Raw genomic sequence first — 115343 nt, forward strand, 5'->3', positions numbered from 1 at the left:
GAGCAGCGCAGCGTGGCGGGGAACAGCTCCTCGGACAGCGCCATGGCGGCCCGCCGCGCCGGGTTGGCCAGCTCGTGCGGGATCTCGTCCAGCCGGTTGGCGACCAGCCGCTTGATCTCGTCGTCGGGGAAGGCCGGCGCCCGCAGCGCCTCGGCGAGCAGCGCGAGCGCCCGGTCCAGCCGGGAGGCGGGCACCTCGAGCGAGACCCGCACCCCGGGGTGGTCGGCGTGCGCGTCCAGGGTGGCGCCGCAGCGCTCCAGCTCGGCGGCGAACTCCTCGGCGGTGTGCTGGTCGGTGCCCTCCGACAGCGCCCTGGCCATGATGGTGCCGACGCCGTCCAGGCCCTCGGGCTCGGCGTCCAGCGGCGCCGCGAGCAGCACCTCGACGGCGACGACCTGCTGGCCGGGGCGGTGGCTGGTCAGCAGCGTCATGCCGTTGCCGAGCGAGCCGCGCTCGGGGGCGGGGAAGGCCCACGGCTTGGGGTCGCCGGCCTGCGGCTGCGGGTGGAACGTCATGACGGCAGCGGTGTCGCTCACAGCTCGCCCTCTTCCTCGTCCTGGTCCTGCTCCTGGTCGTCCTGCTGGCCGCCGCCGGTGGGCTCGTAGACGAGCACGGCCCGGTTGTCGGGGCGCAGCCGGGCCGCGGCCACCTGCTTGACCTCCTCGGGCGTGATGGTCAGCACCCGCTGCACCGCGGTCAGCGCCAGCTGCGGGTCGCCGAAGAGCACGGCGTAGCGGCACAGTTCGTCGGCACGCCCGCCGACCGTCGCGAGCCGGTCCAGCCACTCGCGCTCCAACTGGGCCTGCGCCCGCTCCATCTCCTCGGGGGTGGGGCCCTCGGCCGCGAAACGCGCCAGCTCCTCGTCCACCGCCGCCTCGATGGCCGTCAGCTCGACCCCGCTGGACGCCTTGACGTCCAGCCAGCCGAGCGAGGGCGCACCCGCCAGCCGCAGCAGCCCGAAGCCCGCGGTCACCGCGGAACGGTCGCGGCGCACCAGGCGGTTGTGCAGCCGGGAGGACTCCCCGCCGCCGAGCACCGTCAGCGCCAGGTCGGCGGCGTCACCCGCGCGGGTGCCGTCCTCGGGCAGCCGGTAGGCGGCCATCAGGGCGCGTGAGGGCACGTCCTCCTCGACGACCTCGCGCAGCTGAGTACCCATCACCTCGGGCAGCGAGCCGTCCCGCGGTGCGGGCTTGCCGTCGTGCGCGGGGATGCTGCCGAAGTACTTCTCCACCCAGGCCAGCGTCTGCTGCGGGTCGATGTCGCCGACCACGGCGAGCACCGCGTTGCCCGGCGCGTAGTACGTGCGGAAGAAGGACCTGGCGTCCTCAAGGGAGGCCGCGTCCAGGTCGGCCATCGAGCCGATCGGGGTGTGGTGGTAGGGGTGGCCGTCGGGGTAGGCCAGCGCGGTGAGCCGCTCGAAGGCGGTGCCGTAGGGCACGTTGTCGTACCGCTGGCGGCGCTCGTTCTTGACCACGTCACGCTGGTTGTCCAGCGACTCCTGGTCCAGGGCGTCCAGCAGGCTGCCCATCCGGTCGGCCTCCAGCCACAGGGCCAGCTCGACCTGGTGGGCGGGCATCGTCTCGAAGTAGTTGGTGCGCTCGAAGCTGGTGGTGCCGTTGAGCGAGCCGCCCGCGCCCTGGACCAGTTCGAAGTGGCCGTTGCCCTTGACGCTCCCCGAGCCCTGGAACATCAGGTGCTCGAAGAGGTGGGCGAGACCGGTGCGACCCTTGACCTCGTGCCGCGAACCGACGTCGTACCACAGGCAGACGGCGGCGACCGGGGTGAGGTGATCCTCGGAGAGCACCACCCGCAGGCCGTTCGCCAGGCGGTGCTCGGTGGCTGTCAGGCCGCTGGAGTGTGCCTCCGGCGTGGCCGTGTGACCCATGGGCAAGCTGTCCTTCCGGTCGCGTGCTCGTGACTGCGTAGAGTGCTGCCACTCTAGGCAAGCGAGTCGGCGGGCGGCGAAGTTCCCGGTCGCGGGCGCGCTCGTGCCGGGTCGTGGTCGGCGTTGTCGGTGGCGCGGTCCACAATGGTCCGCGTCAGTTCACCGGTCCAGCCGAACGACCTTCCGGTCCAGACGAAGGAGCGCCGCCGAGATGGCCCGCCGCACGACGAAGACCCCGCCGCCCGACGACGGCTTCGAGGAGCGCATCCTCGACATCGACGTCGTGGACGAGATGCAGGCCTCGTATCTTGAGTACGCCTACTCGGTGATCTACGCGCGCGCCCTGCCCGACGCCCGTGACGGCATGAAGCCGGTGCACCGGCGCATCGTCTACCAGATGAACGAGATGGGCCTGCGCCCCGACCGCGCCTTCGTCAAGTGCGCCCGGGTCGTCGGCGAGGTCATGGGCAAGCTGCACCCGCACGGCGACGCGTCGATCTACGACGCCATGGTGCGTATGGCGCAGCCGTTCTCGCAGCGCCTCCCGCTGGTCGACGGGCACGGCAACTTCGGTTCGCTGGACGACCTGCCGGCCGCGATGCGGTACACCGAGGCCCGCATGTCGGGGCCCGCCCAGCTCATGGTCGAGTCGATCGACGAGGACACCGTCGACTTCGCGCCCAACTACGACGGCCAGGAGCAGGAACCGGCCGTCCTGCCGTCGGCGTATCCGAACCTGCTGGTCAACGGGGCGTCCGGGATCGCGGTCGGCATGGCCACCAACATGCCGCCGCACAACCTGGGCGAGGTCATCGCCGCCGCCCGGCACCTGATCCGCTATCCCAACGCGGACCTGGACGCCCTGATGCGGCACATCCCGGGACCCGACCTGCCGACCGGCGGCCGCATCATCGGCCTGTCCGGCATCAGGGACGCCTACGAGACCGGCCGCGGCACCTTCAAGATCCGCGCGACCGTCTCGGTGGAGGACGTCACCGCCCGCCGCAAGGGCCTGGTCGTCACGGAACTGCCCTTCACCGTCGGCCCCGAGAAGGTCATCGCCAAGATCAAGGACATGGTCGGCGCGAAGAAGCTGCAGGGTATCGCCGACGTCAAGGACCTCACCGACCGCGAGCACGGCCTGCGGCTGGTCATCGAGATCAAGAACGGCTTCAACCCCGAGGCCGTGCTCGAACAGCTCTACAAGCTCACGCCGATGGAGGACTCCTTCGGCATCAACAACGTGGCCCTGGTCGACGGCCAGCCGCTCACCCTGGGCCTGCGCGAGCTGCTCGAGGTCTATGTCGACCACCGCTTCGAGGTCGTGCGGCGGCGCAGCGAGTTCCGCCGCACCAAGCGCCGCGACCGCCTCCACCTGGTGAACGGCCTGCTGGTGGCGCTGGTCGACATCGACGAGGTCATCGCGATCATCCGGGCCAGCGACAACGCGGCGCAGGCCAAGGAGCGCCTGATGGAGCGCTTCGGGCTCTCCGAGATCCAGACGCAGTACATCCTGGACACCCCGCTGCGCCGGCTGACCCGCTTCGACCGCATCGAGCTGGAGGCCGAGCGCGACAAGCTCGACCAGGAGATCGCCGAGCTGACCCGGATCCTGGAGTCCGACGCCGAGCTGCGCAAGCTGGTGTCCGCGGAGCTGGCCGCGGTGGCCAAGCAGTACGGCACCGAGCGCCGCACGGTGCTGCTGGAGTCGGCCGGCGCGCCGGTCTCCGCGGTGCCGCTTGAGGTCGCCGACGACCCCTGCCGGGTGCTGCTGTCCTCGACCGGGCTGCTGGCCCGCACCTCCCAGCTGGACGAGCCGGGCGAGGGCGGCGGCCGGCGGGTCAAGCACGACGTGATCGTCTCCGCGGTGCCGACCACCGCCCGCGCGGACGTCGGCGCGGTCACCTCCTTCGGGCGGCTGCTGCGGCTGACGGTGATCGACCTGCCGATGCTGCCGGACACCGCCGGGTCGCCCTCGCTGGCCGGCGGGGCGCCGCTGTCGGAGTTCCTGTCGCTGGAGGACGGCGAGCGGGTGTTGTGCCTTACCACGCTGGACGAGTCCTCGCCCGGCCTGGCGCTGGGCACCGAGCAGGGCGTGGTCAAGCGCGTCGTGCCCGACTACCCGGCGAACAAGGACGACCTGGAGGTCATCGGCCTCAAGGACGGCGACACGGTGGTCGGCGCGGTGGAGCTGCGCACCGGCGAGGAGGACCTGGTCTTCATCACCGACGACGCCCAGCTGCTGCGCTACCCGGCCTCGCAGGTGCGCCCGCAGGGCCGCCCGGCCGGCGGCATGGCGGGCGTGAAGCTCGCCGACGGCGCCAAGGTGATCTCCTTCACCGCCGTCGACCCGGCGGCCGACGCGGTGGTCTTCACCGTGGCCCGTGCCGAGGACACCCTGGACGGAGCCGGCGAGGGCACCGCGAAGCTCACGCCGTTCGAGCAGTACCCGCGCAAGGGACGGGCCACCGGCGGTGTGCGCTGCCAGCGCTTCCTGCGCGGCGAGACGGGTCTGCTGCTGGCCTGGGCGGGGGCCGCCCCGGCCCGTGCGGCGACGGCGACCGGCTCCCCCGCCGACCTCCCGCCGAAGGACCCGCGCCGGGACGGCTCCGGTGTCCCGCTGGCCAAGCCGGTGGCGGTGGTGGCGGGACCGGTGTAGCCCGCCCGCGCCGACGACGGGTGTGCGGCCGCCACGCGGTCGTACACCCGCTTGCGCACCGGCCTTTGCACCCGGCACCGGCAGGTGCCCGTCCCGGCGGGTGCCCCGGGGCGGTTAGGCTCACCTTTGTGAGTACGTGTACGACGGCGTCGGCGGAGCTGGGCGAGCCGCTGGGCGCCACCGCCTCCACCGCGAGGACGTGGCTGCTGGTCGAGCAGCCGGGGCCGTGGGGGCGCCAGGCGCTGACCGGCAGCCGGCTCGACCCGGCGGTGGGCCGCGCACTGGACGAGGCCGCAGACGGCACCGGTGTGCGGGTCGCCCTGATCCGCAGGCCCGGGCGGCACGCCGACCTGCACCGCCCCGCCAGCCACCGGGTCTACCTCGCGCACACCGCACCGGGCGACGCCTGGATCCGCACCGACGTCCTCGCCGACCCCGCGGAGCTGACCGGGCTGGACTTCGCGGCACTGGGCGCCGGTTCGCACGACGGTTTCGGCACCGCCCACGTGGGGCCGCCGCTGGCGCTGGTGTGCACCAACGGCAGGCGGGACCGCTGCTGCGCGGTCCACGGGCGCCCGCTGGCCGCCGAGTTGGCCGCGTCGGGCGGCGCCGACGCCTGGGAGGTCACCCACCTGGGCGGCCACCGCTTCTCGCCCACCATGCTGGTGCTGCCCTACGGCTACGCCTACGGCCGGGTGGACGGCCGGCTGGCCAAGGAGGTGCTGGAGGCGGCGCGCACCGGCCGGGTCGTCCTGGACGGCTGCCGCGGCCGGTCCGCCTGGGACCGCCCGGGACAGGCCGCCGACCTGGCCGTACGCGCCCACGCAGGGGTCGACCTGGAGGGCGCGCTGACGGTACGGCGTACGGTCGCGGGGCACGAGGACGGCACCTGGTCGGTGCTGGTCGCGCACACCGACGGCCGGGCCTGGGAGGTCGCCGTCGAGCGGACCGCGGCCCAGCCGCCGCGCCCGGAGAGCTGCGGCAGCCCGCTGGGCACCCCGGCCGGGCTGAGGGCGGCCGGGGTCACCGCGGTCAGTGGACGTTCTTGACGAACTCCGTGGTGTAGGTCTTGGACAGGTCGACGGTGGCCTTCTGCAGGTTGGGGTTGAAGGCCTTCAGCACCCGCTCCACCGTCGCCGGGCCGTCGGCCGGCATCACCCCGTCGGTGGTGAACATCGGCAGCGTCGCCTTGATCGAGTCGGCGTAGAGCTGCGCCCCGCCCTGCGCATAGTCGGCGGGCATCTGCGCGGCGATCTCCTGCGGGGTGTGGGTGGACATCCACCTGAGGGTCTTGACGAAGGCGTTGGCCAGCTTCTGGACGGTCTCCTTGTGGCCGTTCACCCAGTCGGTGTTCATGTACAGGCTGGAAGAGGGGTAGAGCCCGCCCAGCGCCAGCCGCGAGCCGTCGGGCGTCCGCATGTCGTAGAGCACCTTGCCCGCGCCCTTGGTCAGGATCTGCGCCACCGTCGGGTCGGTGGTCATGCCGGCCTGGATCGAGCCGTGCTGGAGCGCGGCGATGAAGGTCGCGCCGGCGCCGACCGCGACCGGGGTGATGTCGCTGACCTTGAGGCCGTTGTGCACGGCCAGGTATTTGGTGAGGAAGTCGGTGGAGGAGCCGAGGCCGGTGATGCCGAGGTGCTTGCCCTTGAAGTCCTTCGCCGAGGCGATGTCGCCGGCCGCCTTGGTGGAGACCACCTCGACCTCGCCGGGCGCCTGCGAGAACTGCACGACCGACTCGACGCTCTTGCCCTTGGTCTGCAGGTCAAGGGTGTGGTCGTAGAAGCCGACGGCGCCCTGCACCTGGCCCGCGACCAGGGCGGTGGTGGCGTCCACGCCCGCCGGCTCGGTGAGCAGCGTGACGTCCAGGCCCTCGGCCTTGAAGTAGCCCAGTCTCTGGGAGAGCATCGCCGGCATGTAGATGACCTTGTCCAGGCCGCCGACCATGATCTTGACCTTGGTGGTCTTGCCGGGGTCCGCGGCGGAGGCGGCGCCGCCGTCCGAGCCGGCCCCCGCGTCGGAGCCGGAACCCGAACCGGCGGAGGAGGCCGCGTCGTTGGCGCAGGCGGTGAGGGTGGTCAGGGCCAGTGTCCCGGCGAGGGTGAGCGCGGCGAGGCGGATGTTCTTGCGCATGGTCACGTCCTTGTGAGCGTTCGGAAGGGATGCGGGGGCGGGGATGTACGGCGGGGCTTCGGGGCCGCGTTTCGGGCCGGCGCTCCGGGTCAGCGCTCGGCGCCCGGCTGGACCGGCTTCCAGCGGAAGAGCCGCTTCTCCACGAGGGTGAGAAGTCCCTCGGCGGCCAGGGCCACGACGGCGAGGATCACCATGGCCGCGTAGACGCCGGCGGAGTTGAGGGTGCCCTGCGAGTTGGCGACGAGCAGGCCGATGCCCTCGGTCGCGCCGATGTACTCGCCGACGATCGCGCCGATCAGGGCGAAGCCGAAGCTGATGTGCAGGCTGGTGAAGATCCACGAGGTGGCCGAGGGAATGACCACCTGGAAGGTGACCCTGCGGTCGCTCGCGCCCAGGATGCGGGCGTTGGCGACCAGGTTGCGGTCGACCTCGCGGGCGCCCTGGAAGGCGTTGAAGAAGACCGGGAAGAAGACCAGCACGACCGCCGAGGCGATCTTGGAGGCCGGGCCGAGGCCGAACCAGATGAGGAAGATCGGCGCCAGCACGATCCGCGGCATGGCGTTGAGGACCTTGACGTAGGGGCCGAAGACGTCGGCCAGGAAGCGCACCCGGCCCAGCGCGATGCCCAGCAGCACACCGGCTGCCACGCCGATCGCCCAGCCGTAGAGGGCCTCGTAGAGCGTCGCCCAGATCTGCGCTCCCAGCGACCCCTGGGCGGTGCCGTGCGCGGTCCAGGTCCAGATCTGGTCCCAGATCCGGCTGGGCATGGAGAAGTTGAACGGGTCGATGACCCCGGTGCGGGCGAACCACTCCCACAGGCCGAGCACCGCGGCGAGCACCAGCAGCCGGCAGCCCTGGACCAGCAGGGTTCGGTTGCGTACGGCGCGGGCGCGGGCCGCCGTGCGGTCGGCGGGCTTGGACACGGGACGGGCCAGTGCGGCGGACTCAGGCGGCATGGACGGCGCCCCTTTCACGGGTGATGCGGACCTCTTCGCCGAGCGAGGACCAGATCTCCCGGTAGATCTCGACGAAGCGGGGTTCGAGGCGGACCTCCTCGACCTTGCGGGGGCGGGGCAGGTCGATCGTGAAGACCTCCTTGACGGTGGCCGGGCCCGCGGTCATCACCACGACCTTGTCGGCCAGCGCGATGGACTCCTCCAGGTCGTGCGTGACGAAGACCACCGAGGAGCCGGTGCCCGCCCACAGTTCGAGCAGCTGGTCCGACATCAGCGCCCTGGTCTGCACGTCCAGCGCCGAGAAGGGCTCGTCCATCAGCAGGATCGACGGGTCGTTGACGAAGGTGGCCGCGAGCGCGACGCGCTTGCGCTGGCCGCCGGAGAGCTGGTGCGGGTAGCGGTCCTCGAAGGCCGACAGGCCCACCCGGGCCAGCCAGTCCCTGGCCCGCTCGCGCGCCTCCGCCTTGGCCGCGCCGCGGAAGCGCGGCCCGGCCATGACGTTGGACAGCACGGTCCGCCAGGGGAAGACGGCGTCCTGCTGGAAGACGAAGCCGACGTCGCGGCCGATGCCGCGCACCGGCTCGCCGCCGACCAGTACCTCGCCCTCCGTGGGCTCTTCGAGGCCGCTGACCAGGGTCAGCGTGGTGGACTTGCCGCAGCCGGTGGGGCCGACGACCGCGACGAACTCGCCGCGTTCCACGGTCAGGTCCAGTTCCCTTACGGCGGTGTGCAGGGCGCCGGACGGTGTCCTGAACGCCTTGCCCGCCCCCCGCAGCTCGATGGCGGGGCTCGTGTCGTGGGTCATGGCCGGGGACGCTACGAGCGCCCGCCGCCGCCCGACAGCCTTGTGAGCGCAAGGCGTGCTTGTGCGCACAAGCAGGCCTTCTGCTCGTTTTGCGCAGCCCTGGGCAACGAAAGCGAAACGGAGTCTGCCCATCGCGGCGCACAGCGTTTACGTTGCCTTGACGACAGCGAGGTCGGCGGACGCCGGCAGTGCGGGGGATGCGAAGCCGGAGGAGCTGATGATGCGGATCGGATGGCCGCGCCGTGTCTCGGCGCAGGTGCTGCTGATACAGGTGCTGATCACCGGCGGGGTGACGGCCCTGGCCATCGGGCTCTTCCTGGCGCCGCTCAGCCACCAGCTGGATGAGCAGGCGATGCACAGGGCACTGGCCATCGCGCAGACGGTGGCGGCAGAACCGCAGGTCGCCCAGTCGCTGCTGACCAGCCTGCCGACCCCGGACGGCCCGGTCCAGGCGGAGGCGGAACGCATCAGGACCGCCACCGACGCCAGCTACATCGTGGTGATGGACACCCACGGCACCCGCTGGTCGCACACCGACACCGCGCGCATCGGCGAGCACGTCTCGACCGACCCGAGCGTCGCGCTCGGCGGCCACGACATCATGCAGATCGACAGCGGCACGCTCGGCCGCAGCGCGCGGGGCAAGGTGCCGCTGCGGGACGCGCACGGGAAGATCGTCGGCGCCGTCTCGGTCGGCTTCGCCTACACCGGGCTGCGCGCCCGGCTGCTGGCCGTGGTGCCGCTGCTGCGGTACGCAGGTGCCGCGCTCGCCGTGGGAGTGCTGGCGGCGCTGTGGGCGGCCCGGCGGCTGCAGCGGGCCACCCACGGGCTGGCCTTCGCCGACATCTCCGCGCTGCTCGACGAGCGGGAGGCGATGCTGCACGGCATCCGCGAAGGCGTGGTGGCGCTCGACCCGCACGGCAGGATCCGGCTGCTCAACGACGAGGCGCAGCGGCTGCTCGGGCTCGACGGCGACGCCGCGGGACTCCCGCTGGACGAGGCGCTGCCGCCGGGCCGGACCACGGACGTGCTGGCCGGGCGGGCCGAGGGCAAGGACCTGCTGACCGTCAGCGGCGGGCGGGTGCTGGTCGCCAACCGGATGCCGACCGAGGGCGGTGGCGCGGTGGTCACCCTGCGGGACCGCACGGAACTCGAACTGCTGGGCCGCGAACTGGACTCCACGCACGGCCTGCTCGACGCGCTGCGCGCCCAGGACCACGAGCACGCCAACCGGCTGCACACCCTGCTCGGGCTGCTGGAACTGGGCCTGCACGAGGCCGCGGTGGACTTCGTCGCCGAGGTCGCCGACACGCACCGGGCGTCGGCGGAGGAGGTCTCGGACCGGGTGCACGACCCGCTGGTGGCGGCGCTGCTGGTGGGCAAGGCCGCCATCGCCGCGGAGCACGGGGTGACCCTGCGGATCGTGCCGGGCACGCTGCTGCCCGACCGGGTGGTCGACCCGCGCGACCTGGTGACGGTGCTGGGCAACCTGGTCGACAACGCGCTGGACGCCGCTTCGGGCGAGGTCGAGGTGGAGCTACGCCCCGAGCGCGACACGGTGCTGCTGCGGGTGGGTGACGACGGGCCGGGGGTGCCGCCGGAGCTGCGCGGGAAGATCTTCGACGAGGGCTGGACCACCAAGCAGTCGCCGTCCCACCGCGGGCGGGGCCTGGGCCTCGCCCTGGTGCGCCGGCTCGCGGAACGCTACGGCGGCACCGCCCGGGTGGCCGCCCGGGCCGGCGGCGGCGCCGTCTTCACCGTCGTCCTGCCCGAAGCACTCGCCGACCATGACCTGGCGGAACGCGGCGCCGCCGCCCCTGCTCTGACCGGAGGTGCCCGATGATCGACGTACTGGTCGTGGACGACGACTTCCGGGTCGCGGAGATCAACTCGGCCTACGTGGGCAAGGTCCCCGGCTTCCGGGTGGCGGCCCGCGCGCACACCGCGGCGCAGGCGCTGGCCACCCTGGAGCGCCACCGCATCGACCTGGTGCTGCTCGACCACTACCTGCCCGACGAGACCGGGCTGACCCTGGTGCGGCGGATGCGGCAGCTGGGGCACCACGCCGACGTGATCATGGTGACGGCGGCCAGGGACGTGGCGACGGTGCAGGCCGCTATGCGCTTCGGCGTGCTGCAGTACCTGGTCAAGCCGTTCGGCTTCGCGGGGCTGCGGGCCAAGCTCGACGGTTACGCCGCGCTGCGCCGCACCCTGGACGGGGTGGTCGGGGGCGGCGGGGGCGAGGCGGGCCAGGAGCAGGTCGACCGGATCTTCGGCGCGCTGCGCACCGGGGCCGTGGCCCCGGCCACGCTGCCCAAGGGCCACTCGGCGCCGACCGCCGACCTGATCCGCCGGGTGCTGCGTGCGGCGCCGCACCCGCTGTCGGCCCACGAGGTGGCCGAGCGCGCGGGGCTGAGCCGGTCCACGGCGCAGCGCTACCTCAAGCACCTGGAGCAGGCCGGCCGGCTGCGGCTGACCTTGAAGTACGGCGACACCGGCCGCCCCGAGCACCGCTACGCCTGGGCGGGCCAGGCACCGGCCGACTGACCTCGGCCGCGCCCGCTCCCCCGGGGTCCTACACCGCCCCTGCGCCGGTCAGCGAGCGCACCTCCGTCTCGGCGTAGCGCCCGGGGTCGGCCGGCTCGGGCGAGAGCACCGTGCCGATCCAGCCCGCGAGGAAGCCCAGCGGGATGGAGACCAGGCCGGGGTTCTCCAGCGGGAAGAGGTGGAAGTCGACGCCGGGGAAGAGCGCGTCCGGCCGCCCCGACACCACCGGCGACAGCACGACGAGCACCAGCGCGGGCACCAGGCCGCCGTAGATCGCCCACACCGAACCGCGGGTGGTGAAACGCCGCCAGAACAGCGAGTACAGCAGCGCCGGCAGGTTCGCGGACGCCGCCACCGCGAAGGCCAGGCCCACCAGGAAGGCGATGTTCTGGTCCTGGGCCAGCAGGCTCAGGGCGATGGCGACCGCCCCGATGCCGACCGCCGCGAAGCGCGCCACCCGCACCTCGTCCTGCTCCATCGCGTCGGCGGCCGGGTCCCGCCGCCCGTGCCGCGCGGCCGGCCGGCGCAGCGCGGTGTAGAGGTCGTGGGCCACGGAGGCGGACGAGGCCAGGGTGATACCGGCGACCACGGCCAGGATGGTGGCGAAGGCCACCGCACCGACGACGGCGAACAGCACCGTGCCCCAGGTCGACCCCGACCCGCCGCCCAGCGCCTCGGCCAGCAGTGGCACCGCGGTGTTGCCCGCCGCGTTGGACGACCGCACGGTGTCGGATCCGACGACCGCCGCGGCACCGAAGCCCAGCACGATCGTCATCAGGTAGAAGGCGCCGATCAGCCCGATCGCCCACACCACCGACCGGCGCGCGGAGCGTGCGGTGGGCACGGTGTAGAAGCGCGACAGGATGTGCGGCAGCCCCGCCGTGCCCAGCACCAGCGCAAGTCCCAGGCTGATGAAGTCCAGCCGCGACGACCAGCTCCCGCCGTACTTCAGCCCCGGTGCCAGGAAGGCGTCCCCGTGCCCGCTGCCGGCCGCGGCCGCGTGCAGCAGGCCGTCCACATTGCCGTGGAAGCGCACCAGCACCATCACGGTGAGCATCACCGTGCCGCTGATCAGCAGCACGGTCTTGACGATCTGGATCCAGGTGGTGGCCCGCATCCCGCCGAAGGACACGTAGAACACCATCAGCGCCCCGACCCCGATCACCGCCCAGGTCCTGGCCGCCGTCCCCTGACCGCCGATCAGCAGGCCGACCAGGCTGCCCGCGCCCACCATCTGCGCCACGAGGTAGAGCACCGAGACCACGACGGAGGAGGTCCCGGCCGCGACCCGCACCGGTCGCTGCCGCATCCGCGCGGAGAGCACGTCGGCCAGCGTGTACCGCCCGCAGTTGCGCACCAGTTCCGCGACCAGCATGAGCACCACCAGCCAGGCCACCAGGAATCCCACCGAGTACAGCAGCCCGTCGTAGCCGAACAGCGCGATCAGCCCGGAGATGCCGAGGAAGGACGCCGCCGACATGTAGTCGCCGGCGATCGCGAAGCCGTTCTCCATCGGGGAGAACATCCGCCCGCCCGCGAAGAACTCCTCGGACGAGCTGCGTCGCCGCCCCGCCCACGCGGTGATCGCCAGCGTCACGGACACGAACACTGTGAACAGCACCACCGCCAGCCCCTGGTGCTCCCCCGCGGAGTCCGCCAGATACCGGCCGGCCGCCGCCTGCGTGCCGCTCAACGCACCCTCTCCTGTCCGGTCCTGGTCGCCAGCGTCCAGCGCAGATCCAGCGCCGCCCGGTCCCTGCGCAGCCGCGCATGTCTGACATACGCCCAGGTCAGGAGGAAGGTGGTGGCGAACTGCGCCAGCCCCGCGGCCATCGCGACATTCACCTCCCCCGCTACCTGACGCCCCATCAGCCCCGGTGCGGTGGTGGCCAGCACGACATAGAGCAGATACCAGGCCACGAAGGCCGCCGCCGCGGGGAAGACGAACCCGCGATACCGCCCCCGCACCTCCTGGAAGGCCGCGCTGTCCTGTACCTCCAGGAAGACCGACCCCCGCTCGCCGGCCGCCCCCGCCTGCGCCGCCCCCGCCGGCGGCACGGCGGGCACCTCCTGCTCGGGTACCCACAGCCCCGCTCCACCCGCGTCCCGCCACGGGTCGTCCACCCGCAGCGCCAAGGGGTCGCCGCCGTCGTCCTTGTCCACCGAACTCTCCTCGTTCCACGGCCGGATGCGCCGTGCGCCCAATCATGGACAGAGCGGGAAGATCCAGGTCCAACAACCCGAAACCTTCACCCCATCAGGTGATGCCGTTCCGGTAGGCGTATCCGACCGCCTGGGCGCGGTCGCGCACCCCGGTCTTGGCGAAGAGATTGTTGATGTGGGTCTTCACCGTGGCCATGCTCACCTGCAGCCGCCCGGCGATCTCGGTGTTGGACAGCCCCGCCGCCACCAGCGCCAGCACCTCCGCCTCCCGCACCGTCAGCCCGTCCGGCAGCTCGCCCCGCCCCTCGCGCGGCCGGTGGCCGCCCGGCCCCTGCTCGGCGAGCACCTCCAGCACCCGGCTCTGCACCGCAGGCGAAAGCCCCGCCTTCCCCTGCGTGACGTCCGCGATCACCCGGGCGATCTCGTCCCCGCCGGCGTCCTTGGTCAGATAGCCCCGCGCCCCCGCCCGCAGCGCGGGGAAGAGGGAGTCGTCGTCGGCGTAGGTGGTCAGCACCACCACCTGCGTCGCCGGATACTCCGCCCGGATCCTGCGGGTCGCCTCCACCCCGTCGCAGCGCGGCATCCGCAGGTCCATCAGCACCACCTCCGGCCGGTGCTCGGCGACCAGCCGGACGGCCTCCTCCCCGTCTCCCGCCGCCCCGACCACCTCGATGCCGGGCAGAAGTCCCAGCAGCATCACGATCCCTTCGCGCACGACCGTCTGGTCGTCCGCCACCACCACCCGCGTCATGCGGGCACCCGCAGGCGCACCACGAAACCCTCCTCCACCGGCCCGGCGTCCAGCGCACCGCCCAGCAGTTCGGCGCGCTCCCGCATCCCCAACAGACCGTATCCGGATCCCGACTCCCCCAAAGAGTTGTCCACAGCCCCCTGACCTCCGAAGTCCCGGAACTCCAGCTCCACCTCGGCCGGCCGGTACTCCAGCCGAAGTTCGACGCGCGCCCCCGGCGCGTGCTTCCTGACATTGGTCATAGCCTCCTGTGCCACCCGCCGCACCGCGAGCCCCGCCTCCGCCGGCAGCCCGCGCGGCTTCCCTCTCACCTCCAACCGCGCGCCCTCGGACGACACCAGCTCCCGCAGGAACTCCTCCACCGGCGACATGTCCCCGCGCAGCGCCGACAGCGCCTGCCGCGTCTCGGCCAGCCCCTCGCGCGCCATCCGCCGGGCCGCCACGACCCGCTCCAGCACCAGGTCGCGGTCGGCGCCCCGCTCGATCAGCAGCCTGGTCGCCTCCAGGTGGACCGTCTGCGCCGACAGGCTGTGCGCCAGCACGTCGTGGATCTCCCGTGCGATCCTCGCCCGCTCGGCGAGCGCCGCCGTCTCCGCCTCCGCCGCACGCGCCGCCCGCTCCTGCACCAGCAGCCGCTGCGTGTTGCCGCGCGCCTCGGCGTCCAGCCGTGCCGTGTACCCCAGCAGGCACAGCCCCAGCACGGTCAGCAGCGACACCAGCCAGCCGTCACCGCGGCCCATCAGCGCGAAGTCCAGCAGCGCCGCCCCCGCCAGCGGCGCCCCGGCCGCGAGCGGCAGCCGCTGGATCGAGATCATCGCGGAGCCGCACATCAGCACGGACGCCGCGACGGTCGCCCCCAGCGCCTGGCAGGCGACGGCGCCGCCCAGCAGGGCCAGCACCACCGCGAGCGAGGGCCACAGCAGATGCCGCAGGGTCAGCCGGAAGAAGAGCCACACCGCACCCGCGGCGGCCACCAGCCCGATCAGTGCCAGGGCGGTCTGCCAGCCGGGCAGGTGGGTCCTGGTGGTGATGGCCCACACCGCGACGCCCAGCAGGATCGCCCGGATCCCGCGGCCGACCACCTGCCGGCCCGCCGACCTGCCCTCGCGGTCGAGCGCCTCCCGTGACGGCCAGGTCGTCCACATGCTCATGCGACCGTACGGTACGACGACAGCAGGCCCTGAGCCCGGTACAGCAGCACCCCGGCACGTATGAGCAGCGTGACGGCGACGGCCAGCAGCACGGACCCGGTCGCCTGGTGCACCCCCGCGGCGGCGGCCGCGGCGTACAGCCCCACGCGCAGGGCTATGCCCAGCGCCCACACGGTGACGGTCGCCTTCGTCCCCTGCGCCCACACCCCGCCGTCCTGCGCGGTCCACATCCGGGTGGTCAGCGCCCACACCACGCCCATGCCCGCGCCTATCAGCAGCTCACCGCTGAGCAGTGCGACGGACACTGCCTCGTGCGAGGAGTCGACCAGTCCCCCGTCCCGTATCGCGAGCACCGCGAGGACAGCCGGAATCAGCCACCACCGGCCGCCGGCCGCGACCGGGCGCGGACGCAGCTGGCGGGCGATCACCAGCCCGACGACCGCGAGGATCACCAGGGCATTGACCAGACCGGACATGACGGGACGCCTCCGTAGGGTGCTTCGACGGGTGCCGGCGGACTGCCGACGTCTTCGAATCTACGGAAAGCCGCTGGTCAGCGGATCAAGCCTGGGGTTGAAATGCCGTCTCCACCCCCGGGTGGAGAGGCCCGCAGCCCCGGGTGGAGAGCCCGTCGCGCCCCCGCCCCCGGCCCGACGCGCTGTCAGTGGGGGCCGCTAGCGTGATCGACATCCAACAGGTGATCGCGACCGGGGTGTCGGCGGAGGAGGGGCTGTGGGGCGCTGGGAGTTGGTCGGTGACGGCTCGGCGAAGTTCTGGGAGGGCGCTGCGGAGGGCAGCACCGTCACGGTTCGCTACGGGCGGGTCGGGTCCGAGGGGCGGACGCAGGTGAAGACGCTGGAGTCGGCCGCGGCCGCGCAGCGCCACCTCGCGAAGGCGGTCGCGGAGAAGGAGCACAAGGGGTATCGGGAGGTCGCAGGAGAAGAACGGTCGGCGGCCCCGGGGGAGCAGGGGCCGCTGGGCGTGCACTTCCCCGACGAGGAGCACTTCGAGATGCCTGCCTCCTGGCGGCGGCTGGTGTATCCGCGGCGGGGCGGGATCAGGCGCAGCGTCGGCGAGTTGCGCCCGGAGGTCCGGGAGCTGCTGGCTGCGAGGCTGCACGAGGAGGCCGGCTGGATCGAGGAGATGCTGACCTCCCCGGCGAGCGACCCCCAGGTGACCGAGGCGGTGCGGACGCACCTGCGCGGCGGGCACAACCCGCTGGGCGCGGCAGCCCTCGCCCACCTGACGATGCACTACCAGCTGCCCGAGGGCGCGTTCGTGGACGCCTGGGTGCTGGACCACGGGCTGCCGTTCGCCGCGCAGGCCGTCGTGGCGTACTTCGACACCGAGGCCCACTACAAGCAGAGCGGGATGCGGCGGTACGACCCGCGCCTGACCCGGCTGCCCGCGAACAGCACGGCCGGCCACTGGGCGCGGCCCAACTTCGCCGACCGGCTGCGCGCCCTGCTGGCCGTGGCGGACGACGACAGCTACGCACAGGCCGTGGCCGCGCTCGCCGACCACAGGAGCGACGCGCGGCTGCGCGCCGTGGTGTCGTACCTGCTGCCCGCCGAGCAGGCCTGGGTGGACGAGTGCTGCGCCGACCCGCTCCCCACCGATCAGGACCTGCGGGCCATGCTGCTGTGCTCGCTGAACTCCCCCGCGCAGCTGGCGCACTTCGGCGGCGGCAAACTCGACCTCGCCTGGAACGCCTGGTCCATGGCCCTTGTCGCGACCCTCGCCGAGGGCACAGGGAAGGCCTTCGCGCCCCTGCTGGACGAGGCACTTGACGACGCGTACGGCTCGGACGCCGTCAGGACCCTGGCCGGCGCGGTCGTCGACCTGCCGACGGACGACGCCTTCCGGATCCTGCTGTCCCGCGCGGGCGACAAGCACGTGCGCCCGCAACTGCTGACCGCGATGCGCCGCTACCCCGTACGCGCCCTGCGCCTGCTCGCTGCGGCGGTCGACAGCGGCGCCCCGCACGCGGCGATGGCCCAGCAACTGCTCGCCGCCCATGTACTGTCCCACCCCGAGCTGACGGCAGCCGTGCTGCCCGACCTCCCCGCCGAGGCCGCCGCCCGCGTCGAACCGCTGCTCACCCGGGCCGACCGGGTCGCGGACGCCCCCGCCGAGTCGCTTCCCGCGCTGCTGGTCAGCCCGCCGTGGGCGAACAGGCGCGCCACCCGCAAGGCCCGGGTGGCCACCGGGCTGCCCGCGGCGCCCGAGCCGCGGGTCGCCTGGAAGACGGGCGAAAGGGAGTCCTGGGCCGCGACCCGGTCCTGGTACAGCACATGGCGGAAGTCCTACGACTGGGCCGCCGAGATCGCGGCACTGCAGCAGGGCCGGCCGGTGAAGGACGTCCGGGAGGCCCGGCTGTTCGTCGTCGGCTCCGAGGACCTGGTGCGACCGCTGCTGGCCGCTTTCGCACCCGAGGACTTCTGGGACGGCGAGGCCGCGCTCCGGCCGGTGGCCGCGCGGTTCGGCACGGACGCCCTGCCGCTGCTGCTGCGTGCCTCGGCACGGCACCCCGCCACGCTGGGTCCGCTGCTCCTGCCGTATCTGGACACCGGCGTCGCGGGCCAGGTGTGCGACTGGCTGGGCCGGTTGAAGTCCGCCGACGCCACCGCCCGCGCCTGGCTGGGCCGGCACGGCGTGGCCGCCGTCCCCTTCCTCGTGCCGTACGCGGTGGGGCCGGCCGGAGTCGCCAGGCGGGGCGCCGAACGGGCGCTGCGCCTGCTGGCGGCGGCTCACGGCAGCGAGGCGGCGCTGCGGGCCGCGGCGGCGTACGGGCAGGAGGCGGCGGACATCGTCGAGGAGGTGCTCACCGCCGACCCCTTGGAGAGCGCGCTGCCGGCCCGTATGCCCGCCGTCGGCGCCTGGGCCGACCCCGCGCTGCTTCCGCAGATCCTGCTCAAGGAGGGCGGCGCCCTCCCCGCCGACGCGGTACGCAACGCGCTCACCGTCCTGGCGCTGTCCAAGCCCGGTGACGTCTACCCCGGCCTCGACGTGCTGACCGGGCACTGCACCGGCGACTCCCTGGCCGCCTTCGCCTGGGGCGTGTTCGAGCAGTGGCGGCTGGCCGGAATGCCGGCCAAGGAGAGCTGGGCACTGCACGCCCTCGGCTGGCTCGGCGACGACGAGACGGTCCGCCGCCTCACCCCGGTCCTGCGCGCCTGGCCCGGCGAGGGCGCGCACCACCGGGCCGTCGAGGGCCTGAACGCGCTGGCGACGATCGGCACGGACGTGGCGCTGCTGCATCTGCACGGCGTGGCCCAGCGGGTGCCGTTCAAGGCGCTCAAGGTCCGCGCCCAGGAGAAGATCGCCGAGGTCGCCGAGGGCCTCGGCCTGACCGGCGAGCAGCTGGGCGACCGCCTCGTACCCGACTTCGGCCTGGACGCGAACGGCAGCACGGTCATCGACTACGGCCCGCGCCGCTTCACCGTCGGATTCGACGAGCAGCTGCGCCCCTACGTCCTGGACGAGGACGGGAAGCGGCGCAAGGACCTGCCCGTTCCCGGCGCTCGGGACGACGCCCAGCTGGCACCGGCCGAGCGCAAGCGGTTCTCCGCGCTCAAGAAGGACGTCCGCACCGTCGCCGCCGACCAGGTGCGCCGGCTGGAGGCGGCGATGGTCGCCCAGCGCGGATGGACGGCCGGGGAATTCCACGAGCTGTTCACCTCCCACCCGCTGCTGTGGCACATGGTGCGCCGCCTGGTCTGGCTCTGCGAGGCCGACAGCACGACGACCGCCTTCCGGGTCGCGGAGGACCGCACGCTCGCGGACGTCGAGGACGACGCCTTCACGCTTCCTCACGGCGCGCAGGTGCGCATCGCGCACCCGCTGCACCTGGGCGGGGACGTGGCCGCCTGGTCGGAGCTCTTCGCCGACTACGCCATCCTGCAGCCGTTCTCGCAGCTGGGCCGGCCCGTGTTCGCCCTGACCCCCGAGGAGGCCGCGAGCCACCGGCTGGCCCGCTTCGAGAACGCCACCGTTCCGGTCGGCAGACTGCTGGGCCTGACCAAGCGCGGCTGGCAGCGCGGCGAACCGCAGGACGCCGGCGTGGAGCGCTGGTTCTACCGGCCCATCGACGACGGCCACTGCCTGGTGATCGACCTCGACGAGGGCATCGCGGTCGGCGCGCACGACATCTTCCCCGACCAGACCTTCCGTGCGGTGTGGCTCGACGACAGCCCCGGCGACTACTGGGAGCGCCGCGACTACCCGCTGCGGCTGGGCAGCCTCGACCCGGTCATGGCCTCCGAGCTGCTCGCCGACCTCACCGAGGTGACCGCGAAGTGAGCGCGCCCGCCACCGCCGTGGCCGGGACGGGCGGCGAGCAGCCGCAGCGCCCGCCCGCCGAGGTCAGCCACGCCGCGGAACTCGCCGCCCTGCGCGCGGCCGACAGCGACCCCCGACCGCCGGGCTGGCAGCTCAGCCTGCGGGCCGCACGCCGCTTCATCGTCGGCGACGAGAAAGCCGGCATCACCCGCAAGTTCGTCGGCAACTCCGCGCTGGTGGAGAGGTCCCTGGTGACCCTGGCCACCAACCGCGGCCTGATGCTCGTCGGGGAGCCCGGCACCGCCAAGTCGCTGCTGTCCGAGCTGATCGCGGCGGCCGTCAGCGGTACGTCCGCGCTGACCGTGCAGGGCGGCGCGGCCACCACCGAGGACCAGATCAAGTACTCCTGGAACTACGCGCTGCTGGTCTCGGAGGGTCCTTCCCCCCGCTCCCTCGTGCCCGCGCCCATGCTGCGCGGGATGTCCGAGGGCCGGATCGTACGCTTCGAGGAGATCACCCGCTGCCCGCTGGAGGTGCAGGACTGCCTGCTCTCCCTGCTGTCCGACCGGGTCATCGCCATCCCCGAACTCGACGGGCCGCAGGGCATGGTCTTCGCCCGCCAGGGCTTCAACGTCATCGCCACGGCGAACACCCGCGACCGGGGCGTCAACGAGATGAGCGCCGCACTCAAACGGCGCTTCAACTTCGAGACGGTCTTCCCCATCGCCGACTTCGACACCGAACTGGCCCTGGTCGAGGCGGAGGCCACGGCGCTGCTGCGGCGGTCGGGAGTGGAGCCGCCGCCGCAGCGGGACGTGCTGGAGGTCCTGGTCGGCACCTTCCGCGAGCTGCGTGCCGCGGCAGGGCAGGCGCAGGGCGAGCGGATGTCCACGGTGATGAGCACGGCCGAGGCGGTGTCCGTCGCACACGCGGTGGGGGTGCGCGGCTGGTTCCTGCGCGGGGAGCCGGGCAATGCCGCCGACGTCGTGGCCAGCCTTGCGGGCACGGCGGCCAAGGACAGCCCGGAGGACCTCGCCCGGCTGCGACGCTTCCTGGAACAGGAGGTGCCGCGCCGAGCGGGTCGCCAGTGGAAGGCCTTGCACGAAGCCCGCCACCTGCTGGCCGACTGATGTCCGCAACCACCGGAGCCGAAGCCGAAGCCTGCGCCGGAGCCTCGGCCACCGAGGCCGAGGCCATCGCCGACGGCTCCGTCGTCCTCATCGGCGTACGCCACCACTCCCCCGCGTGCGGCCGCCTCGTCGCGGAGGCCATCGCGTCGCTGCGGCCCGCATACGTCCTGGTGGAGGGGCCGGCGGACATGAACGAGCGGCTTCCCGAGCTACTGCTCGGGCACCGGCTGCCGATCGCCGTGTTCAGCCACTACCGCGACGAGTCCCGCACCGCGACCTCCTGGACGCCGCTGTGCGACTACTCCCCCGAGTGGATCGCGCTGCGGGACGGCCGCGCGGCCGGGGCCGAGGTGCGCTTCATCGACCTCCCGGCCTGGCACCCGGCGTTCGCCGAGCGCGCAGGGCGCAACTCCAACCGCTACGCCGACGCCGAGGCCCGCTACGCGGAAGCGACGCGGCGGCTGTGCGCGCATTTCGCCGTCGACTCGGTGGACGCGCTGTGGGACGGGCTCTTCGAGGCCGCAGAGCCGAGCGGTCTCGCGGCCCGCCTGGAGGCCTACTTCGACCTGGTCCGCGGTGACGCCGCCGCGGATCCCGGCGACCGGGCGCGCGAGGAGTACATGGCCTCCTGGATCCGCGCGGCACGCGCCCGGGCCGGCGGCCGGCCGGTGCTGGTGGTCACGGGCGGCTTCCACCGCCCCGCGCTGCGAAGCGCCCTCGGGCAAGAGCAGGAGCACGGGCAGGAGGGGGACGGGCCGGCCGACTGGCCGCAGGTGCCAGGACCGCCCGACGGCGCGCTCGCCGGGAGCTTCCTGGTGCCGTACACCTTCCGGCAGTTGGACGCATTCAGCGGATACCAGTCGGGGATGCCGTCGCCCGGCTACTACCAGCTCCTGTGGGAGAAGGGCGATCCGCAGGCCGCCGCCGAAGGGCTGCTGCGCGCGGTCACCCGGCGGCTGCGGGACAGGCGTGTCCCGGTCTCCACCGCCGACCTGATCGCCGCCCGCGGCCTCGCCCGGGGTCTCGCCCAGATGCGCGGACACCACAGTGAGACCAGGGTGGACGTCCTGGACGGCCTCGCGGGCGCCCTGATCAGCGACGACCTGGACAGTCCGCTGCCGTGGTCGGCCGGCGGCGGGCTCCGGGCGGGGAGCCACCCCGTCGTGGTGGAGATGGTCGCCGCGTGTTCGGGCGACGCCGAGGGCCTGCTGCACCCGGACACCCCGATGCCGCCGCTGGTCCACGACGTGGCCGCGCGGCTCGCCGGCCTGGGACTGGCGGACCCGGGGCAGGCCGCCGCCCCGGTGGCGCTGGACCTGACCGCCGCACCCGACCTGGCGCGCAGCCGGTTCCTGCACCGCCTGCGGGTCCTGGGCATCCCCGGCTTCACCCGGGTCTCAGGTCCCGCGGACAGCGCGGACCCGGTGTTCGCCGAGCGCTGGGAGCCCGGCTCCACGAGCGGTCGCGAGGCGGCCCTGGTGGAGGCAGGCGTGTACGGGGCGCGGCTGGACGAGGCGGCCTCCGTGGCGCTCGGCGAGCGGCTGCACGCTGCGGGTACGGACGTGGGGCCGCTGGCGGAGCTGCTGTTCGACACGGTGCTGTGCGGTGTCGGGGCGCTCAGCGAGGAGTTGCTGCGCGGTCTGGCCGACCAGGTGGCGCACGTACCGGAGGTGGCGCCGCTCGGCGAGGTGCTGGCGTCGGCACTCGGCCTGTGGCGCCACGACCGGGTCTTCGGGGTGGCCCTCGACGGCCTGCTCGGCCTGGTCGTGGACGGCGCGGTCCAGCGGGTGTTCTGGCTGGCGGAGGGAGTGCACGGCGGCCCGGGGGTGGACCGCGGGCGGCTGCGCGCACTGGCCGCCGCACGGGACGCGCTGCTGCACGCCCCCGGGTTGCTGTCCCTCACGCGGCAGGACGCCGCAGCGGCGGCCGCCCGTATCAGCCGGGACCTCCGTGCCCCGGCCGACCTGCGCGGTGCCGCCTTCGGGCTGCGCTGGGCGCTCGACGCCGCCACCGGCGGAAGCGTAGCCACCGGCGGAACCGCAGCCACCGCCGACGCTGAGGCCCCCGCCGACGACCCCGCGGCCGCGGTGCGCGCCCTCACCTCGTCGGCCCCCGACACCCTCGGCGACTGGCTCGCCGGCCTGTTCGCGCTGGCCCGGGAGGAAGTCGCACGCGGCACCGCGGCAGGCGGCGGGTCGCTGGTCGACGTCGTCGACGGCGTCGTCTCCGCGATGGCCGACGACGACTTCCTGACCGGCCTGCCCGCGCTGCGGCAGGCGTTCGCCTTCTTCCCGCCCCGCGAGCGGGAGCGCATCGCGGAACGCCTGCTGGAGCGCCGCGGCATCCAGGCCTCCGCGCGCTCCCTGCTGCGGACGACCGCCGACCCGCTGCTGCTGGCCCGCGCGGCAGACCTGGAGGAGAACGTGGCACGCACACTCGACCGGTACGGCCTGGGGGCGCAGCGATGACCTTTCCCGACGGCACCCGGCACCCCGATCCCGGCCTGGAGCGCTGGCGGCTGATCCTCGGCGCCGCAGCCGAGCGCTGCACCGGCCCGCTGCACGGCTCCGCCGCCGACCGCGACGCCGCGCTCGACTGGCTCTACGGACGCGACGAGGACCTGCGGCGCCGCGGTGTCCGCCGCGGCCCCGGCGGCTCCCGTCAGGGCGGCACCGGCCCCTCCCAGCTGACCGCGGTCGACTGGCTCGACGACATCCACCGGCTCTTCCCGAAGGAGACGGTGGAGCGGCTGGAGCGAGACGCCGTCGAGCGGTACGAGATCCACGAGATCGTCACCGACCCCGACGTGCTCGCCCGCGTCGAGCCCAGTCAGACGCTGCTGCGCGCCGTGCTGCGCACCAAGCACCTGATGAATCCCGAGGTGCTGGTGCTGGCCCGGCGGATCGTGGAGGCGGTCGTTCGGCAGCTGATGGAGAAGCTGCGCCCGGAGGTCCGCCGCGCTTTCACCGGTTCCCGGTCGCGCCGCCCGAGCCCGCTGGCGCTGGCCAGGGACTTCGACTTCAAGAGCACCATCCGGGCGAATCTCGCCCACTACCAGCCGGAGCAGCGCCGCATCCTCATCCAGCGGCCGCACTTCCACTCGCGCACCCGCCGCCACCTGGAGTCGTGGCAACTGGTGCTGCTGGTCGACCAGTCGGGCTCGATGGCCGGTTCCGTCATCCACTCGGCCGTGACGGCCGCCTGCCTGTGGAACCTGCCGGGTCTCAAAACCCACCTGGCCGCCTTCGACACCGAGGTGGTGGACCTGACCCGGGACGTGACCGACCCGGTGGAGCTGCTGATGAAGGTCCAGCTCGGCGGCGGCACGGACATTGCCAGAGCCGTCGACTACGGTGCCTCCCTCGTGGAGAACCCGCGGCGCGCGATCGTCGTCGTCGTCTCGGACTTCTACGAGGGCGGCGACCCCTACCGCCTGGTCCGCACCGTGCGCGCGCTGGTCGAGCATGGCAGCACCGTCCTGTGCCTTGCGGCGCTGGACGAGGAGGCCGAGCCCGTCTACGACCGGGATCTCGCGGGACGGCTCGCGCAGTGCGGGGCGCACGTCGGGGCGATGACGCCGGGGCGGCTCGCCGAATTCGTCGCGGAGAAGGTGGGCGGGAGCCGGTGAACAGGGCGGACCTGCGGGCGCTCACGCCCGAGACCCTGGCCGCGCTGGCCAACCGCGGCCTGGTCAAGCGCGCGGAGAAGGACCTCGCCGCGGGCGCGGGTCCCGCGGTGACCGCCGCGGACGACGGCACCGTGCGCGGGGTCTTCCCCGACGGCGTCGAGACCGTCATAGCGCCGGGTGCGGACCTGGACGCGGCCGACTGCACCTGCGGTGCGCCGGGGGTGTGCCGCCACCGCATCGGGCTGGTGCTGGCCTACCGTCAGACCGCAGAGGACACCCCGCAGGAGAGCGGTGCCTTCGCCGACTGGTCGCCGGGCGAGTTCGACGACGACGCGCTGGCCGCGGCCGTCGGCCGGCCGGCGCTTGCCGCCGCACGGCGTGTGCAGGACCGCGGCTACAGCGCCCGCCTGCACCGCCCGACCCCGGAGGACCCGGTCCCCCGGGTGGAACTGCCCACGTGCACGGTCACCTTCCCGGTCCCCCACGAGCTGGGGTACGCCCTCACCGACGCGGCACCCGCGATGCGCGGCGAGGTCGTGGTCCTGGCGGCCTGGGCCTTCCGCGCCGGGGACGACGCGGGGCGTACGGAGCTGGTGACCGTCGGCGGCCGTCCGCAGGAGGGCGACCCCGGCGAGTCGCTGCGCACCGCCCTCGCGCTGGCCGGTGAACTCCTGCTGGACGGCGTCCAGCAGGCGGGCCCGGTCTTCGCGGGGTCGCTGCGCCAGTGCCGCGAGGAGCTGACCGCCGCGTCCCGGCACTGGCCCGCGGGGGCAGTGGCCGACCTGCAGGAGCAGGTGGAGGCGTACGCGACGCGCGGCACCCGTTACGACGCGGGGCGCTACGCCCTGCTGCTGGCCGAGATCCACGCCCGCCACCGGGCCGCGGCACTCGACCCGGTCCAGGTGCTGGGCACCAAGGAGGCGCCGACGACCCCCTTGCGCCGGGTGCGCCTGGTGGCGCTCGGCTGCCGGATCGGCGGCAGTGCGCACGAGCGCACCGCCGAGGTCTTCTTCGCCCACGCGGACGCCGGGATCGCCCTGGTGCTGCGCAAGCGCTGGGACCTGGCGGAGGGTCAGGACGCCACCGGGTACGAGCTGTCGTCGCGCCGCCTGCTCGGCTCCGCGCTGCATGCGCTGGCCGCCGCGAACGTGGTGAGCGAGCACACCTCGCGCGCCGCCGACCGTACGATCGCGATCTCCCGCGGCCGTATCGCGGCCACCAGCGTCACCCCGGTCGGCTCGGCCTGGGCGGAACTGCCCGGCACTCTGCTGCTGCGGGATGTCGCAGCGCATCTGCGGGGGCTCGGCGAGCGCCCGCCGCAGCTGATACGCCCCCGGGTGGCGGCGGAGTCCGTGCGGGTGGTCGCCGTGGAGTCGGTGGGGCCGATCGGCTATGACCCGGCGGGGCAGCAGCTGGAGGCGGTCCTCCTGGACCCCGCGGGCAACGAGGTCCTGGTCCGCGCCGAGCACAATCCGCTGTGCCCCGGGGGCCTGGACGCGCTGGCCGCAGCGCTCGGCGGCGGGCAGGTGCAGTGCGTGAGCGGCGTGCTGGGCAGCGCCGGTGGCCGCTTCGTGCTCGACCCGCTGGCGGTGCTGACGCCCACCGGGGTCGTCGTCCCGGACCTGGCGGCCGGGGAGGGCGACACCCTGATCGCCACGACGGCTGCCCGCCCGACCGATCCGATCACGGCGGCCCTGGAAGCCGGGCTGGCCGCCCTGGCCGACGCTGCCCACCACGGGTTGCGCCGCCTGACCGCCCCGGCCCGCACCCGGCTGGACGACAGCGCGACGCTGCTGCGGCGTACGGGCCTGCGCACCGCCGCCGGGCACCTGCGGGACCTGGAAGCGGCCCTCCGCCAGGACTCCGGGGCGGTGGCCCGCTGGGTCGACGCGCACATCCACCTGGCGGTGAGCCTGGAGACGCACCGTCAGACGGCGGCCTGAACGCCCCCGCCGCAGACCGGACGCCGGCGTGCACCGGCCCCGGCCTGCGGCGGGAGGCCTATCTGCCTACGGTCCGGTCGCGGGCATCAGCTGGGCCATGTTGAAGCCGCCGACGTCCTTGCTCGAACCGATGCCGTCACCCCACTGCGTGTAGCCCTTGCGCACCCCGCCGTCCTTGTCGTTGACGTCCAGCGCGAAGGAGAACACGGTGCCGGCGGTCGGCTGGACCGACGTGAGGTCGCTCCACGGAACCGCCAGCTGGTACAGCGTGTGGTGGGTCGCGTCGTCCCTGGTCACATGCACGGTCGCATCGGTGACCTGCCCGCTGCCCTCGGTCGGGGCGATCCAGCGGTACAGCTGGGCTTCCGCCGACGTGAGCGCGGCACCGTACTCGTAGTGCCCGTCGACCGACGCGGTGCTCTCGGTCGCGGACGAGCCCGGCACGCCGGACGTGGCCGCGAACTGCAGGCAGTCGCCCTGCCAGATGTCGGCCCCGGTGGCCGGCTCGGAGAAGACGTCGTCGGTCAGGTCGGCGGTGACGTAGAGGTTCGCCGAGTCCCAGTCCAGCCACACCTTGCCCGACAGGTCGGCGTCACCGCCGTACGGCTGCGTGCCGTCCAGCGTGGACCAGGTGCCGTCCGCGCCGGTGGACAGGTCGACCGCGGGGCCGTCCTGTACGTCGGCGAGCGTCCAGGAGTCGCCGAGGCTCCTGTTGACCACGGGCAGGAAGGTGACGTGCCCGGAGAAGGCCTCCGACGACAGGTCCCCGGAGATCACGCTCGTCACCGTGAAGAGGTAGGGCCTGGCGAAGCTGATGCCCGTGACGGGGACGTCCACGGTCGCCGATTCCTGCGGGGCTATGGTCGCGCTGACCGGCTGAATGCCGGATGTGTCGCCGAGCTTCCACCGGACGCCGGTGACCGTGGTCGGGGTGTCCGAGGGGTTGTGCACGACGACCTGGAGCGAACCGGCAGCCGGGCTCGTCCCGGTCACCACCGGGGTGACCTGCTCCGGGGTGGCCCCCGAGGTCACGGTCAGCGGGCTGACGGCGCCTTGGGTGAAGGCGCCCGCCCCGCCGGTGAACCGGGCGGTCGTGTCCAGCTCCGCCTTCGTACCGGGACTCGCGCTGCCCGGGACGCTGACGCTCCAGGTGGCCGTCACCGTCTGGCCCGGCGCGACCTGCGCCACCGTGACCGGTGAGGTCGCCGTCGCGGTCCAGCCGCTCGGCGACGTCAGGCCGAGTGCGAGCCCGCGAACGGCCTGCCCGCTGGTGTTGGTGAAGGTCGCGGTCGCGGTGACGGCGGTGTCGGGCTTGACGATGCCGGGCGCCTTCAGCGCGAAGGGCTCCTGCACCACGATCGGCGTCGTGCCGGTCACGCCGTCGACCGTGACCTCGATCGTGGCGGCGCCGGGTGCCTTCATGCTGACGGTGCCGTCACGGCCGACCGTGGCGACCCGCGGGTCGCTGCTGCGGTAGGTGACGTGCGCGCGCGACAGGTCGGCGAACGACTGGTCGCTGGTGGCCGCTTCGACGATGTGGTCCGCGGCGGCGTGCTTCTGTTCGAGCACCGGGTCGGTGTCCGGCGCGATCCACGGGTTGGTGCCGGTCAGGTCCAGGCTGTCGCCGGGCGCGAAGGCCACCTGGGCGGGCTGGACGGTGACCGACTCCACCTTCGGGGTGATGGCGCCGTGCACCCGTACGGTGCCGGACCCGGCGACGGTCGCGGAGTCGGGGCCAACGCGGAATTGGTAGGCGCCGCCGGGCACGATCTGCTTCAGGGCGCCCTCGTCCCAGTGGCTCAGGTCGGCGGCCTTCACGGACAAGGTGACGTGCTGGGTGTGCCCCGGCGCGAGCACCGCCGTCTTCTTGAAGCCGGCCAGCTGCTCCTTGGGCAGTTCGACGCCCGGCGCGGTGAACTGCGGCGCCGCATAGAGCTGGGCGACGGTCGAACCGGCGACCTTGCCGGTGTTGGTGACGTCGAAGCCGACCTTCACGGTGCCGTCGGCGGCGACGGAAGCGGGTCCCGCCGTCACGTGGGAGTAGGCGAAGTCGGCGTAGGACAGGCCGTATCCGAAGGGGTAGGTCGGCTTGCCGGTGAAGTGCATGTACGTACGGCCGAGCCCGCCGGTCTCGGACGGCGTCAGCCCGTAGTCGTCCATCGGCGGGAGCTGCGCGTCGTCGGCGTACCAGGTGAAGTCCAGGTGGCCGACCGGGTTCTGCTCGCCGAAGAGGACCTGGGCGAGCGCGGTGCCCTGGGCCTGGCCGTTGTAGCCGCTGAAGACGATCGCGGGGAAGTCCTGCTGCGCGGACCGTATGTCGTACGGTCCGTCGGCCTGCACGACCAGCGCCGTAAGGGGGTTGCCGAGCGCGGCGACGCCGCTGATCAGCGAGTCGTAGTTGCCCGGCAGCGCCAGCGCGGAGCGGTCGGTGCCCTCGTCGGCGACGCCCATGTCGGAGCCGACCACCACGACCACCAGGTCCGCCGCCTTGACCGCGCTCTGCGTCGCGGCCGAGCACTGGGCGGGCGCGGTCGCGCCGGTCGAGGTCCCGCAGGCGTCGAAGGTGACGGTCGCCGACGGGTTGGCCGCCTTGACGGCGGCGGTGATGCCCTGCACGGCGTCGACGGTGTGCGTCGGCCGGCCGGAGTAGCCGCCGAGCGTCGTGGTGCCGGCGAGGTTGCCGAGGACGACGACGTCATGGAGCGTGGCGGGGTCGGCCGGCAGCAGCGGCGACGACGTACCGGTCACCTTGTCGTTCTGCAGCAGCACCAGGTCCTGCGCCGCGACCTTCTCGGCCAGGGCCTGGTGTGCGGGCGACTCGATCTGCGCCTTGGTGATCCTCGTGAAGGCGACCTTGTTCGCCGGGTCGAACTCGCCGGTCTGCATGCGGACCGTGAAGAGCTTGGTCAGCGCGCTGTCGATCACACCGGGCGTCAGCATGCCCAGCGCTATGGCCGCGTCGATGTTCTGCGTGGTCAGCTCACCGCCGGCGCAGTTCAGCTGGGTGCCGGCCCGCAGCGCGTACGCCTGCCCGCCGGCCGCGGCGGAGATCTCCTTGCCGGTGGCGGTGTTCGTCCAGGTGGTGCCGTTGGTGGTCCAGCCGGGCGGCGCCCAGTTGTGGCTGCCCGAGGCGTAGACGTCGCCGACGGCGCCGCAGTCGGAGGTGGTGTAGCCGCCGAAGCCGTAGGTGGCCTGGAGCAGTTCGTTGACCGTGTAGGTGTCGGCGGGCGCTGGCGTGCCGTTCACCGCGTTGTACGAGGTCATCACGCCGGACACGTGCGCGTCCTGCACCAGGGAGGCGAACTGCCGGGTGTAGTAGTCCCTGACGTTCGCGTCGGTGGTGTTCGCGCTCTGCGTGTGGCGGTTGTTCTCGTCGTTGTTGAGCGCGTAGTGCTTCGCGGTCGCCGCGACCTTCAGATACGGGGTCATCGGCTTGCCGGTGATCGTCTGCCCCTGGTAGCCGTTGACGAAGGCGCCGGCCATGGCGGAGGCCAGGTAGGTGTCCTCGCCGAAGGACTCGTTGGTACGCCCCCAGCGCGGGTCGCGGTCCATGTTGACCGTGGGCGCCCAGAAGGTGAGGTCGCCGTAGTCCGACGCGGACGGCCCGATGTTGTTCTGCCCGGTCCCCCACAGCGACTTGTCGAGAAATCCACGCGCCTCGTCCGAGATCGCGGTGGTCTCCTGGTAGGTCAGCTCCGGGTCCCAGGACATGGTGGAGGCGAAGTTCACCGGGAAGCTGGTCGCCGTCACGTCCAGCTCGCCCTGCCCGCCGGCCGCGGTGTCGGCGCCGAGCCGGTTGATGCCGTGCTGGCCCTCGCTCCAGTACGTGTACTGCTGCACGCCGAGCCGCGGGATGGCGGGCGCGTTGTTGGTCTGGAGCTGCGCCACCTTCTCCGGCAGCGTCATCCGCGACACCAGGTCGGCCGCCCGTTCGGCGAACGAGTAGTGCGTGTCGAGGTAGATCGGAGTGGTCGCGGCGCCGGGCCGCGCCGCGCTCCCGGTGCTTTCCGTGCTCGCCTGTGCGACCGCCGGGATCCCGGCGACGACGCTCACCGCCATGGCGGCGGCCAGCAGCCGTCCGGCTGACGATGATCTGAGTCTTCCTCTTGACAACGTTGTCTCCTTCGCTCATGGAAGACCGCGCGCCGCGGCCGCCCATCGAACCGATGAAAACTCGCTCGCACACTGTTCAGCTTGGAATGAGCAAAAGTCAAGGATCCTTGCAACCGGCCGCCAGACCCGTACGAAGCGTCATATCCGCGCCCTGGCAGGGGAAATCAGGCGATTGGGCGTGGTGCTTCGGGGTTGGCCGCCAGGCCTGGAGGCGCTCATTGACGGTTGAAAGCCGCATGGTTGGGCCTGGTTCTGATCAACGTCGACGGAACTCCCGTTCTCGGAGAGCCGTGCCCGGGATCAGGCCGGGGTGTCGACGGTGTGCGGGCGCAGGACCATGAGCGAACCCTCCGGGGCCGCCACCATGGCGTAGGGGAAGCGGTCGAGTTCGAGGCAGAGCGTGACGTCGTCGGGGTGGACGCCTTGGCGCACGCCCTGCGCCAGCTCGCCTGCGGCGCGCGACTCCGCCGCGCGGCGGAGGAATCCGGCGGCCTCCGTCCCGGCCCCGGTGGCGCGCAGCGCGATGTACTCGGCGCAGGCCAGGTCCTCGTCGGCCCGCCCGTCCTCCCCCGTGACCACGAAGGTGACGCTCCCGCCGGCCCGCAGGACCCGGGCGGTCGCCTCCGCCACCACGAAGCTCGCGCACAGCACGAGCGGCGCGTCCTTGACCGCGAGGGCGCCGACCGTCCCCGCCGTGGTCTTCTGTACGACGGTACGTCCGCCGAGGTCGAGGGACCGCAGCATCCCGGGGGAGTTGACGGCGTCGAACCCGGGCGCGGGCGGCCCGTCCTTGAGCGCCACCCAGTCCGGGTGGCCCGCCTTGAGCTCCAGCGCGTCGTCCAGCGACCCGGCCAGGACGATCCTCTCCGCCCCGCGGGCGAAGGCCCAGGCGGCCACGGTGAAGGCACGCATGACGTCCACCACGACCGCCACGGCCGGGACTTCGGTCAGTTCGCCGATGCCGATAAAACGAGCGTCCATCCGGCTCATGATCGCGTATGGACGGACGGACGCGCCACGCCACCGGGGGCGGGCGGCGTACGCGATTCCCTTCGGAAAGTGCGCCGGGGACGGCCCGGGGAGGCCCTTTCCGGGTCCTGGAAGGGTGCGCGGGCGGGCGCGGAGGCCGGGTGCGGGTTCCGGTGCCACCCCGTCCCTCCCGCACCGGCAGCGGCGGGTTGCAGACGTCGCACGATAGCCTCTGACCTGGTCTTTCACCGACATCACCCCTAAGCTCGACCGCAGTCGAAGGGGGGCCGGATGGACCGGACCGTACGCACCGTCGAGGACCTTCTCACCCTGCTTGACGGGCTGTTCGCCTCCCGAACCGAGGCGGGCCGTCTGGCGACCGGCGACGGCAAGGACTTCTGGGACGGCTTCTACGCCGACAGGTCGCGGGAGGTCCCCTTCTTCGTCGCGAAGCCCGACGAGAACCTGGCCGCCTACCTCGACCAGGGCCTGATCGCCCCGCCCGGCCGCGCCCTCGACCTCGGCTGCGGCCCGGGCCGCAACGCCCTGCTCCTCGCCTCGCACGGCTTCGACGTGGACGCCGTCGACCTCTCCCCCATCGCCGTCGCATGGGCCGCAGAGCGCGCCCGCGAGGCCGGCGCCGAGATCCGCCTGCTCTGCGGAGACGCCTTCGCCCTCCCGGAAGCCGACCTGCCCGGCCCCTACGACCTGGTCGTCGACTCCGGCTGCTTCCACCACCTCCCCCCGCACCGCCGCATCAGCTACCTGTCCCTCCTCGCCCGCGTCCTGCGCCCGGGCGGCCACCTGGCGCTCACCGCCTTCGCGGCCGACGAGGAGGGAATGGCCTCGCAGCTCTCCGACGCGGACCTCTACCGCGAACGCGGCCTCGGCGGCGGCCTCGCGTACACCCCCGAGTCCCTGCGCTGGATCTTCTCCGACCTCCTGGCCGAGGTCGAACTGCGCCGCATGCGCGAGGAGCGCCCCGATTCGCCCGTCTTCGGCAAGCCGTATCTGTGGACGGGGCTGTTCCGCCGGGACCCCGGGGGCCACGCCGGCCGCCACCTGGCCACCAGCAGATGACCGGGCGGCAGATCACGTCATCGCGTCAGCTGTTGCACCCCTTGAGCCTCCCGCTGACCATGACGATGTTCGACGCGATGATCCAGCCCGCGCCGCCGCTCGTGTTCTTCCCGTAGATCCACTGCTGGCCCGAGGCGTTTCCGTGCCAGCAGTAGGCGTCGAAGATGTTGCCCGGATACAGCGCCCCCGACACCCCGCAGGAGAAGTCCGCCCCCGTGGAGAGGTTGTGGCCGCCGGTGTGCGTGAGGTACTGCGCGGTGGAGTCGTCCGGGTGCGTGAAGTTCTCGCAGGCGAAGGGCGTGACGAGGGACGCGGGTGCGGCGGAGGGGGGTGACGGCGCCGGCGTTCACCGTACCGAGCCTGGCGAGCATGGCTGCGGCACCCAACGTGGCGGCCGCGGTGGCTGCAAATTCCATGGCTTTCGCTCATTTCATCGTGCAGGTTGCGAGGTCGCCATTTGCCGATCAAACATCGGCGGACATCGGCTCCGTTCTCCCGCCGTCTCGTTCGACTCGCCATACGCCTGGCCCAGGCAGCTGAATGGCATTCCCGACGGAACACTTGCGGCCTGGCCCGGAGAACCGCCCCAGGCCACCTGCCACAGCGACTGTAGCGACCCCCTTAGTCCCCCGCTGGGCGACCGACGAGCGCTCTAGCCTCGAAGTTTCATGACGGGCCGCCGACGGAGTCGGTGGCCCGTTTTCGCGCTGAGGGCTGAGGCGGGACAGCCCGGGGGCCCGAGTGTCGTCTCGGGGAGGACGCCGGGTTCCACTGCTCCCGGTGGTGAGGTGCTGTCGTAGGGACGGGGAATCCGCTGGTCAGGCGGGGTTCGGCAGGAGTGCGAGCCGTTCGAGTGCGGCGGTGATGTGGCTGGTCCAGGGCCAGTGCCGGGCAAGCCGGAGGATCCGCCGACGGCCGGTGGTGACGAGCTGTCCGGCCGCGGAGAACAGGCGAAGCCGCAGGCGTCGGGGCTCCCAGAGGCGGGCTTTGCCGGTCAGGGCGAGCATCGGCATCCAGGCCAGCAGGTCGAGAGCGATCTGCACGATCTCCAGCCAGACCCTGTTCTGGGCGGTGCGATGCAGGGGCAGGTTCCGCAGGCCGGTGGCCCGGGCGGCCCGGATGCGGTCCTCCACGCGGGCCCGCAGCCGGTGTCGCAGCTCGTGTTCGGCGATCGGCCGGCCGGCGGTGTTGGTCGCGAAACAGGTCAGCCTCATGCCGTCCGCGTCCGTGAGCCGCAGCTGGGCTCCGGGGTGGGGCCGTTCCTTGCGGACGATCAGCCGCATGCCCTCGGGCCAGCCGTCCAGGACGTCGCCGGTGAGCCCGGCGACCCAGGCCCCGTCCCGGACCTCGCCGTCCGCCTCGACGGCCGGCGTCCAGGCCGAGGCCGGAACGCGTAGGACATGCTGGTGGATCGCGTCGGTGATCACCATGCCGACCGAGTAGGACAGCCATCGCCCCCGCCGGTCGAGCCAGGCCACGAAGTCGTGGGTGCCGCCCGCGGAGTCCGTGCGGACCAGGGTCCGCCGCCCGCGCCGGTACTTCTTCGGTAGCCGGGCCAGGGCCAGTTGAGCGGTGGTGATGTGGTCGGCGGCGGTGTTCGATCCCGCGTTGCCCGGCCTGAGCAGGCCGGCGACGGGTTCTCCGGTGCTGCCAGGGCCGTGGTCGACGAACGCCATGAGCGGGTGATGGCCGTAGGTCCGCTTCCAGGTCGGGGCTGCGTCCTCCTTGTCGGAGTGCGCGATCACCAGCACCCCGTCGAGGTCTACGGTCACCGTCCCGTCCGCGTCGGGCGCCGCCTGGCCGGCCAACTGCCAGGCCCGCTGGCGGGCTTGGGCCCGCGTGGAACGGATGGCCTGCAGGGCCTTCTCGCCGGAGGCGGCGAGGGTGTCGATCAGGCGGGAGACCGTCGGGTCGGAGGCGACCGGTCCGAACACGGCCGGCTCGGCCCGCAGCATGCCGACATCTGCCAGGCAGTCCCCACCCAGCGCAACCGCCAGCGCGGCATCCAGCAGGATCTTGCCCGGGTCGTGAACGGCCCGCGGCTTCCGCCAGGGCGACAGTGCCGCGGATATCGCCTGGTCAAGGCCGCTCTTGCGGACCGTCTCGACCAGCAGCACGCTCCCGGCCTGCGAGACCACGGCCCGACCGCCGCCGTCGGTGCGGACACGCGGGTAGGACCCGATAGGCTTCTTCACCCGGAGAGTGCTTCTTTCCTTGCGCCGACACGGACCCTAGACAAGTCCCATCGTTGCAGTTCAGGAGCACTCTCCGCTTATTTGATCAAGCCTCGGACAGACCTCCTCGTGAAAGCGCGAGGCTAACTCCGGTCGGCCTTGCGGGCCTTGGCCCGCCAGTCCGCGAGGCGCTCGCGGAAGCTGCGGATGACGTCCGCGTGATCGGCGCCCGAACGGACTCCGGTCACCTCGGCGACACGCTCGAAGTAGGCGACCGCCTCGGCGATCTGGCCCGCCTCGCCCAGAGAGCGGGCGGTGCGGAGGAGCACCGCGTGCGCCCCCGACTGGTAGAGGGCGCTCTCGGCGACGCGGGTCAACGCCTCGGTGTTCGAGCGCAGTGCCTGCGCGAGGTCGGTGTCCGATTCGCCCTCCGGCCAGGCCGCGAGCAGGGCGTCGGCCGTGATGCGGGCAAGCGCGTCCTGGGCTGACGCCACCGCCACCGTCCTACCGGTCCTGGCCGCAGAGGGGCGCGCCAAGGTGGATGGGCCTTGACCCCTGACCTGGCCCGTTGCGGTTTGCCTGCGTTGGGTTGCGACGGTCGCAATCGACTGTCCTGCGGACTGTGCGCGGACTCCTCGGTTCGTCAACGCCCGTCTCGGCCGTCTGAGTTATCCGATGCTGCGTGGGCGGTCATCGAGTCGCTGCTTCCGGCTCTGGACCGGGCCGGGCCGCCAGCCTTCCCGGTCACGGCCTGCACCCGCAACGCCTGCACCACCACGCGCACCCGTTATCACACGTCCGGCCTACCAGCTAGAACAGCCTGCGCCCGACTACACCACGGCAGGCAGCTCGGTGTGGAGGCGCACCATGGTTCCCTTGTCGGGAGTGGAGCGGATCTGGACGAGGTCGCAGAGCTGATGGACGAGCCACAGGCCGCGTCCGCCTAGCTGCCTCGGACTCGGGCGAGTGCGTCCGGCAAGAGGGTCGGTGAAATGTCCTGCGTCGTGAAAGTCGCACACCAGCCAGGTGTGCTGGTTCCATGCGCGTAGTATCCCTCGGCCGCCGCCATGCCGGATGCTGTTGGTGGCCACCTCGGTGGCTGCCAGGCACAACTCGCTGAGTCGCCGCCCCGTCAGGCCGGAGAGTTCGGCGCATGCGACGATCTTGTCGCGCATGGCGCCCAGGTCACCGCTGGTGTAGGCGAACTCCTCGAACCGTTCCAGGGGCAGGGAGAGCTCGGAGCACGCATAGGGCGCTTGCGAGTCGTATTCCTCGCAAGGCACGGTGCGGCCTTGGCTGCGCACCTCGGGATGGCAGCGGGCCATCTCCTCCAGCTCGGCGTCGTCGTGGTCCAGGTCATACGGGCACAGCAGCCACCAGGCAGGGCCTTGAGCGAAGACTTTGTTGAGCAACCACTCGTGGTAGCGCAGCTCATCGGCTTCAGCAGGGGTGCGCACGGTGTCCCAGGGGGATTCACCGATGCCGCGTACCGGCCGCCCGTGCGCGACGTGTTCGCTGATCCACTCCTGCCAGGCCGCAATGTGCCGGCCCGGGTAATGGGCCACGCTGCTGGTGTCGACGTAACGGACCGCGTCGTCCTCGCGGATCTCGGTACGCAGCATGGACGCCTTGTCCGGTGGGACGGCCACCACGACGGCCTCGCCGATCTCCAATGCGTCCTGGATGAAGCTCATCGTGCCCTCGACGAACTCGTCTCTGCCGCGGTACGGGTACAGCTCATGTCGGTACCCGTTGCCCGTGGTGCCCGGGCTGGGCAGAGGGGAAGTCATGGCGTCATCACCACCGGGGAATCGGGAGTCGCGAAGCCGGACAGCTCCCAGGCCGACCGCACGGTCTCGTTGGCGCCTTCCAGGACGACCTTGCGGTGCGGCAGGTTTCTGATGGCGCGCGCCGACACGGTCGTGCCGACGGCGCCGAGGAACGCGAGCTCGCGGCAGGACAGCCGCACGCTCACCTGCTGGGCGAGCAAGGTGCAGACGATCGCCTCGAAGACCGCAACGCCGTCGCTGCCGATGATTCCATTGACCATCCATCCTTTTTACCCGCGCGGTATATATGGAGAGTCGGTGACATGGAGCGGTTGCCCGGGTGGTGAGGATGCATGCAACTGATCCGCTCCACAGTGGGCGGAGCCCAGTTCTCGGCTCTCATCGAGCGCCTGGAATGGCTCGGCCGCCTGCTCGCGGAGACCGGGCGTGTGGACGAGGCCGTGGACAGCTGGAGGGAGGCGGTCGATCTCCGCAGGGCGTCGTTCTCCCTCGGCCGGGCGGTCGACGGCGCGCGTCCAGCGAGCGTCCAGGAGGACATCGCGCAGGCAGTCGCGGAGTGCGGGGGCCATGATGAGGCACATGAGCCCGCGAAGGACAGCGTCCTGCTCCACCGTTTCTGACGGACGCCAACCCTTCGGGGTTCGGTGAGGACCTCGCGAGCGCCGTGTACGACTTGGCTCTCCATCCCTCCCGGGCCGGGCGAGTAGAGGAGGCGGTTGGCTTCCAGCGACAGGCGGCTGAGCATGCCGGCCGGAGCGTGCCGGTGGCACCGGGATGCCGCCGGCCGGGGGAAGAAGCGCCGCTGGCTGCGAGCGACAGCCTCAAGGGCCGGCCCGACGCGATCGGGACGGCCCGGCCGCAGGCGGTGACGCAGACCTGCATCGTCCACCTGCTGCGTGCGTCGTCCCGCTGCGCGGGCCGCACCGTCGGCCGGACAGACCCTCACGTGGGGCTGGTACGGCCGTGCCAGTCCAGGCAGACCACCAGGGCATCGTCTTCCGCGTCCGCATCACGGTAGGCGGCCAGCTCACGCAGGACCGCACCGGGGACGTCGGCTGCTGCCAGCAGTCCGGCCGCAGTGATCGCCCGGGACAGCGCCTGCTTCTCGTAGGCCTCTCCGGCCGGGGATGATGCCGCGTACACACCGTCACTGACGAAGATCAGACGGTCACCGGGAAGTACCCTGAACTCCTGCAGCACGTACTCCGTCTGGTCGAACATCCCCAGCGGTAGCTGCGCCTCGAACGGGACGCGTTCGACGCTCTTGTCGCGCTGGCGCCACAGCTGCGGTGAACCCGCGTCCACTACCTGGACGTGACCGGTGGCCAGGTCGAAGGAGAGCAGCAGTGTGGAGACATGCGCGCTGCCGCCATGCTCGGCGTACAGAGCCTGGTCGGCGAGGGCGGCCTGGTCGGCGATCCCGATACCGGCACGACGCGCGTTGCGCAGGGCGTTGACAGCAAGGTTGGTCAACAGGGAGGCCTCGATGCCCTCGCCCATGCCGTTGGTGATGGTCAGGGTGAGGTTCTCAGCGGTGCTCGCCCAGTCGAAGTTGTCGCCTCGGATGGCGTAGGCGGGCTCCAGCTGCGCACCGATGGAGTATTCGGTGCGGGCGCACGCGCGGGCGGGCAGCAACTGCCATTGCATTTCGGCAGCCAGCGTGAGGCGGTTGACGCGCCGGGCTTGCAGGTACACGTCGGTGTCGCGTTCTGCGACCAAAATCTCGTGGCCCAGGAGCCCGGCGATGTCGACGAGGTCGCGGACTGCGACCGCGGTGCAGTGAGAAGGCGTCAAACGGACCGTCAGAACGCCCAGCCGGTCACCACGCACAGTCACCGGCAGGTGAAGAGCGATCAGGTCGTCCGCTGCTGAGATCTCCTGCTGCGGTTCCTGACTGCCGAAGGCCCGGCCCTGCACGCTGGACCGGGTCGACACGGCGACAGCGGTGTGCGGCAGGGCAGTGACCGGCTGTAGCACGGACTGGCTGTAGTCAGCCATCAGCAGATCCACCGCGTGCGCGCCGTAGTGCGCGGCCAGCACGGAGCGAACCACATCCAGGAGGGCGTGCGGAGCTGCGGTTCGCAGAGCGCGTTCGACGGACAGGAAATTCGTCATGGGTGGATTCAGGCTTCTCTCGGCAATGTGCCACGGGCGTTTTTTTCGTGGCCACAGCGGGCAAGGGTGGGAGCGGCGGGACCGAAATCCGGCCGCACCAGGTGTCACGTAGGAACGATGCTTCCGCGTGCGCACTCCCCCAATGAGATACGGGCAGCTCAGGCCGCCGGAACGTTGGCGGAATGGCTGGAAGTGCTCCGAGGCGGGGTCGGACGCCGCAATTTCGGGTTCGCTGTCTCCCTCGCAGCTGCGCACCGAGAGACTATTCGAGGGGCTGCCGCTCGAACGAAGCCCCCGCCCGGTCAGTGAACGCGAGGTGGAGCTGCGCCTGACCGCCCTCGGGCGCGCCCCTTCCCCCTCCAGGACCCCGCGACGGAACCCTCATAGCCACGCTCGCATCCGTTCCGCCCTCGACTTCGCGTCCGTATCACCGTTCACATGGTCGAATCATTGTGCGATACGGCGCGCGCGGTGGCCGTCCGCAGCGCGAAGTCGCCGTCAAACCGTTGCCATAGGGAAACTACAGGGCTGGCGTGGCGAGCCCGGCCGCACCCGCGGCCACGTTCACACGCCCGGACTGCGGGGTTCATCACCCCGCCTGCGGCGTACAGGGCAGCCCACCGGCGCAGTGGACACAGGTCCGCCACCGGCGTGCCCGCCACGAGAGAACGGCACGCAGTGGCCCAGAGGAGCCAGCGGCGGATCGTACACCCCTGAGGTGCGCGGGCGAAGATCGGGCGACGCGCGGGGGCCGAGACGAAACGAACACGCCCGCTCTTACCTTGGGCACTGACGGGAGCCGGTTGCCAGAGAGGCACCCCGTAGGCAATATTTGCCTCACGGCAACTATCTTCGAGTTGATGAGGTGAGGGATTCGCCCAGCGAGTCCTCAGCAATTGGTCTCCCCCGAAGCGCACAGCGACAGCACCACAGAGCCCGGCTCCCCCTGGGACGGGGCTCCGTATCCTGTCCTGCTCACTGACGTCCAGGGCATGGTCGTGCTGAGCAACGCTGCCGCAGCCGTCCTCCTGCCCGCTGCCCGGCCCGGCGCGCGACTCAAGGATGTGGCGCCTGCGTGGCTCTCCGCGGCACACGACGTTCTGCGTACTCCCGGCCTCGAGGCGAGCAGGCCTTTGTCGGGCGTGATGGGGGCTCGCAGTTTCGAGGCGCATCCCAGCGTGCAGGCTGACGGGTCCGTGGTGTGGTGGCTGGTGGATGACACCGACCACCGGTTGGTACGTGAAGCCCTGACCGTGGAGCGGGAGCGGACCGCATTCTTGGCGGAGGCGTCCAACATGCTTCTTTCCTCGCTCAATCTGGGACGCTGTATGGGTGTGACCGCACAGCTGGCCGCCGAGTATCTCGCCGACGCGGCGCTGGTGGTTGCACCCTCGCGCGGACGGCGGATGCCGGTGGTGACCTCCCTTCGTGGTGCCAGCCCCACCACGAAGCACGAGGCCGCCGATCCGAACGACGTGCCGGGCCTGAGCGAGGCCCTGCGGGGCTTTCCTCCGGTGCCCTCACGCTGGATCGACCCCGGCGGCGCCCCCCGGTGGATGGTGCCCGAGGACTTCGGTCCGGTCGGCTCGATAGTGATCACCCCGCTGCCCGGGCATGGCGTCCCGGCCGGCGCACTCATCCTGCTGCGCCGTTCCGACACCATGGCCTTCACCCAGAACGAGGAAGTCTTCGCCCAGTTGTTCGCGGCCAGAGCCGGAGCGGCCATGTCAGCCGCCCGCCTGTACGCGGAACAGGCCGCGATCACGGACGTGCTGATGCAAGAGCTGCTGCCGCCCACGCTGCACCAGATCTGCGGCATCGACTTCGCCGGCGGCTACCGGCCATCGGCCGATCACGAACGTGTCGGCGGGGACTTCTATGACGTTCACCCTGCCGCGGTCGAGGGCGAAGCCTCACTCGTGGCGCTCGGCGACGTCTGCGGCAAGGGCCTGGAAGCCGCCGTTCTGACCGGGAAGATCCGCAACACGCTGCAGGCCCTGCTGCCTATGGCCGATGACCACCAGCGGATGATCAGCCTGCTGAACACGGCGCTGCTGACCTCGCACCACACGCGGTTCGCAACGCTGGTCCTGGCCTCCGCCGTGCGCAACGGCAGTGACGTGGAGTTGAGGCTGACCAGCGCAGGCCATCCGCCCCCACTGATCCTTCGCAAGAACGGCACCGTCGAGGAGGCCGACACCAGCGGCACTCTGGTGGGGGCACTACCTCACGCCACGGCCCGTACCGCTGCTCTGACGCTTTCCCCTGGGGAGTCCTGCGTCCTGTACACGGACGGAATCACCGAAGCCAAGGGCGGCCTCACCGGCGATTCGCAGTTCGGAGAAGATCGTTTGAAGCGGGCGCTGGGGCAGTGCGGGGGCATGCCGGCCGAGAGCATAGTGGAACATGTCCAGATGCTCGCTGCCCAATGGGTCGGGCACCGCCCCCACGACGATATGGCCGTCGTCGTGATCGCCGCTCCCCGAACCCACCACCTCACCGCGGTCAGCGGCCATACCCGGGGCAGGTTCACTTCGTGATGACCAGCAGTCCGAACCGCCTGCAGGACCAGGGGAGAATCCGGAATCTGGCAGACGAACTGTGGCAAGCCGTCCAGGCAACCGACGAGCACACCGCCACCGAGGTGGTGCTGCGCGCTCTGGAAGAAGGCATGGAACCGGAGACAGTGCTGCTGGACGTGATCGCCGCGGTTCAGGGCAAGGTCGGTGAGGAATGGGCCGACAACCGCCTGACCGTCGCCCAGGAGCATGCCGCGACCGCCATCAGCGAACGTGCGGTCGCCGCCTTGGCGCTGCACCCCGCCGCTCGCACCGAACCCACCCGCGGCAGAATCACGGTGGCCTGTGTGGACGGTGAATGGCACGCCCTGCCCGCCCGCCTGCTGGCCGAGGTCCTCAAACTGCACGGCTGGCGTGTGGACTACCTCGGCGCGCAGGTCCCCGCTCCACACCTCATCGCCCACCTGCACCGCAGCGACGCTGATGCGGTCGCCCTCTCCAGTTCGATCGCGACCCGGCTGCCCACCGCGCACGCCGCGATCACCGCCTGCCAGGCCATCGCCGTGCCCGTCCTGGTCGGTGGAGCCGCATTCGGCGCCGACGGACAGTACGCTCGCCTCCTCGGCGCCGACGCCTGGGCCTCCGACGCCCGCACCGCAGCCGACCGCCTCGCACGAGGCCCGCTGGCGCGCCCGCGCACGAACCACCAGCCCATCGACGACCTTCCCCATCTCGCCGACCAGGAATACACCATGGTCGCCCGCAGCAGCGCCGCACTCGTCCGAACCGTGTTCACCGGCCTGGAAGAAGCATTCCCGGCCTTTCGCGACTACACCGAGCTCCAACGGGATCACACCACCGAGGACCTCACACACATCGTGCAGTTCCTCGCCACTGCGCTCTACCTGGGGGACACGGACCTGTTCACCGGCTTCATCACCTGGACCGCCCGCGTCCTGAGCTCGCGCGGCGTCCCCCTGCAGAGCCTGCCGCCTTCCCTGGGGATCCTTGCCGGCGAACTGAAGGACTTTCCCCGCGCCACCCACACCCTGGAACGCGGCATCAACGCGCTCGGCCCCGTCCCACCGCCCACTACCGGGAACCTCGCATGACGACGTCCCCCTCCCCCTACCTGCGCCTGACCACCGTCGACGCCGCCACCACAGTCCGTATAGAAGTGAACGGCGATCTCGACTACGACAGTGCCCCCCACCTCTTGGCAGTCGTCACCGGCAAGCTGGCCGAGCGTCCCGATCTGAAGGACCTGCACCTGCACTGCGCCGGGCTAGGGGCGATCGACTCCATAGGACTGTCCGCTCTGCTGATGATTCACCGCCACACCAGTACAGCAGGCGTCCGCCTGCACCTGGAGCACCGCACAGCTCGCCTGGAACGGCTCCTGGCCATCACCGGTACGCTGGACCACCTCACGACCGTCACCACCGGCGACGCGAACGCGCCCGCCGACACAGCACAAGCCAAACCCAGAACCAACGCGACACCGGCCCGCCTCACCGGACCGGACAGCACCGCCTGACCCCACACCCCGGCTTGTCAGAGGAAACAGCAGACACACCAATGGGGAAGCATGCCCGCGCCAGACTTCGCCACACACAGGGACACCCACGACGCTGCCCAGACTGCCAACGGCATCGTCGAACTCCTCGACGTGATGTGGGAAAGCGCACGGGAAACGGCTAATCCTGCACCCGCCTCGGCCTCTCAGCTCCGCCTGATGTATGTCGTGGACCGCTTTGCAGGCATACGCATGCACGCCCTGTGCAAACAGCTTGCCACGACTCCTCCGTCGGTAAGCCGCATGTGCGACCGACTCCAGGCCCTGGGCTTCCTGGAGCGGCTGCCCTGTGCTGACAGCGGGCGGGAAGTAGCCTTGCAGCTCACTTCCGCCGGTCAAAGCCACCTGCAGCGTATCCGCGAGCAGCGCGAAAACATGCTGCACCAGGCAATCAACGCCATGCCGGAAGGCGACCGGCGTGCACTGGCCAAGGGACTCGCCGGCCTGCATCTCCAGCTCACCCACGACACGGACGCGCCGGCCGAACCGCCCGGCTCCCCGCAGGTGGCGCAGGAAAGGACAGCCGAGACGATCCCGGTCACAGCCGACGTCTCGATTGTCCACCGTCCTGGCGAAAGTGCATGATCCTACGGGTCACGGGCACCACTACGCCAGCCTGCTGATCAAGCACGGCGAGTCCGTGAAGACCGTATCCGAGCGCCTCGGCCACACGAACGCGGCCATGACGCTCAACATCTACACCCACCTGTGGCCCGACTCCGAAGAACAGACCCGGGCCGCCGTCGACAAGGCCTACGCGAACACCCCCGACGAGGGCGACGCAGAGGCCCGCGCGGCGGCCTGAAAGCCCCCAGAACTGACGTGACGTCAATTCTCTTGCGGACTGTGTGCGGACTGCAAGAGGTCCCCGAGGCCGCCCGGCTGCAAAGCCGCAGGTCAGACGTCGATTTTCGAGCGATCGAGCGTCGTGGCGGAGTTGGTGATGAACTCCTTGCGGGGGGCCACCTCGTTGCCCATCAGGAGGTCGAAGGCCTGTTCTGCTGCTTCGATGTCGCTGATGTTGATGCGGCGGAGGGTGCGGTGGCGGGGGTCCATCGTGGTTTCGGCGAGTTGGTTGGCGTCCATTTCGCCGAGGCCCTTGTAGCGCTGGATGCCGTCCTTGTAGCGGACGTTGCGGCGCTGGAGGTCGAGGAGGGTCTGGCGCAGTTCGCTGTCGGAGTAGGTGTAGATGTACTTGTCCTGGCCCTTCTTGGGCTGGACGAGTTCGATGCGGTGGAGTGGGGGGACCGCGGAGAAGACGCGGCCCTCTTCGACCATCGGGCGCATGTAGCGCTGGAAGAGGGTCAGCAGGAGGCAGCGGATGTGGGCGCCGTCGACGTCGGCGTCGGCCAGGAAGATCACCTTGCCGTAGCGCGCCTGGTCGATGTCGAAGGTGCGCCCGGAGCCGGCTCCTATCACCTGGATGATGGCGCCGCACTCGGCGTTCTTGAGCATGTCGGAGACCGAGGACTTCTGGGTGTTGAGGATCTTGCCGCGGATGGGCAGCAGGGCCTGGAACTCCGAATTGCGGGCGAGTTTGGCGGTGCCGAGGGCCGAGTCGCCCTCCACGATGAACAGTTCGCTGCGCTCCACGTCGTCGCTGCGGCAGTCGGCGAGCTTGGCCGGCAGGGAGGAGGTCTCCAGCGCCGTCTTCCTGCGCTGGGCCTCCTTGTGCTGGCGGGCGGCGATGCGGGTCCTGGCGGCGGCGACGGCCTTCTCCAGGACGGCGCGGGCCTGGGCCTTGGCGTCGCGCTTGGTGGAGGTCAGGAACTCCTTGAGTTCCTTGGCGACGACGGTGGCGACGATCCGGTTGGCGGCCGAGGTGCCGAGGACCTCCTTGGTCTGGCCCTCGAACTGCGGCTCGGCAAGGCGCACGGTCACGACGGCCGTCAGGCCCTCCATCGCGTCGTCCTTGACGATGTCGTCCTCGGCGACCCGCAGCAGCTTGGCGGCCCGCAGCGCCTCGTTCATGGTCTTGGTGACGGAGCGCTCGAAGCCCGTCACATGGGTGCCGCCCTTGGGCGTGGCGATGATGTTGACGAACGAGCGGGTGGTGGTGTCGTAGCCCGTGCCCCAGCGCAGGGCGATGTCGACGCCCAGTTCGCGGGTGACCTCGGTCGGTGTCATGTGGCCGCGGTCGTCCAGGACCGGCACGGTCTCCTTGAACGTGCCGCTGCCGGTGAGCCGCAGGACGTCGCAGATCGGCTTGTCGGGGGCCAGGAACTCGCAGAACTCGCTGATGCCGCCGTCGAAGTGGAAGGTCTCCTCGACGGGCTTGTCCGACTCGATGCCGCGCTCGTCCCGCACCACGATGGTCAGGCCGGGGACGAGGAAGGCGGTCTGCCGGGCGCGCTGGTGCAGGTTCTCCAGCGAGAGCTTGGCGTCCTTGAGGAAGATCTGCCGGTCCGCCCAGTACCGCACGCGGGTGCCGGTGCGGGTGCGGGGGATCTTCTTGGCCTTGGTGACGCCGCTGGCGGGCTCGAAGCGCGCTTCGGGGCCTGCGCCGGAGAAGGAGCCGGGCACGCCGCGGCGGAAGCTGATGGCGTGGGTGTGGCCGCTCCTGTCGACCTCCACGTCGAGCCGGGAGGACAGCGCGTTGACCACGGAGGCGCCGACGCCGTGCAGGCCGCCGGAGGCGGCGTAGGAGCCGCCGCCGAACTTGCCGCCGGCGTGCAGCTTGGTCATGACGACCTCGACGCCGGACAGCCCCGTCTTGGGCTCGACGTCCACCGGGATTCCCCGGCCGTTGTCCCGGACCTCGATGGAGCCGTCCTCGCCGAGGATCACCTCGATGTGGTCGCAGTGGCCGCCCAGCGCCTCGTCGACGGAGTTGTCGATGATCTCCCACACGCAGTGCATGAGGCCCCGGCTGTCGGTGGAGCCGATGTACATGCCGGGCCGTTTGCGAACCGCTTCGAGCCCTTCGAGAACGAGCAGGTGCCGCGCTGTGTAGTTGGAGCCGTCGCGATCTGCGCCCGTCAGCAGCGCGGAGGACGGCACGGATGTTTCGGCGGTCACGCGGACAACTCCTCGATCTGGATGGCCTGAAGGTCTTCAGCCGTATCGGTGAGAGGGTACCGAGGTCAGCGAGGGCGGCCACGCCGCCACCCGGTATCCGGGCCTCCATCCTAGTCCGGTTCGAGCATGCGTTCGATCACCCGCGCGAGTGATACACATGTCACGTTCCCAAAGAGGCATGAACCATTTAGGCTCCGGGCACGTCCTCACCAACACCCCGGCAAGCCGGTCGGGGCGAAGTTCGGACAAGCACACCAAAAGCCGCACAAGCAACATCCGACGAAAAAACTCCTATTCGCCGCCAATCGGTCACACCCAGTCACCCCGAGGCCCGTTTTCGAGGAAAAGTCGTCAGCGGGAACGTTTTCGGCCTGGTTGGATGTTGACCCTGGTACGACAGCTCGTCGAGCTAGAGAAGAGGCGACGTGACTACTGTTCTGACCCCCGCGAGTCCGCTGACAGCGGCAGACCGCTGCGACCGTTGCGGCGCTCAGGCCTACCTGCGTGTCGTGCTCATCAGTGGCGGAGAGCTGCTTTTCTGCGCGCACCACGGCCGAAAGTTCGAGCCGGAGCTCAAGAAGATCGCTGCGGAAATACAGGACGAGACCGGACGGCTTACCGACCCCCCGGCGTCGGCGGGAGACGACGAGCGCTGACACATCGCACCAGCGACTAGCTCGGACCTGCGGGCGGACGGACCCCATGAGGGGGTGTCCGCCCGCAGGCTTTGTCTCACATGTGCTGGGCCACCAGCCCCGACACCGCGGACACCCGCGTGTACACACCGGGATAGGCCGCCTCGGCGCAGCCCGTCCCCCACGAGACCAGGCCGATCAGCTTGCCGTCCGCGACCAGCGGGCCGCCGCTGTCGCCCTGGCAGGCGTCCTTGCCGCCGCCAGTGACCCCCGCGCACACCATGGATGCGCGCAGATACCTGCCGTCGGCGTCGCCCGGATACGCCTTCTCGCACACCGTGTCCGCCAGGACGTCCACCGTGGCCGTCCGCAGCGAGTCCGGATACGCGCCCTGGCCGGTGGTGTCACCCCAGCCGTAGACCTGCGCCTCGGTACCCGCCGTATAGGGAGCGGTGTCCGCAGGACCGGCCATCGGGATGACGGCGCCGTCGGGCAGCGCCTGCGACAGCGTGATCACCGCGACGTCGCCGGCGTTGGTCGTCGCGTCGAAATCGGGGTTGACCCACACGTCGGAGAGCGGCACTTCCTCGCCCGCCGTACCGCTGAGGTCCGTACGCCCTGAGATGACCCGCAGGTCCGGCAGGTTCCGCCAGTCCGCGACGCCCAGCGCCTCCTGGCCGAAGCAGTGTGCCGCGGTGACGACCGTACGCGGCCCGACCGCCACACCGCCGCAGAACTGCCCTGACCTGCCGGAGCCGAAACGCTGCCGGCTGGCGAGGGCCACCACCCAGGGCTCGCTGTCGGTGGTGGTCGGCGCACCGCCGACCACGACTCCGTTGGCGGCGGCCGGTGCCGCGGGCGCCGCCAGGGGGACGGCGAGCGCCGGCAGCAGGGCCGCCGCGGCTATCAGGGCGCGGCGGCTGCCCGCAGCGCGACGGCGGAAGAGGACGGGGATGGCGGGGATGGGGACATGCATACGGCCTCCTGACCCTGTGAATCACTCTGGACACCCAGAGTCATCGATCGGACAGGAGGCCGCATCCGCAGCGGCGGGCAGCCGCACCGGCAGAGCCAGGGGCGAATCGGCGCGGTCGGCAGAGAGCCGCCGCCCTGCAGTGCAGGGCGGCGGCTCTCCGTAAGACGGTGGCAGGGGCTGGGTCAGTCGAGGTAGTCCCGCAGGACCTGGGAGCGCGACGGGTGCCGCAGCTTCGACATCGTCTTGGACTCGATCTGCCGGATCCGCTCCCGGGTGACGCCGTAGACCTTGCCGATCTCGTCCAGCGTCTTGGGCTGCCCGTCCGTCAGGCCGAAGCGCATGGAGACCACGCCGGCCTCGCGCTCGGAGAGGGTGTCGAGCACCGAGTGCAGCTGCTCCTGCAGAAGCGTGAAGCTGACCGCGTCCGCGGGCACGACCGCCTCGGAGTCCTCGATGAGGTCACCGAACTCGCTGTCGCCGTCCTCGCCCAGCGGGGTGTGCAGCGAGATCGGCTCGCGGCCGTACTTCTGGACCTCGATGACCTTCTCCGGGGTCATGTCGAGTTCCTTGGCCAACTCCTCCGGGGTGGGCTCGCGGCCCAGGTCCTGGAGCATCTGGCGCTGCACGCGGGCCAGCTTGTTGATGACCTCGACCATGTGCACCGGGATACGGATGGTGCGGGCCTGGTCGGCCATCGCGCGGGTGATCGCCTGCCGGATCCACCAGGTGGCGTACGTGGAGAACTTGAAGCCCTTGGTGTAGTCGAACTTCTCGACCGCACGGATCAGGCCCAGGTTGCCCTCCTGGATCAGGTCCAGGAAGAGCATGCCGCGGCCGGTGTAGCGCTTGGCCAGCGAGACGACCAGCCGGAGGTTGGCCTCCAGCAGGTGGTTCTTGGCCCAGCGGCCGTCCTCGGCGATGATCTCCAGCTCGCGCTTGAGCTTGGGGGCGAGCTTGTCGGCCGCCGCCAGCTTGTCCTCGGCGAAGAGGCCGGCCTCGATGCGCTTGGCCAGCTCCACCTCCTGCTCGGCATTGAGCAGCGGGACCTTGCCGATCTGCTTGAGGTAGTCCTTGACCGGGTCGGCGGTGGCGCCGGCGACCGCGACCTGCTGTGCGGGCGCGTCGTCCTCGTCGTCGTCGGAGAGCACGAAGCTCTCGGACTCCGTCTTCTCGGCCTCGTCCTCGCCGGCCTTGCCGGGAGCGGCGTCCTCGATCGCCTCCTCCGCCTCGACCGCCTCGTCCTCACCGGGAGAAGCAGCGGTCTTCTTGGCCGCAGCCTTCTTCGCGGGGGCCTTCTTGGCGGCCGTCTTCTTGGCGGCGGCCTTCTTCGCGGGCGCCTTCTTGGCTGCTGGGTTTTCCGCCTCCACCGATGGCTCCACCGTGGTCTCGGCCTCGGCCGCCGCCTCGGGAGCGGGGGCCTTGGGCGCTACGGTCTTCTTGGCAGGGGCCGCCTTGGTGGCGACCGTCTTGGTGGCAGTACGCTTCGCCGGGCTCTTGGCTGCGACGCTCTTACGGGTGCGCTTGGGCGCCTCAGCGGCACTCACCATCAGCGTCACACCCTCCTCGTCGAGGACCTGGTTGAGGCTGCGCAGAACGTTCTTCCACTGGGTTGCCGGAATCTGGTCCGCTTCGAACGCCCGACGCACATCGTCGCCTGCGATCTGCCCCTGGGCCTTACCCTGCTCGATGAGCGCCATCAGAGACTCGGACTCGGCGATCTCGGACGGGAGCGTACGGGATGTGCTGGCCGACACGAACAACCTCTCGGAACGATGGGAACGACTCGGTGGAACCGCGGAGCGACTCGGCGTCAAGATCGACGCCGAAACTTCCTCGTACGGCCGCCACCTCTTAAGTCATCGCACTGCCTCGCCTGGCGTTACGCCCAGCTTACGTGGCCCGAGTCACACCCCAAATTGTGCAGATCAGCGGCAAAGTCGGACATGTGACACGCACGGGGCCGCCGCAGGCCCCCGACTGGGGGGCGACCACGGCGGCCGGGCGGGGCGGTCAGTGCTCTCGGGGGGCGGGGACGACATGGTCGGCCGGGGCGGCCGCCTGCTCGGAGGGAACGGCGAGCAGCTGGCGCATCGCGGCCTCCGCCGTGCCGCCGTCGCCCTCGGCGAGCGCGTCGACGATGCGGTGGTGCAGCCCTACCGAGGTGTCCCCGGGCCGCTCGCAGCCGGTGACCGGGCCACCGGAGACGTGCAGCGCGGACGAGACGATCCCCGAAAGGTGCTCCAGCATGCGGTTGCCCGCGACCTGGAGCAGCAGCGTGTGGAATTCCACGTCGGCGCGCGTGAAGGTGAGCGCGTCGCCCTGGGCCGCGGCATGCGCCATGATCTCGGCCATGTCGGCCAGCCGCTGCTGTACGTCCTCGCGGCCGTGACCGGCGGCGAGCCGGGCGGCCAGCGGTTCGATGGTCCAGCGCAGCTCCTGCAGCTCGCGGCGCTGCTCGTCGCGCTGCGGCCCGAAGGCCCGCCATTCGATGATGTCGGGGTCGAGCAGATTCCAGTCGCTGACCGGGCGGACCCGGGTGCCGACGTTGGGGCGGGCGCTGACCAGGCCCTTGGCCTCCAGGACCCGCAGGGACTCCCGGACGACGGTGCGGGAAACCTCGAAGCGCTGGCCGATCTCCTCGGGGACCAGCGGGCGGTCTGCGCCGAGGTCGCCGGAGACGATCATCTGTCCCAGCTGCTGGACGAGTTGGCCGTGCAGTCCCCGGCCGCGGCTGCCGCCCGCGCGGCGGCCCACCCGGCTCATGTCCGGATCCATGCCGTCCCAGGAGCCGAGTCCTGGGCGGTCGCCGCCGGGGGCGTCGGCATACGAGTAGCGGTCCAGCTCGCCCGGGCCGGCGATGCCGGAGTCGGCGGATCGAGCCGCGGTCATCATGGTGTGCGCAAGGGTACTCACGCATCCTTTGTCGGCGATGCCGATGCGGGCCTTGAGGGCTTTGCTGAAAAGCACACGAAAGGGTGAGCGCTCATCACCTGATAATTGACGTTTTATGGGGACGAATCAACCCTCTTCGCCTTCGATTCCGACAGCGCCCGCCGAGCGGACGGGAGTTGGCCCGCGCCCCCGCCGCCGACCGCGCAACGCTCCTGCCACATAGGCGATGACCAGGCAGGACAGCGACAACGCCAGCGCCACGAAGAGCGGTTGGGCGGCCGAGCGGAGCGCCGCGATCGCGGCACGGTCGTCGGCCTGCGGCGCCCCGGTCAGCAGTGACCACAACGCGCCGCCCGCGTCGAGGAACTGGCGCCCCGCCTTCCCACCGAGCAGCGCCCGTACGCCCGGTGCGACCAGCAGCGGGACCGACAGCACCGCGGACAGCCCGAGTGCGGTGGTTCTGAAGGCGCATGCCGCGAAGACCCCGGTCCATGCGCAGCCGACGGCCAGTGCCCCCCAACCCGCGGTCGTGGCCGACAGGGCCGCGGGGTCCGGGGCGTGGCCGGGCCCGAGGGTGAGCCGCAGTGCGGCGCAGTTCAGCAGCGCCGCCAGTGCGGCCAGGCCGAGCGCGAGGGCACCGCTCACCGCGAGTTTGGCCGCGAGCAGCCGGGCGGCGCGCGGCTCCGGGCCGATGCCAGGGGTCAGCGCGGGGTAGGCGAACTCCTGGCCGTAGGACAGCGCGCCCAGCGCGCCCGCGCCGACCGCGGCGGCGGGCAGCGGGATCGCCGCGGGCCAGCCGGACAGCAGCCGCAGCGGTGAGGTGTGCGCGGCGCCGCCGCGCGCCATCAGCAGGGTGCACACGACCGAGGCGGCGAGTGCTGCCGCGGCCGTGGGCCAAGGGGTGCGCACACCGAAGCAGCGGCGCAGTTCGTAGCGCACCGGATGCAGCGGGCGGTGGGGGGTGCGGCGCGGCGCGGGCCGGCTCCTGGGGGCCGGCAGCGGAACCCGGCGGCGCGCGTCGTAGGGCGCCTGCTCTGCGGCCCGCTCGTCTTCTGGGGCGGCGGCCGCAGCCGACTCGTCCGCCAGCTGGTGCAGCAGGATGCCGTGCCGGTAGGCGACCTCCCCGACGGCGGCGGACGTGGCGCCGTAGACGGCGATACGGCTTCCGCTGGTGGCGACCACCTCCGCACCCTTCTCGGCGAGCAGACCGGCCAGCCGCTGGGCGTACGGGGAGCGTACGGCGACGTGCGGGCGCAGCCGCGTGCCGGCGAAGAGCGCGGCGGACTGGTCGGCGACGATCCGCCCGTCGGCCAGGACGACCACCCGGTCGGCCGTCCTGGCCAGCGCCCCGGCGTCCCGCCCCGTGAGCAGGACGGCGCCGCCCGCGGCCGCGTGACGGCGTACGAGCGCGTGCATCCAGGCGGCCTCGCGGGGCGGGAGGTCGCGCACCGGGTCGTCCAGGACGAGCGCGTGCGGGTCGGGCAGCAGCGCTGCGGCGAAGGCGAGCCTGCGGTCCATGCCGAGCGAGTACGTGCCCAGCCGCCGGTCGGCCACCGCGCCGAGTCCGACGGCTTCCAGCAGCTCGTCGGCGCGTGCGGCCCGCAGGCCGTGGGCGGCGCAGAGCATCCGCAGGTGGCTGCGGGCGGTCCTGCCCGGGTGCCCGGGGACGTCACCCAGGACCGCGCCGACCGCCCTGGCCGGTCGCGCCAGCTCGTGCAGCGGGCAGCCGTCGACGAGGGTGGCGCCTCTGCCGGGCTGGAGGCCGAGCAGAAGTCGGACCGCGGTGGACTTGCCGGACCCTTTTGGTCCGAGCAGGCCTGTGACCTCGCCGGGAGGGATGTCGAAGGTGAGGTCGGCGACGGCGGGCGGTGCATGGCGGCGGGGCTTGCTGGTCAATCCGATGGCCTGGATCACCCCAGCACCATAACTCCGCAAATGGGACAAACAGCCCCGCGAACTACACCTCGGGCCGGAGCATCGGCGGATTGAGCAGGGTGGCCCCGCCCGCCCTGAACAACTGTGCGGGACGCCCGCCCTGACGTGTCGTCGTCCCTCCGGTGGGCACCAGGAAGCCCACCGTGCCAGTCACCTTGCGGTGGAAGTTGCGCGGGTCCAGCGCCACCCCCCACACCGCCTCGTAGACCCGGCGCAGCTCGCCCACGGTGAACTCGGGCGGGCAGAAGGCCGTGGCCAGCGACGAGTACTCGATCTTGGACCTGGCCCGCTCCACCCCGTCGGACAGGATCCGCGCATGGTCGAAGGCCAGCGGCGCCGCGTCCCCGGGATGCTCCTGCCCGCCCTCGGCGAGCAGGGTGCCGACCGGCGCCCAGCGCGCGCTGCGCGCGTCCCCGCCGGCCCGCGGCGCGGGCAGGTCGGGCGCCAGCACCAGGTGGGCGACGCTCACCACCCGCATCCGCGGGTCGCGCTGCGGATCGCCGTAGGTCGCGAGCTGTTCCAGGTGGGCGCCGCTCTGCGCCCGCAGCCCGGTCTCCTCCGCCAGTTCGCGTGCGGCGGCCTGGGACAGGTCCTCGTCGGCCCGGACGAAACCGCCGGGAAGTGCCCATCTGCCCTGGAAGGGGGGCTCGCCGCGACGCACCGACAGCGCACAGAGCGCATGGTGCCGCACGGTGAGCACGACCAGGTCGACGGTGACGGCGAAGGGCGGAAAGGCCGACGGGTCGTAGGGCGACATGAACGTGATCTTAGTCGTCTGCCTGACGATAATCAGCAGGTTCGACACCTGCTCCGCGATCACTTCCCTCCCGCTGCCCGACCGCGTCAGGCACCGAGCCGCAGCCCCGGCGCCGCCTCCTCGACCATCGCTGTGCCCAGCCGCCCGACCCGCACCGCGAACGGCGCCTGCGCCACCCGCATCCCGCCCAGCCGGACCGCCCCCGCCGGCGCCCGGGTCAGCGGGCGCAGCGCGACGGTCCCGCCCGGCACGTCGGGCCGCACCCCGGCCAGCGCCGCCAGCAGGTGCACCGACCCGGCCGCCGCGAGCGCCGCGGGACGGCACGCCATCGGATGCGGGCACGGCGCCTGGCTGCCGGTGCGCTGCTCCCCCGCGTATATCTCGGGCAGCCGCAGCCCGAAGGCCGCCGACGCGTCCAGCACGCCGGTCACCAGTGCCGCCGCGGCCTCCTCAAGACCCGCCGCCGCCAGCCCTGCCGCGGCCACCGCGGTCTCGTGGACGCGCACGGCGCCGCTCCTGTGCCCGAACGGACTGAAGCCGGGCGCCCCTGCCGACAGGGTGCGCAGACCCCAGCCGCTGTCGAGTCCGGGCGAGGCCAGCACCCGCCCGAGTTGCGCGGCCCGAGCCGTGTCGAGCAGGCCGGGCGCCGCCTGGCCGCCGCCGGCCAGCCCCGTGTCGAGCAGGTGCGCGAGCGAGGAGGTCACCGTGTCCAGCGCCTTGCCCTCCGCGGTGCAGGCCGCGGCGGGGCGCCCGCCGCCCGGGTCGCCGATCCAGAACCGCTCCTGGAAGGCTCCGCGTATTGCTGCCGCCCGCTCCCGCCACTGCTGCGCCCCGGGTCTGCCGAACGCGTCGAGCAGGTCCGCCCCGTGCAGCGCGGCCCGGTGCGCATGGGCCTGCACCTCCGCGCGCAACGGCCCGCCGGGCGCCGGGTCGGCGACGAGTCCGCCGGCGTCCGACGCCGCCGAGGCGCCGCGCAGCCAGCCCAGGCACCGCTCGGCGGCGGGCAGCAGCGCCGCCACCTCGCGCTCGGGCAGCCCCCACCGCCACGCTTCGGCCAGCACGCTCACGAACAGCAGCGTCGCCTCCGTGGCGGACGACAGCGGCGGCAGGTGCGGGCCCATGTCGCGCGGTGTGCCCGGCATCCGCCCGCCGGCGGGGTCCTGGAGCCGGGCGAGCATGCGCAGCGTCCCGGCCGCCAGCCGGGTGCCGAACGGCAGCAGCATCCGTGCGGCCCACAGCGCGTCGGACGGCGCAGGCCCGAGCCGCCACGGCGCCCCGCCCGCGGTGTGGAGGTCCGCGGGATGCCGGGGGTCGCGCAGCAGCAGCCCGTGGAGGTCGTCCAGCGCGGTGCCGAGCAGCGCTCCGGCCCTCGGGTCGTCCGCGTCGAGCACCGCGTCGCCCCACAGCCGCGGCGGCCTGGCCGGCCGGGCAGGGCCGGGGACGGCGCCGGCCGCGGTGAGCGGGCCGGTCGCCAGGTCGATCGTCCACGACGCCCCGGCCGGCAGGTCGAGCCGCCAGCACAGCAGCCCCTTCGCCGCCACGGCGGTGTCCGGCGCGGGCCTGGCCACGGTTCGGACCGCGTACTCGCCGTCGGTCCAGCGCAGTCCCGCCCCGCTGACCGTGCACGAGACCGCGCCGCCCGGCCTGCCGACCGCGACCGACGCCAGCGCCGCCAGGTCGGTCCCCATGGTGACCTCCACCGGCAGCAGCACCCGCAGCGGTCCCGTGTTCGTCACGGTGATCCGCTCGGCGCCGTCCGCGGTGCGCACCCGCTCGACGGTGACGGACGGGTCGGGGCCCCGGTCCGCCGCTGTCCGCACGACGGCCAGGAAGCGGACGCGGTCGGCGCCCACCGACGCGGCCTGGACCGGAAGCGGTTCCGCCCCCTCGACGGTGAGCACGCACCTGGCCAGCAGCCGGCGCCCGTCACGGTAGAGGCCGCCGCACCCCTCGCCCCGCAACTGCCCGTCCCGGCCCGAGATCGCCAACGCCGGTGCGGCCACGCAGATCAGCGCGTCGTGGACGGCCATCGGCAAGCCCCCGGTGCCGACCGGCCTCTGCCGCGGTGGCGCCGTCACCGCTTTCCGCCCGCCACGGCCGGGCTCCGCCGGTGGGCGTGCCCGCCGACCGCGTACGGGTGCGGGCGCTTCTGCTGTCGCGCTGAGTACTGCACTCCTGAAGAACGGCCCGCCGAGCACGCAGGTCACGGGCCGTCTACCGTTCCTGGACGAGGGATACCGCTCGCCCCGCACCAGGAGGGCGCGCAGCCGCACAGAAGAGGAAGACGCAGCATGCCCGTCCACCGCCAGCCCGGCACCATCCTCACCGACCACCGGATCCAGGTGCCGCTCGACCATGCGGAGCCCGGCGGAGAGCACATCGAGGTCTTCGTGCGGGAGGTGGTGGCGGCCAAGAAGGGCGCCGACCGGCTGCCGTGGCTGCTCTTCCTCCAGGGCGGCCCCGGCAATCGCAGCCCGCGCCCGCTGGGCAGCGACGGGTGGCTGGCCCGCGCCCTGGAGGACTACCGCGTGCTGCTGCTGGACCAGCGCGGCACCGGGCTGTCCACTCCCGCCAACCGCCAGACGCTGCCCGCCCGGGGCGGCGCCGCGGCGCAGGCGGACTACCTCGCCCATTTCCGGGCCGACTCGATCGTGCGGGACTGCGAGGCGGTCCGGCGCCGGCTGCTCGGCGAGGACGCGACGTGGAGTGTCCTGGGCCAGAGCTTCGGCGGCTTCTGCGCCGTCCACTACCTGTCCTCCGCCCCGGAAGCCCTCGACGAGGTGCTGGTCACCGGGGGCCTGCCGGGGCTGCGGACGCCTGCCGAGGAGGTCTACCGCGCCGCCTACCCGCGCATCCAGCGCAAGAACGCGGCCCACTACGCCCGTTACCCCGACGACGTCGAAACGGTCCGCACCATCGCCCGCCACCTGCGGGACAACCCGGCCGAACTGCCGGGCGGCGGGGTGCTCACCCTGCGCGCCTTCCAGGCGCTCGGCTTGATGCTCGGCTCCGGCACCGGTTCGCACACCCTGCACTACCTCGTCGAGGACGCCTTCGTCGGCGGCTCTGCCGGACCTGTCCTGTCCGACTCCTTCCTCTCCCAGGTCCAGGGATTCCTGTCCTTCGCCGGAGCCCCGCTCTACGCGCTGCTGCACGAGGCGATCTACGCTCAGCAGTCGGCCTCCGGGCTCGGGACCCGTTGGGCGGCCGAGACCGTGCGGGCCGAATTCCCCGCCTTCGACGCGGACGCCGCGCTGGAGGGCGACGGACCGGTGCTCTTCACCGGGGAGACGATCCACCCGTGGATGTTCGAGACCGATCCGGCGCTTGCACCACTGCGCGAGACGGCCGAACTGCTGGCGCAGCGCGAGCAGTGGCCCGACCTCTACGACCCGGACCGGCTGGCGGGGAACAAGGTGCCCGTCGCGGCCGCCGTCTACCACGACGACATGTACGTCGACACGGCGCACTCGCTGGAGACCGCGAAGGCGATCGGCGGCCTGCGGACCTGGGTCACCGACGAATACGAGCACGACGGCCTCCGGGTGAGCGGCGGCCGGGTCCTCGACCGGCTCCTCCGTCTGGTCCGCGGCGAACTGTAGACGCCTCCAGCACCCTTCTGCGGCGGCTGCTGCGCAGGGAGCGCCGCACCACGTCGGGGTCCAGCCCCTGGCTGACGGCGTGCTGCAGCAGGCGGGCGAAGGTGCAGTGCGGTTCGAGGTCCAGGGCCGTGGACAGGGCGACGCGTGCCTCCGCGTCGTCGCCCAGGCACCAGGCCACCCACCCCACCAGGGCGAGAGGTGCCGCCGCATGCTCCGCGTACGGTCCCGCGCAGCGCCTGGCGAGCGCCCGCCACAGCCGCAGTGCGGCACCGGCCCTGAGCGGGTCCGCCCACTCCACGACGCGGTCGCGCGCCGCGTGGTCCTGGAAGCCGAGGATCATCTCGGCGGCGTCCTTGTCGTCGAGCAGCGCGTCGTCCCTTCTGTCGGACCGCACGGGGTCGTTGAGCGGCGGTGCGGCGAGGAAGGCGTCCAGTGCGCTGCCGGCCAGCTCGACCGTGTGGTCCGCGACCCACGCCCCGGCATTCCGGTCGAGCATGCGCGGTACGAGCCGTGCGCAGGCCAGGTCGAGTGCCGTCTCGTGCTCCAGGACCGGCGGCTCGACCGGCCGCAGCCGGGACTCCAGGTCACGCAGCGAGACGGGCATCGGGATGCCGGAGTAGGCGGCCGTGGCGGCGATGGCGGATCCGGCAGGTTCGGCGACCCGGACGCCTTCGTCGGGCGCCCCGGTGGCGCTGTCCGGTCGGCAGTACGACCACCACCGGCCCCCGGAGACGCACAACGCCTCGATCACCGGGACGTCCATCTCACCGCAGGCGATGCGGAGTTGCTGGGCCAGCGGCCGCAGGCGCCGCATCACCTCCGAGGGCCGCTCGCCCGCGCGCGGGTCCTGGCAGAGGAAGGCGACGATCGCGGTCGGCCGACTGCCGCGCCGCAGGCTGCCGGTGACCAGGCAGTCAGCCAACTGCCGGGCGAGGTCGGGCCACCGGGTGGGATCGTGCTGCCCGTCGGGCAGCCCCACTCGCAGTCTGCCGCCGAAGCGCCCTTGCTCGCCGTGCAGCGCCAGCAAGACGACCGAGTCGGTGGGGTGGTAGCCCATCAAGAACGGAAGGCTGCGCGCGAGGTCTTCGGGGCCGCGCAGGACGACCTTGATCTCACCTGCGTCCGAGAGTGACTCTCCGTGCTGAGTTCGGTTGCTCTGTGTCATGAATCGAGCTTGCCGCAGCCGAGGCACTTCGCACCAGACCCCCTCAAAACCTGTGGATAACTTCGCTCAGAGTTATCCACAGGTCGAGGACTCGACCCGAACTCCGCACGCTGCGTGACGGTATGGTGACAGTGCGGTGACGGTCGTACGGCACGATGCGCGACTGACCGCGGATCACGGAATCCGACGTCGAGCAGGGAGCGGGCATGGCAGAGAGCAAGGTCGTCGGCAGGCGGCCACTGGTGTTCACCGACGCCCACGGGGCGCAGGGCTTCGTCCCGCTGCAGGCCCTGGTCCTGGGGGACACGGGCCTCGAAGTCGACGCGACGTGGAGCGCGTCCTTCTCCGAGACCGACCGCCGCGCCCTGCTGGCGCTGGCGCGGGACGCCTGGAGTTCGGGCGAACTGGCCGCGTCTGCGGTCGCCGCGAAGTCGCCGGCGATCGTCTTCACAGCGGCCTGCGCGGGACCCGAGGGCAACGGCATCACCGTCGCGGTCACCAGAGTCGAGGACCCGGAGCCGGACCCCTCCCTTCCGCTGCACGCCGGGCTGACGCTGACGGTGAGTGAGAAGGACGAATACCCCGGACTGTCCAGCGCGGCGGACGCGGTGGCCCGCATCGGTGTCGACAAACCAGCCGCGGGCAGCAAGGACAGAGCAGGCAGCGGGCTGGTGCAGATCAAGGAGGGCAGCGCCGCCGCGGGGGATGGCCTGCCGAAGAGCGGTGCGCCCTTCACCGTCACCGCCGCAGCTCCCGTCAAGGTCAAGGGTGCTGACGGCACCACCGACTACTTCACCCTGGTCGTTCGCGAGGGACTGCCGGACCCCGGCGTCAAGGTCACCGTCACCGTCGACGCCGAGGCGAAGAAGTACTCGCTGACGGCCGAGTACACCTCGGGGGAGGTCTCGACCACCCTCGGGGCGCTCGGCGCACTCGACACAACGGCCGCGTCGATCGTCACGGCCCAGGCGCCGCCCGGTGGTTTGGCGATGCCCGCCGACACGCTCACCGCCCCCATCGCACTCTCCGGCGGCGCGACCGGGATCGCGGCCACCGGCACCGCCTACACCAGCTGACACCGCCCGCCGAGCCGAGGGAATCCGCTCATGCCAGTCACCCCCACCTATCCGGGCGTCTACGTCGAGGAGGTGCCCAGCACCTCCCACACCATCGCTGCCGCGCCCACGTCCGTGACGGTCTTCGTCGGCTACACCCACCCGTTCAAGACCCGGCCGGCCAACTACGGCCAGGCCGTGCAGATCTTCTCCTTCACGGACTACGAGCGGGAGTTCGGCGGCCTGTTCAGCACCGACTGGCTGGCCGACGACGTGGGGCGGGCCGTCTACGACTTCTTCCTCAACGGCGGCTCCATCGCCTACGTGGTCGCCCTGCGGCCCGGCACCCGGCAGCTCTCCGGCAAGACGACAGCCGAACTCGTCCCGCCGGCGCTCACTCTCGGCGGGACGGCAAGCGGGGCGAACGCAGGCGCGGGCATCACCTTCGTCGGCCGTGAACCGGTCGACGGCGCACACCGGTTGACGGTGGCCGTGACCAACCTCGCCGCCTCGCAGGAGTCCACACCGGCCGCATCGGCCACGAAGGACCTGGCCGACATCGTGATCAGCTACGGCTCACGGACCGAGACCTACCGGCGGGTCAGGATCAGCCCTCCCCCTGAGGACGCTGCCAACGGGCCGGAGGCGCGGATCGGCACTGCTGACAACCCCGTCTCGCAACTGGTCACGGTCGCCCCGGGCACCTCCTACCCGTCGGCCTGGCCGGCGGCGATCGCCCCGACACCGCTCGGCTCCGGGGTCCCGACCACGCCCTTCACCACGTACAACGCGGGTGACTTCACCGACGTCTTCGGCGCGGACCGGCCGCTGGACAAGGTCCCGGTCTTCAACCTGCTGCTGACACCGGGGATCTGGGACAACGCGGTGGTCTCCGCCGCCCTGGCCTTCGCCGAGCGCAAACGGGCCTTTGTGATCCTGGACGCGCCCGCCGACACCGTCGCGGACCCCGGCGGCTACATCGTGCCGAACGCGGTACCGCCGTACCCGCCGCTCATCGGCGAGGTGATGAGCGACGCGGTGGTCGGCCGGTCGATCCCCAAGAGCCAGAACGGCGCGCTGTACTTCCCCCGACTGCGCTCCACCGACCCGGACTCGGGCGACCCGGTCACCGTCTCACCGTCCGGGTTCGTCGCCGGGATGTACGCCCGCGAGGACGCCAACCGCGGTGTGTGGAAGGCGCCGGCCGGGCTCGAGACGGTGATCGCCGGTGCCACCGGTGTGGTCGCTTCCGGGCTGCTCAGCGACGCCCGGCACGGGACGCTCAACCCGATCGGGGTCAACTGCCTGCGCAGCTTCCCCGGCGTCGGCACCGTCGTCTTCGGCGCCCGCACCCTGGTGGCCGCCAATCCCGCCTTCCAGCAGTACCGGTACGTGCCGGTGCGGCGGACCGCCCTCTTCCTGGAGCAGTCCCTCGCCGCCGGCCTCACCTGGGTGATCTTCGAGCCCAACGACGAACCGCTGTGGGTGGCGATCCGCACCACGGTGGAGAACTTCATGCTCGGGCTGTTCAACCAGGGCGCCTTCCAGGGCCGGACGCCCAGCCAGGCCTTCCAGGTGCGCTGCGACGCCACCACGACGACCCCGGACGACCAGGCGAACGGCGTGGTCAACATCGTGCTCGCGTGGGCGCCGCTGAAGCCGGCCGAGTTCGTGGTCCTCAAGCTGGCCCAGCTGGCCGGCCAGCCCCAGTCCTAGGAGAGCCAGGTGTCCAAGCCCTTCACCGTCAACGTCAACCGGTTCGACCCGTACAAGACCTACCGCTTCCTGGTGTACCTCGGCACCAGCACCGCACCGGTGGCCGGTGTCAGCAAGGTCGGCGCGATCAAGCGCTCGGCCGACGTCATCGAGTACAAGGAGGGCGGCTACCCGATCATCCGCAAGGGCTTGGGTCGTCACAAGTACGACCCGATCACCATCGAACGCGGCGTCACCTTCGACGACGAGCTGGAGACGTGGGCCAACGCCGGGCAGCGGCTGGACAAGGGCGCCCCGGTGGCCTCGCTGGACCAACTGCGCAAGGAAGTGCGGATCGAACTGCTCAACGAGCAGGGCCAGCCCGTCCACCGCTACCTCATCCACCGGGCCTGGGTCTCGGAATTCCAGGCGCTGCCGGACCTGGACGCCGGAACCAACGCGGTCGCGATCGAGCACATCAAGATCGAGCACGAGGGCTGGGAGCACGACAGGACGCTGACCGAGGTCAAGGAGTTCTGACGCCATGCCGCTCACCCCGATCACCGGCCGCCGCATCCGCTGGCGCGAGGCCACGGGCCACGACGACCTGCTGCTCGTCGAGGGCGGGTCAGGGCTGGCCGTCGCCGTGGCCCTGATCGGCCGGCGGGCGGTCGCGGGATCCGCGGACGGCGCATGGGGCGACCGCGTCTCGCACGGCCCGGCAATGAGCGGCCAGGTGACGAACGGTCCGGCGGCGGCAGCGGAGGCCGGGGAACGCACCGCGGCGGGCGGCGGGTTGGCGGGGCCGGCCGCCAGTGGCGCCGGAAAGACCCAGGAGGGCGGCGGCGAGCCCTTCGACGCGTGGGCGCTGCCCGTCGGCGACGTGGACGCCTTGGTGGCCGACCTGCGCCGGGAGCGTCTTGGCGACCGGCTGGTGGCAGAAGCCGCCTGCCTGCGCTGCGCGGCGCGGATCGACATCGACTTCGGGCTGGCCGACTACGCCGGCCACCACCGCCCCCGGACCACACGCGCCGCGGTACCCGCCGAGGAGTCCGGCTGGTGGCGGCTGCGGAGCGCGCGGACCTGCTTCCGGCTGCCCACCGCGGGCGACGTGCTCGCCGCGGGCACGGGAGGGGACGGCCGCCGGGCACTGGTCGAAGCCTGCGTGCGCGGCGACCGCTCGGCGGGGCCGCTCCGCGCGGCCGAACGGGCCATGGCGGCGCTGGCGCCCACCCTGCGCAGCGAGGTCCAGGGCACCTGCCCGGAGTGCGGGGCCACGGTCGGCCTGGACGTGGACGTCAGGGAACTGTGCCTGGAGGAGCTGGTGTTCCTGGCCGGCGGCGTGCTCGACGAGGTGCACCTGCTGGCCTCGGCCTACCACTGGAGCGAGCGGGACATCCTCGGGATGACCAGCCGCCGCCGGGCAAGCTACGCCGAGCGCGTCCGCGCGTCCTGGTCCGCCGACACCGCCCAGGAGCTGATCGATGTCTGAGCGCGGCAGCGGATACCTCAGCGGCCTGACCCGGCAGGCCGCCCCGGAGCGGCGGGCCAGGGCGCCCTACCGTCCGGCCTGGGGCGCCGCCAACACGCCGGTACGGACCGGGTTCTCGCCCACCCGCACGCCCGCGGGTCCGCGCCGGGCCGGGACCGGGCCCGCACCCGCCGGGCCGAAGCCGGGTGAGAGCCGACGAGCCGCGGCGGCCCCGATGCCCGCTGACACCGGCAGGACCTCCGCACACCGGGCGGCGCCAGCCGTCAGCCCGCCGGCCCCGGCGGTGCCGGCGGACCGCACCCCGCGGCCGGCCGCCCCGCCGACCCCGCAAACCACCCGGCCGGAGGCCCCCGGCGCACCCCGGGCGGCCTCGACTCCGCTGATCCCCGCACCGGCGTCGCCGCCGCCGACGCCCGCCCCGCCCATGGCGCTTCCGGCACAGGAGCGGCCCCGCCCCGCGCCCGCGGCGCCACCCGTACCGGCGTCGCCGCACCAGCAGACCGGCGCCCGCAGCGCCCCGGCAGCTTCCGCGGCACCCCCTCCGGCCGGAAAGACCGGAAAGAAGCGCTCCGGCGGCACTCCCGCCACCGCAGGACCGACCGCCGCGGGGCACGTACGCGCGGTGCTGCCCCGGCTCCCCGAAGTGCCGCCCGGCAGGCCGGCGGTGACCAGGACGCCAGGTCCTGCCGTGCACATCGGCACCGTCGAGGTCCGCGTCGCGGCGCCCGTGCCGACACCCGTACCGGCACCGGCGCCGGGTCCGTCCGCGCCCGTGCGGGGCACGGCAGGGCAGCAGCGGCTGTACCGGCCCGCCGCCACCTTCGGTCTGGGACAGGGGTGACGCCGTGTACGACCTGTCCGTGGTGACCGACGCGCTGCGCCGGATCCTCATCGAGGCGCTGCAGGCCAGCCCCCTGACCGGCTTCTCCGTCGGGGTGTCGGGCCAGCACCCGCAGCAGCCGCCCACCGGCAACGACTGCGACCTGAACCTCTTCCTCTTCCACATCGCCGAGAACAGGTTCCTGAAGAACTCGTTCTGGAACCAGGCGTCGCTGACGGACCGGCCCGCGGGCGGCGGGCGCCACCAGCCGGTCTCGTACGAGCCGCTGTGCCTGGACCTGCGCTTCCTGGTGTCGGCGCAGTCGCAGGGCAGTTACGTCCAGGAGCAGCAGGTGATGAGTGTCGCGCTGCGCGCCCTGCACGACAACGCCACGATCCGGCTGACCGCGCCGACGGCGACGGGGCAGGCCGTCAGCGAGATGACGGTGGGGATGGAGGCGCCGAGCTGGGACGAGTTGAGCCGGCTGTGGCAGGCTCTCGGCGGCCCCTTGCGGATGACCGCGCAATACCGGGTGAGCGTCGCGCTCCTGACGCCCGACCGGCAGGCGGAGCCGCAGCCGCCCGTCACGGGCTGGCAACTGGTCGCCGACCCCGCCGACCCGTCGGCGCCCCGGCTCGACGGGACCAGCCGCCGCGTCACGTACAGCACCCAGGACGGAAGCTCGCGCGAATTCGACCGGACGCCCGCGACCGCGGGACCCGGACAGCTGGTCACCCTGCACGGGCGCGGCCTCGCGGAGGACGACGCTGTCTACCTGGTGACGCCGCAGGACGACGGCAGCGAGACCGAAACGGAGTTGGACGCGGCATGGAAGGTGCCGCACCCCGCATCGCCGCCGGCCGGCGCGGGCGTCGCACCCTTCCTGCTGCGTCCCCCCGCCGCCTGCCCGCCGCCCGGGCGCTACGGGCTGCGGGTCGGTCGGCAAGGCGCGCGGGACGGGCGGACACCCGCCGTACCGCTGCTGATCGCGCCCTGGCTCGACCCGGCGGGCGGGCCGCTGGTGGAGCCCGCGGGCGGCCTGTACGCGCTGCGGGCGCTGAACGTGCCAGCGGGCGCCGAAGTGCTGCTCGGGCGGACGGTGCTCGAACGCGTCGGGTCCGCCCCAGCCCCGGGGCAGTGGCAGCTCGACGGCGCCGCGCTGACCCTGCGTGCCCCCGCGGGACTTGCGCAGGGACGGCACCCGGTCAGGCTCCGCGCGGCCGGGGTCGAGGCGGACCCCGGGCTCTGGGCGGTGCAGCCGTGACCGCCGTCGCGCCCCCCACCCCGGCCTGGCTGCGCTGGGTCCGCCTCGCCGCTAGGACCCGGGTCGAGGAGGCGCGCTCCGCCTGGCGCGGCGGCTCGGGCGGGGTGCACGCGCAGATCGACGACATCACCGCCGACACGCCCTGGCCCGCCGGGACCGGCCGGGACGCCGACGTGCTCGCCGCCGCCCGCGCGGCCGCACTCGCCGACCCCGCCTTCGGCCGGCTGGTGCGCGAGTGCGGTCTCGGCGACCGGGAGTGCGAGTGGGTGGCGCTGCTCGCGGCCGTACAGGTCGATCCGCGCTGGGAGCGGCTGCTGGGGTACCTGGGCGACGACCTGCGCCCAGGGGCGGTCACGCCCGCGGCGGCTGCGCTGCTCTGGCGGTGGCCGCCCGGCACCCAGCCGGGTCCCGCGGGCGCCGCCGTCCGCTGGCTGCTGGCCGCACCGGCGGGCGCGCAGCCCTGGGCCGCGGCCTGCCCGTGGGGCGTCGACCCTGACGTGGTCGGGTATCTGTGCGGCACGCAGGACTGGTGGCGCTTCTGGGGCGGCCTCGACCTGCCGGGGGAGCCCGAGGCACACTGCCTCTTCCCCGAGCTGCTGGACGAGCTGCGTGCCGCCGCACTCGCCCTGACCGGTCAAGGGTGCGGCGTCGAGCTGGAGTTGACCGGCCCGCGCGGCAGCGGGCGGCGCACCCTGCTGGCCCAGCTGTGCCGGGACCTCGGCCTCCGCCCGCTGCTGGTGACCGACCCCGGCCTCGGCGTACGGGCGCTGCGCACGGCCAGGCTGCTGGACGCCGTACCGCTGGAAGCCCCCGAAGCAGAGGCGGAAGCGGAAGCCGGAGCAGCGGCCGTACGCCTGCTGCTGCGGGCCACGGGGGTGCGGGCCGGCTGCGACGGGCCGCCGGTCCGGCTCACCTGGCGGCTGCCCGGACTGGACCGGCGGTCCCGGCTGCTGCTCTGGTCGCGGGACACCGACCTGCCCGCCCCCGCCGCCGTGAGGGAGTGGACCATGACGCCCGGCGAGGTGCGGGCGGCCGCCGCGGCGGTGCCTGCCGGGCCGCGGGCCGTCACCGCCGTGGTCAGGCGCCGCCTCGGGGCCGTCTCCACGACGCTGCTCAACCCGGTGCACTGCCCCTACGGCTGGGAGGACCTGGTCGTCGCCGAGCCGGTACTCGAACAGCTCAAGGGCATCGAGAACCAGGTGCGGATGGCCGACGGGGTGCTGGACGAGTGGGGGTTCGGCCGCCTGACACCCGGCAGCCGCGGCACCACCGCCCTGCTGGCGGGGCCGAGCGGCACGGGCAAGACCATGGCGTCCCAGGTGCTGGCGCGTTCGCTGGGCCTCGATCTCTTCCGGGTGGACCTCGCCGAGGTGGTCAACAAGTACATCGGTGAGACCGAGAAGCGCCTCGCGCAGGTCTTCGACGAGTGCGAGCGCTGCGACGTGCTGCTGCTCTTCGACGAGGCCGACGCCCTCTTCGGGCAGCGCACCCGGGTGCGCGACGCCCACGACCGCTTCGCCAACATCGAGATCGACTACCTGCTGCAGCGCATGGAGTCCTTCGACGGCGTCGCCGTCCTGACCACCAACCGCAAGAGCGACCTCGACCCGGCCTTCCTGCGCCGGATCCGGGTGGTGGTGGACTTCCTCCCGCCCTCGCCCGAAGAGCGGCTGCGGCTGTGGGACTCGGCGGTGCCCGCCTTCGGAGCGGGCGGGGTGCCGGTCAGCGAGGACGTGGACCGGGCCTGGCTGGCGGCGGAACTCGACCTCACCGGCGCGGAGATCAAGTCGGTCGCGCTGTCGGCGGCCTTTCTCGCGCGCGGCCAGGGCCGGTTGATCACCACCGGCCACCTCCTGGACGCCGCCCGCCGGGAGTTGGCCAAGCGCGGAGCGGTGCTGCGGACGGAATCTCCGGCGCCGGCGCGTACCGGACAGGCGACGGTGCTGCTGACCGGACCGGCGGAGGTGGCGCGATGAGGGGAAGCGAAAGCGTGGCCGAGCAGCCGCAGCCGACACCTGCCGCAGGCCGGGGTCCGGCCGGCCCCCGGCTGTCGATCGGCCGGCTCACCCTGGACGTGCCCTGGATGAGCGAGCAGGACGCCCGGCAGCTCGCCGTGCTCGTCGCCGAGGCGCTGCGCCATGGCGCGACCGGGCGGCAGCCCCGCGCCACCGGACGGACGGACCGCGTCGGCGTGGACGTACCGCAGCCGCGCGCGGGCGGGACGGACCTGGCCGGGCCGATCGCCCGAGCCGTGCTGGACGCGCTGCTGAAGGAGCCGGTCTGATGGCGACGTATCTGCGGGGCGCGCTCATCGCCTTCACGCCCACCGCCCTGATCCCGCTGCCCAACATCATCGTCTTCCAGTACAACCCCGAGACGATGACCCACACCTGGACCCAGCAGCCGGTCTCCCCCGCCGGCGGTCAGGTCAAGGGCAATCCGCTGGCGGTGACGGGCCTGCCCGGCGAGGCGTTCGGCTTCACCCTCGCGATGGACTCCAACGACTCCATCGCGGACGGCAAGAAGGTCTCGGGGACGCTGGCGAAGGTCAGCGGGGTCGCCACCAGGCTGGCCGCCCTGGAGATGCTGGTCCGCCCGGCCGCGACCAAGGGCGGCACGCTGGTCGGCACGGTGACCGCGGGGCTGGCAGGCCTCGGCAAGAAGAAGGAACCGGCCGCCGAAGTGCCGGCCAACCGGCTGCCGGTCGTGCTCTTCGTCTGGGGACCCGGCCGGGTCGTGCCGGTCCGTGTGACGACGCTGACCATCACCGAGCGGCTCTACGACCCGCTGCTGAACCCCACCCATGCCGAGGCGCAGCTCGGCCTGCAGGTGCTCACCGGCGCCGACGTCACCGGGATCGGCGGCGGCCCGCTGGCGGCGGTCGCCAACGCGGCGGACGTCTACACCGACAGCCTGCGCGAGGTCCTCGCCCTCGCCAACCTCGCCAACGCCACCGAGTCGGTGATCGGGATGGTGCCGCACTGAACCCGGACACAAGCCGCGCCAGACGCGACACCGAGCCCGGACACGAGCCGCGCAGACGCCGGACGACGCCGGAACCGCACCGAAAAGGAAGCGGAAAGCCCCAGGCCCGCTGGGACACCGCAAAGGAGGAGTCCATGTTCCACCCCGGAAGCCGCTACGCGGACGCGGGCACGTACCAGGTCACCCGCCCCGGCGGGGCCGTGGTCACCGCGACCCGGCTGCCGCTGCCGCCGACCGCGCCCGCCGTACTGGGCTGGCAGCGGCGTGCCGACGGCGAGCGGCTCGACCTGCTCGCCGCGCACTTCCTGGGGGACCCGACCGCCTCGTGGGCGTTCGGCTTCGCCAACGCCTCGATGGTGCTCGACGCGCTGGCCGCCCGCCCCCTGGTCGCCGTGCCCCGAGCGGTCTGAGGCAGGGCCGCACGGATGTCCACCTACCAGCTCTTCCTCAACGGCACCGCGGTCGACGCGGCCTTCTACGACGCGGTCTCGACGCTGGAGGTCGAGGAGAACGCGCTGCTGCCCGACGCCCTGCGCCTGGTGCTGCCGGTCACCGCGGACAAGGGGGAGCTGACCCGCGTCGCCGAGGACCGGCTCGGGCCGTTCGCCAACGTGGCGGTCGTGGCGACCCCGGACGACGCGCCGCCGCAGTGCATCTTCGACGGCTACGTCCTGTCCCACAAGGTGCAGCTGCACGCGGGCGTCACGTCCTCCTCCGTCGAAATCTGGGCGCAGGACGCCTCGGTGCTGATGCGCCGTGAGGAGCACGTACGGGAGTGGCGGGGCATGACGGACGGAGCTGTGGCCGGGCAGGTCTTCGACACCTACGACTTCACGTCGGCGCCGGAGAACACCAAGGACGACTCGCCCGCGCACACCGAGGACGGCCACACGCTGATGCAGCGCGGCTGCGACCTGGACTTCCTGCGCCGCCTCGCCCGCCGTTCCGGCCGCTGGTGCCGGGTGGTCTGCGGCGGCGAACCGGGGAAGTACACCGGCTACTTCGCGGTGCCCGACCTGTCGGGCGACCCGGTGGCCACGATCCATCTCAACGACCCGCGGCTCGCCCAGGTCGCCGCGCTGGACTTCCACTGGGACGCCTCCCGCCCGACCAGTGTGGCCGCCCGGCAGGCGGCACTTGCCGACCCCGACCCGGGCGGGGTGGTGGCGGACACCGCAGACAGCGGCCTGCCGCTGCTCGGGCCGCGCGGCCTGCGCGCTTTCGCGGGCCGGGAGACCAAGGTGCTGCTGACCGCACCGGGCGACGACGCGCAACTGCCGGGGCGGGCGCGGGCGCTGCTGCGCGAGGCGGGCTGGTTCACCGGCTGCGAAGGGGTGGCGGACATGGCCAGGCTCAAGTGGGTGCTGCGGGTCGGGCAGGTGGTCGGGGTGGCCGGGGTCGGCTCGCTGCTGTCGGGCCGCTACCTGGTCACCGGTGTGCGGCACGCGATCTCGGCGCAGAACCACACGATGGCCTTCACCCTTGCGGGCAACGCGATCGGCGCGCCCGCACCCTCCGGCGGCGGCCTCCTCGCGGCGGTGGCTCTGTGAGCGCGAAGCGGTCCGCGCGCCCGGCACGGTCCGCGCGCCCGGCACGGCAGGTGGCGCCATGAGCTTCCCCATGGACCGCGAGCTGCTGCAGGACCTCGCCGACGCGCTGCGGAACCGCTTCTACGGCAAATACCGCGGCACGGTGACCGAGGTGGACGCGGCCACCCTGCGGATCAGGGCGACCGTGCCCGCGGTGCTCGGCGCGACCCCGACCGGCTGGTGCCTGCCCTGCGTGCCGTACGCCGGTCCCGACGTCGGGATGTTCTTCGTGCCCGACGTCGGGGCGGCGGTGTGGATCGAGTTCGAGGGCGGGGACGTCTCGCTGCCGGTCTGGGTGGGCTGCTTCTGGCGGTCGGGCGAGCTGCCGGCGGACGCCTCGCCCGCGGTGCGCGGGATCGTCACCGGCGCACCGCACCGGCTGCTGTTCGACGACGACTCGGCCGAGGTGACGCTGGCCGACGCGAACGACAACACCGTCAGCCTGGACGCGTCCGGCGTCACCCAGGCGCGGGGGTCGCAGAAGGTCGTGCTGAGCGACTCGTCGGTGAGCTTCAACGACGGTGCCATGGAGGTGAGCTGAGTTGGGCGGCCTGCTGACCACGGACTCCGTGCTGACCTGCCCGCACGGCGGGCAGGTCAGTGCGATCCCGTCGCTGGGGAGGGTCCGGCTCGGCAATGCGCCGGTGGTGCTGGCCACGGACACCTTCCTGGTGTCGGGGTGCGCCTTCACACCGGTCGTACTGCATCCGTGCGTGCTGATCTCATGGCAGGCCCCCGCGACGCGCAGCAGTTCCACCGCGGCCGCCGCGCTGACGTTCGACAGCGTCGGCTTCTGCCTCGCGGCGGACGGCGCGGTGCAGGGCAGTGTGCTGATCCATGCGGCCGACACCGCCGTCGAGGGGCTGTGAGCGGCATGCGGCGCGACGATCCCGCCTTCCCCTTCCGCGTCATCGCGGGCTCCCACCGGCCGCAGTCGGCCGACTATCCGGCGCATGTCGACCAGTTGCTGCGGCAACTGCTGCTGACCGACCCGGGCGAGCGGGTGTGCCTGCCCGAATTCGGCTGCGGGCTGCGCCGGCTGGTCTTCGCCCCGCAGTCCGAGGCGCTGGAGGCGACGGTGCGCATGCAGGTCACGCACGGGGTGCAGAGCTGGCTCGCCGACCAGGTGCAGCTGACGGGCGTGGCCGTGCAGGCCGGGGCGAGTGCTGACGCCTCCCTCGGCCTGGCCGAGGGCGAGCTGCTGGTCTCGCTGGAGTACGTGCTGGTGGACACGGGCGGCCCGCGCCGCCTCGACGTGAAGGTGCCCTGACATGGCCGACCGGCTCGCCGCGCTGCTGGCCCACGGCACGCTCAACGGGATCGACTTCGTGGAGATCGCCGACGACACGCAGACCGCCCTGGTCGTGCACTTCCTCACCACGGTCCCGGTGGCGGGCACGCTGGCCGGGGCGACGGCGGTGACGATCACGGGCGGGGAGAGCGTACCCACCGTGCCCGTCGCGAGACCCGCCGGCGGGCCGTCCGACTGGTCCACCGACGACGCCGGCCGCCCGCTGCTGCGCCTGCGCACGGCCTTCCCCGGGGACTTCTCCACCTACCGGCTCCGCATCGCCTCCCCCGCGCTCGACCCCTATTACGCAGAGGCCGCCTTCAGCTTCAAGGCCCGCTGCCCCTCGGAGCTGGACTGCCGCTGCGCTCCGCAGCCGTGCCCTGCCGAGGCGGAGCCGCCGCAGCCGCCCGTCGACTACCTCGCCAAGGACTTCCTGAGCCTGAAGCAGGCGCTCCTCGAACACAGCGCGGCAGCCCACCCGGGCTGGGTGGAGCGCTCGGCCGCCGACCTGGGCATGACGCTGCTGGAACTGCTCGCGGCGACCGGCGACGACCTGAGCTATCTGCAGGACCGGATCGCCGCGGAGGCGACGCTGCCGACGGCGACGCAGCGCCGCTCCGTGGTCAGGCACGCCCGCCTGGTCGACTACGAGCCCCGGCCCGCGACCAGCGCACGCGTACTGGTGCAGGTGGACGTCGCGTCCGGCCCGCTGCCCGCGGGCACCCTGCTCTCGGCGACGGCCCCGGACGGCGGAGCGGTCTGGTTCGAGCTGGGCGAGGGCATGGTCGACGCGCAGACCGGAGCACTCGACGACACCCCGCTGACCGTCGACCGGCGGTGGAACGCCCGCGACCGCACCAAGGACGACTGGAACATCCGCCCCTACCTGTGGGACGACGGCGACCGCTGCCTGCCCGCGGGCTCCACGTCGATGTGGGTCGAAGGGCACGGCTTCGGCTTCCCGGTCGCCGACAGCCGTACGGGCGCCCCGGGCACGGCCCTGCTCGTCGACACCGCGGGCGAGCAGACGTACGACCCGCCGGTGCGCGAAGTCGTGCACCTGACCCAGGCGGTGGAGCAGACCGACCCGCTGCTCGGCTCGCCCGTCACCCTGCTGTGCTGGTCGCCGCAGGAGGCGCTGGCGTACGACCACGACCTGGCCCGTACCCACCTGGCGGGGAACCTGCTGCCCGCGACGGAGGGGCGCAGGCACACCGAGCGCTTCGCGATCGCCGGGCCGGACGGCGCGGTCCCTGCGGTCCCTGCGGGCACGGCGGCGGCGGTGGCCAGGACCGGGCCGAACGCGTCGTGCGCCGACCCGCGGCTCGTCCACTCCTGCACCCTCACCCGCGGCCGGCTCGCCTGGCTCACCGACCCGAGCACGGCGAAGGCGACGGCTACGGACGAGCCGCGGCCACTGCCGGAGATTCACCTGCGGGAGACGGCCTCCGACGGCGGACCGGGCCGTACATGGCGCTGGCGGCGCCGGCTGCTGGACGCGGCGCCCTTCGAGCCCGCCTTCACCGTGGACCCCGTCCGCTACACCGACCTGCGCACCGGCATCGCGTACCAGGGCGGCGGCGCGCCGCTGTGGGAGTACGACGGCGACGACGCGGACACCGTACGGCTGGGTGACGGCGTCTTCGGCGAACGGCCCGCGCCGGGAACGGTCTTCGAGGTGACCTACCGGGTCAGCGACGGGGCGCGCGGTGCCCTCGCGGCCGACACGGTCACGGGAGTCGACCCGGCGATGGCCGGGGTGCTGCTCTCCGCGACCAACCCCTTCCCCGCCACGGGCGCCGCCGATGCCGAGCCGCTCGACGACGTGCGCAGGCTCGCCCCGTACGCCTTCCGCGCACGGCAGTTGCGTGCGGTACGGCCCGAGGACTACGACGCGGCGGCCGAGGAGCTGGACTGGGTGCTGGACGCGGGTACGGACTTCCGCTGGACGGGCAGCTGGCTGACCGTCTTCACCACGGCGCAGCCGCGCCGCGCGCAGGCCGCGGGACCGGCCGAGCGCGCCGGGCTGCTGGCACTGCTGAACCGGCGGCGCACCGCGGGCTACGAGGTGTACGGGCCGCAGCCGCGTCACGCCGACCTGGACCTGGTCGTGACGGTCTGCGCGCAGCCCTGGGCCTTCCGCGGTGAGGTCGCGGCGGCCGTCGCGGCGGAACTGGGCACAGGGGCGCGGGCCGACGGTCAGCCGGCCTTCTTCGCGCCGGGCAGGTTCCGGTTCGGCGCACCGCTGGAGCGAAGCGCCGTCGAGGTCGCCGCGCAGCGCGCCGCGGGGGTCGGCGGGGTGGTCTCGGTCCGCTACCGCAGGCGCGGTCACACGCCCGGCTTCGTACCCATGCCGCCCGCCGTGGCGGTGGGCGGCGACGAGATCGTCCGGGTGGACGGCGACCCGGCCGCGCCCGCGCGCGGTTCGCTGCGGATCGTCGTGGAGGGGGGCAGGTGAGCCGCGAAGGACGCTGCGCGTGCGAGGCCCGTACGGGCGGGGACCAGGCCGGCTGCCGCTGCCGGCCTTCCGCGGGCTGCCCCCGGCCGGTCGTGAACCCGGCCGGGCTGCCCGCGCTGTCGTACCGCCTGGGGGACTTCGCCTCCTTCCGGCGGGCGATGCTGCATCCGCGCGCGGGCGAACGGGAGCTGGCCGCCTGGCAGCCGGGGGCGGCGGGCGACTTCGCGACGCAGGTGGTGGACTGGTGGGCGTACGTCGCCGAGGTGCTGGACTTCTACTCCGAGCGGATCGCCAACTCCTCCTACCTGCGCACCGCGGAGCTGCCCGAGCACGTCAACCGCCTGGTGTCGCTGCTCGGCCACCGGCCGCGCCCGGCGATCGGCGCCACCGGTGTGCTGGCGGCGCTCGCGGGCAGGCCGGGGCCTGTTGCGCTCCCCGCCGGATTCGCGGTGCTGTCCAAGGCCGTGCCGGGCATCGACCCGCAGACGTACGAGCTGGGCGCCGCGGTCACCTTCGCCGAGCCGACCAGTGTGCCGGCCCCGCTCACCGGGGACACCGCTGCCGGCGACGGCGGCCCGCCACCGGGCGCACCGCCGGGTGCCGCGGAACCGCCCGCGCAGGGACGGCTGCTGGTGCGCGGCGGCGTCCTGGTCAAGGGCAGGCCGTCGGCTGTCGCGGTCGGCGACCGGCTGCTGCTGCTCCCGCGCGACTGGGCGCCGAAGAAGAACTCCGGGGCCGCGGTCGTCACCGTGACGGCGCTGCTCCAGGAAAGGGACCCGCACCGGCGGGTCAACACCCGTGTGGTGCTGAGCGGTACGAGCGGAGTCCCGGCCACTGCCGAGGCCGCCGGCTACCGCCTGCTGCGGCACACCTCGGTCCACCACCTGGCCACCATGCCGGCCGGTGCGCCGGTGATCGGCAAGCCCGCGGGCACGCCCGGCCCCGACCAGTGGAAGCTGGTGCTGGACGGCACCGCGCGGGCGCTGCGCGCGGGCGAACCGCTCCTCGTCGACACCCCCGACAAGGGCGCGACGATGCTGCGCCTGGACACCTACGAGGAAGTCGTCTGGATCGCCAACGGCACGGCCGCGGATCCGCCGGCGCCGCCGGGCGCCGGGACTCCCCCGATCCCGCTGGTGGTCGCCCGGCTCACCGTCACCTCCGACGGTACGGACCCGAGCGCCGTCTACGGCAGCAGCAATCCGGCGCTGACGGTGCGTTCCGCGTGGTCGCCGGTCGGGGCACTGCTGGACACGCCCGTCGCCGCCCTGGCCGCCGCGCCCGCGGCCGTCACCCTTGCCGCCGCACCCGCCGCGGCGCCCGGCCGCCCGCGGCCCGCGCTGCTGGAGGACGCCCGGGGGAACGGCGCGGCAGTGGTGGCGACGCCCGAGTCCGGCAGCAGCCGGGTCGCGCTCGGCCCGGTGGGCGCGGCGGGCACGGGCGCACAGGCGGGCGGCACGCTCGTCCCGCCGCTGCGGCTGCTGTGGGACCTCTTCCCGGTCAGCAGGGGCGCCACCGTGCCCGCCGAGGTCGTCGGGGTCGGCGACGCGGGCCTGGCGGAACAGGACTTCGTCCTGCAGCGCAGCCCCGTGACGTACCTGCCCGGCGGGTCCCGCTCGGGCGAGGGCTACTCCAGCACGGTCGAGCTGGCGGTGGACGGGGTCCGCTGGACGGAAGTGCCGATGCTGTACGGCAGGGGACCCGGCGAGCGGGTCTTCGTCACCCGGGAGGACGAGCAGGGCCGCACCCACGTCATGACCGGCGACGGGGTGCACGGGGCACGCCTGCGTACGGGCGCGGTCGTCACCGCGACCTACCGGGTGGGCGCCGGCGCCGCCGTACCGCCCGCCGGGTCGCTCACGCAGATCCGCACGCCGGTGGACAACCTCGTCGCCGTACGCAATCCCGTGCCGCCGGGCGGCGGTTGCGACGCCGACCCGCCGGACCGGGTCCGCGTGGACGGGCCGCGGTCGGTCCTGACCTTCGGACGGGCCGTCTCAGGGGACGACTACGAGGCGGTCGCCGCCCGGGCGCCCGGGGTGACCCGCGCGGCTGCCACCTGGTCCTGGGACCCGCTCCAGCAGCGCGCCCTGGTGCGGGTGTTCGTCGGTGACGACGACGCCGCTCTCGCCTCGGCCCGTGCCGCGCTGCGTGCCGCCGCCGACCCGAACCGGCCGCTGACCGTGCTGCCCGCGGTCCGCCGGGCGGTGCGCCTGCGCCTCGGTCTGCGGCTGGACCCGGCGTACGAGGCGGACCCGGTGCTGTCCCGGCTGCGCTCGGCGCTGCTCGATCCGCCGGGCGGACTGTTCGCGCCGGGTGTGCTCGGGCTCGGCGAGGTGCTGTACCGCAGCCGGATCGAGGAGTGCTGCACGGTGCCGGGTGTGCTCGCGGTGCACGGGCTGCGGCTGCGGACGGCCCACGGCACCGCGGGGAGTGCGGGGCCGGCGGGCGGGACGCGGTTCGCGCCCGGCGAGGGTGCCTTTTTCGACCTGGCGGCCGACCGGCTGACAGTGAAAGCGGAGGAGGACCGATGAGCGCGACCGGAACCGCGGAGGCCGCGGGCCAGGACCTGCCGGTGGCCGACGGTTTCGAGGAGGCCGCCGCGGCGAAGCTGTGGGCGCTGCTGCCCGCGGTGCACCGGGCGGCCGACAGCGCGGACCCGGACCTGCCGGGGCCGCTGCGCGAGCTGCTGGACCGGATCGCCTGCCAGGTGGCGGTGCTGCGCCGCGGCCTTGACCGGCTCTGGGAGAACCAGTCGGTCGAGACCTGCGACGACTGGGTGCTGCCGTATCTGGCCGACCTGCTCGGCACCAGCCTGGTGGCGTCGATGGACGCGCGCGGCCGGCGGCTGGACGTGGCCAACACCATCGACTACCGCCGGCGCAAGGGCACCGTCGGCCTGCTCGAACAGCTCGCCGCCGACGTGACCGGCTGGGAATGCCGGGTGGTGGAGTTCTTCCGGGTCCTGGGCCGCACCCGGCATTCGCTCGACCCGGAGATCGGCCGGCCCGCCGACGACGCCGACCCGCCGGCCGTGCGCCGGCTGCAGGAGGTGAGCGGCCTGGTCGGCGCGCTCACCGGCACTCCGCAGGGGGGCTTCGCCGACCTGCGCAGTGTGGTCGGCGCCCGCCAGAGCGGCGGCCCCTTCGACGAGTTCCACCACAGCGCCGACGTGCGGCGCGGCAAGGGCGCGCTCGGGCGGTACGGCATTCCCGAGGTCGGGGTGTTCCTGTGGCGGGGAGCCGTACTCGCGGTGGACCGGGCCACACCGGTGCCGGTGGCCGGCTGCCCCGGGCACTACTGCTTCGACCCGACGGGTCGCCGGATCGCCCTGTGGCAGGCGGGCGACCGCCCGGCGACCGGTTTCGGCGAACGCTGGACGCCACTGGCCGCCTGGCAGGTCCCGGGGCCGCTGACCGAGGAGATGTACCGGGCCGCGGGCCGCAGTTCACCGCCGGACGCCGCAGGGAGTGGCTCTGCGCCTCTGGACGCCGGCACTTTCTGGCCGGGTTCGCTCGCGGTACGGCGCTCTGCCGGTGGCGGCCTGCTGCCGCAGGGCCAGGTGGAGGTATGGCCGCAGGTCGGGCGTTTCGCGGTGGGTCCCGAGGCCGGCGAGGTCGAAGTGGGCTACCACTACGGCCTGTTCTCGCGGATCGGCGCGGGCCCGTACGACCGCCGCGTGCTCGGTGTGCCGCCGGTGGCCGACCCGCTGCCGGTCGCCGAGGTGGCGGGCGGTGCGGCGGGCGCGCTGCGGGCGGCGCTTGCGGACCTGGACGGCACCGGCACGGTGGTCGTCACCGACGGGCTGACCAGCACCGCCGTGGCCGACGTCGGCTCGGCCGACGCACCGCTGGCCGACGTGGTGGTACGGGCGGCGGGCGCGGTACGCGCGGTGGTGCGGCTGGACGACAGCGGTGGTCCCTGGGTCTTCCACGGCAGCCCGCCGGGTGCGGAACCGTCGGCCCGGCTGCGGCTCGAAGGCCTGCTGCTGTCGGGCCAGGACATCGTGCTGCGCGGCGGTTTCGCCGACGTCGCCCTGGCGTGCTGCACCGTCGACCCGGGAACGGGCGGCGAGCTGTGCGAGCCCCCGACCATGTGGCAGCCGAGTGCGGACGGGCGTGACCTGCGGGCCGGCCGGGTCTGGGTCGAGGGCACGGTACGGAGGCTGACGCTCGACCGCTGCGTGACCGGCCCGCTGCGCGAGCGCGGCGGCGGAACGGTCGAGACGCTGTGCGCGGCCGACTCCGTGATCCAGGCGGTGCCGAGCGACACGGGCGGCGCCCTGCGCCCCGAGGCGGTCTTCGATCCGGACGGCCTGCTGCGGCTGCTGCGCGACCGGCGCGACGCGCTGACCGCGTGGCTGCACGGGCGGTTGGGTCCTGCGGCGGCCGTCGTGGACGCCCACGAAGACGGCGCGGCCGTCGCGGCAGACGACCTCGCCGCGGTGGTCGCCGCACTGAACCATGTGCTCGCCGCGCCGATCTGGGACGCCGTGCGCTTCGCCGGCCGCGCCGTCCCCGCGTCGCTGGCCGCGGCGGCCGGGGCGGGACCTGCGGGCGCCGACCTCTTCCGGCTCAACCGCGCCCTGCTGGCGGCCGCCTTCCCGCTCGAACTCCTCGATGCCGCGCTCGCGTTCGGCGACGGCGTGGCCTGCGTCGAGCGCTGCACGGTGATCGGCGCGGGCCACCTGCACCGGCTGGAGGCGAGCGAGTCGATCCTGGACGGCCCCGTGCGGGTCGCCGACCCGCAGAGCGGCTGCGTACGCTTCAGCGCCTGGTCCAGCGGCAGTACGCTGCCGCGCCGCTATGAGAGCGTCGAGATCGCCCCCGGCGCCCCGCTCTTCGCCAGCCGCCGCTTCGGCGAGGCCGGTTACGCGCAACTGGCCGACAACGCCGACGCCCTGGTCGTCTCCGCCGACGGTGCGGGGCGGCCCGCCATCCGCTCCGGCAGCCGGGAGGGCTCGGAGATGGGCGCCTTCTGCCGGGTCGGCAGCGCGGTCAAGGAGCGCTCCTTGCTGATCAAGTACCGGGAGTACCTGCCCGTCGGCCTCACCCCGGTCCTCGTCCCCATGCCCGCGCCGGACGCCGACGGGCAGACCCTGAGAGGCAGAGCATGGCCACCGATGTGACACGTACCTCCTACGACCCGGGCCGGCGCTACACCGGTGTGGTGGCGCAGCAGGGCCGGGTCTCGCTCGACGCGGAGACCAACGAGCAGGGCGCGATCGCCGCCCGGGAGCGGGTGCGCGACCTGCTGGACACCGTCGGCGCGGCCGGCACGCCCGACGACGGCTACGCCGTGGCCGCGGGCGGCGGTTACGACCTGCTGATCGGCGCGGGCACGATGTACGTGGGCGGCGTACGGGTCCGGCTCGACCGGCCGCTGCGCTACGGCGCCCAGCCGGACTGGCGGGACGCCGACGGCGACCCGCGGTTCGCCCCCGTGCCATTGACGGTTCCGGGCGGGCGCGAGCTGGTGGTGCTGGAACTGGCCGAGTACGAGGTCACCGCGACCGAGGACCCGGCGCTGCGCGAACCGGCGCTGGGCGGCCCGGACGGCGCGGCCCGGCTGCGTACCGTCCAGCGGGTGCGCCGGGTGGACACCGACACCTCGGGCTGCGCGGGCGCCCTGCGCAGCGCGCAGCAGCAGTGGGCGGCCGAGGGCCTGGCCCTCGACCCGGCGACCATGCGGCTGGAATCGACCGCCAGGCTGCTGGTCGAGCCGGACGCCCCCGACGCGGAACCCGACCCCTGCGAGCCGGGCAGCGCCACCGGATTCCTCGGCGCGGACAACCAGACGATCCGCGTGCAGGTCGACGGCGTGGACCCGGAGACAGGTCGCTTCGCCCTGCTCTGGGGCTACGACAACGCCTCCTTCCTCTACCGGGTGACGCCCGCAACGGCCGGCGGCCGCGAAGTGACGCTGGACCGCAGCCCGGTGGACACCCACCACCAGCCGCGCGCGGGCCAGGCCGTGCAGGTCCTGCGGGCGGCGGCCGAGCTGGCGGCGGCGGACGGCGAGGTGGAAGGCTGGGCGGCGGCACGGACCGGGGTGAGCGCGGTGCTGGCGGCGCCGTACGACCCGGACACCAGGACCGTCGTCCTGCCGGGGCCGCTCCCGGCGTACTGCCTGGACCCGGCGGCGACCCCGCAGCTGTACCTGCGGGTCTGGGAGGGTCGGCTGGACGGTGTCGCCCAGGGCGAGGCGGTGCCGCTGCCGGGCACGGGCCTGCGCGTACGGGTGACCGCCGACGGCGGCGGCCCGCTGCACCCGGGCGACCACTGGAGCTTCTCCGTCCGCCCGGCCACCCCGGACACGGTGCTGCCCGCGCGGCTGCTGCGTACCGCACAGCCGCCTGACGGACCGCGCCTGTGGGCGGCACCGCTGGCGGTGATCGGCTGGCCCTTCGGCGCCTTCCGGGTGCTGGACGACTGCCGCCGGCAGTTCGTGCCGCTGACCGGCATCGAGCCCTGCACCCAGCCGGAACCCACGGGCGACCAGGGCTGCTGCACGGCGGTGGCCACACCGGACGACGCCGGCGGAAGCGGCCTGCAGGACATCGTCGACCGGGCGGTGCAGGAGCACCGGGGCGACGAGCGGGCCACGCGGGTGACCGTCTGCCTGCGGCCCGGCCGCTACGAGCTGGACCAGCCGCTGGTGCTGACGGGGCGGCACGACCGGCTGCACCTGGAGGGCTGCGGCGAGGGCGCGGTGCTGGCCGTCCGCGGCGAGCCGGACGACGGCCGCTTCGCGCAGGGGCTGGTCACCGTGGTGGGGACCGAGGATCTGCGGATCAGCGGGATCGACTTCCAGCTGCCCCGCGTGCCGCCTGCCGGGGAAGGCCCGGACGTGCTGGCGGACTCGGTCCGCTCGGTCGGGGTGCGCGTGGCGGGGTGCTCGGGGCTGGAGGTCACCGCGTGCACCTTCGGCTTCCCCGAGCTGCCCGAGCACCAGATGTTCGGCGCGGGCGTCTTCGCCTGCGGCGACTGCCGCGGCCTTGAGGTGACCGGGTGCCGCTTCGAGCGGCAGCTGCGCCGGGGGCAGCCGGCGGGAACGGGCGTCCCGCCGCGGAGCAGCCAGCTGCTGGCCGGGCTGCTGGTGACGACCGTCCCGGACGAGGACCCGCAGACGCCGGTCTCCCGGCTCTTCGACATGCTGCTGCGCGACAACGTCTTCCGCGGGCTCTCTGTGGGGGTCGCGGCCAGCGTCGCCCGCGGCGGCGACCAGCGGATCGAGGACAACCGCGTACGCGGCTGCTTCGGCGGTGTCTGGCTGCTCCCGCCGCCCCTCACAAGCACCCTGGACGAGGAAGCCGAGCAGCTCAAGGAGGTGGCGGCGGAGCTGGGGATCGAGGTGCGCGGGCAGCTGCTCGCCGGCGGTCCGGACACCTTGCTCGGCGACCTGCTCACCGCGGCCCGCGCCTACCCGGCGCCCGACCTGTTCACGCAGCCCGAGCCGCCTGCGCCGCCGTGGCTGGAGCCGTCCGTCGTGCTGCGCGACAACCGCGTCGACTGCGCGGCCTGCGAGGACGAGGAGGACCGGATCTGCGGCCCCGCCGTGGTGGTCTGGGGCCAGCCGCCCCAGCAGACCGAGGACGACGTCGGTGTGCAGATGCTCACCCTGTACGGCAACGAGCTGACCGCCTGCTGGAACGGGCCGGTCGCGGGGGTTCTGCAGGTGCCGGTGTCCACCGTCACCGGCAACATGGTCGCCAACCGGTTCACGGACGGCGAGGGGGCCGCCGCGAACAGCCTGACCGTGCTGAGCCGCGACGACCGGACGGCGGTGACCGGCAACGTCCTGACCGGCCGGCCCGCCCTCCCGGACCGCCCGCTCACCTCCCCGTTCGACACGTGGCTGCCGCTCAACACCGTCATCCCGTGAGGCGGTGATGTACGACGCCGCGCGGGCCGGCTCGCCCGCCCCCGCCCCCGACGCCGGGCGCAAGCCCGCCCCCGACGTCGGTGCCGCCCGGCCCGACACCGGCCCCGTCCGCGACCTGGTGCACCGGCTCGCCCCGCAACTCGGCCTCGACCCGGGCCAGGTCAGGGTCGAGGCGGCCGAGTCCGGACTGGGCGGCCGGCTCGGCGGCGCCCGGGCGGCGGCCGGCGAACACGGCCTGCTGCTGCGCCCCTCCGAGATGCTCGACCCCGAACCCGCCCTGGTCGCCCACGAGCTGGCCCACCTCGCGCAGCACCGCAACCGCGCCCGGCCGCCCTCGGCCACCCTGCCCGCGCGCCCCAGGGCCGCCGCCGACCTCACCGCGGCGGAGGCCGAGGCCGCGGCGGTGGCCGACGCCGCCAGGAGCGGCGGAGCCCTCTGGCGCCCGCGCGCCGTGCTGCCGGACGGCGTGCTGGCCCGCGACACGGGGGCCAGCGGCATCGCCCCCAGGACCGCCGACCAGCTCGCCGTCGAACTCACCGAGCGGGTGGCCGCGAACCACCCCGACGAGATCGCCCTGCTCGGCGAGCTGTTCAGCGACGTCTGGACCACCGCGGAGGACCGCGTCGAATCCGCGCTCACCGTCCTCGACGGCTTCGGCTTCGTGGTGGCCCGCGCCCTGGTGCAGTGCCTGCGTCCGCAGACCCGCGACCGGCTCGCCCGGATCAGCGGCAGCCAGTACGGTGCCCATCCGCGATCCGCAGCGGCCGTGCTCTCCGTCCTGACGACCCGGCAGCTGACCGCGCTGCGCCACGACCCGGTGTACGACCTGCCGCAGGCGCTGGCGGGGCTCGCGCCGGGCGCGCTCGGCCCGGCGGAACTGCGCGGTGTCCACGGCACCTTGCACCGGCTGTTCGCCGAGGCCCCCGACGTGACGGCGGAACTCTTCGACGGGCCGGCCCGTACGGTGCTGCGCGCGCTCATCTCGCTGCCGACGCCCCCCGGCACGGACGCCGACCTGCTGACGACCGCGCTCGCCGAGGAGCGGCGGGTGAGCGCGGACCGCCGGCAGGTGTACGGCACCGACGGCCCGGTCACCGACCGCTCCACGGCGAGCGGTACCGGCACCCTGCTGCTGCGCGACCTCACCGGCCGGCTCGCCTCGCCGGGCGCGACGGCCGCCCGCGAGGCCCTCGACCTGCTTGCCGGCCTGGTCGGCGGGCGGGGCGCGGAGGCCGCCCCCGCAGGCCCGGCCGCCGCGATCCGGCTGCGCCTGCTGGTCGCGGAGCTCGACGCCCGTGGCCTGGTGGACCGCCTGCTCGACCACCTGCCCGCCGCGGACCGCCACGACCCGGACTACTCCCGGGTCCTGACGGCGGTACTGTCCGTACGCCGTCCCGCGCGGACCCTGGCGCGTATCGAGTCGCTGCTGTCCTACGGCCTGTTCGACTGGGCCGTCACCGACGAGGACGCCCGCTTCGCGTACCTGCTCGTCCGGAGCCTGCCCCTTGCAGAACAGGACGCCTGGCGGCGGCTCGACGGCGGAAAGTGGTACCAGCGGCTGGAGGCCAACCTGCCCGCCGGCATGGTGACCGGCGGCGAATACCAGGGCGTGGGCGGCGAGTTCGCGGTGGCCGGCCCCGGCGTGACCGGGGAGGCCGTCGCGGGACTGCTCAAGGACGTGCTCGTCACCTGGAAGGCCCGCCCCGGAGACGGCGCCACCGCCGTGTCCGTCGTCCGCCGCCTGCTCGGCCTCGGCCCCGGCGGCGAGGAACCGCCCGGCGGTACGCCCGGCGTCTCCCGGGGCCTGGCCGCGGCCGTCGTCCGGCGGCTCGACGCGCTCGGCGACCTCCCGGACATCGTCGAGGCGCTGCCCGAGACGTATCTGACGGCGGAGGCGAGCCGGCACGAACTGCTCGACCTCACCGCGCTGCGCGACCCGGTGAACGTGCAGCGGCAGGCCGCCGCACTGCTCAGGACCGGTCTGTTCAGCTTCGACTGGTGGGTCAGCGCCGCCGAGGCATGGCTCGCCCACCAGCTGCTGCGCGCCCTGAGCACCGCGGAGCAGGACCGCTTCGAGGCCGACCACCCCGGTGCCTGGGCCTCGGCGATGTCCGCGATGACCCCGCGGATGCTCGCCTCCGCCGCCGTCGGCGCGCTCACCGGGCGCGGCGAGTTCCCGACCCGAGAGCAGTTGCGCGCGCAGTTGCGCGACCAGCGGCTGTGGAAGGACCCCGCGCGCCGATTCGTGCTGCGCGCGCTGCTCGATCTGGCCTACCGCTCCGACGACCGGCGCTGGGTGCTGGACCAGATCCACGCCCACCGCGACCTCGCGGGCCTGGAAGACCTGGCCCAGCGGATCGAGGAGGCCGGCGACATCGCGATCCCCGGCTGGGGCGACGAACTGGTCGCCGCCGCGGGCCGCGGCTTCCGGCTGCTGGTCGCCGGCGGGGACCTGCTGCTCCAGGTGGCGAGCACGCTGCCCGAGCGCACGCTGCGGGTGGAACTCGACGTCGACGACCTCCGCGAGGCGGTCCGCGGCCCGCTTGCGGGTGCCGAGGCCGCCCGGCCCGCCGAGCCCGGCGGCAACCGGATCTCGATCGAGCTGGAACCCGAGGCCGGTGCGCTCACCGTGCGCCTTGCGTCGCTCGACCTGCGGCAGCTGAACGTCTCCCGCCCCGGCGCCTCCTTCCACACCGGGGACGTGCACATCCGCGGCCTGGAGATCCGCGCCGGCTACTCCGACCGCCGCTACCGCACACCGGTGGGGGTCAGAGCGCAGCTGGGGAGCCTGGACGCGCGGGACGTGGTCGCCGCCGACCCGCAGCTGCTGCCCGGCGGGGCCGCCGCGCTGGCCCGGCTGCTGATGACATCGCTGACGCTGCACGCCGCCGACGTCACCGGGCGGGCGCTGCCCGCCCCGCGGCCCGGCAGCATTCCCGTGCCGCTGTTCGGGCCGCTCTTCCAGGCGCTGGAGAACCTCGTCGCGCTCACCGGCGGGGTGCCCGGCGCGCCCAGCCTCCTCGACCTGGCAACGCTGCCGTACCCCAGCCCGGTCCCCTCCCCGCTCGACCTGCTCACCGACCGGGTCGTGGGCCACTACGACCCGACCGACTCCCCTGTCGACTACCTGTGGGGCCTCGCGTCCGAGGGGGGCCTGCGCCCGCCGCACAGCGTCGAGGAGCGGACCCGGGACGCGATCGGCAGGCTGCGCGCACTGGAGGTCACCTTCGACGAACTCTCCCTGACCGGCCTGGTCCTGGGCGGCGACCAGCAGGTCGCCTCGGTCACCATCACGGATTTCGGCATCGGCGCCGCCCGCAGCCTGCCCGCCTACCTGCGGCTGCGCCAGCGCGCCCTGGAACGCACCCGCAAGCGCACACCGGCGGGACCGGAGCACGACCGGATCACCGCCGAGATCCGGGACCTCGAAAAGCAGCTGGCCCCGCTGCGCGTCCAGGAAGCACGGCTGGAGAGCCTGGAGAGCCGGGACCGGCTGCGCCCCGGATCGCTGGACAAGGCCGAGAGGGAAGAACTCGCCCGACTTTCCGACCTGCTGCGGGCGGACGCGGGCTTCATCATGGACATCGGCAGCATCACGATCGGCGCCCTGCACGGCCGGGTCACCGCGGCCGGTGCCGAGATCGGACCGGTCCACGCGCACACCCGCGCCCCCTCAGAAGTCCTCGCCCGCTTCGGACTCGACGCCCGCTACCTCGCGGACCCGGAACTGATCGCCCGCTTCCAGGCGGGCGGCCCCCGCCCGGCGGACGCCGGCCTGCTCGCCGACCCGCAGCGTCGGCCGGAGTTCGTCTTCGAAGCCGGCCCGATCCGGCTGCTGCCCGGGCCGCCGGGACAGCCGGCCCTGCTGATCGCCGCCACCGAAATCCCGCCGGTGGACGCGATCCGGGCGCGGCTCGCGTCCCTGCCGCCCGGCGCCGACCCTGCCGTGCGCGAGCACCTGGCCCGCGCGGTCCGCCTGGCCGAGCAGATCGACACCTGGCACGTCCGGCCGGACCCGCCCGCCCAGGAGCTGCTGGAGGCCGAGGACGAACTGCGCGGCCTGCTCGGCTACTCCGCCGACAGCGTGGTCATCGGTGCCGTCAGCGCGGACCCGGTCACCGCGACGCAGGACGGTGGGAAGACCGCCGTGCGGGCGGGGTTGCGCGTCTCCGGCATCAAGCTGACCGGTGTCCGCGGCCCGGGCTTCTCGGCCGCGGAGGTCACCGGGGCGGTCGGCCTGGGCGCCCGTTTCGCCGACGGCACCCTCACGCCCGAGGTGAGCGCCGACCTGACGGCGCACGGCGTCCACGCCGGGCAGGGCACCTTCGGCACGCTCGGCGTCACCGGCCTGCGCGGCTCGCTGCGGCGGACCGCCGACGGCTACGCGGTCCCCGACCTGGCAGCGGACCGGGTCGAAGTCCTGGACTTCGCCGTCGGCGACCAGGCCAACGGAGTCACAGGCCGCCGCGCCACCCTGGTCGGCGTCACCCTCGACGCGGAATACCACCGGGCGGGCACGCAGCAGGAGCACGCACGGATCGCCGAGCTGACCGTCGAACGGATCGAGGGCGAAGGGCTCGGCTACCACCGCACCGACGCCCAGGGCAGCCTGCACGCCTCGGTCGAGAGCGGCGCCCTGGTCGGCGTCCGGGCGACGGACGTCGTGCTGGCCCCGGGCGGCGACGGCTGGCAGCTCGGCTCCGCGGGGCTGACGGTCGGCCGCTTCGAGGACGTGCGGTACGAGATCCTCGCCGCCGCGGTGACCGGCGGCGGGCGGCAGGCCGCGCCGGCCCCGTCCACCGGCGGCACGTCGGTCAGGGGCACTCTCACGTCGGCGGCCGGCACCGGTCCTGTCGTCACGGCGCACTACGCCCGCGTCGGCGGCGACGACCACACCCTCGAACTCGCCGTGGCAGGCCTGGGAATCCAGCAGACCGCGGTACGCACCCCCGCCGCCGGCCTGGTCATCACCCGCACCCTGCTGTCCGGGCGGGTGCGCAGCACCGCACGCGACACCGGCCTGTCCCTGGAGCTGACCGACACCGAACTGCGGGCCATCTCCTGGCACTCCGGCGCCCGCAAGGTGACCGCCCCGGGGCCTGTCACCGTCGGCCGGGTCGAGCTCAGGGACGCGGTCCTCACCGAACCGGACCCGCATGCCCAGGACATCGCCCGGCGCGCGCGCCGCCTGACCGTGGCGCAGCTGACCGTCCGGGACATCCGGGCACCCAGGGTCCACTACACGGACCCGCCGGTCGACCTCCAGCTGGCCGGAAGCGCCGAGCGCGGCTCGGCGGGACCGCGTATCGCCTCCGTCGAACTGCGGGACGTCGTCCTGCCCTTCACGCCCGCCGGGACACCGGACACCGACGCGGTGGCGGCACAGCTCGACGTCCGGGGCGCCTCCCTGCCCTTCGTACTGTCCGCGGGGGGGCTGCGCGACGGGCTGCGGGCAGCCGGGCGCCTCGACGTCGGGTCCCTGTCCGTACGGCTGCGGCCCGGCGGGCCGGTCACGGCGCACGCGGCCGGCGTGGCGGGCGAGGTCGACCTGGCCTCGGGGCACACCGCGGGCAAGGGCGCGGGCCTGCACACCTGGCTCACCTTCGGCGGCCTGGACAGCGGCGAGGTCACGATCACCCCGCAGGCCGTCGAGGTCGCCGACCTGCGGCTGCCGAACCTCACCCTGTCCGCCTTCCGGCTGCGCTCGGGCGCCGGCTCCGGCTATGTCGCCGTCGACATGACCGACGGCGGCGGTGTCGACGTCAGCGGGGTCCGGGTCGCCGCGCGGCTTGAGCGCCCCCGGCCCGGCGCGGCAGGCCCCGGGCAGCCGGTGTTCACCCGTGTCGTGCTCAGCCGCGCCCGCGCCGACCGGATCGCCTTCGAGGGCCTCGACGCGCAGTTCGGCGCCGGGGCGGAACCGCTGTACGTCAGCGTGCCGGTGGTCCCCGGCGGCGCCCCGGCCACCCTCACGGGACTCGACCTCGGCGGCCCCGGCGGCTTCGTGTGGACGCCGGGCGGCGCCGACCCCTTCCTGGGCACCCTGCACGCCGACCGCCTGTCACTGCCCCGCCTGCGCGTCGAGGCCGCCAATGCCTTCCGCGGCGACCTCACCCTCACCACCGACGCGATCCACCTCGGACTGCTCCGCCGGGGCCGCAGCGAACTCGACGTCGACCGGCTCGCGCTGCGGCTGCTCGGCAGCGCGACACTCGGCAGCCCGCAGGAGCGGATCAGCGTGGGGGCGGCGGGAGCAGAACACCTGCACCGCGCCGACGGCACGACCCGGCTCACCGGCGGCTACGCCGACCTGCTGCACTACGAGCGGCCCGGTGTGGAGATCGACGTGGAGCACGCCAAGCTGCCCGAGGCCGTCACGGCCCTGCCCGGCTCCCGCAGCATGACCGTGCCCAGGCTCGACCTGAGCGGCGCGCACCTGCGGATCGACTTCCGAGCGCTGCCGCCGGCCGCGGGCCGGCCGGACCCGCTAACGGTGACGCCCGAGCCGAAGGCGCTGCTGGACTCGCTGAACGGCACCCTCGGCATCCAGGCGGTCCTGCACGACATGGCGATCCTGCCCAGCGGGACGATCGAGCACACGGAGTACCGCCGGGACGTCGTCATCACCACGCCTGTCACCCTCGAAGGGGGCGAGGTCGACACCGCCGATCTGGCCGCATCGCTGTCCGCGCCCGGCGCCATCGCCTTCGCACCGGACTCCCTCCTGGACTTCGCGGTCCGCCATCCGCAGTTCGACGTGCAGGGCAGCCGGCTCTTCCTGTTCGTCATCATTCCCGTCACCTTCCACGGCGTGGGGAAGAACGTCCGCCGCAACCTCCTGGCATGGCGGCTCAGGACTCCGGCGGATCTCGACCTGGCCCGCCTCCGGCACCGGGTCCGGCTGCGCACCCTGCTCGACGACATGGTCCAGGAGTCCGACGAGGCGGCGACCGACAGCGATGCCGAGAAGGCGAAGGTGCAGGCGGCCAAGGACGCGCCGACGGGCATCGACGTGAGCATCAGCCCCGGCAGCGGCCTGTCCGTCCACAGCCGCGAACCGGTCGGGCTGCAGCTGGCGTCACAGGGCGTCAACGGCCGCATCGGCCTGGGCTCCGATCCCTTCTCCGGGCTGAGGCTCAGCGGCAGCCTCGTGCTGTCGGCCCGCCCCGGCCACTCCGACCTCGGGAAGCTGGCCTTCCAGGTCGCCGAACTGACCGTCCCCTACGTCGACCTGACCGTCGAGGGGCACCGCGTGTCGGTCGGGGCGATCGAGATCCACGACCTGCACGACGCGTCAGTGTCCTTCGACGAACTGCGCCCACGCGTCCTGGAGGCGACGATCCGGCAGGCGACCGCCCGGAACATCGAGTGGTCGCAGCCCGGCAAGTGACCCGGGCGGCCCGGCGGCCTGCGCCGGTACGTGCGCGGCCGCCGGCGGGACCTGGGGCGGTACGTGCGAGTCGGCGCGGGCGGCGAGCACCGGCTCGATCAGGCGCCGTATCGCCACCGAGGGCCGCAGGTCCAATTCGGCCGCCAGCAGCCGGCCGTAGGCGCGGTAGGTGCGCAGCGCCTCCACCGCGTTGCCCTCGCGCAGGTGCACCCGCAGCACCGCCCGGTGCGCGCTCTCCCGCAGCGGTTCGATGTCGACCGCCGCGAGCCCGGCCTCCAGGGCGTGCCCGTAGCGTCCCTCGGCGGTCAGCCGCTCGCAGAGCCGCTCCAGCGCGTGCAGCCGGAGCTGGCGGAAGCGCTCGCGCTCCGGCAGCAGCCACTCCTCGTCCCAGCCGGGCAGCAGGTCCCCGCGCAGCACGGCGGGCACCGTCGGCGGGCCCGTGGCCGCGGCGCCGTCCGGCTCCAGCAGTTCGCCCGCCCGTGCCGAGCCCTGGTGCAGGTCCACCAGGATCGCGGCGTCCAGGGACAGTTGTGTGCCCGCGGCGGACACCAGCGGGCGTCCCGCGGGCTCGGGCAGCCGCCACAGCGCCGTCCGCAGGCTGGCGGCGGCGCGTTCCGCCGCCGCGTCCGGCCAGAGCGCCGCGCCGGTCATGCAGCGCGAGACCGGGTGGTGGTGCAGTGCGACGAAGGCCATCAGGCGGCGGCTGCCCGCCGCGACCGGCACCGCGGTGTCACCGCAGCGCAGTTCGAAGTCGCCGAGCAGCCGGAGCGTGACCTGCGCGCTGCTGCCTGCCTGCGCGGCCTGTCCGGCCCCGCCCGCCTGCCCGGTCCTGTCGGCCTTCCCGGCCCTGCCGGTCTGTCCGACCGGTCCCGCTCGACCGCTCACCCGTGAACCCCCAGGCCGACCCGTCGACCCGCCGGCCCGCCTGCCGGTCAGTCGCCGCCCATGCTGGCAGCGGCAAATCGGGCACGTCAAAAACCTCTCACCCGATCAGGGCAGCGCCCGTGCGGCACCATGCTCGCGACCGTACGGCCGGGTGGCGGCTCCCCGGGCGGGGCGCTGGCACGTACCCCCTGACCGGTCGGAGCCGGCTACCCCGTCAGGGCCAGGACCAGTGGGAGGACCTGCGCGGCTCCTGCCTGGCGCAGCAGGCGCGCGCCGACGGCCAGCGTCCAGCCCGTCTCCGTGTAGTCGTCGACCAGCAGCACCGTGCCCGGAGCGGCGGCCAGGGCGGCGGCGAGGTCGTCCGGCACCGTGAAGGAGGCGGCCAGGGCGCGCAGCCGTTGGGCCGAGTTGCTGCGGTGCGCGGCGAAGTCACCGGCCTGCGGGGCGTATCCGAGGCTGCCGAGCAGCGGGAGCCGGCCGACCCTGGCCAGGCCCTCGGCCAGGGAGCCCACCAGCTGGGGCCGGGTGCGCGAGGGCATGGCGACCACGCCCACCGGGCGGGCCGTCGCGGGTGCGGAGCCGGCCCAGCCGCCCGGCGCGTGCGCCCAGTCGGCGACCACGGTCACCACGGCGGCCAGCACGTCGTCGGGGACCGGGCCGTCGGGGGCCTGCGCGGACAGCAGCGGGCGCAGGCGGTTGCCCCAGCCGATGTCGGACAGCCGTCCCAGCGCACGCCCGGTGGCCGCCTGCTGGTCCTCGGGGATGCGGCCCTTGAGGCTGACGCCGACCGCGGCCATCCCCGAGGGCCACATCTTGCGCGGCTCGACCTCCGCTCCCGGCCGCTCCAGTTCACCGGCCGCGCCAGACAGGGCGGCCGGCGAGACCCCGGGGTCGACCCAGGGGCCTGCGCAGTTGTCGCAGCGCCCGCAGGGTGCCGCCTTCTCGTCGTCGAGCTGGCGCTGCAGGAACTCCATACGGCACCCGGTGGTGGCCGCGTACTCGCGCATGGCCTGCTGCTCGGCCTTGCGCTGCCGGGCCACCCAGGCGTAGCGCTCCGCGTCGTACTCCCACGGCTGACCCGTCGCGGTCCAGCCGCCCTTGACGCGCCGGACCGCGCCGTCCACGTCCAGCACCTTGAGCATGGTCTCCAGGCGCGAGCGCCGCAGGTCCACCAGCGGCTCCAGCGCGGGCAGCGACAGCGGGCGGCCCGCATCCTCCAACGCGCCCAGCGTGCGCCGCACCTGCTCCTCCGGCGGGAAGCCCACCGAGGCGAAGTAGGCCCAGATCGCCTCGTCCTCGCGCCCCGGCAGCAGCAGCACATCCGCGTGGTCCACCCCGCGGCCGGCGCGGCCGACCTGCTGGTAGTACGCGATCGGCGACGAGGGCGAGCCCAGGTGGACGACGAAGCCCAGGTCCGGCTTGTCGAAGCCCATACCGAGCGCCGACGTCGCCACCAGCGCCTTCACCCGGTTCGCGAGCAGGTCCTCCTCGGCCTGGAGGCGGTCGGCGTTCTCGGTCTTGCCGGTGTAGGAGGCCACCGGATAGCCCCGCTGGCGCAGGAAGGCCGCGACCTCCTCGGCCGCCGCCACGGTCAGCGTGTAGATGATCCCGGAGCCGGGCAGGTCCCCCAGCCGCTCCCCCAGCCACGCCAGCCGGTGCGCGGCGTCGGGCAGGTCCAGCACGCCCAGCCGCAGGCTCTCCCGGTTCAGCGGCCCCCGCAGCACCAGGGCCTCGTCGCCGCCGGTGCCCAGCTGCTCCGCCACGTCCGCCGTGACCCTGGCGTTGGCGGTCGCGGTGGTCGCCAGGACCGGCACGCCCGCCGGCAGTTCGGCCAGCATCGTGCGCAGCCGCCGGTAGTCGGGCCGGAAGTCGTGGCCCCAGTCGGAGATGCAGTGCGCCTCGTCGACCACCAGCAGGCCGGTGGTCGCGGCGAGCCGCGGCAGCACCTGGTCGCGGAAGTCCACCGAGTTGAGGCGTTCAGGACTTACCAGGAGCACGTCTGTCTCGCCGCGCTGCACCTCCCCGTGGATGGCCTCCCACTCCTCCGGGTTGGCCGAGTTGATGGTGCGCGCCCTGATGCCGGCCCTGGCCGCCGACTCGACCTGGTTGCGCATCAGCGCGAGCAGCGGCGAGATGATCACCGTGGGTCCTGCGCCGCGCCTCCGCAGCAGGGCCGTGGCCACGAAGTACACCGCCGACTTGCCCCACCCGGTGCGCTGCACCACCAGCGCCCTGCGGTGTTCCTCGACCAGCGCCGACACCGCCTGCCACTGGTCCTCGCGCAGCCGCGCGGTCCCCCCGGGGTCGCCCACGAGGCCCGCGAGTACGGCGTCGGCTTCTGCATGCAGGTCCAGGTTGTCCATGCCCCCATGCAACCCGATGGCACGGACAATCAGCCAGTCCGCCGCGTCGCAGCGGGGGCGCCCCGGTCGCTCCGGCCGTGCTCAGGACGGGCTCAGGACGGGTGTGCCGCCCGTGCCGGGCGCATACGGGCACTGCATGCACCGCGCATCCCGCATCCGGAATTGTTTGAAGCTGTGAAGGCGGCGCCGGTACGTGTACCGCTCACCGGCCAATTCCCCGGCCACCGCCAGACACTGGCTGTGACCGCGCACACGCTGTGCACGACCGGTGGGCGCAGCGGTGTTCCCGCTGGTCCCGGGGCGGTTGGGGGTGCCGGGCCGGGGGGCGGCACGGGGGCCGGGATCTATCCGACGGACGGGACCATTCCGGTCGCGGGCGCCAATTGCCCGTTGCCGCAAAGCAATATGCGGGGAAGAATTGGACGCGGATCCCCGAACGGCTCTCCGAGCCCCCTGACCGGCGCACGCCCGCGGCCGGTCCACGGGTGCATCCGTGAAGGGAGGACCGTGACCATCGGCTTCGTTCCGGAGACGTCCTCCGCCCTCGCCTCCCCCGCGTCGCGCAGCCTGGAGCCGACCGAGTGGACCGACATCGGCGTACCGCTGCTCGCCAACCCGCGCGAGGTCGTCAAGGACCTGCACTCCCGGCATCTGCCGCCGCCCGCCACCGCGGTCGTCGCGGTCTACGACCCGGACGGCCGGATCAGGGCCAGCGCGTCCTTCGCCGGACGCACCGGCGTCGTGGACGGCTGGGAGCGGCGCAATGCGCTGCTGTCGCACCTGCGCCGCGTCATCCCGCACGACCTGCGCCTGCGCCGGCCGGTTCGCACCGCGGTGCTGATGATCTGCCGCGACGGCGCCGCCGGGTGGACCCCGGAGGACGGCGCCTGGATGTGGGGGCTGCGCGACGCCTGCACACTGCACGGGCTGCGCTGCGGGTCCTACGTGACGCTGACCGCCGACGGCTGGCACGTGATCGGTGAGAACCGGGCAGGGCGGACGCCGAACGCGGCCTCCTGGTCACGCGCCGGCAGCGAACCGCCGCCGGCCGTCGCGAACGGCACACCTGCGCCGCTGCGCCACGCCTCCGCGCGCTGAGATCGCGGCTGAGTCCGGCCGAGCGGCACCGGGCGGACCGTGCGCCCGCCCGGCGGGCGCTCAGGCGCTGGCGCCGAGCAGGCTGTTGATACGGGCCGGGTCGCCGCACACGATCAGCAGCAGGCCGGCCCGGGTCAGCGCGGTGGCCAGCGCCCGCGGCAGCGTGTCGTCGCTGCCGCCGTTGAGGGCCACGATCACCACCGGTCGGCCGGTGGCACGGGGAGCGGAGATGTCGGCGTAGAAGACGTCGTCGGCGGCGTCGTGCTGCGCCCAGTAGGACGCCTCGCCGAAGCTCAGTTCGTGAACGGCCCAGGGGTGCTGCTCGCCGGTGGTGAGCACCAGGATCTCGCCGGGGGCGCGACCGGTGTCGAGCAGCAGGTCGACGGTCTCCTCCGCCGCGTCGAGCGCGCCCTCGGCCGGGGCGGGGATGAGCTGGATCTGTGCGGCTTCCGGGGTCGCCGGGCGCTGCCGGGGCACCGGCGCGGCCGGGGCCGGCTGGTTCGCAGCCGTGGGACCGGCGGTGCCGATCTGGCGGCCGGTTCCGGCAGCGCCGGAACCGACGGCGGCAACTGCCCTCGGCGGTGCCGGCCGCGGCGCGGCGGGCCGGGGCGGGCCTGGGACAGGACGGGGGGTCGACGCACTCCGGCCGCTGGTCGGAGCAGTGCGGGGACCCGGGACGCTCTCGTGAATCTGAGGCTCCTCGGGGGTGAGAGGCATGAGTTGATGTCTATCAAATGCGCACCGAATGCGCAGCGGCGGGTGGGTGCCGGATCAGAAATCGAAACCGAGTTGTTCCCCTGAGTCGTCCGGGTTGCGGACTTTCTTCAGATGCTGCCAGCGCGGCAGGGAGTCCAGGTACGACCAGGACATCCGGTGCAGCGGCGTCGGCCCCAGCTCCTCCAGCGCCGAGCGGTGCACGGGCGAGGGGTAGCCCGCGTTGTCGGCGAAGGCGAACGGGGCGTATTCCGCGCCGACTTCGGCCATCTCGCCGTCCCGTCGCACCTTGGCGATGACGGAGGCCGCGGCGACCGACACACAGGACTGGTCGCCCTTGATCACCGTCCTGACCTGCCACGGGCCGCCGCCGGCCAGGTAGTTGTGCTTGCCGTCGAGTATCACGGCGTCCGGGGGCTCGGGCAGGCCGTCGAGGGCGCGCAGCGCCGCCAGCCGCAGGGCGGCGGTCATGCCGAGGGCGTCGATCTCCTCGGGGGAGGACTGGCCGAGCGCGTAGGAGGTGACCCAGCCGGTGAGCACCGCAGCAAGCCGGGTGCGGCGCTTGGGGGTGATGAGCTTGGAGTCGGTCAGGCCCTCGGGCGGGCGGCGCAGGCCGGTGACGGCCGCGCAAACGGTGACAGGACCCGCCCAGGCGCCGCGTCCCACCTCGTCGATGCCTGCGACGGTCCGCACGCCGAGCGTGGCACGCATGGAGCGCTCGACGCTGTGGGTGGGAGGTTCGTACGCCATGGCGGGGACCAGCCTACTCGCCGCACTTGCGGCGGGTGCAGGGCGATGCCGGCTGCCGGCGGCGGGCGGCGTCCCGTGCCCCGCCGGCGCCCCGCCGATCAGGACGCCGTGGCCCAGTCGGGCAGCGCTTCGGTCCGCTCGGTCCAAGCCGCCGGGGGTTCGCCGCCGGGCCGGGCGGAGACTATGCCGCCGACGATCGCGCAGGTCGTGTCGACGTCGCCGCCGGCCTTCGCGGTGGCCCAGAAGGCCCGCTCGTAGTCCCCGAGATGGCGGGCCGCCGACCACAGGGCGAAGGGCACGGTGTCGTGGGCGCTCGTGCGACGGCCGCAGCCGAGCACCGCGGCGACGGTGGCCACGTCGGCGTAGTCGAGCATGTCCCGCGCCCGCCGGATGCCGGCCTGCACGGCGCTGCGCGGCACGACGTCGAGGACCGCGCCGAGCAGGTCCGAGGGGGCCTGCGGCCCGTCGGGGTCGGCGGCGAGCGCGGCCGCGGCGGCGACCGCCATCGCTCCGGCGACCGCCTCGCGGTGCTGGTGGGTGGTGTAGGCGGAGATCTCGGCCTGGTGGCTGGCCTGGACGGGGTCGCCCGCGTACCAGGCGCCGAGCGGGGCGACGCGCATGGCGGCGCCGTTGCCCCACGAGCCCTGCCCGTTGAAGAGGGCCGCCGCCAGCTCACGCCAGTCGGCTCCCTCCTGGCGGATGAGCCGCAGCATGCGGTTGACGGCGGGGCCGTACCCGCGGTCGAAGTCGTGCCGCTCGGCGAAGGACAGGGCCAGCGCGTCCTGGTCGATACGCCCGTGGCCGACGAGCACGGCGACGACGGAGCAGGCCATTTCGGTGTCGTCGGTCCACTGCCAGGCACCGGGCGGGAGTTCGCCCTTCTGCAGTGCCGTGTAGTGGGCGGGGACGAAGAACTGGGAGCCGAGTGCGTCGCCGACGGCGAGGCCCCGGAGGCTGGTGAGGGCGCGGGAGACTCGCGCGGAGTGGGTGGTGTGAGCCGTCATGACGTCGAAAACTCTGACATCGCGCCTGTTCCGGGTCAATCTCCATGTGCCGAAACTCACCATGCCGGCATCCAGCGCGCCGGCATTCACTCGTCCCCGCCGCCGGGCGGTGCCGGGGTGCGCCAGCGTTCGAACGGCCGGTCCAGCGCGTAGCTCCCGGACCTGCCGAGCAGCAGGGTGCGCGTCTCGGCGTTGTCGGGGTTGGACAGCGCCTCGAACTCCGACACCGTCCAGTGGAACCAGCGCATGCAGAACAGCCGCATGGTGAGCCCGTGGGTGACGAGCAGGACGTTGGGCGGGAAGTCCTCCTTGTCGAAGGCCCGGTAGAGGGTCTCGAGGAAGGCCCCGACGCGGTCGTGGACGTCCGCGCCGCTCTCCCCCATCGCGAATCGGTAGAAGAAGTGGCCGTAGGCGTCGCGCGCCTTGCGCTGCCGCTGGATGTCCTCGATGTCCTGCCAGTTGCCCCAGTCCTGCTCCCGCAGCCGCGGCTCCTCCCGGGCCGCGGTCAGCCGCGGGTCGAGCCGCAGGGCGCGGAAGGTGTCCCAGGTGCGGCGGTAGGGCGAGACGAACGCCTGCACCCGCTCGTCGCCGAACAGCTCCCGCAGCCGCACACCGGCCTCGGTGGCCTGGCGCAGACCGGTCGCGGTGAGTTCCAGGGCGTGGTCGGGCACGCGCTCGTAGATCGTGTCGTCCCTGTTGCCCTGGGACTCGCCGTGCCGGATGAGCACGATGCGGCGAGGGCGTCCCATGCCTGTCAGCCTAGGGTGCGGCCAGGTCACCGGCTCGCCGGGGCCGCCGCTACGGGCGCGCCGCGACGGGTCCGCGAGTGGCCGCGCGACCAGGTCCCGCCACCGGATCCGCCTAGAGGCCGGCGGGCCGCAGGCGCGAGCCGCCGTCCACCGGGAGCACCACGCCCGTGGTGAAGGTCGCGCCTATCAGATAGCCGATCGCACCGGCTATGTCCTCCGGGCGGCCCACCCGTCCCGCGGGTGCGGTCGCGGCGAAGCCGTCGAAGACCTGCTGCCGGGTCTCGGCGTCCATCCAGTCCCACCACGGGGTGTCGACGATGCCGGGCGAGACGGCGTTGACCCGTATCGGCGCCAGTTCCACGGCCAGGACCGGGACCATCGCCTCGACGGCCGCGTTGACCGCCGCGAGCCCTGCCGTACCGGGACGGGCCGAGCCAGCCGAGCCTGCCGTGACGAAGGTGATCGAACCGCCCGGGCGCAGGGCCTTGAGGGCCGCCTGGGCGGCCACGGTCTGGGCCACCAGCTTGCCTTCGGCCGCGGCTCGCAGTTCGGCGATCGGCAGCTCCCCGAAGGGGCCTGCGGCCGTACTGCCGGTGGCGGCCACGACCACATGGTCGACCGTGCCGAGCCCGGTGAAGAAGTCATGGGTGGCCGTCTCGTCCAGCGCGTCCATCGACACGCCGGACGCGCCGTCGCCGAGCTGTGCGAGCGCGGCGTCCAGCCTGTTCTTGTCGCGGCCGGTGACGACGACCTCGCGGCCGGCCCGCAGCTGCTCCTGCGCGGTGGCCAGGCCGATCCCCGATGTGCCGCCGATGACGACGACACGTTCTGTCGATGCGGGCATTGCGCTCCCCCAATTACGAGACATGCTGACTCGTAAAGAGTATGCGAGACACGGTGCCTTGTAAAGTGCCCTCATGGACGACACACCCGCACGGGGCAGACCCCGCAGCGAGACGGCAAGGCGCGCCGTGCTCGACGCGGCGCTGGAGCTGTGCCAGAGCGGCGGCTACCAGGCGCTGACGATGAAGGGCATCGCCGAGACCGCGGGGGTGGGCCGGCAGACCGTCTACCGCTGGTGGCCGGCCAAGCAGGACGTGCTGATCGACGCCCTGCGCGACCTGGCGCTGCGCAAGGCGGAGGGCCTGTCCCCGGAGACCGGCGACACGCTGCGCGACGTCCGCACCCTGCTGGACGCCACCTTCACCCTCACCACCGCCCTCACCGGCAACGCCCTGATCGGGCTGATGGCCGAGGCGCAGCACGACCCGGCGCTGTCGCACCGCCTGCAGGCCACCGTCATCGGCCCGCGGCGGCAGGCGCTGCGGGCGCTGCTGGCCCGCGGGGTCGCCGACGGTTCGCTCTCCGACGAGGCGGCGTCGCTCGACCTCGCGGTCGACTTCGCCTTCGGCACCATGTGGTACCGGCTGATCAGCCGGCACGGCGTGGTCGACTCCGCCCTGGCCGGGCAGATCACCGCGGCCCTGGCGACCCTGCTGCACCCGGGCGCCGCCGCGCTGTCCGGCCCCGTGCCGGGCGCCGCACAGCCGCCCGCGGACCGCCCCGCCGGTTCCGGGTGAGGTTGCCGGCTCAGACGGTCCAGGCCTGCACGACGTCGACCACGTCGCCGGCGACCGACAGCACATCGCCGTCCAGCCCGGCCCGGTCGGAGAGCCGGGCGACGGCTGCCTCGCGGTATTTGCCGTGCTCCGTGGCGGAATTCCACGCCGACAGCACCAGGAAGTCGCTGTCCGCGCCCTCCGCGAAGACGCCCCGCAGCATCCCGGGTGACCCGGCCATCGCCGGGTTCCAGACCCGCTGCTGCGCCTGGACGAAGTGGTCGGCGCGGTCGGGCCGCACCTTGCACAGCGCGACCCGCAGCAGGTCGGCGTCGGAGAAGCGCGCCTCGAAACCGACCTTCACGTCCAGCTTTCGGGTGAAGGTGCGCGCCGCCAGCATCTCGAAGGTGCCCGCCTGCGTCGCCGCGAGACCGGCGTGCGGCCCCGCCATGAAGGCGTCGTAGGGCGCCTGCCCGTCCCAGAAGGCGAAGAGGTGTGCCACGCCGGGCTGGGAACGGCTCCAGCCGCCGCCCTGGCCGTGGAATCCCGGCTGCTCCCTGAGCGCCGCCCACCTGCGCTGCCCCCGGTCGAAACCGGCCTGGTCGAGGACGCCGCAGCGTATCCACTTCACCAACACCGCGCCATCGTAGTGGCGTCGGGGCCGGAGATCGTCCCCTGTCCGCGACTGCGCCGCCCCCGCCGACCCATGCCCCGCCGATCCGCCGGCGGACGGCGCAGACGGCGGTGGGGAGCGGCCCCGAAGGTCCGCTCCCCACCGCCGTCATGTGCGGGCCGGCCGGTCAGGCCGTGCCGTCAGCTGCACCCGCTGGTCGAGCCGCAGCCCTCGCACAGGTAGCAGCTGCCCGCGCGGCGCATCTTGGTGCCGCAGGAGAAGCACAGCGGGGCGTCGGCGTTCAGGCCGAGCTGGATCTCCAGCAGCTCCGTGGAGTTGTGCGCCTCCTTGGGCGCGGGCGTGGCCGCCGGCGGCTGCGCCACGGTCAGCGGCGTACGGGGTTCGACGTGCCGCGGTGCGGACTGGGCCAGGCCCTCGACGTCGACCTCGTCGTCTGCGGCCTCGTAGGAGCCGGTGTCCAGGTGCCGCTGTCGCTCGTCGGCCGAGTGGATGCCGAGCGCCGAGCGGGTCTCGAAGGGCAGGAAATCCAGCGCCAGGCGGCGGAAGATGTAGTCGACGATCGACTGCGCCATCCGCACGTCCGGGTCGTCGGTCAGTCCCGCCGGCTCGAAGCGCATGTTGGTGAACTTCGAGACGTAGGTCTCCAGCGGGACGCCGTACTGCATGCCCACGGACACCGCGATCGAGAAGGCGTCCATCATGCCCGCCAGGGTCGAGCCCTGCTTGGACATCTTCAGGAAGACCTCGCCCAGACCGTCGTCGGGGTACGAATTCGCCGTCATGTAGCCCTCGGCGCCGCCGACGGTGAAGGAGGTGGTGATGCCGGGACGGCCCTTGGGGAGGCGCTTGCGCACCGGGCGGTACTCGACGACCTTCTCGACCTGGGCGGGTGCCTGCGCGGCGGTCTCGGCCTTGGCCTCGTCCTTCTTCTTGGCCGACAGCGGCTGCCCGACCTTGCAGTTGTCGCGGTAGATCGCCAGCGCCTTCAGGCCGAGCTTCCAGCCCTCGTAGTAGACCTCCTCGACCTCCTCGACGGTGGCCGACTCGGGCAGGTTCACCGTCTTGGAGATGGCACCCGACAGGAAGGGCTGGGCGGCGGCCATCATGCGCACGTGGCCCATGGCGGAGATCGCCCGCTCGCCCATGGCGCAGTCGAAGACCTCGTAGTGCTCGGTCTTGAGCCCGGGCGCGTCGACCACGTTGCCGTGCTCGGCGATGTGGGCGACGATCGCCTCGATCTGCTCGGGCTGGTAGCCGAGCCTGCGCAGCGCGGTGGGGACGGTGTTGTTCACGATCTGCATCGAGCCGCCGCCGACGAGCTTCTTGAACTTGACCAGGGCCAGGTCGGGTTCGACACCGGTGGTGTCGCAGTCCATCATCAGGCCGATCGTTCCGGTGGGCGCGAGGACCGAGGCCTGCGCGTTACGGAAACCGTTCTTCTCGCCGAGCCGGACGACGTCCTGCCAGGCCTCGGTGGCCGCGGCCCACACCGGGGTGTCCAGGTCGTCGATTCGGCGGGCGGCGGCGTTGGCGTCGGAGTGCTGCTTCATGACGCGCTTGTGGGCGTCGGCGTTGCGGGCGTAGCCGTCGTAGGCGCCGACGACCGCGGCCAGCTCCGCCGAGCGCTTGTAGGACGTACCGGTCATCAGCGAGGTGATGGCCCCCGCGAGTCCCCGGCCGCCGTCGGAGTCGTACGCGTGGCCGGTCGCCATGAGCAGCGCGCCGAGGTTGGCGTAGCCGATGCCCAGCTGGCGGAAGGCGCGGGTGGTCTCACCGATCTTCTCGGTCGGGAAGTCGGCGAAGGAGATGGAGATGTCCATCGCGGTGATGACCAGCTCGACGACCTTCGCGAAGCGCTCGGCGTCGAAGGACTGGTTGCCCTTGCCGTCGTCGCGCAGGAACTTGAGCAGGTTCAGCGAGGCCAGGTTGCAGCTGGAGTTGTCCAGGTGCATGTACTCGCTGCACGGGTTGGAGGCGGTGATCCGGCCCGTCTCGGGCGAGGTGTGCCAGTGGTTGATGGTGTCGTCGTACTGGATGCCTGGGTCGGCGCACGCCCAGGCGGCCTCGGCGAGCTTGCGGAACAGCGAGCGCGCGTCGACCTCCTCGATGACCTCACCGGTCATCCTGGCCCGCAGGCCGAAGGCCGAACCCGACTCGTACGCCTTCATGAACTCGTCGTTGACCCGCACCGAGTTGTTGGCGTTCTGGTACTGGACGGACGTGATGTCGTCGCCGCCCAGGTCCATGTCGAAGCCCGCGTCGCGCAGGGCGCGGATCTTCTCCTCCTCCTTGACCTTCGTCTCGATGAAGGCCTCGACGTCCGGGTGGTCCACGTCCAGGACCACCATCTTGGCGGCGCGGCGGGTGGCACCGCCCGACTTGATGGTGCCCGCCGAGGCGTCGGCGCCGCGCATGAAGGAGACCGGACCCGAGGCGTTGCCGCCGGAGGAGAGCAGTTCCTTGGAGGAGCGGATACGGGAGAGGTTCAGGCCGGCGCCGGAGCCGCCCTTGAAGATCATGCCCTCTTCCTTGTACCAGTCGAGGATCGACTCCATGGAGTCGTCGACGGACAGGATGAAGCAGGCGGAGACCTGCTGGGGCTGCGCGGTGCCCACGTTGAACCAGACCGGCGAGTTGAAGCTGAAGACCTGGTGCAGCAGCGCGTAGGTCAGCTCGTGCTCGAAGATCTCGGCCTCGTCGGGGGAGCTGAAGTAGCCGTGCTTCTCGCCCGCCTTGCGGTAGGTGAGCACCACCCGGTCGATCAGCTGCTTCAGGCTCTTCTCGCGCTGCGGGCTGCCCACCGCGCCGCGGAAGTACTTGCTGGTGACGATGTTGACCGCGTTCACCGACCAGAAGTCGGGGAACTCGACGCCACGCTGCTCGAAGTTGATCGAACCGTCGCGCCAGTTGGTCATGACGACGTCACGGTGCTCCCAGACCACCTCGTCGTACGGATGCACGCCGGGGGTGGTGTGGATGCGCTCCATGTGCAGGCCCTTGCTCGTCTTGGACCCCTTGGTGCGGGAACCGCGTGCCGGGCCGCTCGTCGTCTCTGTCATTCCGCCTCCCTATACGGGCGAAAACGCCCTGATGTGCGCGGTTCTTCCCGCAGCACGGTGTTGTCCTACGGCCTCGGCGCGCGTCGCGCTCCGGCAGAAGTCTGTGTCCTGCGCGCCGCTCAGTCGGCGGCGGATGCGGGGGCGGGGACACCGAGGTCCTCGTCGAGCCCGCCAGGAGTGGTGGGTGGCAGCTGCTCGCGCAGCTCCGTGATGGCCCTCTCGAAGTCCTCGAGCGAGTCGAACGCGCGGTAGACCGAGGCGAACCGCAGATACGCGACGAGGTCGAGGTCCTGGAGCGGACCGAGTATGGCCAGTCCCACGTCGTGGGTCGACAGCTCCGCGCTGCCGGTGGCCCTGACCGCCTCCTCGACCCGCTGCCCGAGCTGGGCGAGGGCGTCCTCGGTGACGGGGCGACCCTGGCATGCCTTGCGCACGCCGGCGATCACCTTGCTGCGGCTGAACGGTTCAGTCACGCCGCTGCGCTTGATCACCATCAGTGACGCGGTCTCCACCGTGGTGAACCGGCGACCGCAGTCGGGACACTGGCGGCGGCGGCGGATCGAGGATCCGTCGTCGGTGGTGCGGCTGTCCACGACACGGCTGTCGGGGTGTCGGCAGAAGGGGCAGTGCATCGTTCCTACTCCCTCCCTCACTCCGTGGTGAGCGCGCGACAAAGACGCTTCCGCGGCGTCGTGCGACCCCGTGAAGCAGTCCCCAAGCATAGGTGATTCCTGCGGCGTTGGACCCGCCGGGTCCGCAGTCGGACCACAACCCGTGGGGGCCGGTCCCTATCCAACCACTAGATGTGGTGCGGCGAATCCACCGACTCGCCGGAGCGCGTCACAAGTCGCCAGCCCGGTGACACACTGGGGCACGCCACTCCCGGAGCGTCACCCCGGAGGGTCGCCCGGTGCGCGGCCGGGCCGAGGGGCGGCGGCAGGAACTCCGGGGGTCGAACTTCCATTCGATCAATACACCCGGTACCTTGATCGCGTCAGCGGATTTATGCAAATTCACTCGAACGTGTGTTTGGCGCAACCTTTCGAAACCCACTACCGTTGTACTAACTGCCCGCGGCTGCGAAGCGGGCCTCCCGCAGTTCAAGCGGTGGGAGAACATCTCGAAAGGGGCCGCCGTGACCACCGCCGCAGAGAGCGCCACCGCGACATTGACCGCCCATGACCGCTCCCCGGATCGAATCGGCCCGTTGGACGTGATGAACGAAGAGAACAGCCCGAAGCCCGCGCGCTCACTTCCCGGACGGCCCCCGGGTATTCGCGCCGACAGCTCCGGACTCACCGAACGCCAGCGCCGGGTCATCGAAGTCATCAGGGATTCGGTCCAGCGCCGCGGATACCCGCCGTCGATGCGGGAAATCGGCCAGGCCGTCGGCCTGTCGAGCACGTCGTCGGTCGCCCACCAGCTGATGGCGCTGGAGCGGAAGGGCTTTCTCCGCCGCGACCCGCACCGCCCCCGCGCCTATGAGGTACGCGCCTCCGACGCCGGACATCCGCAGCCCACGGACACCTCGGGCAAGCCGTCGGCCTCCTATGTGCCGCTGGTCGGACGTATTGCGGCAGGCGGCCCGATCCTCGCCGAGGAATCGGTCGAGGACGTCTTCCCGCTGCCTCGCCAACTCGTCGGCGACGGCGAGCTGTTCGTTCTCAAGGTGGTCGGCGACTCGATGATCGAGGCGGCGATCTGCGACGGCGACTGGGTCACCGTCCGGCGCCAGCCGGTCGCAGAGAACGGCGACATCGTGGCCGCGATGCTCGACGGCGAAGCCACCGTGAAGCGATTCAAGCGGGACAACGGGCATGTGTGGCTGCTGCCGCACAATGCCGCCTACCAACCCATTCCCGGTGACGAGGCCACCATCCTCGGCAAGGTCGTGGCGGTCCTGCGCAGGGTCTGAAAGGCGACTCGTCCGAGCGCCCCGGAATCCGCACGCCGGTTCCGGGGCGGACTCGTGTAAGGCCCCGTGCGCCGCTCATGGCGCCCGGGGCTTTGTTCCTGCCCGGGCAGTCCCCCGGGCGGGCGCTCAGACCTTCGCTGCCGCGTCGATGGCGGCCAGCGAGCGCCGCACCTGCTGCCGGTCGGTCGTGTACCAGAGGTCCGGCATCGACGAGCGCAGGAAGCCGCCGTAGCGGGCCGTCGCGAGCCGCGGGTCGAGCACCGCCACCACCCCGCGGTCGCCCGACGCCCTGATCAGCCGGCCCGCGCCCTGCGCCATGAGCAGCGCGGCGTGGGTCGCGGCGACAGCCATGAAACCGTTGCCCCCGTGCTCCTCGACCGACTTCTGCCGGGCGCTCATCAGCGGGTCGTCGGGCCGCGGGAAGGGGATCCGGTCCATCACCACCAGCTGGCAGTTGACCCCCGGCACGTCCACTCCCTGCCACAGCGACAGCGTGCCGAAAAGGCACGTCCTGGCGTCCTGCGAGAAGGCGCGGATCAGCTCGCCCAGGGTCTCCTCGCCCTGCAGCAGCACCGGGTGGTCCAGCCGCGCACGCATCGCCTCCGCGGCCGTCTGGGCGCCGCGCATGGACGAGAACAGCCCGAGCGTACGGCCGCCCGCCGCCTCGATCAGCTCGGCGAGTTCGTCCAGCATGTCCTCGCGGCCCGCGTCCCTCCCGGGCGGCGACAGGTGCTTGGCGACGTAGAGGATGCCCTGCTTGCGGTAGTCGAAGGGCGACCCGACGTCGATGCCCTTCCACCGCGCCACGTCCTCGCCCTCGGTGCCCTCGGCGGACAGGCCCATGGAGGCCGCCACCCCGTTGAAGTCGCCGCCGAGCTTGAGCGTGGCGGAAGTGAGGACCACCGAGCGGTCGGTGAACAGTTTCTCGCGCAGCAGCCCCGACACGTTGAGCGGGGCGACCCGCAGCGAGGCGCCGAAGCGGTCGTGGCGCTCGCACCAGACCACGTCGTACTCCGAGACCGCAACCAGCCGCTCGCTCACCTCGTGCACGTGCTCGACGGCGGCCAGGGCCTGCTTGCGCACCGCGTCCTCGTCCTGCACCGACTTGTCCCGGGTGTCGCCGAGCGCGGTGATCACCTGGCGGCAGGCGTCCCGCAGCGCCGACAGGACGTACAGCAGGTCCTCGGGGATCTCTTCGAGGCGTCCGGGCAGGGCCAGCTCCATCACCCGCTCGAAGCCCTCCGCGGCGCTCAGCAGGGCGTCCGCCGCCTTCTCGTTGACCAGCCGGGCGGCGCGCTTGACCGCGCGGTTGACGCCGCCCGCGCTCAGCTCACCGGTGGCCACACCGGTGACCCGGGAGACCAGCTCGTGCCCCTCGTCGATGATCAGGACCTCGTGGCCGGGCAGGACCGGTGTGCCCTCGATGGCGTCGATCGCCAGCAGCGCGTGGTTGGTGACGACCACGTCGGCCAGCTTGGCGCGCTCGCGCGCCGCCTCGGCGAAACACTCGGCGCCGTATGCGCACTTGGTGGCGCCCAGGCACTCGCGCGAACTGACCGACACCTGCCCCCAGGCGCGGTCGGACACCCCGGGGGTGAGTCCGTCGCGGTCCCCGGTCTCGGTGTCGTCGGCCCAGTCCCGCATCCGCAGCAGGTCCTGACCGAGCTTGCTGGTCGGCGCCGCCGCCTCGAAGGGGTCGAAGAGGCCCTCTTCCTCGTCCTGCGGCGCCCCCTCGTGCAGGCGGTGCAGGCACAGGTAGTTGGACCGGCCCTTGAGCATCGCGAACTGCGGCTCGCGGCGCAGCAGCGGCTTGAGCGCGCTGACCGTGCGGGGCAGGTCGCGCTCCACGAGCTGCCGCTGCAGGGCGAGGGTGGCGGTGGCGACCACAACCCGCTCCCCGTGGGCGAGCGCGGGCACGAGATACCCGAGGGACTTGCCGGTGCCGGTGCCCGCCTGGACGAGCAGGTGGGACTTGTCGTCCACGGCGGCGGCGACGGCCTCGGCCATGGTGACCTGACCGGCCCGCTCCACGCCTCCGACGGCGGTGACGGCGGCGTGCAGCAGGTCGGTGAGTGCGGGTGGGGGCGTGTCAGTCATAGGAGGGCAAGCCTACGGGCAGCCACCGACAGCGGCGTCCCGTCGCGCTGTTGCCGCCCGTCCGCGGGACCGGTCCCGCCTGGCGGTGCTAGCTTCTGGTCACATGCCGTTCGAGCGCCGACTGACCCTTGACTCCTCGGCCGCCGAGTACGTGATCGACGTCGCCAACGTGGTGCGCGAGCCGGCGCTCGGCGGGACGCGGGCGGCGGACCTGGACCGGCTCGCGGGACTGCTCGACGCCCTGGCGGACTTCGCCCGCGACCCGGCGGTGCAGGTCTACGCGATCACCGACCGCTCGCTGCTGACCGACGGGCGGCTGACGGCGCGGGAGCGGGACCTGCTGGAGGGCTGGTACCGGGGCGGGAAGCTGGAGGTGCTGCCGCGCGCAGACGACCGCATCCTGGAGCTGGCCGACGCCCTCGGCCTGCGGGTGGTCAGCGCCGACAACTTCCTCGACTTCCACCGCGCCTACCCGTGGATCCCCGGTGACCGCGACCGCTTCCTGCGCCCGGTCCTGGAGCCCGGCGGGCGCATAGGGGTCCGGCCCAGGATCATGCCGGTGCCCGAGGAGTGGCAGGTGTCCCGCAAGGAGGAGGAGGGCCTGCTGCTGCGTGCCGGGGTGGTCAGGCGCTGGGAGCACTCGGCTGCGCACCGGGCGGTGCTGAGCCGCGACTGGCGCTGCCCGGAGGCCGGCTGCCCCCTCTTCGGTGCGACCGGCAGGCCCGGCACCGCCCTGCCGCGGCGCCGCAAGGACCGGGTGCTGTGCCCCACGCACGGTGTGCAGCTGACCGACGCAGGGCCGCTGCGCCCGCGTGCGCAGGTCAAGGTGGTCATGGACGGGACGGTGCGGGGCCGCTTCATGGTCACCGAGGGCGACCCGGTGGCTGTGGGCCGCGCCCCGGCGGGCGGCGGGGTGGCGCTCGGCGCCTGGATCGAGGACAGCGCGGTGGAGTCGGTGAGCAGAACCCACGTGGTGCTCAGCTACGAGGGCGGCGCCCTCAGCGTGCTGGACGAGCGCAGCGCGAACGGCACCTGGGTGCGGCGGCGGCTGCCGGGCGGCGACTCGACGGGCCCGCTGGCGCACGGCGTCACCCGCAGGCTGCGCAGGGGCGAGTCGGTGGTGCTGCACGACCGGCTGGAACTGCTGCCGAGCGGGCGGCAGTTCGTCTTCGAGGACGACCCGGCGGACGGTACGGTCACAGCGCGGGGCAGCAGCGCGGCAGCGGAACCCACGATGATGCAGCTGCCGTTGCACGACATGGGCTGAACGGGGGGCGCAGTGGCGGTGGAGATCGGTGTCGGTACGGTCCTGAGCGGTCGCTACCGGCTGGAGCAGCTGCTCGGCGGAGGCGGGTTCGGGCAGGTCTACGCGGCCCTCGACCAGGGTCTGGGCCGACGGGTCGCGGTGAAGGTGCTGACGCTGCGCGCCGAGTGGGCCGACGTCGAACGCAGCGAGCGCCAGGGGCGCTTCCGCCGCGAGGCGATCGCGGCCGCCGCGCTGAGCCACCCGAACGTGGCGACGATCCATGACGCGGGCGAGCACGAGGGGCAGCCCTTCATCGTCATGGAGCTGCTGCCGGGCACCGACTTCCGCAATGTGCTGCTGGACCGGGGCGGGCTGCCTGTACCCGACGTGCTGGCGTACGGGGCGCAGATCTGCGCCGGGCTGCAGCACGCCCACGAACGCGGCCTGGTGCACCGCGACATCAAACCCGAGAACCTGATGCTGCTCCCGGACGGCGTCGTCAAGATCTGCGACTTCGGCCTCGTCGCCCCGCAGGACCAGAATGTGACGCGCTATACCGAGCCGCAGGCGCTGCTCGGCTCGCCGCCGTACTTCACCCCGGAGCAGGCGCAGGGCGGCGAGGTCACCGCGCAGTCCGACCTGTACTCGCTCGGCTGCGTCCTCTACGCCATGCTCGCGGAAGGGCCGCCCTTCACCGCGGGGAACTACATCGGCTACGCCTATCTCCACGTACACGAGGAGCCCGAGCCGATCGTGCACCGGCGCCCCGAGGTGCCCTCGGAGCTGGCGCAGCTGATCCACCAGCTGCTCGCGAAGGCCCCGCGGGACCGTCCGGCCAGTGCCGCGGAGGTGGGCGCGCGCCTGCGGGCGATGATGCGGCCCTCGCCCCTGCGGCGGACCCCGACGGCCCTGGACCGCGGCGCCCGGCACCTGGTGTGGACGCTGATCGAGGAGGGTGAGGCGCTGCTCTCCGCCGGGCGCTTCCACGACGCGGACGACCGGTACTGGCAGGCGCGGCAGCAGATCCTGCGGCAGGGCGCGGACAGCGAACCGGCGTCCTTTGCCGCGCTTTTCGGCCGGGCGCGGGCGCTGGAGGGCCTCAACGGCGTCGAGTCGACCCGCAGGCAGCTCGAAGAGCTGGCCGCGAGCACGGCGGAGGCGCTGGGCGCCGACCATCCGCTCTCCCGGTGCACCGCCGCCTACGCGTCGGTCAGGGCAGCACACTGACGTGGACGTCGGCGGCCAGCCGGAAGGTCTCCCCCGGCCGCAGTGCCGCCTTGTGGTTCGCGGTGAGCCGGTAGCCGCGCACATAGGTGCCGTTGGTGGAGCCCTCGTCGGTGATCCATGCCGAGCCGTCGGCCTCGACACCGACCCGCGCGTGGATACGTGACAGGTTGTCGCGGTCGGCGAGGAAGGTGACCGCGGGGCACAGCTGCGGGTCGCGGCCCAGCCGGATCGAGTAGCCGGGCGCCACCTCGACGACGTCGCCGCTGGGGAAGTGCAGCCGCAGCGCGTCCACGGGGATGTCCCTGCGGGTCCGCGCTGCCCTGGGCAGGGCGCCGGGGATGACGTTGATGACCCGGGTGTGCTCGGTGTCCGCCCGGGCCTCGGGCGGCTCGCCGGCGGCAGGCCCCGGCCCCTGGATGTCGCCCGGCGGCCGGTCCTGCGGGGGGACTCCCGGGCGGGGCAGCCGCTCGGTCGGGGCGGTCGGCGAGACCGACGGCGCGGCTGCGGCATGTGCCGCGGCCATCAGGGCGAACGGCACGAAGCAGCCCTGGCAGACCAGTTGGCCGGCGAAGGAGCGGGGCATGCCGCATTCCGGGCAGGATCCGACGCCCGTTTCCTCGCGCATCCGCCCCCATCCCTCCGCGGTACGACCGGTGCCGCGATCGTATCGGCTGGCGCGTCGGGATGGCGCGATCGGAGGTCGGACCACGCGCGTCAGACCACGTGCAGCGGGTTGGGCACAGTGCCGTGCACGGCGGCGTGCGGCCGCTCGGCGCGGTCGCGGTAGCCGTCCAGGTGCAGCCGGTTGCGGTTGAGGCAGAGCCGGTCGATCCGCGGGGTGAGCAGGTCGAAGCTGGCGAATCGTTCCTTGAGGTGCGGGAAGCGCTCCTGGTAGCGGATGATCTCGTCGCGCACCAGTGCCCAGAAGTCCGCCTCGGGGACGTGGAGCTGGTCCCTGCACAGCGGTGCCAGATAGCGCAGGACGCCCACGAAGAGACCCGAATGGATGAACTGCGTGAGGAATCCGGGCTCCTCGGTGAGCAGCACAGCCCTGACGTCGTCGGGCATGGTGCCGTGCTCGGGCAGCGCCTCGGCGCTGACGTTGACGTCGTCGACGAAGTCCTTGACGGCGAGCCGCACCGGCACGTCGTGCTCGTCGAAGACCACGATGGCGTTCTCTCCGTGCGGGGAGAAGACCGTGCCGTAGCGGTAGAGGAAGTGCAGCAGCGGCGGCAGCAGCGCACAGAACAGGTGCCGCAGCCAGACCGCGGGCGCGACCCCGGATCGCGTGACCAGTTCCGCGGTGAACGAGCGGCCGTAGGTGTCGGTGTGCAGCAGCGCGGCAAGGGTGCGCGCCCGCTCCCCCGGTTCGAGGTGCGCGGCCAGCGGTTCGCGCCAGATGCAGCCCAGCAGTTCGCGGTATTGGTACGGGACGGTCGGCAGCCGGTCGTACTGCGGGTGCGCGACGGTCACCGAGGCGACCTCGCCGAGCAGGATCACCCGGGTCTCGTCGCACAGAAACGGATCTTCCGCATGCAGCCGCTGGACCCACGCGGTGACCGCGGGCGCGGCAAGGGTGCGTTCGGTGGGCAGGCCGCGCCAGACCAGGGTGTTGAGCACCGACAGCGGCAGCTTGACCGTACGGCGCTGCGGGCGGCTGGTGTTGAGGAAGGTCCTGACGGACTGCTGGGGCAGCCGGAGGTCGTTGTCGGTGCCCAGGGCGATGATGGACCCGTCGGCGACCGCGGGCGCGAAGAGCGGCAGGACGACGTGCTCCCACTGCCAGGGGTGCACCGGCAGCAGCAGGTAGTCCGCCGGGTCCTTGTCGCGGTCGGCGACGGTGTGCCGGAAGGAGTCGAGCGTGGCGGGCGGCAGCTCGTCCGCGTAGAGCAGATCGGGGGTGGCCAGCGTGTCGACACCGCGGTACTTGGCCAGGCTGTGGTGCACGGCGATCCACGGCAGGCGGTGCTGCCTGCGGGCCTCGGGCGCCCAGCGGGCCGCGTCGGCGTCCGAGAAGCCGATACGCCCCTTGTTCGCGACCAGCCACGGGTGCCCGGTCTGGTGCCCTTCCAGCTCCGCGTAGTCCAGGTCCGCCAAGTCGGCGGCTGGCAGCGCCTCCTCGGCAAGGCGCAGGTCGGCGCGCAGCGTGGTGAGGAGTTCGCGGATGAGGTGCCCCGTGGTGTCGCCGCCCAGGCCGAGCACTGCGTCGTGCGCCTGGCTGACGAAGTGCAGCGGGTCGCCGTCGGGGCCGATGCTCGCCGGGTCCACCTGCCAGCTGCCGTACGCGCCCCGGCCGGCCTGGAAGCGGTAGGTGAGCGTGTCGCTGATCCGCAGGCGGTAGGCGGCGGGCCCGGCCGCGGGGTCCGGCTCCGGGACGATGACCTCCTCGTAGGCGAACTCGGCGAGCATCTTCGCCAGCAGGCGCCGGGCCGCGCTCTGCCAGGCGGACGGGTCGGGGGCGGGAGGGGTGCTGATCACGGTGGGCTCCAGCGGGGGGACCGGGGTGCGGGCGGGGGGTGGGGGGTGGGGACCGGTACCTCTCGGCCGGCACCGCTCGGGGGGGTGCTGCGGGTGGGGTTTCCGGTGGCGTATTTCCGGTCGGGAACTGCGGATCGGGACCTTCCGATCGGGTCCTTCCGGTCAGAGCAGGTGGCGCAGAGCGCGGTCGCGGATCATCAGGGCCGCACGCTTGCCCGGCACTTCGGCCTCGGCGGACAGCCGGAAGCCGGCGGCCAGGAAGGCCGCCACGGAAGGCGTGTTGCGCAGGTCGGGTTCCGCGACGACCCGGACGCACCCGGGGCGGTGGTCGAGGACCAGGTCGGCGACCGCCCTGATCAGGGTGCCGCCCAGGCCGCGGCCGCGGTCGGCGGCGCCGCCGATGAGCAGGTGGACGCCGGTGTCCTGCGGCCTGGCCGGGTAGCACCTGGCCAGCGGGTCGAGGTCGGCGCGGTAGACCTCCCAGTAGCTCATCGGGGTGCCGTCGAGCAGGCCGAGGCACGGGACGCTGCGGCCGTCGCCGCCGAGCTGGGCGGCCAGGTGCCGGGCGGTCACCGCGGGCGCGCCCGCCAGCTCCCAGAAGGCCGCGACCGACGGGTCGTTCATCCAGGCGCTGACGAGGGCAATGTCGCGTTCCGCATCGACGGGGGCGAGCCGGAAGTGTCCCGCGGGCGTGTCGGCGGTGGCCCAGCCGGCGATGTCCCCGACCAGGGCGGACCCGGCGGCGGAGTGCGGGGACCGCGGGCCGGGGGTCGCGGGGCGCGGCAGGTCGTCGCGGGCCGCGAAGAGCGCCAGGAAGTCCGGCGGCAGGGTCAGGTCGAGGGTGTCCTCGGTGCCGGAGTCGGCAGATGGCAAGGTCGCTCCTCCTCTCCCGGGCGGGGCCGCCGGTCAACCGGCCAGCGGGTTGGGGATGGTGACGTACACCGACTGGGTGTCGACCGGGCCGACGAGTTCGTCCATGCCCTGCAGCCGGGTCAGCAGGTTGGCCTTGCAGCGCAGGTGCGTGCTGTCCAGCAGCAGGCCGGACAGGCCGCTGCGGCCGGTCTGCGCCTCCCTGGCCAGGAAGCGGCGGAAGGCGGCGAGCAGCACCCGCTCGTCGGCCAGCTGCTGCGACCCGAGGGCGCCGATCAGACCGAGGACGTTGTTGATGCCGGCGTAGTAGGCGAAGCGTTCGTCGGCGGTCCGGTCCGCGACGAAGGTGTCGCTGGCGGCGCCGAGGCCCGGCAGCCGCCGCTCCAGGTCCGGGCGGTGCGACTCGCGGTAGTAGTAGCCCTGGTTGTCCCGGTAGCGGCCGCCGCTGGGCCAGCCGTCCGCGTCGAGCAGCACCAGGGTGTTCTGCTGGTGCGCTTCGAGTGCGATGCCCGCCTCGCCGTCCAGCCAGAGCAGCGGGCGGACCACCGCGTCGAGGTAGCGCAGGAACCACTCGGTGGCGACGGCGGGCTCCGGGCGCCCGGTCCGCTCCGCGAGCCTGGTGACGGTCACGGCAAGCCGCGAACGCAGAACGTGCGCGCCGCCGTCGGCGGGCCAGGGCCGCGGTGAGGCGAGCCCGGCGACGCAGTGCGCATCGTCCCCGGGGCCGAAGGGGTTGTGCCGGAGCACGACGTCCAGGCCCGGTACCGCTTCGCCGTCCGCGGTGTCGACGGCGAGCCAGGCCGGGTCGCGCACGATGTCGAAGCCGGGGTGGGCGGCGCGCCACTCGGCAGCCAGTCCGCTGCGCAGCAGCCGGTGGACCTCGGTGCCGCGCAGCAGCTCCTTGCGCAGGTTCTCCCGGCGGGAGTTGGTGATGCGCAGGCCGAGGGACAGCTTGAGCATCGCCGGGGCGTCGTGCCGGTAGACGGTGCGCACCGACGAGGTCGGGTGCCATGCCTCGCCGTGCGGGCCGAGGTCGTGCAGCAGCCCGGCGTCGAAGAGCGCCCGTACGCCCGGCCTGTGCCGGATGTCGCGCGCCTGCCAGGGGTGCAGCGGCAGCAGCGCGGTGCCCTCGGGGCGGGCCGGTCCCGCGCCCGCGAAGGAGCCGATCAGGTCGACCGCGGGGATGGGGCGCCCCCGTTCGGTCCAGGCCGAGTCGGTGGCGAGCAGGTCCTCGTGCACGGCCAGCCAGTGCAGTTGGAAGGAGCCGCACGCTTCGGGCGAATAGGCCGCGCTCTCGGCGCTGCTGAGCCCTTCGCGGCTCTTGGGGGTGGGGTGCATCGGGTGCCCGAGCACCAGGGCCTGCTCCGAGTCGAGGAAGGGCAGGTCCGGGTCTGCGGGTCCGGGACGGCTGCGGCGCTCGGCGATGAAGCCGGCAGTGCGGCGGACCGAGTCGGCCACCCTGGCCACCAGGTCGGCGGACTGTGCGGGTTCGCCGCCGCCTTCCCTGGCCAGCAGGGCGGACAGCTCCACCGCGGTCAGCGCAGGGCCGCTCACTGCGGGGTGGGCCGGGCCGAAGCGGTGGTGCCCGGTGGGCGACCAGTGGATGACCGCAGCCAGGGCCTCGGTGCCGCTGGCGGGAAGCGCCACCCGCAGGACGCCGTCGGCGGGCCGGGGCAGGCCCCGCTCCCGTACCCAGCAGCGCAGCAGGTTGTCCGTCGCCACGGCGTCGGCGACGCGATAGGCGTCGGGGTGCCGCAGCAGGTCGGCTTCGGCCGCCGCGGAGCCGGGCAGCTGCGGCCCGGCGGGCTGCGGAAGGTGCGGGCGCTGGGGCGGCACCCCGGCCGGTTCTGCCTCGGGTTCCAGGGCCGGTTCCGCGGCCGGGGCGGTGGCGACTTCTGCGGGGGCGGTCATACAGGGGCTCCACTGGTCATTGCCGCGGGGCTGCGCGGGATGTCGGGTGCGGGCGTCATGCGGCGGCGCCGGATGCGGTGGTGCGGGCGGCCTCGATGGCTCCTGCGAGGCGTTCGAGTACGGCCTCGGCCTGCTCGTCGGTGATCGTCAGCGGTGGCAGCAGCCGGGCGACGCTGCCGTGCCTGCCGCCGAGTTCGATGATCAGCCCGCGGCGCAGCGCCTCGCGCTGGATCTGCGCGGCCAGGTGCGGGGCCGCGGGCTGGGCACCGTAGTCGTCCGGCTCCGCGTCGGCGTCCACGATCTCGACGCCGATCATCAGACCGCGGCCCCTGACGTCGCCGATGCACGCGTGGTGCGCGGCCAGTCCGCGCAGGCGGCTGAGCATGCGCGCGCCGATCGAATCGGCCCGCTCGTCCAGGGCGTTGCGGCGGACGAAGCGCAGCGTCGCCGTGCCGGCGGCCATGGCCAGCTGGTTGCCGCGGAAGGTGCCGGCGTGCGCGCCGGGCAGCCAGCCGTCCAGCTCCTCGCGGTAGACGATGACGGCCAGCGGCAGGCTGCCGCCGATGGCCTTGGACATCACCATGACGTCGGGCACGATGCCGCTGCGCTCGACGGCCCAGAAGGTGCCGGTCCTGCCGACCCCGGTCTGCACCTCGTCGACGACCAGCGGGATGCCGCGGTCCGCGGTGATCGTCCGCATGCGCCGCAGCCAGCCGTCCGGGGCCGGGATCACACCGCCTTCGCCCTGCACCGCTTCGAGCAGCATCGCCGCGGGCGGGCGCACACCGCCCTTGGGGTCGTCCAGCAGGTGTGCTGTCCAGCGCGCGGACAGTTCCGCGCCCCGCTCGCCGCCGACGCCGAAGGGGCAGCGGTAGTCGTACGGGTAGGGCAGCCGGGTGATCTGTGCGTCGGAGCCGCGGACGGCCGCGCGGACCGCGGTGTCACCCGTTGCGGCGAGTGCCGCGGCGGTCATGCCGTGGTAGGCGCCGGAGAAGGCGAGCAGCCCGTCGCGGCCTGTGGCGGTCGTGGCGAGTTTGATGGCCGCCTCGACGGCGTCGGTGCCCGCGGGACTGCAGAACTGGATGCGGCCGTGGCCGGCCAGTGCGGGCGGCAGCGTCTCGAAGAGGGCCGTGGTGAAGGCGTCCTTGACCGGCGTGGCGAGATCCAGCACATGCAGCGGCGCACCGGAGTCGAGGACACCCCTGATGGCCTCCAGCACGACGGGGTGGTTGTGGCCGAGCGCCAGGGTGCCCGCTCCCGACAGGCAGTCCAGGTAGCGGCGGCCGTCGGCGCCCTCGACGGTCATGCCGCGGGCGCGCACCGGGACCACCGGCAGCGACCGCGCATAAGTGCGGGCCGCCGACTCGCGCTGCGCCTGCCTGCGCAGGATCCCCTCCGCCGCCGCCATGCCGTTCCGCCCGTCAAAGCCTCCGGCCGCCGCGAGATGTTCCGACGCGCTCGAAATGGCCGCCACGTGCTGTCTCCTCCGAGTCGCCTGCCGTCGCTACGTCCCCCGTCCGTACTAACGACGCGGTGACGGACCGATCACGGGCCGCACACAGAAGTTTCACGGCGGAACCGGTGAGCAGGCGGTGACCGTCCATCACACCGATGGCGCGAGCTGCGCCGTCCGTGCCGGGCACCCGCAACTGCGGCACCGGCATGCAGACTTCGCAGGGGGCTCACGTTCATGTCATCGAAACGCCGTTCGCTGATGGCGGCCGCAGCCGTGGCGGCCCTGGTGGCCACCGCCGGCGCGTGCAAGTCGTCGGACTCCGAGGGCACTTCCACGCCCGCGCCGACAAGGACGGCCACGGTGAAGCCGAAGCTCGACCTCTCCCTTCCCACGTCGCTGCCGACCAGCATCGACGACCTGAAGAGATGGGAGGAGGCGTACAAGCGCGGCGCGTGGAAGAACTGGGACAAGTCCCAGTGGCTGCGCAAGGCGGCGGATTTCGTCAACCCGGTGATCGACGGCCTGTGGAACGACGACCGGATGAAGGGGGCCGACCCCGAGGACAAGAACGTCCCCGTCGACGTTCCCGCCGACCAGGGCCAGACCGACCGCACGCCCGCCCCCGTGGTGGCCCGGCCGGTGGCCACGCCGTACCACCAGAGCGCGCCCGCCGTGGGGAAGCTGTTCTTCGACAGCCCCAAGGGCTCGATGGTCTGCTCGGCGACCGTCATCCAGGACCCGGCGCACCCGGGCAAGTCCAACCTCGTCTGGACGGCCGGGCACTGCGTGCACGCGGGGGCCGACGGCGGCTGGTACCGCAACATCGCCTTCGTACCCGCCTACAACGACTCCGGCAGGAGCGCCGCGGACCTGAAGAACGCGGGGCGTGACGTCCTGGCGCCCTACGGGGTCTTCTGGGCCGACGGGGCGAGCACGTCGCAGCAGTGGATAGACACCGGGGCCGAGTCGGGCGGCAGCGGTTCGCCCTACGACTTCGCGGTGCTGCACGTGCAGCCGGAGAAGGGCGGCAAGTCGCTGGAGGAGACGGTGGGTTCCGCCATGCCGGTGTGGTTCGACGCCCCCGCGACGGCGCAGGTCGGCACGCTGAACGCATGGGGGTATCCCGCGGCGCCGCCCTACGACGGCCAGCGCATGTTCGACTGCGCGGGCAAGCCCGGGCGGCTGTCCCTCGACGCGCAGCAGCCCACCGAGTACCGCATCGGCTGCACCATGACCGCGGGTTCCTCCGGCGGCGGCTGGTTCGCCAAGCGGCCCGACGGCACGACCGCGCTGGTCAGCAACACCTCGATCGGCCCGGTGACAGCGACATGGCTCGCCGGTCCGCGGCTCGGTGCGGACGCCGAGAAGGTCTTCGACGCCGTCAGCAAGAAGTTCAGCTGAGGCCGCAGGCCCGGTAAAAAGAACGAAGAATGGGCGAGGCCCCGTCTCCAGGAGACAGGGCCTCGCCCATTGCCGGGTCGGTCAGTGGTGCGCGGCGAGGGTGAAGGGGGCGAGTTCCGCCGCCAGCTCCTCGTGCACCCGGACCTTGAGCAGGGTGCCGTCGCCGGTGTGCTCCTCGGAGAGGACCTCACCGCCCGCGTGCACCCGGGACACCAGCCCGCCGTGCGTGTAGGGCACCAGGGCCTCCACCTCCACGTCCGGGCGCGGCAGCTCGTCGTCGATCATCTCCAGCAGGGCTTCGATGCCCTTGCCGGTGCGCGCCGACACCGCGATGGCGTGCTTCTCGTTGCGCAGCAGCCGCTGCAGGACCATCGGGTCCGCGGCGTCCGCCTTGTTGATCACGACGATCTCGGGCACATCGAGCGCGCCGACGTCGCGGAACACCTCGCGGACCGCCGCGAGCTGCTCCTCGGGCACCGGGTGCGAACCGTCCACCACGTGCAGGATCAGGTCGGCGTCCGCGACCTCCTCCATGGTGGAGCGGAAGGCCTCCACCAGGTGGTGCGGCAGGTGCCGGACGAATCCGACGGTGTCCGCGAGGGTGTAGAGCCGCCCGCTGGGCGTCTCCGCCCTGCGCACGGTCGGGTCGAGGGTGGCGAACA

Annotated in this window: 86 protein-coding genes and 1 pseudogene (2 of these 87 cut by a window edge); 44 read left to right on the forward strand and 43 right to left on the reverse strand. The window is 73.1% G+C overall.

The features are described from left to right. A protein-coding gene (locus JT723_RS13190; RefSeq protein ID WP_205044872.1) for a M16 family metallopeptidase crosses the window boundary here: on the reverse strand, nucleotides 1-515 show its start. Its footprint begins 850 nt before the window's first position; only the first 515 of its 1365 coding nucleotides appear in the window; its start codon is at nucleotides 513-515; the stop codon falls past the left edge of the window. 17 nt (nucleotides 516-532) lie between these two features. Then, a complete protein-coding gene (locus JT723_RS13195) occupies nucleotides 533-1885 on the reverse strand; it encodes a M16 family metallopeptidase (RefSeq protein ID WP_205044754.1) in 1353 nt (450 codons plus the stop codon). A gap of 211 nt (nucleotides 1886-2096) precedes the next feature. Between JT723_RS13195 and JT723_RS13200 the strand changes: the two genes are divergently transcribed. Together JT723_RS13200 and JT723_RS13205 are read left to right on the forward strand one after the other, a co-directional pair. Further along, entirely contained in the window at nucleotides 2097-4544 is a 2448-nt protein-coding gene (locus JT723_RS13200; protein WP_205044755.1) for a DNA gyrase/topoisomerase IV subunit A, read from the forward strand. Nucleotides 4545-4672: 128 nt separating this feature from the next. Then, entirely contained in the window at nucleotides 4673-5593 is a 921-nt protein-coding gene (locus tag JT723_RS13205) for a ferredoxin family protein (protein WP_205044756.1), read from the forward strand. Here the strand turns inward: JT723_RS13205 and JT723_RS13210 are convergent. From JT723_RS13210 to JT723_RS13220, 3 genes are all read right to left on the reverse strand, one after another. Then, nucleotides 5577-6674: an ABC transporter substrate-binding protein gene (locus tag JT723_RS13210; protein WP_205044757.1), complete on the reverse strand. Its 1098-nt coding sequence runs from the start codon at nucleotides 6672-6674 to the stop codon at nucleotides 5577-5579. The genes JT723_RS13205 and JT723_RS13210 overlap by 17 nt on opposite strands. 89 nt (nucleotides 6675-6763) lie before the next feature. Further along, nucleotides 6764-7630, reverse strand: a complete 867-nt coding sequence (locus JT723_RS13215) for an ABC transporter permease (protein WP_205044758.1) — start codon at nucleotides 7628-7630, stop codon at nucleotides 6764-6766. Then, nucleotides 7620-8435, reverse strand: coding sequence for an ABC transporter ATP-binding protein (locus tag JT723_RS13220; protein ID WP_205044759.1), 816 nt, complete (start codon nucleotides 8433-8435; stop codon nucleotides 7620-7622). Before JT723_RS13220 ends, JT723_RS13215 begins: the two co-directional genes overlap by 11 nt. Before the next feature lie 220 nt (nucleotides 8436-8655). Between JT723_RS13220 and JT723_RS13225 the strand changes: the two genes are divergently transcribed. Then, nucleotides 8656-10278 (forward strand): sensor histidine kinase, encoded by a 1623-nt coding sequence (locus JT723_RS13225; protein ID WP_205044873.1) that lies wholly within the window; start codon nucleotides 8656-8658, stop codon nucleotides 10276-10278. Continuing rightward, complete coding sequence (locus JT723_RS13230; protein WP_205044760.1) at nucleotides 10275-10982, forward strand: response regulator; 708 nt, start codon at nucleotides 10275-10277, stop codon at nucleotides 10980-10982. Before JT723_RS13225 ends, JT723_RS13230 begins: the two co-directional genes overlap by 4 nt. A gap of 28 nt (nucleotides 10983-11010) precedes the next feature. Here the strand turns inward: JT723_RS13230 and JT723_RS13235 are convergent, their stop codons facing one another. The 5 genes from JT723_RS13235 to JT723_RS13255 all read right to left on the reverse strand — a co-directional run bounded on the left by JT723_RS13235 (nucleotide 11011) and on the right by JT723_RS13255 (nucleotide 15523). Further along, a complete protein-coding gene (locus tag JT723_RS13235) occupies nucleotides 11011-12675 on the reverse strand; it encodes a monocarboxylic acid transporter (protein ID WP_240165532.1) in 1665 nt (554 codons plus the stop codon). After that, nucleotides 12672-13145, reverse strand: coding sequence for a DUF485 domain-containing protein (locus JT723_RS13240; RefSeq protein ID WP_205044761.1), 474 nt, complete (start codon nucleotides 13143-13145; stop codon nucleotides 12672-12674). The genes JT723_RS13235 and JT723_RS13240 overlap by 4 nt, the downstream gene beginning before the upstream one ends. A 94-nt stretch (nucleotides 13146-13239) precedes the next feature. Beyond that, complete coding sequence (locus JT723_RS13245; protein WP_205044762.1) at nucleotides 13240-13896, reverse strand: response regulator transcription factor; 657 nt, start codon at nucleotides 13894-13896, stop codon at nucleotides 13240-13242. Next, on the reverse strand, nucleotides 13893-15047 hold the full coding sequence (locus JT723_RS13250; RefSeq protein WP_205044763.1) for a histidine kinase: 1155 nt from the start codon (nucleotides 15045-15047) through the stop codon (nucleotides 13893-13895). The genes JT723_RS13245 and JT723_RS13250 overlap by 4 nt, the downstream gene beginning before the upstream one ends. Beyond that, nucleotides 15044-15523, reverse strand: coding sequence for a DUF1453 family protein (locus tag JT723_RS13255; RefSeq protein ID WP_205044764.1), 480 nt, complete (start codon nucleotides 15521-15523; stop codon nucleotides 15044-15046). Before JT723_RS13255 ends, JT723_RS13250 begins: the two co-directional genes overlap by 4 nt. Nucleotides 15524-15779: 256 nt before the next feature. On the opposite strand from JT723_RS13255, the gene JT723_RS13260 reads away from it, so the two are divergent. From JT723_RS13260 to JT723_RS13280, 5 genes are read left to right on the forward strand one after another with little or no spacing between them, the layout of a single operon-like run. Next, a complete protein-coding gene (locus tag JT723_RS13260) occupies nucleotides 15780-19349 on the forward strand; it encodes a DUF4132 domain-containing protein (protein ID WP_205044765.1) in 3570 nt (1189 codons plus the stop codon). After that, nucleotides 19346-20458: an ATP-binding protein gene (locus JT723_RS13265; RefSeq protein WP_251513564.1), complete on the forward strand. Its 1113-nt coding sequence runs from the start codon at nucleotides 19346-19348 to the stop codon at nucleotides 20456-20458. Before JT723_RS13260 ends, JT723_RS13265 begins: the two co-directional genes overlap by 4 nt. Further along, on the forward strand, nucleotides 20458-22926 hold the full coding sequence (locus tag JT723_RS13270; protein WP_240165534.1) for a DUF5682 family protein: 2469 nt from the start codon (nucleotides 20458-20460) through the stop codon (nucleotides 22924-22926). Before JT723_RS13265 ends, JT723_RS13270 begins: the two co-directional genes overlap by 1 nt. Beyond that, a complete protein-coding gene (locus JT723_RS13275; RefSeq protein WP_205044766.1) occupies nucleotides 22923-24086 on the forward strand; it encodes a VWA domain-containing protein in 1164 nt (387 codons plus the stop codon). The genes JT723_RS13270 and JT723_RS13275 overlap by 4 nt, the downstream gene beginning before the upstream one ends. Next, entirely contained in the window at nucleotides 24083-26029 is a 1947-nt protein-coding gene (locus JT723_RS13280; protein ID WP_251513567.1) for a YehQ family protein, read from the forward strand. The genes JT723_RS13275 and JT723_RS13280 overlap by 4 nt, the downstream gene beginning before the upstream one ends. A gap of 66 nt (nucleotides 26030-26095) precedes the next feature. Here JT723_RS13280 and JT723_RS13285 read toward each other — a convergent pair whose 3' ends face one another. Further along, a complete protein-coding gene (locus JT723_RS13285) occupies nucleotides 26096-30142 on the reverse strand; it encodes a glycoside hydrolase family 3 C-terminal domain-containing protein (RefSeq protein ID WP_205044767.1) in 4047 nt (1348 codons plus the stop codon). Nucleotides 30143-30442: 300 nt separating this feature from the next. After that, entirely contained in the window at nucleotides 30443-31123 is a 681-nt protein-coding gene (locus JT723_RS13290) for a 2-phosphosulfolactate phosphatase (RefSeq protein WP_205044768.1), read from the reverse strand. A 279-nt stretch (nucleotides 31124-31402) separates the two neighbouring features. Here JT723_RS13290 and JT723_RS13295 point away from each other — a divergent pair, with 279 nt between their 5' ends. Continuing rightward, complete coding sequence (locus JT723_RS13295; RefSeq protein ID WP_205044769.1) at nucleotides 31403-32191, forward strand: class I SAM-dependent methyltransferase; 789 nt, start codon at nucleotides 31403-31405, stop codon at nucleotides 32189-32191. A 25-nt stretch (nucleotides 32192-32216) separates the two neighbouring features. Here the strand turns inward: JT723_RS13295 and JT723_RS13300 are convergent, their stop codons facing one another. From JT723_RS13300 to JT723_RS13320, 5 genes are all read right to left on the reverse strand, one after another. Continuing rightward, complete coding sequence (locus JT723_RS13300; protein WP_205044770.1) at nucleotides 32217-32384, reverse strand: hypothetical protein; 168 nt, start codon at nucleotides 32382-32384, stop codon at nucleotides 32217-32219. 625 nt (nucleotides 32385-33009) lie between these two features. Further along, the gene (locus tag JT723_RS13305) at nucleotides 33010-34386 is read right to left on the reverse strand and encodes an IS1380 family transposase (RefSeq protein ID WP_205044771.1); all 1377 of its coding nucleotides are present in this window, start codon (nucleotides 34384-34386) and stop codon (nucleotides 33010-33012) included. 122 nt (nucleotides 34387-34508) lie between these two features. Beyond that, nucleotides 34509-34859, reverse strand: coding sequence for a hypothetical protein (locus tag JT723_RS13310; RefSeq protein ID WP_205044772.1), 351 nt, complete (start codon nucleotides 34857-34859; stop codon nucleotides 34509-34511). A gap of 336 nt (nucleotides 34860-35195) precedes the next feature. Beyond that, nucleotides 35196-36155, reverse strand: coding sequence for an anti-sigma factor RsbA family regulatory protein (locus JT723_RS13315; protein WP_205044773.1), 960 nt, complete (start codon nucleotides 36153-36155; stop codon nucleotides 35196-35198). Continuing rightward, complete coding sequence (locus tag JT723_RS13320; protein ID WP_205044774.1) at nucleotides 36152-36415, reverse strand: hypothetical protein; 264 nt, start codon at nucleotides 36413-36415, stop codon at nucleotides 36152-36154. Before JT723_RS13320 ends, JT723_RS13315 begins: the two co-directional genes overlap by 4 nt. Nucleotides 36416-36487: 72 nt before the next feature. On the opposite strand from JT723_RS13320, the gene JT723_RS13325 reads away from it, so the two are divergent. Further along, nucleotides 36488-36775: a tetratricopeptide repeat protein gene (locus tag JT723_RS13325; protein WP_205044775.1), complete on the forward strand. Its 288-nt coding sequence runs from the start codon at nucleotides 36488-36490 to the stop codon at nucleotides 36773-36775. Between the two features lie 44 nt (nucleotides 36776-36819). Beyond that, nucleotides 36820-37077: pseudogene (locus JT723_RS36565) on the forward strand (transposase); the annotation flags it as partial. 20 nt (nucleotides 37078-37097) lie between these two features. Here the strand turns inward: JT723_RS36565 and JT723_RS13335 are convergent. Further along, entirely contained in the window at nucleotides 37098-38270 is a 1173-nt protein-coding gene (locus tag JT723_RS13335; protein ID WP_205044776.1) for a PP2C family protein-serine/threonine phosphatase, read from the reverse strand. A gap of 992 nt (nucleotides 38271-39262) precedes the next feature. Here JT723_RS13335 and JT723_RS13340 point away from each other — a divergent pair. Genes JT723_RS13340 through JT723_RS13360 form a run of 5 tightly spaced genes read left to right on the forward strand, consistent with a single transcriptional unit; the run spans nucleotide 39263 to nucleotide 43170 of the window. After that, nucleotides 39263-40810 (forward strand): PP2C family protein-serine/threonine phosphatase, encoded by a 1548-nt coding sequence (locus JT723_RS13340; protein WP_205044777.1) that lies wholly within the window; start codon nucleotides 39263-39265, stop codon nucleotides 40808-40810. Further along, complete coding sequence (locus JT723_RS13345; protein ID WP_372441298.1) at nucleotides 40807-41901, forward strand: cobalamin B12-binding domain-containing protein; 1095 nt, start codon at nucleotides 40807-40809, stop codon at nucleotides 41899-41901. Before JT723_RS13340 ends, JT723_RS13345 begins: the two co-directional genes overlap by 4 nt. Beyond that, a complete protein-coding gene (locus JT723_RS13350; RefSeq protein WP_205044778.1) occupies nucleotides 41898-42326 on the forward strand; it encodes an STAS domain-containing protein in 429 nt (142 codons plus the stop codon). Before JT723_RS13345 ends, JT723_RS13350 begins: the two co-directional genes overlap by 4 nt. Nucleotides 42327-42377: 51 nt before the next feature. Next, nucleotides 42378-42950, forward strand: a complete 573-nt coding sequence (locus tag JT723_RS13355) for a MarR family winged helix-turn-helix transcriptional regulator (protein ID WP_205044779.1) — start codon at nucleotides 42378-42380, stop codon at nucleotides 42948-42950. Next, entirely contained in the window at nucleotides 42943-43170 is a 228-nt protein-coding gene (locus tag JT723_RS13360; protein ID WP_251513571.1) for a site-specific integrase, read from the forward strand. The genes JT723_RS13355 and JT723_RS13360 overlap by 8 nt, the downstream gene beginning before the upstream one ends. 92 nt (nucleotides 43171-43262) lie before the next feature. Here JT723_RS13360 and JT723_RS13365 read toward each other — a convergent pair whose 3' ends face one another. Next, nucleotides 43263-45383, reverse strand: coding sequence for a DNA gyrase/topoisomerase IV subunit B (locus JT723_RS13365; protein WP_205044780.1), 2121 nt, complete (start codon nucleotides 45381-45383; stop codon nucleotides 43263-43265). A 425-nt stretch (nucleotides 45384-45808) separates the two neighbouring features. Between JT723_RS13365 and JT723_RS13370 the strand changes: the two genes are divergently transcribed. Then, the gene (locus JT723_RS13370) at nucleotides 45809-46039 is read left to right on the forward strand and encodes a DUF7455 domain-containing protein (RefSeq protein ID WP_033173880.1); all 231 of its coding nucleotides are present in this window, start codon (nucleotides 45809-45811) and stop codon (nucleotides 46037-46039) included. Between the two features lie 76 nt (nucleotides 46040-46115). Here JT723_RS13370 and JT723_RS13375 read toward each other — a convergent pair whose 3' ends face one another. The 6 genes from JT723_RS13375 to JT723_RS13400 all read right to left on the reverse strand — a co-directional run bounded on the left by JT723_RS13375 (nucleotide 46116) and on the right by JT723_RS13400 (nucleotide 54608). After that, on the reverse strand, nucleotides 46116-46994 hold the full coding sequence (locus JT723_RS13375) for a S1 family peptidase (RefSeq protein ID WP_205044781.1): 879 nt from the start codon (nucleotides 46992-46994) through the stop codon (nucleotides 46116-46118). A gap of 182 nt (nucleotides 46995-47176) precedes the next feature. Next, nucleotides 47177-48748 carry an RNA polymerase sigma factor gene (locus JT723_RS13380; RefSeq protein WP_205044782.1) on the reverse strand — a complete coding sequence of 524 codons (1572 nt, stop codon included), beginning with the start codon at nucleotides 48746-48748 and terminating at the stop codon, nucleotides 47177-47179. Nucleotides 48749-49004: 256 nt separating this feature from the next. Next, nucleotides 49005-49907 (reverse strand): FadR/GntR family transcriptional regulator, encoded by a 903-nt coding sequence (locus JT723_RS13385; RefSeq protein ID WP_205044783.1) that lies wholly within the window; start codon nucleotides 49905-49907, stop codon nucleotides 49005-49007. Between the two features lie 105 nt (nucleotides 49908-50012). Next, the gene (locus JT723_RS13390) at nucleotides 50013-51800 is read right to left on the reverse strand and encodes an ABC transporter ATP-binding protein (RefSeq protein ID WP_205044784.1); all 1788 of its coding nucleotides are present in this window, start codon (nucleotides 51798-51800) and stop codon (nucleotides 50013-50015) included. Between the two features lie 43 nt (nucleotides 51801-51843). Then, on the reverse strand, nucleotides 51844-52578 hold the full coding sequence (locus JT723_RS13395) for an NUDIX hydrolase (protein ID WP_205044785.1): 735 nt from the start codon (nucleotides 52576-52578) through the stop codon (nucleotides 51844-51846). Between the two features lie 86 nt (nucleotides 52579-52664). Next, the gene (locus JT723_RS13400) at nucleotides 52665-54608 is read right to left on the reverse strand and encodes a glycogen debranching N-terminal domain-containing protein (protein WP_240165537.1); all 1944 of its coding nucleotides are present in this window, start codon (nucleotides 54606-54608) and stop codon (nucleotides 52665-52667) included. Nucleotides 54609-54869: 261 nt separating this feature from the next. Between JT723_RS13400 and JT723_RS13405 the strand changes: the two genes are divergently transcribed. Next, nucleotides 54870-56180, forward strand: coding sequence for an alpha/beta fold hydrolase (locus JT723_RS13405; protein ID WP_205044787.1), 1311 nt, complete (start codon nucleotides 54870-54872; stop codon nucleotides 56178-56180). Here the strand turns inward: JT723_RS13405 and JT723_RS13410 are convergent. Further along, nucleotides 56092-57345, reverse strand: a complete 1254-nt coding sequence (locus JT723_RS13410; protein WP_205044788.1) for a DUF4192 domain-containing protein — start codon at nucleotides 57343-57345, stop codon at nucleotides 56092-56094. The genes JT723_RS13405 and JT723_RS13410 overlap by 89 nt on opposite strands. Nucleotides 57346-57551: 206 nt before the next feature. On the opposite strand from JT723_RS13410, the gene JT723_RS13415 reads away from it, so the two are divergent. The 19 genes from JT723_RS13415 to JT723_RS13505 all read left to right on the forward strand — a co-directional run bounded on the left by JT723_RS13415 (nucleotide 57552) and on the right by JT723_RS13505 (nucleotide 87265). Next, a complete protein-coding gene (locus JT723_RS13415) occupies nucleotides 57552-58421 on the forward strand; it encodes a hypothetical protein (RefSeq protein ID WP_205044789.1) in 870 nt (289 codons plus the stop codon). Nucleotides 58422-58451: 30 nt separating this feature from the next. Beyond that, nucleotides 58452-60116, forward strand: a complete 1665-nt coding sequence (locus tag JT723_RS13420) for a phage tail sheath family protein (protein ID WP_205044790.1) — start codon at nucleotides 58452-58454, stop codon at nucleotides 60114-60116. A gap of 9 nt (nucleotides 60117-60125) precedes the next feature. Beyond that, nucleotides 60126-60635: a phage tail protein gene (locus tag JT723_RS13425; RefSeq protein WP_205044791.1), complete on the forward strand. Its 510-nt coding sequence runs from the start codon at nucleotides 60126-60128 to the stop codon at nucleotides 60633-60635. 4 nt (nucleotides 60636-60639) lie between these two features. Then, nucleotides 60640-61587 (forward strand): hypothetical protein, encoded by a 948-nt coding sequence (locus tag JT723_RS13430; protein ID WP_205044792.1) that lies wholly within the window; start codon nucleotides 60640-60642, stop codon nucleotides 61585-61587. Beyond that, nucleotides 61580-62428 carry a hypothetical protein gene (locus tag JT723_RS13435; RefSeq protein WP_205044793.1) on the forward strand — a complete coding sequence of 283 codons (849 nt, stop codon included), beginning with the start codon at nucleotides 61580-61582 and terminating at the stop codon, nucleotides 62426-62428. Before JT723_RS13430 ends, JT723_RS13435 begins: the two co-directional genes overlap by 8 nt. A gap of 4 nt (nucleotides 62429-62432) precedes the next feature. After that, on the forward strand, nucleotides 62433-63671 hold the full coding sequence (locus JT723_RS13440; RefSeq protein ID WP_205044794.1) for a Pvc16 family protein: 1239 nt from the start codon (nucleotides 62433-62435) through the stop codon (nucleotides 63669-63671). After that, nucleotides 63668-65647: an ATP-binding protein gene (locus JT723_RS36125; RefSeq protein ID WP_251513574.1), complete on the forward strand. Its 1980-nt coding sequence runs from the start codon at nucleotides 63668-63670 to the stop codon at nucleotides 65645-65647. Before JT723_RS13440 ends, JT723_RS36125 begins: the two co-directional genes overlap by 4 nt. Continuing rightward, a complete protein-coding gene (locus JT723_RS13450) occupies nucleotides 65644-65955 on the forward strand; it encodes a hypothetical protein (RefSeq protein ID WP_205044795.1) in 312 nt (103 codons plus the stop codon). Before JT723_RS36125 ends, JT723_RS13450 begins: the two co-directional genes overlap by 4 nt. Next, nucleotides 65955-66656 carry a hypothetical protein gene (locus JT723_RS13455; RefSeq protein ID WP_205044796.1) on the forward strand — a complete coding sequence of 234 codons (702 nt, stop codon included), beginning with the start codon at nucleotides 65955-65957 and terminating at the stop codon, nucleotides 66654-66656. The genes JT723_RS13450 and JT723_RS13455 overlap by 1 nt, the downstream gene beginning before the upstream one ends. Before the next feature lie 134 nt (nucleotides 66657-66790). Then, complete coding sequence (locus tag JT723_RS13460) at nucleotides 66791-67066, forward strand: hypothetical protein (protein ID WP_205044797.1); 276 nt, start codon at nucleotides 66791-66793, stop codon at nucleotides 67064-67066. 15 nt (nucleotides 67067-67081) lie between these two features. After that, complete coding sequence (locus JT723_RS13465) at nucleotides 67082-68206, forward strand: type VI secretion system Vgr family protein (protein WP_205044798.1); 1125 nt, start codon at nucleotides 67082-67084, stop codon at nucleotides 68204-68206. Nucleotides 68207-68264: 58 nt separating this feature from the next. Continuing rightward, entirely contained in the window at nucleotides 68265-68786 is a 522-nt protein-coding gene (locus JT723_RS13470; RefSeq protein WP_205044799.1) for a phage baseplate assembly protein V, read from the forward strand. A gap of 1 nt (nucleotide 68787) precedes the next feature. After that, nucleotides 68788-69114 (forward strand): hypothetical protein, encoded by a 327-nt coding sequence (locus JT723_RS13475; RefSeq protein ID WP_205044800.1) that lies wholly within the window; start codon nucleotides 68788-68790, stop codon nucleotides 69112-69114. Nucleotides 69115-69119: 5 nt separating this feature from the next. After that, nucleotides 69120-69515: a GPW/gp25 family protein gene (locus tag JT723_RS13480; protein ID WP_205044801.1), complete on the forward strand. Its 396-nt coding sequence runs from the start codon at nucleotides 69120-69122 to the stop codon at nucleotides 69513-69515. Between the two features lies 1 nt (nucleotide 69516). Then, nucleotides 69517-71994, forward strand: coding sequence for a baseplate J/gp47 family protein (locus JT723_RS13485; protein ID WP_205044802.1), 2478 nt, complete (start codon nucleotides 69517-69519; stop codon nucleotides 71992-71994). Continuing rightward, the gene (locus JT723_RS36130; RefSeq protein WP_205044803.1) at nucleotides 71991-74528 is read left to right on the forward strand and encodes a baseplate J/gp47 family protein; all 2538 of its coding nucleotides are present in this window, start codon (nucleotides 71991-71993) and stop codon (nucleotides 74526-74528) included. The genes JT723_RS13485 and JT723_RS36130 overlap by 4 nt, the downstream gene beginning before the upstream one ends. Continuing rightward, nucleotides 74525-77122 carry a phage tail protein gene (locus JT723_RS13495; protein WP_205044804.1) on the forward strand — a complete coding sequence of 866 codons (2598 nt, stop codon included), beginning with the start codon at nucleotides 74525-74527 and terminating at the stop codon, nucleotides 77120-77122. The genes JT723_RS36130 and JT723_RS13495 overlap by 4 nt, the downstream gene beginning before the upstream one ends. Then, entirely contained in the window at nucleotides 77107-79878 is a 2772-nt protein-coding gene (locus JT723_RS13500; RefSeq protein ID WP_205044806.1) for a DUF6519 domain-containing protein, read from the forward strand. Before JT723_RS13495 ends, JT723_RS13500 begins: the two co-directional genes overlap by 16 nt. 7 nt (nucleotides 79879-79885) lie before the next feature. After that, complete coding sequence (locus JT723_RS13505) at nucleotides 79886-87265, forward strand: hypothetical protein (RefSeq protein ID WP_205044886.1); 7380 nt, start codon at nucleotides 79886-79888, stop codon at nucleotides 87263-87265. Here JT723_RS13505 and JT723_RS13510 read toward each other — a convergent pair. Both JT723_RS13510 and JT723_RS13515 read right to left on the reverse strand, forming a co-directional pair. Then, complete coding sequence (locus JT723_RS13510; RefSeq protein ID WP_205044807.1) at nucleotides 87170-88150, reverse strand: AfsR/SARP family transcriptional regulator; 981 nt, start codon at nucleotides 88148-88150, stop codon at nucleotides 87170-87172. The genes JT723_RS13505 and JT723_RS13510 overlap by 96 nt on opposite strands. A 206-nt stretch (nucleotides 88151-88356) precedes the next feature. After that, complete coding sequence (locus tag JT723_RS13515) at nucleotides 88357-90513, reverse strand: RecQ family ATP-dependent DNA helicase (RefSeq protein ID WP_205044808.1); 2157 nt, start codon at nucleotides 90511-90513, stop codon at nucleotides 88357-88359. A gap of 507 nt (nucleotides 90514-91020) precedes the next feature. Here JT723_RS13515 and JT723_RS13520 point away from each other — a divergent pair. After that, a complete protein-coding gene (locus tag JT723_RS13520; protein ID WP_205044809.1) occupies nucleotides 91021-91611 on the forward strand; it encodes a hypothetical protein in 591 nt (196 codons plus the stop codon). Between the two features lie 60 nt (nucleotides 91612-91671). On the opposite strand, the gene JT723_RS13525 is transcribed toward JT723_RS13520, so the two are convergent. From JT723_RS13525 to JT723_RS13545, 5 genes are all read right to left on the reverse strand, one after another. Next, complete coding sequence (locus JT723_RS13525) at nucleotides 91672-92328, reverse strand: peptidase associated/transthyretin-like domain-containing protein (RefSeq protein ID WP_205044810.1); 657 nt, start codon at nucleotides 92326-92328, stop codon at nucleotides 91672-91674. Nucleotides 92329-92382: 54 nt separating this feature from the next. Beyond that, nucleotides 92383-93075, reverse strand: a complete 693-nt coding sequence (gene rnhB / locus JT723_RS13530) for a ribonuclease HII (RefSeq protein ID WP_205044811.1) — start codon at nucleotides 93073-93075, stop codon at nucleotides 92383-92385. A gap of 98 nt (nucleotides 93076-93173) precedes the next feature. Beyond that, nucleotides 93174-94079: an ADP-ribosylglycohydrolase family protein gene (locus JT723_RS13535; protein WP_205044812.1), complete on the reverse strand. Its 906-nt coding sequence runs from the start codon at nucleotides 94077-94079 to the stop codon at nucleotides 93174-93176. A gap of 86 nt (nucleotides 94080-94165) precedes the next feature. Beyond that, nucleotides 94166-94828, reverse strand: coding sequence for a histidine phosphatase family protein (locus JT723_RS13540; RefSeq protein WP_205044813.1), 663 nt, complete (start codon nucleotides 94826-94828; stop codon nucleotides 94166-94168). Nucleotides 94829-94940: 112 nt separating this feature from the next. Continuing rightward, complete coding sequence (locus JT723_RS13545; protein ID WP_205044814.1) at nucleotides 94941-95672, reverse strand: SDR family oxidoreductase; 732 nt, start codon at nucleotides 95670-95672, stop codon at nucleotides 94941-94943. 73 nt (nucleotides 95673-95745) lie between these two features. On the opposite strand from JT723_RS13545, the gene JT723_RS13550 reads away from it, so the two are divergent. After that, nucleotides 95746-96408 carry a TetR/AcrR family transcriptional regulator gene (locus JT723_RS13550; protein ID WP_205044815.1) on the forward strand — a complete coding sequence of 221 codons (663 nt, stop codon included), beginning with the start codon at nucleotides 95746-95748 and terminating at the stop codon, nucleotides 96406-96408. A 10-nt stretch (nucleotides 96409-96418) separates the two neighbouring features. On the opposite strand, the gene JT723_RS13555 is transcribed toward JT723_RS13550, so the two are convergent. The 3 genes from JT723_RS13555 to nrdR all read right to left on the reverse strand — a co-directional run bounded on the left by JT723_RS13555 (nucleotide 96419) and on the right by nrdR (nucleotide 100712). After that, nucleotides 96419-97024 (reverse strand): DUF4937 domain-containing protein, encoded by a 606-nt coding sequence (locus JT723_RS13555; protein ID WP_205044816.1) that lies wholly within the window; start codon nucleotides 97022-97024, stop codon nucleotides 96419-96421. A 176-nt stretch (nucleotides 97025-97200) separates the two neighbouring features. Beyond that, nucleotides 97201-100080 (reverse strand): vitamin B12-dependent ribonucleotide reductase, encoded by a 2880-nt coding sequence (locus JT723_RS13560; protein ID WP_205044817.1) that lies wholly within the window; start codon nucleotides 100078-100080, stop codon nucleotides 97201-97203. A 119-nt stretch (nucleotides 100081-100199) separates the two neighbouring features. Then, nucleotides 100200-100712 (reverse strand): transcriptional regulator NrdR, encoded by a 513-nt coding sequence (gene nrdR, locus JT723_RS13565; RefSeq protein WP_205044818.1) that lies wholly within the window; start codon nucleotides 100710-100712, stop codon nucleotides 100200-100202. Between the two features lie 503 nt (nucleotides 100713-101215). On the opposite strand from nrdR, the gene lexA reads away from it, so the two are divergent. Beyond that, nucleotides 101216-101995: a transcriptional repressor LexA gene (lexA, locus tag JT723_RS13570; RefSeq protein ID WP_205044819.1), complete on the forward strand. Its 780-nt coding sequence runs from the start codon at nucleotides 101216-101218 to the stop codon at nucleotides 101993-101995. Nucleotides 101996-102121: 126 nt separating this feature from the next. Here the strand turns inward: lexA and JT723_RS13575 are convergent, their stop codons facing one another. Beyond that, nucleotides 102122-104092: an ATP-dependent DNA helicase gene (locus tag JT723_RS13575; protein WP_205044820.1), complete on the reverse strand. Its 1971-nt coding sequence runs from the start codon at nucleotides 104090-104092 to the stop codon at nucleotides 102122-102124. 103 nt (nucleotides 104093-104195) lie between these two features. Between JT723_RS13575 and JT723_RS13580 the strand changes: the two genes are divergently transcribed. Next, nucleotides 104196-105359: an FHA domain-containing protein gene (locus JT723_RS13580; RefSeq protein ID WP_205044821.1), complete on the forward strand. Its 1164-nt coding sequence runs from the start codon at nucleotides 104196-104198 to the stop codon at nucleotides 105357-105359. Nucleotides 105360-105371: 12 nt separating this feature from the next. Further along, entirely contained in the window at nucleotides 105372-106565 is a 1194-nt protein-coding gene (locus JT723_RS13585) for a serine/threonine-protein kinase (protein WP_205044822.1), read from the forward strand. Here JT723_RS13585 and JT723_RS13590 read toward each other — a convergent pair. From JT723_RS13590 to JT723_RS13610, 5 genes are all read right to left on the reverse strand, one after another. After that, nucleotides 106549-107148, reverse strand: coding sequence for an FHA domain-containing protein (locus tag JT723_RS13590; protein ID WP_205044823.1), 600 nt, complete (start codon nucleotides 107146-107148; stop codon nucleotides 106549-106551). The two genes, JT723_RS13585 and JT723_RS13590, sit on opposite strands and share 17 nt — an antisense overlap. A gap of 131 nt (nucleotides 107149-107279) precedes the next feature. Then, on the reverse strand, nucleotides 107280-109043 hold the full coding sequence (locus tag JT723_RS13595) for an IucA/IucC family protein (RefSeq protein WP_251513577.1): 1764 nt from the start codon (nucleotides 109041-109043) through the stop codon (nucleotides 107280-107282). Nucleotides 109044-109205: 162 nt separating this feature from the next. Next, the gene (locus JT723_RS13600; RefSeq protein ID WP_205044824.1) at nucleotides 109206-109916 is read right to left on the reverse strand and encodes a GNAT family N-acetyltransferase; all 711 of its coding nucleotides are present in this window, start codon (nucleotides 109914-109916) and stop codon (nucleotides 109206-109208) included. 33 nt (nucleotides 109917-109949) lie between these two features. Beyond that, nucleotides 109950-111824: an IucA/IucC family protein gene (locus JT723_RS13605; RefSeq protein WP_205044825.1), complete on the reverse strand. Its 1875-nt coding sequence runs from the start codon at nucleotides 111822-111824 to the stop codon at nucleotides 109950-109952. Nucleotides 111825-111879: 55 nt separating this feature from the next. Next, nucleotides 111880-113232 carry a diaminobutyrate--2-oxoglutarate transaminase family protein gene (locus tag JT723_RS13610; RefSeq protein WP_205044881.1) on the reverse strand — a complete coding sequence of 451 codons (1353 nt, stop codon included), beginning with the start codon at nucleotides 113230-113232 and terminating at the stop codon, nucleotides 111880-111882. Between the two features lie 282 nt (nucleotides 113233-113514). Between JT723_RS13610 and JT723_RS13615 the strand changes: the two genes are divergently transcribed. Continuing rightward, nucleotides 113515-114681 carry a trypsin-like serine peptidase gene (locus tag JT723_RS13615; protein WP_205044826.1) on the forward strand — a complete coding sequence of 389 codons (1167 nt, stop codon included), beginning with the start codon at nucleotides 113515-113517 and terminating at the stop codon, nucleotides 114679-114681. 81 nt (nucleotides 114682-114762) lie between these two features. Here the strand turns inward: JT723_RS13615 and hflX are convergent, their stop codons facing one another. Further along, nucleotides 114763-115343 carry the final stretch of a GTPase HflX gene (gene hflX / locus JT723_RS13620; protein ID WP_205044827.1) on the reverse strand. The gene runs 916 nt beyond the window's last position, so 581 of the gene's 1497 nt are visible here — the last part of the coding sequence; its start codon lies beyond the right edge, outside the window; it ends in the stop codon at nucleotides 114763-114765.

Source organism: Actinacidiphila bryophytorum (assembly GCF_016916835.1).
Classification (GTDB): Bacteria; Actinomycetota; Actinomycetes; order Streptomycetales; family Streptomycetaceae; genus Actinacidiphila; species Actinacidiphila bryophytorum.

Excerpts from the sequence above, each read along its gene's own strand:
- nrdR (WP_205044818.1), bottom strand. The coding sequence starts at position 100,712 with ATGCACTGCCCCTTCTGCCGACACCCCGACAGCCGTGTCGTGGACAGC.
- JT723_RS13515 (WP_205044808.1), bottom strand. The coding sequence starts at position 90,513 with ATGGACAACCTGGACCTGCATGCAGAAGCCGACGCCGTACTCGCGGGC.
- JT723_RS13535 (WP_205044812.1), bottom strand. The coding sequence starts at position 94,079 with ATGACGGCTCACACCACCCACTCCGCGCGAGTCTCCCGCGCCCTCACC.
- JT723_RS13315 (WP_205044773.1), bottom strand. The coding sequence starts at position 36,155 with ATGACTTCCCCTCTGCCCAGCCCGGGCACCACGGGCAACGGGTACCGA.
- JT723_RS13255 (WP_205044764.1), bottom strand. The coding sequence starts at position 15,523 with ATGTCCGGTCTGGTCAATGCCCTGGTGATCCTCGCGGTCGTCGGGCTG.
- JT723_RS13415 (WP_205044789.1), top strand. The coding sequence starts at position 57,552 with ATGGCAGAGAGCAAGGTCGTCGGCAGGCGGCCACTGGTGTTCACCGAC.
- JT723_RS13320 (WP_205044774.1), bottom strand. The coding sequence starts at position 36,415 with ATGGTCAATGGAATCATCGGCAGCGACGGCGTTGCGGTCTTCGAGGCG.
- JT723_RS13215 (WP_205044758.1), bottom strand. The coding sequence starts at position 7,630 with ATGCCGCCTGAGTCCGCCGCACTGGCCCGTCCCGTGTCCAAGCCCGCC.
- JT723_RS13220 (WP_205044759.1), bottom strand. The coding sequence starts at position 8,435 with ATGACCCACGACACGAGCCCCGCCATCGAGCTGCGGGGGGCGGGCAAG.
- JT723_RS13610 (WP_205044881.1), bottom strand. The coding sequence starts at position 113,232 with ATGGCGGCGGCGGAGGGGATCCTGCGCAGGCAGGCGCAGCGCGAGTCG.
- JT723_RS13195 (WP_205044754.1), bottom strand. The coding sequence starts at position 1,885 with ATGGGTCACACGGCCACGCCGGAGGCACACTCCAGCGGCCTGACAGCC.
- JT723_RS13605 (WP_205044825.1), bottom strand. The coding sequence starts at position 111,824 with ATGACCGCCCCCGCAGAAGTCGCCACCGCCCCGGCCGCGGAACCGGCC.
- JT723_RS13295 (WP_205044769.1), top strand. The coding sequence starts at position 31,403 with ATGGACCGGACCGTACGCACCGTCGAGGACCTTCTCACCCTGCTTGAC.
- JT723_RS13470 (WP_205044799.1), top strand. The coding sequence starts at position 68,265 with ATGAGCTTCCCCATGGACCGCGAGCTGCTGCAGGACCTCGCCGACGCG.
- JT723_RS13550 (WP_205044815.1), top strand. The coding sequence starts at position 95,746 with ATGGACGACACACCCGCACGGGGCAGACCCCGCAGCGAGACGGCAAGG.
- JT723_RS13210 (WP_205044757.1), bottom strand. The coding sequence starts at position 6,674 with ATGCGCAAGAACATCCGCCTCGCCGCGCTCACCCTCGCCGGGACACTG.
- JT723_RS13355 (WP_205044779.1), top strand. The coding sequence starts at position 42,378 with ATGCCCGCGCCAGACTTCGCCACACACAGGGACACCCACGACGCTGCC.
- JT723_RS13270 (WP_240165534.1), top strand. The coding sequence starts at position 20,458 with ATGTCCGCAACCACCGGAGCCGAAGCCGAAGCCTGCGCCGGAGCCTCG.
- JT723_RS13505 (WP_205044886.1), top strand. The coding sequence starts at position 79,886 with ATGTACGACGCCGCGCGGGCCGGCTCGCCCGCCCCCGCCCCCGACGCC.
- JT723_RS13290 (WP_205044768.1), bottom strand. The coding sequence starts at position 31,123 with ATGGACGCTCGTTTTATCGGCATCGGCGAACTGACCGAAGTCCCGGCC.
- JT723_RS13375 (WP_205044781.1), bottom strand. The coding sequence starts at position 46,994 with ATGCATGTCCCCATCCCCGCCATCCCCGTCCTCTTCCGCCGTCGCGCT.
- JT723_RS13545 (WP_205044814.1), bottom strand. The coding sequence starts at position 95,672 with ATGCCCGCATCGACAGAACGTGTCGTCGTCATCGGCGGCACATCGGGG.
- JT723_RS13230 (WP_205044760.1), top strand. The coding sequence starts at position 10,275 with ATGATCGACGTACTGGTCGTGGACGACGACTTCCGGGTCGCGGAGATC.
- JT723_RS13480 (WP_205044801.1), top strand. The coding sequence starts at position 69,120 with ATGCGGCGCGACGATCCCGCCTTCCCCTTCCGCGTCATCGCGGGCTCC.
- JT723_RS13525 (WP_205044810.1), bottom strand. The coding sequence starts at position 92,328 with ATGCCTCTCACCCCCGAGGAGCCTCAGATTCACGAGAGCGTCCCGGGT.
- JT723_RS13405 (WP_205044787.1), top strand. The coding sequence starts at position 54,870 with ATGCCCGTCCACCGCCAGCCCGGCACCATCCTCACCGACCACCGGATC.
- JT723_RS13465 (WP_205044798.1), top strand. The coding sequence starts at position 67,082 with ATGTCCACCTACCAGCTCTTCCTCAACGGCACCGCGGTCGACGCGGCC.
- JT723_RS13485 (WP_205044802.1), top strand. The coding sequence starts at position 69,517 with ATGGCCGACCGGCTCGCCGCGCTGCTGGCCCACGGCACGCTCAACGGG.
- JT723_RS13455 (WP_205044796.1), top strand. The coding sequence starts at position 65,955 with ATGGCGACGTATCTGCGGGGCGCGCTCATCGCCTTCACGCCCACCGCC.
- JT723_RS13325 (WP_205044775.1), top strand. The coding sequence starts at position 36,488 with ATGCAACTGATCCGCTCCACAGTGGGCGGAGCCCAGTTCTCGGCTCTC.
- JT723_RS13615 (WP_205044826.1), top strand. The coding sequence starts at position 113,515 with ATGTCATCGAAACGCCGTTCGCTGATGGCGGCCGCAGCCGTGGCGGCC.
- JT723_RS13495 (WP_205044804.1), top strand. The coding sequence starts at position 74,525 with ATGAGCGCGACCGGAACCGCGGAGGCCGCGGGCCAGGACCTGCCGGTG.
- JT723_RS13340 (WP_205044777.1), top strand. The coding sequence starts at position 39,263 with ATGGTCGTGCTGAGCAACGCTGCCGCAGCCGTCCTCCTGCCCGCTGCC.
- JT723_RS13420 (WP_205044790.1), top strand. The coding sequence starts at position 58,452 with ATGCCAGTCACCCCCACCTATCCGGGCGTCTACGTCGAGGAGGTGCCC.
- JT723_RS13250 (WP_205044763.1), bottom strand. The coding sequence starts at position 15,047 with ATGAGCATGTGGACGACCTGGCCGTCACGGGAGGCGCTCGACCGCGAG.
- JT723_RS13590 (WP_205044823.1), bottom strand. The coding sequence starts at position 107,148 with ATGCCCCGCTCCTTCGCCGGCCAACTGGTCTGCCAGGGCTGCTTCGTG.
- JT723_RS13335 (WP_205044776.1), bottom strand. The coding sequence starts at position 38,270 with ATGACGAATTTCCTGTCCGTCGAACGCGCTCTGCGAACCGCAGCTCCG.
- JT723_RS13500 (WP_205044806.1), top strand. The coding sequence starts at position 77,107 with ATGGCCACCGATGTGACACGTACCTCCTACGACCCGGGCCGGCGCTAC.
- JT723_RS13435 (WP_205044793.1), top strand. The coding sequence starts at position 61,580 with ATGTCTGAGCGCGGCAGCGGATACCTCAGCGGCCTGACCCGGCAGGCC.
- rnhB (WP_205044811.1), bottom strand. The coding sequence starts at position 93,075 with ATGGCGTACGAACCTCCCACCCACAGCGTCGAGCGCTCCATGCGTGCC.
- JT723_RS13350 (WP_205044778.1), top strand. The coding sequence starts at position 41,898 with ATGACGACGTCCCCCTCCCCCTACCTGCGCCTGACCACCGTCGACGCC.
- JT723_RS13580 (WP_205044821.1), top strand. The coding sequence starts at position 104,196 with ATGCCGTTCGAGCGCCGACTGACCCTTGACTCCTCGGCCGCCGAGTAC.
- JT723_RS13540 (WP_205044813.1), bottom strand. The coding sequence starts at position 94,828 with ATGGGACGCCCTCGCCGCATCGTGCTCATCCGGCACGGCGAGTCCCAG.
- JT723_RS13275 (WP_205044766.1), top strand. The coding sequence starts at position 22,923 with ATGACCTTTCCCGACGGCACCCGGCACCCCGATCCCGGCCTGGAGCGC.
- JT723_RS13460 (WP_205044797.1), top strand. The coding sequence starts at position 66,791 with ATGTTCCACCCCGGAAGCCGCTACGCGGACGCGGGCACGTACCAGGTC.
- JT723_RS13395 (WP_205044785.1), bottom strand. The coding sequence starts at position 52,578 with ATGTCGCCCTACGACCCGTCGGCCTTTCCGCCCTTCGCCGTCACCGTC.
- JT723_RS13200 (WP_205044755.1), top strand. The coding sequence starts at position 2,097 with ATGGCCCGCCGCACGACGAAGACCCCGCCGCCCGACGACGGCTTCGAG.
- JT723_RS13410 (WP_205044788.1), bottom strand. The coding sequence starts at position 57,345 with ATGACACAGAGCAACCGAACTCAGCACGGAGAGTCACTCTCGGACGCA.
- JT723_RS13245 (WP_205044762.1), bottom strand. The coding sequence starts at position 13,896 with ATGACGCGGGTGGTGGTGGCGGACGACCAGACGGTCGTGCGCGAAGGG.
- JT723_RS13450 (WP_205044795.1), top strand. The coding sequence starts at position 65,644 with ATGAGGGGAAGCGAAAGCGTGGCCGAGCAGCCGCAGCCGACACCTGCC.
- JT723_RS13560 (WP_205044817.1), bottom strand. The coding sequence starts at position 100,080 with ATGACAGAGACGACGAGCGGCCCGGCACGCGGTTCCCGCACCAAGGGG.
- JT723_RS13225 (WP_205044873.1), top strand. The coding sequence starts at position 8,656 with ATGCGGATCGGATGGCCGCGCCGTGTCTCGGCGCAGGTGCTGCTGATA.
- JT723_RS13575 (WP_205044820.1), bottom strand. The coding sequence starts at position 104,092 with ATGACTGACACGCCCCCACCCGCACTCACCGACCTGCTGCACGCCGCC.
- JT723_RS13400 (WP_240165537.1), bottom strand. The coding sequence starts at position 54,608 with ATGGCCGTCCACGACGCGCTGATCTGCGTGGCCGCACCGGCGTTGGCG.
- JT723_RS13430 (WP_205044792.1), top strand. The coding sequence starts at position 60,640 with ATGCCGCTCACCCCGATCACCGGCCGCCGCATCCGCTGGCGCGAGGCC.